The sequence below is a fragment of the Microbacterium sp. NPDC058342 genome (assembly GCF_042723935.1).
Classification (GTDB): Bacteria; Actinomycetota; Actinomycetes; order Actinomycetales; family Microbacteriaceae; genus Microbacterium.
The window spans coordinates 877,236-988,784 of sequence record NZ_JBHXID010000001.1 but is presented as its reverse complement, the minus strand read 5'-3'; the positions used below and the strand labels follow the sequence as shown (position 1 = coordinate 988,784).

The window sequence follows — 111,549 nt, the reverse complement described above, 5'->3', positions numbered from 1 at the left end:
TATAACAAGTCGTGGTGCGACGCTGCGACTCCGGACCGAAGAACAGCGCCGGACAGCTCCCGGCGGTAGCCGCTGGGCACCACCCCGAGCACGTCGCGGAAATCACCGGTCAGGTGGGCGTGGTCGGCGTAGCCCAGTTCTGCCGCGAGCGCCGCGAGGTCGGCATCCGGATTCTCACGCAGCCGCTGCGCCGCGTCCTGAAGCCGTCGCCGGCGGATCATCGCGAGCGGCGGCAGGCCCACATAGCGGTGGGTCATGCGCTGGAGCGTGCGCAGGGAGACGGCCAGGCGGGTGGCCGCCTGCTCGGCGGTGCGCACGGTGGCATCCGTCATGAGCAGGTCCGACATGGCGTTGGCCTGCAGCCCGGCATCCGTCGGCGCCCCCGCCCTGTCGGCGAGCCACTGCGAGACGATCGAGACCGCGCCGTCGATCCGCTCGCCGCCGTCAGCGGCCATCACCGCCGTGAGCCGTGCAAGCATCTCGGGCGCTTCCAGAGACGCCCACGAGTCGCGCAGCGCCGCCGGGGCATCCGTCAGCGCCGCCACTCCGGCGGGCCGCAGCAGCGCGCCGACGGCCCAGCCGCTGCCGGTCAGATCCCGATGCGTCGCCCGGGTCGTCGCCCCGACGAGCTGCAGACCCGACGGATCCGCGACGAGGTTCAAGGCGGGATAGGCGACGACCTCCTGCCGTGAGCTCTCCCCCGGCGGAAGATCCCACTCCGGGATCCAGAACCAGGCCACCAGATGCTCGGCGGAAGCGGTCGGCGGGAGACGGTGGAACCGCGGCATCCGTCCCGGGTACAGAATCCCGCGTCGCGCATCGATCACGTCATCGACCCTAGGCGCGACCGGCGACATCCCTGTCGCGAATCTCCAAGACGTGCCCCGGCGCGGACTCGTACCGTCGGATCATGGACACCACCAAGGCCGGTCTCACCGGCACGCACACCACCGACGGCCGCCCGAACGGGTCGACCTCGCTCACCCCGTTCCTCGCGATCCCCGACGCGGCCGGAGCGCTCGCGTTCTATCGCGACGTCTTCGGGGCACGGGTGGTCGACGTCACGGAGTTCGGCGGCGTGGTCGCGCACGCCGATCTCGACTTCGGCACCGGATGCCTGCAGCTGGGCGAGCCGTCGCCCGAGTACCACCTGGTCGCACCGCCGCAGGGAGAGGACGTCTGCTACTCGATGGGCATCTACGTGCCGGACGTCGACGCGGTCGTCGCGCGCGCCGTCGACGCCGGCGCGGTGCTCCGCGAGCCGCCGTCCGACTTCGTCTCGGGCGATCGGTTCGCCAGTATCCGCGATCCCTTCGGGGTGCGCTGGTCGGTCATGAGCCGCGTCGAGGACCTCTCCGAGGAGGAGAGCGTCCGACGAGTCGCGGAGTGGGCGGCCTCGTTCTCCGCCGCGCCGGCCGACGGGGCGGCCGGCTGACAGCATCCGCCGCCTGCCTCGGTCGCACTGGCTCGGACTCGGACACGATCGGGGCTCAGCGACCCGACGTGAACGCCTCGTGAATGGGCGCGCTCGGCTCAGGCCTCCGGAACCACCATGCACCGCCCCTCAGCCGAGGGGCTTGATCTCCGCCGCCCCCGGCTCCTCCCCGGCGCGCACGGACGCGAAGCCGGTGTAGCCGTCGGCGGCGGAGCGCTCCAGCAGCGCCTTGAGGTTCTTCGTGCGCCGCTCCAGGCGCACGCGCGCCGCGCCGCCGTCGCGGAGCAGCGCCGCCTTGTGCGCCAGCAGCTCGGTCACCGGCACGTCGGCGTCGTGCACGAGCACGACCGCCTGCGCAGCATCCGCCTCCCGCTCCGCGACCAGATCGACGATGCGCTCGAACCCGATCGAGAAGCCCACCGCCGGTACCTGCTGGCCGAGGAAGCGCCCGATCATGCCGTCGTAGCGACCGCCGCCCCCCAGCGAATATCCCACCGACGGGTGCGCGAGCTCGAAGATCGTGCCCGTGTAGTAGCCCATGCCGCGCACGAGGAACGGGTCGTACACGAGCGGCGGTTCGCCCGCCTCCGGGCGCGCCGAGACGACGGCTTCCCCCAGACTCACGAGGTGCGCGACGATCTCCTCGGGCGCGCCCTCGGGAAGCGCCTTGCGGATCTGCCGTTCCCCGTACAGGTTGTGCTCCATCGTCTGCGGGCGGGTCAGGAACGTCTCGAACGCGTCGACGGCGGATGCCGACACGCCGCGCTCCCGCAGCTCGGCGGCCACGCCCTCCGGGCCGACCTTGTCGAGCTTGTCGATGGTGATCAGCACCCCGGGGCGCTCCTCCGCCGCGAAGCCGAACGAGTCCAGCATCCAGTCCAGGACGCGACGGTCGTTCACCCGCACGATGCCGCCCTCGAGTCCGAGCGCGTCGATCGTGTCGAGCGAGGCGACCATGAGCTCGGCCTCGGCCCGCGCGCTCTCGTCGCCCATGATGTCGATGTCGCACTGCACGAACTGGCGGTAGCGCCCCTTCTGCGGGCGCTCCGCGCGCCACACCGGCCCGATCTGGATCGATCGGAACACGGTGGGAAGCTGCCCGCGGTTGGTCGCGTAGAAGCGCGCGAGCGGAACGGTGAGGTCGTAGCGCAGACCCAGATCGCTGAGCGCGGCGGGGTCGTCGGCGGCGGCGCGGATGCCGTCGGCGTCGAGCCCACGGCGCAGGATGTTGTACGAGAGCTTCTCGTTGTCGCCGCCGATGCCCGCGTGCAGCCGGTCGTACTCCTCGACCACGGGCGTCTCGATCTCGTCGAACCCGTGCGCGCGGTAGCGATCGCGGATCACGGCGAGCACGCGCTCGCGACGGGCCTTGTCAGCGGGGAGGAAGTCGCGCATGCCGCGCGGCGGGTTCACGGTTGCCACCCGTCCATCTTCCCAGGTCCCGATCGACGTCGTGTCCGCCACGGGCGCTGCGCCCGGCGAATCAGTGACGCGATTCCGCCGCCCGCACGTCCGTCTCGAGCAGTCGCAGCCGCTCGCGCAGGGCGCGCTCGGCGTCCCATCCCTGCTCGCGCGCCCTGGCGACGAGGGCCAGCAGCGTCTCGCCGAGTTCGGCCTCGGACGCGGGGGTCGGCCCCTCGGCCGGGACCTCGAGGACCTTCGACGCCCGACCCAGCACCTTCTGTGCGCGAGCGAGGGCGGGCATGCCCGAGGGGACTCCGTCGAGCACGCTGCGGCGCTCGCGCTTCTCCGCGGCCTTGGCTGCGTTCCAGTGCACGAGCACCTCTTCCGGCGTGTTCGCGACCGCATCGCCGAAGACATGCGGATGCCTGCGCACCATCTTCTCGGTGAGCCCGCGGGCGACCTCGTCGATGTCGAACGGGTCGTCCGGGTCCTGTGCGGCGACGGCGGAGTGGAACAGCACCTGCCACAGCAGGTCGCCGAGCTCCTCGCGCAGCTCGACGCGGTCGTCGGATTCGACGGCATCGATCAGCTCATGGGATTCCTCGATGAGATAGGGGACGAGGTCGCGATGGGTGATCTGCTGCGACCAGACGCATCGCTCGCGAACCAGGCGCATGGTCTCCGCTGCGGCACGGAGCGGGTCGGAGATCTGCAGCGGGTCGGTCACGGGTGCCTCCTCAGTCCGTCGCGAGTCTGCGGTAGTGACGGGCGCGCATCGAGACGACCACTCCGGACAGCACCAGGGCGATCAGCGAGCCCGCGAGCACGCCGAGGATCGCCTCGTCGCGCACCGTCGCATCGCCGGCGAACGCCAGGTTGGCCAGCAGCAGGGAGACCGTGAACCCGATGCCGCCCAGCACCCCGGCGGCGATCAGGTCGGGCAGCACCAGCGCAGGCGCCGTGCCACGCGGACGCAGCTGCAGGCTCAGCCAGCCGAACAGGGTGATCCCGATCACCTTGCCGACGGGGAGGGCGATCAGGATGCCCCAGAACGCCGGCGACAGCTCGCTCGGCGCCACCTGCGGGATGACGACGAAGGCGGCGACGAACGCGAACACGGGAAGGATGAGGCCGTTCACCGTCGGCTCGAGAGCGTGCCGCACCCGCTCAGCGGGCACGGGCGCCATCACCAATCCGAGCAGGACGCCGGCGATGGTGGCGTGGATGCCCGACACCGCCATCAGCCCCCAGGCGATCACGCCCACGACGCCCATCGCCACCGCGATCCCGGAATGACCGGTGGCGTGCAGCCAGTGGCTGAGCGCCCAGAACGCCGCGACGGCGACCACGGCGAGCGCGAACATCAGCCAGTCCACGTCGTGTGCGAAGAGGACCGCGATGAAGACGATGCCGATGATGTCGTCGAGGATGGCGAGCGCGAGCAGGAACACCCGCACCGCGCCGGGCAGGCCCTTCCCGAACATGGCCAGCACGCCGAGCGCGAACGCGATGTCGGTCGCGGTGGGGATGGGCCAACCGGATGCGGTGGCGGCGCCGGACGCGGAAGCCGGACCCGCGATCAGCAGGTAGACGGCGATCGGCACGAGCACCCCTCCGGCGGCGGCGATCGCCGGCTGCACGGCCTTGCGCGGCGAGTTGAGCTCGCCGTGGGTGAGTTCGTGACGCAACTCGATGGCGACGACGAGGAAGAAGATCGCGAGCAGTCCGTCGGCCACCCACTCCTCGACCGAAAGGTCCATCGCCGTGCCCGGGATCGCGATGTGCGCGTGGAGCACCGCCGCGATCGGGTCATGGGTGGGGAGGTTGGCGACGAGCAGCCCGATCGCCGCCGCCGCGAGAAGGAGGGCTGCGGGGAACTGCTGACCGCGAAGGGGGTTGGCCGAGATGCGCATCCCGTCCATCGTAGGCGGCGCTCGCGCGTCGCCCGGGAAAGCCCACGTCATGAAGAAGGGACGCCCGGCATCCCCGGGATAATGTCGGAACATGGCCGTCGAACCCACGAACACCGAAGCCATCCGCGTCATCTCCCGATTCGAGGCATCCAACGGCATTCCCGACAGCATGCGCGCTGACGTGCGCATGCTGGGCGGGCTGCTGGGCCAGGTGCTGCGTGAATCCGGAACCCCGGGCCTTTACGAGGACGTCGAGCGTCTGCGACTCGCGACCATCCAGGCGGCGGATGCCGACGGCGACGAGGCGTTCGAGCGCGCCGCGTCCATCGCCGACTCCTTCACGATCGAGCGCGCCGACGAGGTCGCGCGGGCGTTCACCTGCTACTTCCATCTCGTCAACCTCGCCGAGGAGCACCAGCGCGTGCGCGTGCTGCGCGAGCGCGCCGGGCAGCCCGGCCGGGAGGATGCCGTCGACACCGTCGCCGCCGCCTACACGCAGCTGCGGCGCGAGGTGGGCGACGACGAGGCGGCGAGGAGGCTCGGCGAGCTGCGCTTCCACCCCGTCTTCACCGCACACCCCACCGAGGCGCGCCGCAGGGCGGTGTCCGGCAGCATCCGGCGTCTGTCCGACCTGCTCACCCAGAACGACGCGGCGAGCCCCGGCGGCGCGGAGCAGCGCCGCGCGCACCGCCGGATGCTGGAAGAGGTCGACACGCTCTGGCGCACCGCTCCGCTGCGCGCCCAGAAGCCGTCGCCGACCGACGAGGTGCGCACCGTCATGAGCGTCTTCGACGAGACGCTCTTCACCACGGTGCCGCACGTGTACCGGCGCATCGACGACGCACTGCGGGGCGAAGCGTCCGGCAACGGCGCGCCGGCAGTGCCGGCGTTCGTGCGCGTGGGCTCCTGGGTGGGCGGCGATCGCGACGGCAATCCGTTCGTCACCGCCTCGGTCACCAGAGAAGCCGCCGAGATCGCCGCCGACCATGTGCTGCGGGGTCTTGAGCGCGCGATCGAGCGGATCGGCCGCACGCTCACGCTCGACGCGGCCGACACGCCGCCGAGCGCGGCGGTCGCCGCGCTGTGGACCCGCTTCGAGCAGGAGCAGCCGTCGCTGGCCGCCGAGATCGCCAAGCGCTCGCCGGACGAACCGCACCGCCGGGTGATGCTGTCGCTGGCGCACCGCGTGCACGCGACCCGCTCCGGCGCGCCGGATGCCTATGCCGCACCCGAGGAGCTCCTCGGCGACCTGCGCACCCTGCAGTCGTCGCTGAGCGACGCCGGTGCCACCCGGCATGCCTTCGGCGGGGTGCAGCACCTGATCTGGCAGGTGGAGACCTATGGCTTCCACCTGACCGAGCTCGAGGTGCGCCAGCACTCCCAGGTGCACGCCGAGGCGCTCGCCGAGCTCGAGGCCGGCGGCGAGCTCAGCGAGCGCACGGGCGAGGTGCTCGAGGTGTTCCGCGCGATCGCAGACATCCAGCGCCGCTTCGGTCCGCGCGCCGCGGGACGCTACGTCGTGTCGTTCACCCAGTCCGCCGACGACCTTGCGGCGGTGCACAAGCTCGCGGCGCACGCGCTGGGCGACGACGCCCCCGTGCTCGACGTCGTGCCGCTGTTCGAGACGTTCGCCGACCTGCGGGCCGCCCCCGGCATCCTCGCCGAGGTCGTGCGGTTCCCAGAGTTCCGTGCCCGGCTGGATGCCACCGGCAACCGGCTCGAGGTCATGCTCGGCTACTCCGACTCGTCCAAGGACGTCGGTCCGGTCGCCGCGAACCTCGCGCTGTACGAGGCGCAGCGCGACATCGCGCAGTGGGCGGTGGAGTCCGGCATCCGCCTCACCCTCTTCCATGGCCGCGGCGGTGCCCTCGGCCGCGGCGGGGGGCCCGCGAACTCCGCGATCCTCGCGCAGCCGCCGCACTCGGTCGACGGCCGCTTCAAGCTCACCGAGCAGGGAGAGGTCATCTTCGCCCGCTACGGCGAGCCCGCCATCGCCATGCGGCACATCGACCAGGTCGCAGCGGCGACGCTGCTCGCATCCTCCCCCACGGTCGAGGAGCGCACCAGCGGCGCCGCCGAGCGCTTCTCGTCCTTCGCGAAGGTCATGGACGTCGCCTCGCGCGAGCGCTTCTTCTCCCTGGTGAAGGCCGAGGGCTTCGCGCCCTGGTTCGCGACGGTCACGCCCATGGAGGAGATCGGGCTGCTGGCGCTCGGATCGCGCCCGGCGCGCCGTGGTCTCTCGGTCGAGTCCCTCGAGGATCTGCGCGCCATCCCGTGGGTGTTCGCGTGGACGCAGGCGCGCATCAACCTCGCCGGCTGGTTCGGACTCGGCACGGCCCTCGAGGCGGTCGGCGACGAGCGGGCCCTGCAGGAGGCGTACCGCGAGTGGCCGCTGCTGCGCACGATGGTCGACAACGTCGCCATGAGCCTGGCCAAGACCGACGAGCGCATCGCGCGCGAGTACCTCGCCCTCGGCGATCGCGACGACCTCGCCGCGATCGTGCTCGACGAGCTGCGCCTGACCCGCGAATGGGTCATCCGCCTGACCGGAGGCGAAGTGCTGCTCGAGAACAAGCCGATCCTGCAGCGCGCCGTGCAGTTGCGCACCCCCTACGTGGATGCGCTCTCCCTGCTTCAGCTGCGGGCGCTGCGCGCCCTGCGCACGTCGGCGACGAGCGAACCCGTGCAGACCCCGGATCTGCAGCGCCTGCTGCTGCTGTCGGTCAGCGGAGTCGCGGCGGGCCTCCAGAACACCGGATGACACGGGTGCTAGGACGCCCTAGCAGCCGTTGTAAGGTGAAAACTCAGCCTGATCCGGCGAAGCATCACGCGACACGATCGCTCGCATCCCCATCCGCCTTCCAGAAAGCTTCCCCGCGTGACCGATACCACTGCCGACTTCCATCCGCTCAGCATCGACGCACAGCCCGTCTTCGACGCCGTGCGCAGCCTCAACCCGAACGAGCCGGAGTTCCACCAGGCAGTCCATGAAGTCCTGCACTCGATCGGACCGGTGCTCGAGCGGCACCCGAAGTACCTCGAGAACGGCGTGCTGGAGCGGCTGGTCGAGCCGGAGCGGCAGATCATCTTCCGTGTGCCGTGGATCGACGACGCCGGCAAGCTGCAGGTGAACCGCGGCTACCGGGTGCAGTACAACTCGGCTCTCGGTCCGTACAAGGGCGGCCTGCGCTTCCACCCCTCGGTGAACATCTCGATCATCAAGTTCCTCGGCTTCGAGCAGATCTTCAAGAACGCGCTCACCGGCCAGGGCATCGGCGGAGGCAAGGGCGGCTCGAACTTCGACCCGCACGGCAGGAGCGAGTCCGAGGTGATGCGCTTCTGCCAGTCGTTCATGAACGAACTGTTCCGCCACATCGGCGAGCACACCGACGTCCCCGCGGGCGACATCGGCGTCGGCGGACGCGAGATCGGCTACATGTTCGGCATGTACCGCAAGATCACCAACCGTCACGAGTCGGGCATCCTCACCGGCAAGGGCATCGGCTGGGGCGGTGCGCAGGTGCGCACCGAGGCGACCGGATACGGCGCCGTGTTCTTCGTGCAGGAGATGCTCGCGGTGCACGGTGAGAGCCTCGAGGGCAAGCGCGTCGCGGTCTCGGGATCCGGCAACGTCGCGATCTACGCGATCGAGAAGGCCACCCAGCTGGGTGCGCGCGCCGTGACGGCATCCGACTCCTCCGGCTACGTCGTGGACGACGCCGGCATCGACCTGAGCCTGCTGCGCCAGATCAAGGAGGTGGAGCGCGGCCGCATCGTCGAGTACGCCAACCGCCGTCCGGGCGCACGCTTCGTCGAGGGCGGCAACGTCTGGGAGGTCCCCGTCGACATCGCTGTGCCCTCGGCAACGCAGAACGAGCTGAACGAGGACTCGGCGCGCATGCTGATCGCGAACGGCGTCCGCGCCGTCGCCGAGGGGGCCAACATGCCCTCGACGCCCGAGGCCGTGGACGCGTTCCAGAAGTCCGACGTGCTGTTCGCCCCCGGCAAGGCCGCCAACGCCGGCGGCGTCGCCACCTCGGCGCTGGAGATGAGCCAGAACGCCTCGCGTCAACGCTGGAACTTCGCCAACAGCGAGCAGAAGCTGCGCGACATCATGGCCGACATCCATGACGCGTCGTTCCGCGCCGCCGAGCGCTACGGCACCCCCGGTGACTATGTCGCGGGCGCCAACATCGCCGGTTTCGAGCGCGTCGCCGACGCGATGCTCGCGCAGGGCGTCATCTGAGCGGGCCGTTCCGGCTTCGATGAGGATCCGAGGCCCTCGGTACCGTGAACGAGCCCGTTGCGGCGGACCGATTCTGGAGTGAGTGGAGACCACGTGATCCGGCTGAGCTTCGGAGACTATGCGCTCATCGATGACGTGATCTACGAACAGACCGGGTACTCGGCTGTGAACGATCGGATGTGGCTCCTCAAGGCGGTCTTGCCCGACGCGATTCCCGCACGACGTGAGATCGCCGCAGGCTCACCCGGGCTCCGGGTGATCAGCCCATGGGCAACCTACCGGGGTGTGAAGGTATCTGACCTCATCTACTACGAGGACGACACCGTCGGCATCAGAGTGTGGACAGACCGACCGGGCGGGTTCGAGTCATGGCCGCAGGGCATCCTGGTGCGGTACACGGGCGGGCAGCGTACTGGCGACAACTACTGGGAGGGACGAATCGCTCTCTCCGAGCTCGAGGACCTCCATGACGACGTGCCCGACGAGTGGCGCCCCTTCCTGCGGGATGACGCGGCGACGTTCAGAGAGTTTCATGACTGGACGCTATGACGCCGATTGTCTGCTGTTGCACGAGGATCATCTCCGCCACGCCATCGTTTGACGAGATTCGCGGCCGGCTCGCCGAAGCCACACCTCACGCCAGCAGGTCATCCCTGTGACGCGCGAGCGATGAGCCGTAGCGCTCGGTGAGCTGCACCATGAGGTCGGGGGTGTCCCGGTCGACGCCGAAGACGTGACCGGGAAAGTCGAGCTCGGGCATGGCGGCGGCGATGTCGTCGGCCCGATCGGGTGAGAACAGCTTCACCGGGTCGCCGACCGCCACCCAGCCGATCGGCACCACGGTGCCCTCCGGAAGCACGGAGCGACGCTGCACGATCGCGTTCACGCGGATCTCGCAGCGGGCGCCGACGCGGGCGCCGTTGAACACCCGGGCGCCGGATGCGAAGAACACCTCCTCGCCCACGGTCGCCCCGGCTATGCTCGCCAGCGTGCCCACGAGGGTGTGATCGCCGATGTGCACCGCGTTGGCCGCGGTGGCCCGGATCAGTGCGTTCTCCATGACGATCACATGCTCGCCGAGCGTGATGGGGCCACCCTCGGCCGTGATCACGGCACCGTGCAGCACCTGGCAGTTCGGCCCGATCTCCACGTCGCCGGAGATCACGGCGGTCGGCGCGACCACCGCGGTGTCGTGGATGCGGGGCCGAGCCCCGAGGTGCTCGTACATCATGCCGCCAGACTAGTGACGTCGCCCGCTGGAGCGCCAGGACCGCGCCCTGTCGAACGCAGCGGCCGCGATTGCGGTCAGGTGCGCGACCGTCCCTTGCGGAACATGCCGAACACCAGCGTTCCGAGGAATAGCACGATGCCGAGGACCGCCAGCCACAGCAGTCCCTTCACCACGAACCCCAGGACGGACAGTCCCAGCCAGACGACCAGCAGCACGATCAGCAGAGTCCACATGCCACTAGCATGGCGCCGCGGGCGCGTGGCGCACAGGCCGTTGACCGGGATGCGCAGGTCGGCTAGCGCCCGGATGCTAGCGTGTCGGACATGCAATGCAGGTGAGCCGCTTCCGTTCTCCGCGCGCGCCGTCAACGCGTCGCGACATCCGCACTCCGAAGGACTCATCATGCATCTTCCTCTCCGCGGCAGGACCGCGCTCGTCACCGGCTCCTCACGCCGTAAGGGCATCGGGTTCGCCGTCGCCTCCCAGCTCGCCTCGCTCGGCGCGAGCGTCTTCCTGCATCACCACCGCCCGCACGACGTCGGACAGCCGTGGGGCGGCGACGATCTCGACGCCGTCCGTCAGAGCATCCGCGATCTGCTGACCCCCGGCGCTGTGATGGGCGATCAGGCTGCGGACCTGCGCGATCCGGCCGCCGTCGAGCAGTTGCTCGACGCGGCGTCCGGGCTGACCGGCACGCTCGACATCCTGGTGTGCAACCAGGCCGTGAGCGGCGCCGACGGCGGTCTGCTGGACATGACCGCGGAGCGCCTCGACGAGCACTGGCAGGTCAACACCCGCGCATCCATGCTCCTGACTGTCGGCTTCGCCCGCCGCATCCGCGGATCCGCGGATGCGGCAAGACAGCGTCCCGGAGACCGCAGACCGGCGTCGGGTCCGTTCGAGAGACCCACCGGACACGTCATCTGGATGACGTCCGGGCAGGCGGACGGACCGCTGCGGGGTGAGGTCGCGTACGCCACGAGCAAGGCGGCGCTGGCCGGGGTGACCCGGACCGTGGCCGCCGAACTGCTCGACCTCGGCGTGGTGCTCAATACCGTGAACCCCGGTCCGGTGAACACCGGTTACCTCGATCCCGAGACGACCGATCGTGATCTGAGCTGGTTGCCGGAGTTCCTCGAGACGACGCCGTTCGGTCGATTCGGCAGGCCCTCTGACCCTGCGCACCTGATCGGGTGGCTCTGCACGGACGCCGGCTCCTGGGTGGTCGGTCAGGTGCTCAGCAGCGACGGCGGCTTCGCGCTGCGATGACGCGCACCTTGCGCGCACTCGCGCTTGCGCGGGGACGTGCGACCGCCTCCTGGCCGGTCTGCTGCTCACCGCAGCTCTCGACCAGCGCGCGATTGCGGACGCGTACCGATGGCTCACTCGCCCGAGCGAGGAAGAGCCAATGCGCATCCTGGGATCTCGCGGTTTCGACCTGACCCGGCCAGGTGGCCGGCGCCGTGAACGCCCCAGACAAGCAGCGCGGCGGCAGCTACGGCGCGGCGCAGCAGATGGCGGCGTGCCTGACCAACCGCACGACCGTGCGGTGGATCGTTCCCGAGCTGGGCGACACGCGGCCGACGTTCGATCCGGCCGCGTTCGTGCGCGCAGGCGGAACCCTCTTCAGCCTCTCCAGGGAGGGCCGCGGCACAGCCGGCCCGCTGGTCACCGCGCTCACTGTCGCCGTGGTGGAGGCCGCCGAAGAACTCGCCGTGCACTCACCTGGCGGACGCCTCGCGACGCCGCCCGTGAGCGTGCTCGACGAGGCCGCGAACGCGTGCCGGTGGCAGACCCCCTCCGGCGTAGCCGACTTCGTGTGCCATGCCGAAACCGGCACAGTCGAGGTTTCGGCGCCGTTCGGTTCGGCAGAGGGTTTCGGTGGATCATGTCCTGGCGTGTCGGCGACCTGGTCGTCGACGTCGACCAGGTCGCCGAAAACGATCGTTTTCGGCAGACAGGTGGTTGACTGGTGCGATGCTCCTCAACCTCGCCGATTCAGGCCGTGGGGCGAGAAGCGCCCTGCTCATTCATGGCATGTGCGGTTCCGGTGAAAGTTGGGGTGCTGTGACCGATCGCCTCATCGATAGCGGCTACCGCGTGCTGGCAGTGGACCTCCCGGGGCACGGACACTCACCCCGTGACGCAGAGTCTTCGGTCTCGGCCGCGGCCGATGCGGTAGTACAGACGGTGCACGCGAGCGTCCCGGGCCCGCTCACCGTCGCACTGGGTCATTCGTACGGAGGGTCCGTCCTCGCTGCCGCCGTGAGCCGGTTGCGCCCGCGCACGGCGGTGTACGTTGATGCCGGCATGTTCATCCAAGGCGGCCAGGACCGTCGCGCACTGATCGAACAGTACGAACAGGATCGGCGGCTCCGGAGCCAGCGAGAGTGGTTGCGTCGAACCCGCCCGTACTACGACGAGCGCGCGATCAATGCAGAAGCTGACGCTGCCAACCGCTTCGACCCCGCGACCATGGCCGCGGTCTCCGTCGGTGACGACGTATGTTGGGAGCCAGAGCCCGGATCCATTGTCGTGAGAGCCCGTCCGAGTGATTGGATCACCGAAGAGTCCGCCAAACGGCTAACCCTTCGCGGCGTGCACGTCCGTGATATTCCGGGCGCGGCACACACGGTTTGGTACAGCCACTTGAACGAGTTCGTTGAAGCTCTCCCTGAGGTCTTCACTGCCTAAGAGCGGCTTCATTGAAGAGGGACTCCACTCCACTGCTGCCGAAAACGTCTGCCATACGCGACTTTCGGAGAACGTTAGCGGCAACCCACTGAGGCCTCCCGCGTCGCACCAGCCACAAACGATCGTTCTCGGCGACGCGAAGCACGCGAGGCATGTTCGTTGTCGCGCGTGTCCGAGAAACTTCGCTACTGTCTCCGAATGGTGTTGACGCTTCGCTTTCCTGAACCGGCTGACGAGGTGGCTTGCCGTCACCTCCATGAACAGCTCGCCGCGGACGGCTTCGAGTTCCTCCAGGTGGATGGCAGCTGGGAGCAGATCTGCGCTGCCGTCCGTCGCGAACATGAGGGCATCGACATCGCTCCGGGGCGCGTCCGTAGCAGCTGGCTTGTAGCGGCCGTCGATGGCGAGGTGGTGGGGCGAGTTTCAATTCGCCACGCACTGAACGAGTTCTTACTTAATGAGGGCGGACACGTCGGGTATGCGGTCGCGCCCGCATATCGTCGCCGGGGGTATGCGACGGAGATTCTTCGTCTCGCTGTCGCGGACCTCGCAGCGAGGGGCGTCGAACGCGTACTCGTGACCTGCGACGACACGAACGTTGCATCCGCCGGCGTGATCGAGAAGGTCGGCGGAGTCCTCGAAGACATTCGCCCGGGTCGCAACCACACACTCAAACGCCGCTACTGGGTTCCTACGACCTGAAGCCGTCAAAGCACGCGGAGTAGGGAGCCTGGTCACCTGCCGGGACTCTTGCCGCTGACGATTCTGGTGCAGGTTTGCGGCGCATGAAATCGGAGGCCGCCAGAAACGATCGGTTTCGGCGGGAACGAGCCGACGAGGCTGTCTCGTCTTAGTAGCCTTCTGAGATGGGTTCACCGATCGCCGTCGACCATCGCGGTAATCACCTTGTCGCTGTCATAAAGGCGACAACATCGGAGCTTGAAGCCGCCGCCGCGACGACGCCGTGTCCACTCGCGCTCGTCGTCCTCGTCGATGGCGTGACGGCACAGGTGTTGTTCGGTCTGAACACCTGGCGACGCGAGTATGAGCTCCCTGGTGGGATCGTCGAGCCAGGGGAAGGCTTCGTCGAAACGGCTCGACGTGAACTCGAAGAAGAGACAGGGATTCACATCGAGACGCTCGAGCTCGTGGGATACGCCCAGTTCGCATTGACGGACCCGGTACGCGACGAACTGGGAGCTATCTATCGTGCAGAAGTTGCGGGAGTGCAGGCGTCCGCAAGCGACGAGATGCAGCAGTTCCTCTGGAGAAGTCCGCTCAGTGAGACTGAACACGTAATCTCTGCGCTCGATGACGCTATCGCCGAGTGGGCAGTTCGTTCTCACTGAGCCCATCGCGGTGCTACAGAATCGATCCAATGACCGAATTGACGGTCGACCAGACTCAGCACCGGCCGCCGCACAGGACGCACGCGTGCCCGTGCCGGTCACTGCATGGGCGCCGCACCGGGTCGCGTACGACGAGGCGCAGCTAATTGACGCCGAGACGATCGCCTGGACAGAAGGGGCTTTCCTCATCCGCTGGACGCCCCCGCGCGTGCAGCATCGCCTCGCCGACCGCGGTGTAGGCGGCGAACAGCTCGGTGACGTCGGCGAGCCGCCTGGCGGCGCGATCGTCCTCCGCGAGTGCCTCGGCGGAGCGGAGCGTGCGGATGAACGCGCGCGCCCTCTCGTGGCTCGCTGCGAGAAGCTGTTCGAAGCCGCCTGAGGCCTCCACGAGCAGCCGGCGACTGCCGGACTGGGGAAGAGTGCGAGCGAGTCCCCAGGAGACGAGTGAACGCACCGCTGTGCTCACCGCGCCGCTGCTCAGCCCGAGTACCTGCTGCAGCTCCTCTGCGGTGGAGGGCTCGGCGCGCAGCAGCAGATGCCCGTAGACCCGACCCGTCGCCCTGGGCAGATTCCAGGCGGCGAGCATGTCGCCCATCTCGTCCGCGAAGCGCCTGGCATCGGTCATGCCGTCATCTCCTCGACGATCGACAGCAGAGCCGCCGCGGTCTCCTCGGGTGCATCGAGGGTCACCACATGGCCCGCCCCGTCGATCACCCGCTCCCGCACGCCCTCGGCGCGGGCCCAGCGCGGCATAGCCGAAGAGATGTTGCCCGTGCGGTCGGCGGCGCCGCGGATCAGGCCCAGCGGCACCGGTATGCGGTACGCCGGATCCGGGTCCACCAAAGAGGCGGTGGCGCGCCAGACGTCGAGGAAGCTGCGCGCGGGCATCCGGGACAAGACCGCCTCGATCTCAGCGACGGCGTCCGGGCGCACCGCCGAGGCCTTCGCCATGAGCCGTGGCAGGCGCCGAGCGGGGACCATGCCCAGCATCGGATCCGCCAGACGCAGTCCGAACCGCTCGGCGCGGGTCAGCGGACCGGTGTTCCAGGTCGAATCCACCGCGATCAGGCCGCGGACGCGGTCGGGATGCCGGCGCACGAACGCCTGGGAGAGGTTCCCGCCGAGCGAATGCCCGACGAGGATCGGACGCTCGCCGCCGCATGCATCCAGCAGCGCGCCGAGATCGTCGAGGGCGTCGCATGCGGTGAACCGGGCGCCCGGCTTCAAAAGCGATGCACCGTGACCGCGCAGGTCCCAGAGGATCGGGCGGTGCCCCGCCAACTGAGCGGCGTGCGCCTGGACCAGGAACACGGTGTGATCCATGCCTGCGCCATGCGTGAAGACGATGGGTTGCCCTTCTCCTCCCGGATCCACGAACCGGATGGCGGCGCCAGGACGATCGCACTCCCGGTCTAGTTTCACCATTCTCTGAAAATAGCACCACGCTCGTAGAAGCGCGACGAAACCTAGGGTACTATATCACGCATCACATTCTATTGGGGAGGAAACATGCACAGAAGAGGTGAACACCGCCGAAGGCTCCACCTGACGCGAGCGATCATCGCGGCCGCCGTGGGCCTGGCAGGAGTCGCAGCGGCCGGGCCGGCATCCGCGGCGCCGCCGTACGAGACAGAGGGCTCACTGGATTCCATCGCATTCACCGAGACGACGGTCGCGTCCGGATCCGAAGCGCGGCTGGACGCCACGTGGAGCCTGCCGGACAACCCGGCGACTCCCGCCGGGTTCGTCCTGCCGCTGCCGTCGGGTCTGCAGGGACTGACAGACGCGTTCCCGCTTCTGGCGCCGGACGGCGCGGAGATGGGGCACTGCGAGGTCAGCGCCACGGAACTCGTCTGCGACATCGATTCCGGGTACATCGCGGCTCACCCGCTCAACATCTCGGGCACTTTCAACTTCTGGGTGCAGGTCCAGACGACGGTGGCGCAGGATTCGCGTGTGGACTACGTCTTCGGCGATGTGTCGGCCGCCGTCACGGTCCAGGCCTCCGACACGCCGTGCACGGTCGACTGCGACTTCCCCGGGAGGGAGTCCGAGAAGACAGGCGTCCTCGACCGGGCGACAGGAGAGATCAGCTGGTCCGTCAAGATCGCCGCGCCCGTCGAAGGAATGGCGGGCGGCGAGGAGATCGTCGTCAGCGACGCTCCTGGCTCGAACCACGCGCTGTTGCCCGACCGCACGACCGTCTGGCAGGCACCCGGTCTCATCGTCTACCCGAACAACGTGGAGGGTCCGGGCGAGTGGACGGAGAATCCCGACGCCGAGGTCTCTCCGGACGGCGGCGACGTCAGCTTCACGGCGCAGGAAGGCCACTTCTACGACGTGACCTTCGTGACCCGGGTGAGTGACGGCGGCGTGCAGGGCACGTACACCAACGACGCGACGATCACAGTGGATGGAGTTGCCACCACGGTGGCCGCATCGGTCTTGCGACAGGGTGGAGGAGGCACCGGCATCGGCGACGACGTCGCTCGGTTCTCGATCACGAAGGCTGTCACGGGACCGGCCGCCGACGTCGACGTGCCTGAGTTCACAGGACGCTATTCCGTGAGGACTCCCGACGGCGACGTGCTCGACGGCGACTTCTCGGTCTCCGCCGACGAGACCTGGACGAGTGCCGACTTCCCTGAGGACTCGGTGGTGCACCTGAGCGAAACGGCGCCGGCGGCGCTTCCCGGGATCGATTGGACCACCGCCGAGTTCTCGGTGAACGACTTCGTCCTGCGCGGCGGCGAATCGACGCCGGTGACGCTGACCAACGGCTCCGCCCTTGCCCTCGGAACGTTCGTCGTCTCGAAGCGTGTCGTCGGCGACGGCGCAGTGCTGCTCCCGGACGACCGCGACTTCACGGTGAACTACACCTACCCTGCGGGCCCCGGATACCCGGCCGGTTCCGGCAGCATCGAGGTGCCCGCGGATGGCACGCCGTCAGAATCGCCCGCCCTGCCCGTGGGTGCGACGGTCGAGCTGTCGGAGGAGACACCGCAGGCCGTCGATGGTACTGTCTGGGGCGATGCGGAGTTCTCTGCATCGTCCGTGACGATCGCACGCGCGGAGACACCGACCGTGCTGCTGACGAACTCGCTCACGGCAACCGATCCGGGCACGGACCCCGGAACCGACCCCGGCACGGACCCGGTGACCGACCCCGGGACCGACCCCGTGACCGACCCCGGCACCGACCCGGTGACCGAGGGCGCGCTTGCCGTCACGGGCGGCGGGAGCGGTCTGCCCACTCTTCTGACGGCCGGGCTTCTCCTGTCCGCGGGGATCGCGCTGCTCGCAGTGCGAGCGCTGCGGCGCAGGGCCGCTCTGGCCTGACCCGACGGAGCCTCCGGTGCACGCTTCGGCGTCCATCGGAGGCTCCGCCTGTGGGATCAGGCCTTCACGGGCTCCGGGAACATCGCGGTGAACAGGTTCCCCACCCATTCGAGAAGGTCCGCATCGACAGGGAGCGGCAACACGAGCGCCTCTCCCCCGCCGACCAGCTTCGCCTTGGGATACAGCCGCTGCAGACGCACCTTCATGGAGTCCTCGAACCGGGCGGGCGCGACCCTGAGGTTCGAGCCCATCGCCACCACGTCCGTCAGACCGGCGCGGGCGGCACGACGCCGCAGGCGCGCCACGGCCACGAGCGTGCCGACCTCGTCGGGGAGCGCTCCGTACCGATCGGCGAGTTCCTCGGCGACCAGATCGATCGCATCCTCAGCCGCCGTCGCCGCCGCAGCGGCCGACAGCTTCTGATACGCCTCGAGGCGCAACCGCTCGCTGTCGATGTAGTGCTCCGGGATCCGCGCGTCCACCGGCAGCTCCAGGCGCAGCTCCGCCTCGGAGGCCGTGTCCTCGCCGCGGAAGGTGGCCACGGCTTCGCCGATCATGCGCAGATACAGGTCGAAGCCGACGCCGGCGATGTGACCGGCCTGCTCGGCACCGAGCAGATTGCCCGCGCCGCGCAGTTCGAGATCCTTCAGCGCGACCTGCATGCCGGAGCCGAGCTCGTTGTTCAGTGCGATCGTCTGCAGCCGGTCCGCGGCGGTCTCCGACAGCGGCTTGCTGTCGTCGTAGAGGAAGTAGGCGTACGCCCGCTCGCGCCCTCGTCCGACGCGCCCGCGCAGCTGGTGCAACTGGGACAGGCCGTACTTGTCGGCGCGGTCGATGATGATCGTGTTGGCGTTGGAGATGTCCAGGCCGGTCTCGACGATCGTGGTCGACACGAGCACGTCGTACTTGCGCTCCCAGAAGTCGTCCACGACCTGCTCGAGCTGGTGCTCGCCCATCTTGCCGTGCGCGACCGCGATGCGCGCCTCGGGCACGAGTTCGGCCAGCTCCGACGCCACCCGCTGAATGGACTGCACCCGGTTGTGCACGAAGAACACCTGTCCCTCGCGGAGGATCTCGCGCCGGATCGCCGCGGCGATCTGCTTGTCGCTGCGCGGGCCGACGAACGAGAGGATCGGATGCCGGTCCTCCGGCGGAGTCTGCAGGGTCGACATCTCGCGGATGCCGGTGACCGCCATCTCGAGTGTGCGCGGGATCGGCGTGGCACTCATCGCGAGGATGTCGACGTTCGTCTTCATCTTCTTGAGCGTGTCCTTGTGCTCGACCCCGAAACGCTGCTCCTCATCGATGATCATCAGGCCGAGGTCCTTGAAGATCACCTGGTCGGTGAGGATGCGATGGGTGCCGATGACCATGTCGACCGAGCCGTCCACGAGACCCTGCAGGGTGAGCCTGGCCTCTTTGTCGGTCTGGAAGCGCGACAACGGCCGCACCTTCACCGGGAAGCCGGCGAAGCGCTCTGTGAAGGTTTCGAGATGCTGCTTGACCAGCAGGGTGGTCGGCACGAGCATCGCGACCTGCTTGCCCTCCTGGATGGCCTTGAACGCCGCCCGCACAGCCACCTCGGTCTTGCCGAAGCCGACGTCTCCCGACAGCAGCCGGTCCATCGGGATCGGGCGCTCCATGTCGGCCTTGATCTCATCGATGGTCTGCAGCTGGTCTTGAGTCTCTGCGAACGGGAACGCCTCTTCCAGTTCGCGCTGCCACGGGGTGTCGGGCCCGAACGCATGCCCCTTGGAGCTCATGCGTGCCGAGTACAGCTTGACCAGCTCGACGGCGATGTCGCGCACGGCCCGGCGCGCCTTGCCTTTCGCCGCGGCCCAGTCGCTGCCGCCCATCTTGGAGAGCACGGGCGCCTCTCCGCCGACGTACTTCGACAGCAGATCCAGCTGATCGGTGGGGACGAAGAGCTTGTCGCCCGGGTAGCCGCGCTTGGATGGCGCATACTCGAGCACCAGGTACTCGCGGGTCGACTTGACGGCGTTGCGACCGCCGGAGGAGACCTCGCGCTTGGTCATCTCGACGAAGCGGCCGATGCCGTGGGTGGTGTGCACGACGTAGTCGCCCTGCTTGAGCTGCAGGGGGTCGACGACGTTGCGGCGTCGGGATGCGAGCTTCTTCACGACGCGCTGATCGCCGCCGATGGTGCGCCCGTAGAACTCGTTGTCGGTGAGCACCGCGAGCTTGGCCTCGGGCACCTGGAATCCGGACTCCACGGCGCCGCAGGTGAGAGTGGCGATACCTGCCTCGGGCGCCATGGTGAGGTCGTCGACGACGCGCGCGGCCAGGCCGCGATCGCTCAGCACGTCGCGGGCTCGCTCGACGAGCCCCTGGCCGGAGGCGATCACGACCACACGCCAGCCCTCCCCGAGCCGAGCTTGCACGAACGAGATCGCACCGTCGACGTTGCCGTGGAACGAGGGGATGATCGACGAGTCGAGCCCTTCCGCATCTGCATCGTCCGTCGCGAACGTGCTGAGCCGCCACCAGACGCCCTCGCGCTCGCGGACGATCTCGCGAAGCCGGGCGAGCGAGATGAAATCGCCTGCGCCCAGATCGATGGGGGCGGATGCCCCGGATGTCGCCGCGCTCCACGCGGCATCGAGGAACTCCCGGTTCGTCTCGCCGAGGTTCTGCGCGCGTGCGCTGGCCCGCTCGGGGTCGACCACCGCCGCCGCCGACTGCGCGGGAAGGTACTCGGCCAGGGTCACGAGAGGGCCGGAGACCGCGGGCAGCAGCGACTCCATGCCCTCGACGGGGATGCCCTCGGCCATCTTCTCGAGCATCCCGGCGATCGCCGGGAACCTTCCCACCAGCGCAGCCGCCCGTTCGCGTACCTCGGCGGTGAGCAGCAGTTCCCGGCTCGCCGGCAGCTCGACGAAGGCGACGTCGCCGGGAAGCGAACGCTGGTCGGCCACCGAGAAGGCTCGGATCTGATCGATCTCGTCGCCGAAGAACTCCACGCGCAGCGGGTGATCCGCCGTCGGCGGGAACACGTCGAGGATGCCGCCGCGCACGGCGAACTCGCCGCGACGCGACACCATGTCCACCCGCGAGTACGCACGCTCGACCAACTGCTCCACGGCGTCTTCCAGCTCTGCACCGCGGCCGCCGATGCGCAGTTCGAGCGGGGCCGCCTCGCCGAGATTCGTCGCCAGCGGCTGCAGCGCGGCGCGCACCGAGGCGACGACGATCAGCGGCCGCCGGCCGTCCCACGTCGTGATGCGCCGCAGGGTCTCCAGCCGCCGGCCGACCGTGTCGGGGCTCGGGCTCAGGCGCTCATGCGGCAGCGTCTCCCACGCGGGGAACGTGAGGATCTCCGCGCCGTCGAGGTAGGCCCCCAGGGCAGCCGCGACCGACTCGGCGCGCCGCCCGGTGGGCGTCACGACCAGGGCGGATGCGGGAAGCCCCGCCCGAGCCCGCTTGGCGAGCAGCCCGGCGATGATCGGCGCGTCGAGGCCGTCGACCGCCGAGATCTCGGCGTCGGTCTGCGCCCAGGTGAGGGCGTCTCGGTACAGGTTCGCCTCTTCCAAGGCACGCAGAATCCCCGGAACAGTCACCGGTTCATCCTAGTCTCGCGCGCCGACATCGGGCCGGGAGCACCGTGCTCGGGCGCTCGACGAGCTCTACGCTGGGTCGATGGAACCCGTCACCCTGCGCACCGAGCGCCTCGAGCTCAGCATCCCGACCGCGGCCGACGTCGATGCGATCACGGCCGCCTGCCAGGATCCCGAGATCCCGCGCTGGACCACGGTGCCGAGCCCGTACGCGCGGAAGGATGCCGAGGAGTTCATCGCGCTCGTCGCCGGCTGGTGGGCGGACGGCATCGAGACGGTCTGGGCGATCCGGCGCGACGACGAGCTGGCCGGCATGATCGGACTGCACCGGATCACGAAGCATGCGCACGGCGGCGAGGCCGAGATCGGCTACTGGGGCACCGCCGCACACCGCGGCCAGGGCGTGATGGGGGAGGCCGGACGCGCAGTGGTCGACTACGCCTTCGCCGAACTGGGTCTGGCCCGCATCGAGTGGCGCGCCGTGGTCGGTAACGCACCTTCGGCACGCACGGCTCGCAGCCTCGGGTTCCGATATGAGGGGATGCGGCGCCAGGGCCACGCCAGCCCACGCGGCCGCGACGACGGCTGGATCGCCGGCCTGCTGGCATCCGATGACCGCGCCCCGGTGGAGTGGCCGGTGCTCTGACGCCCGAAACACAGGAACTCGCACGAAACGCAGGTGCGGATACCCGCACCCCCTGCATCTCGTGCGATGCCCTGCGATTGGGCGGGCACCCGTGACAGGATGACTGCATGCCCGAGATGCCGGAAGTGCAGGGTCTGGTCGACTTCCTCGCCGAGCGCGCGGCGGGGCGCACCATCACGCGTGTCAGCGTGGCCGCGATCGCCGCGCTGAAGACGTTCGACCCGCCCGTGACGGCGCTGCAGGATGCGGTGATCACCGGAGCCGTCCGGCACGGCAAGTTCGTCGACATCGCACTGGGAGCGGATCTCCACCTCGTCTTCCACCTCGCCAAAGCGGGCTGGCTGCGCTGGTACGACACGGTTCCGACGACGCTCATCAAACCCGGACGCAGCCCGATCGCCCTGCGGGTGGCGCTCGACGACGGCAGCGGATTCGACCTCACGGAGGCCGGAACGAAGAAGTCGCTCGCGGTGTACGTCGTGCGCGACCCTCACGACGTGCCCGGCGTCGCCCGGCTGGGACCCGACCCGCTGGACGCGTCGTTCACGCGGGACGCCTTCGCGGCGCTGCTGACGGGCAGACGGATGCAGATCAAGGGACTGCTGCGCGACCAGGCGCTCATCGCGGGCATCGGGAACGCGTACAGCGACGAGATCCTGCACGCGGCGAGGATGTCGCCCTACGCTCCGGCGGGCAACCTCGACGATGCCGACATCGATCGGCTGTACCGGGCGATGCAGACCACGCTGCGAGACGCCGTCGCCGAGGCGGCAGGCAAGCCGCCCGCTGATCTGAAGGATGCCAAGAGGGCCGGATTCCGCGTGCATGCGCGCCGTGGCGAAGCGTGCCCGGTGTGCGGTGACACGGTGCGCAGCGTGTTCTTCGCGGATCGCAGCCTCGAGTACTGCCCCACGTGCCAGACCGGCGGCAAGGCGCTCGCGGATCGGCGACTGTCACGGCTGCTGAAGTGAGATGTATGACGCGGAATGAATCCTCCGGCGCCGCGTTGACTAGACTCTGAGCATCAACGTGCTCCGGGGTCGGTGAGAATCCGAACCGGCGGTGACAGTCCGCGAACGCCTGGCGACAGGCGCCGATCCGGTGGAAATCCGGGACCGACGGTGATGCGAGCGAAGCTCGCTAGTCCGGAAGAGAGGCAGCACGGGCGACGCCATCGCGCGCGCTGCCGGCCCCGGGAATCCAGAGAGAGACGACCGATGGCAGTGAGCGACGCGGAACGGCGGGCGATGACGCGCGCCCTCGCCCTCGCCGCCCAGGGGCCCCGGGGTGTGAACCCCCAGGTGGGCGCGATCGTTCTCTCCCCCGCCGGTGAGGTGCTGGCTGAGGGCTGGCACCACGGCGCCGGCACCGCGCATGCCGAAGTGGATGCCCTGGCCAAGCTCTCGCCTGGTGCGGCACGCGGCGGCACGGCCGTCGTCACTCTCGAGCCCTGCAACCACACCGGCCGGACAGGCCCGTGTGCCCAGGCGCTCATCGATGCCGGCATCAGCCGGGTGATCTACGCGCTCGACGACCCGGGCGACGCATCCAGCGGCGGCGCGGACCGTCTGCGGGCGGCGGGTGTCGAGGTCGAGGCGGGAGAACAGGCCGCTGTCGCCTCGGAGCTCGTCTCCGACTGGTTGACGGTGCAGCGCCTGGGCCGCCCGCACGTCACCGTGAAGTGGGCGCAGAGCCTGGACGGACGCGCTGCCGCATCCGACGGCAGCAGCCAGTGGATCACCGGCCCCGCGGCCCGCGCCGACGTGCACCGCCGCCGCGCGGCGTCCGACGCGATCGTCGTCGGCACCGGCACCGTGCTGGCCGATGATCCCGCTCTCACCGCTCGTGACGGCGATGCGCTGCTGCCTCATCAGCCGATTCCGGTCGTCATCGGATCGCGGCCGACGCCGCCGGATGCCGCGGTGCGTCGCCATCCCCGCTCCCCTGTCCTCTATGACACCCATGACCTCGCCGCCGTCCTGAGCGACCTCGGGGAACGCGGCGTGCAGCGGGTGTTCGTCGAGGGCGGTCCGACCCTGGCCAGCGCGTTCATCGCCGCGGACCTCGCCGACGCGGTGCTCGTCTACGTCGCGCCGGTGCTGCTGGGCGGCGACCGCCTGGCGCTCACCGACATCGGCGTGGACGGCATCCAGGAGGCGCGCCGGCTGCACGTCGACGAATGGATCCCTCTCGGCGACGACCTGCTCGCCGTCGCCCGCCTGAGCGCTTCATCGGAAGGAAGCTGATGTTCACCGGAATCATCGAGGAGATCGGCGAGATCTCCGCCATCACCGCGTCGGGTGACGGCTGGCGCCTCACGGTGCGGGCGCCGAAGGCCGCGGCCGACGCCGTGCACGGCGAGTCGATCGCCGTCAGCGGCGTGTGCCTGACCGTCGTCGGCTCCACCCACGACACCTTCGACGCGGATGTCATGAAGCAGACCCTCGACGTCTCGGCCCTGGGCGCCCTCGGCGCCGGGTCGCGCGTGAACATCGAGAAGGCGATGCCCGTGGGCGCACGGCTCGGCGGTCACATCGTCCAGGGTCATGTCGATGGCACGGGCGAGGTGCTGCAGGTGCGTCCGGGCGCGCAGTGGCGCGTACTGCGCATCTCGCTGCCCGCCGACCTCGCCCCGCTGGTCGTCGACAAGGGCTCCATCGCCGTCGCCGGCACCTCGCTCACCGTCAGCGCGGTCAGCTCCCCCGCCGAATCCGCGGCCTGGTTCGAGGTCTCCCTGATCCCCGAGACCCTCGAGGCCACCATCCTCGGCGCGCTCGTCCCGGGAGATCCCGTCAACCTCGAGACCGATATCCTCGCCCGCCACGTCGAGCGCCTCCTCGCGTTCCACGCCCTTCCGGAAGGAGGCTCACGATGAGCCTTGCCACCATCAACGAGGCCGTCGAGGCGCTGCGCGCCGGCCGGCCGGTCATCGTCGCCGATGACGAGAACCGCGAGAACGAGGGCGACATCATCATCTCGGCCGAGCTCGCCACACCGGAGACCATGGCCTGGATGGTGCGCTGGACATCGGGGCTGATCTGTGCGCCGATGCCCGCCGACCTCGCCGACAGCCTGAACCTGCCGCCGATGGTGGAGAGCAACGAAGACGCCCGCTCCACGGCCTACACGGTCAGCGTCGACGCCGCGCAGGGCGTGACGACCGGCATCAGCGCGAGCGACCGCGCGCACACCCTGAACGTGCTGGCCGACCCGGCATCCACCGCCACGAGCATCATCCGGCCCGGGCACATCCTGCCTCTGCGCGCCGTCGACGGCGGCGTGCGCGAGCGAGGCGGCCATACCGAGGCCGCGGTCGAGCTCATGCGGTTGGCCGGGCTGAATCCGGTGGGCGCGATCGCAGAGGTCGTCGCCGAGGACGGCAGCATGATGCGCCTTCCCGGGCTGATCGAACTCGGCGAGCGCGATGGAGTGCCCGTCATCACGATCGAGCAGCTCATCGTGCACCTCAACGAGGTCGACCCGCGCGACGAGGCCGACTGCCTGACGAAGCGCACCGGCCGCCGGGTGAGCCTGCGCGCCGATGCCACCGTCCCCACCGACCACGGCACGTTCCGCTTCCTGGCCTACAAGGACCGCATCACCGGCACCGACCACGTCGCCGTCGTATCCGGCACCCCCGGTGACACCGCCCTCGTCCGGGTGCACTCGGAATGCCTCACCGGCGAGGCCTTCGGATCGCAGAAGTGCGAGTGCGGACCGCAGCTGCAGGCTGCGCTGGACATGATCGATGCCGAGGGCGGCGTGGTCATCTACATGCGCGGCCACGAGGGCCGCGGCATCGGACTCATCAACAAGCTGCGGGCATACAGCCTGCAGGAGGGCGGGCTGGACACCGTCGACGCGAACCTCGCGCTGGGGCTGCCCGCCGACGCCCGCGACTACGCGGCCGCGGCCGGCATCCTCGCCGATCTGGGCGTGTCGAAGGTGCGCCTGCTCACCAACAACACCGACAAGGTCGCACAGCTGCGCGAACTCGGGCTCGACGTCGTCGAGCAGGTCCCGCTGATCGTCGGCGTCGGCCCGAACAACCATCAGTACCTCGAGACCAAGCGCGACCGCATGGGCCACATCATCGGCGAGACCGAGCTGGCCGCAGCGCTCGCGAGCGGAAAGGAGCACGCATGAGCGGCGCCGGAGCACCCACCCCGTCCACACCGATCGACGGCAGCGGCCTGAACGTCGTCGTCATCGCCGGCACCTGGCACGAGACGATCTCGAACGGTCTCATCGCCGGGGCACAGCGCGTCCTCGACGAGGCCGGCGCCTCGCACACGCTCGTGCGCGTGCCGGGCTCGTTCGAGCTGGCCGTCGCCGCCCAGGCGGCCTTCGCCGGCGGGGCGGACGCGGTCGTCGCGCTCGGCGTGATCATCCGCGGCGGGACCCCGCACTTCGAGTACGTCTCGGCCGCCACGACCGACGGTCTGACCCGGGTGTCGCTGGACGCCGGTCGGCCGGTGGGGTTCGGGCTGCTCACCCTCGACGACGAGCAGCAGGGACTGGACCGTGCCGGCCTGCCCGGCTCGAAGGAGGACAAGGGGGCCGAGGCGGCGGATGCCGCTCTTCGCACCGCACTGGTCGTGCGCGCGCTGCGCAGCTGACGCACTCCCTATCAGATCCCGCGCGCCGACGCCGATGGCTAACCTGGGGCCATGGAGACCCTGCGCCACATCGTCCTCTTCGTCCATCTGATCGGCTTCGCCGTGCTGTTCGGCTCCTGGGCCGTGCAGGCGTTCGGCGGCAAGCGCGAGATCACCCGGCTGATGCACGTCGGCATCTCGATCGCCGCCGTCGCCGGCCTGGCCCTCGCAGCGCCCTGGGGCCTGCCCGAGGGCGTCAGCGCGGGTGACATGCCGTACGCCAAGATCGGCACGAAGCTCGTCGTACTCATCGCGATCGGCGCCCTGCTCGGCATCGGTCAGGCACGCCAGCGCAAGTCTGGCGCCGTGCCGCCCGTGCTGTTCTGGGCCGTCGGCGTTCTGACGCTGGTGAACGCGGGCATCGCCGTCCTCTGGCGCTGAGCGCCGCGGGGAGTGGAACGGCGACGCGACCGTCCCATGTGAACATCGAGGGATACCGCGACCCGACCGAAGGCGGCCGGGTCGCGGTACCGTCAGCGCATCACGAAACCGGTGCGGAGGAGAGGATGAGAATCGGATCCATCCCGAACTTCTTCACCGCTGCGTCCGTGGCGGCGTTGTTGTACTTCAGCGTGCCTCGAGCGCCGTAGTACTGACCGAACGTGGTCCGCAGCGTGCCCATGGCCTTGGCGCTGCGGTCGAAGCCGCCGTCGACGTCGAAGATCCCCAGCAGGGCCGCGGTGATGTTGCCCTCCGACCGGTCGGCCGTCGAGTACGTCGTGTCGAACACGGCGTCGGGGCGTCCGTCGGCGTACACGTAGCGCCGGTCGCCCAGCGCGTGCGCCGCGACGGCATTCGCCCAGCCCTCCGTCCACGCGCACGTCGTGTTCGTCGTGAGGTCGTAGTCGTGCGGGTCGCAGTCGCCGATGTCCATCCATTTGGCCCAGCCCTTGTACTTGCCGTTGCCCTCGAGATGCTGCCCGGCCAGCGTCCACTGCCACCAGTGACCGGCCTCATGCAGGATCGTGTGCTTCGAGGTGGCGTCGCCGTAATCGAGCACGACGTCGTGCAGCTCCGGTACCCAGACGCCGCCTCCCGAGGTCTGCGTTCCCCATCGGAAGGTCAGCGCCTCGCACGCGCTGCCGTTCCAGCAGGCGCCGGTCGAACCGCGCTTGTCCCACAGCAGCCGCAGGGTGTCGATGATGTGCCACGCACCGGCCAGATTCCCGTCGATCTGGACGTTCGGCTGGGCGATCGTGACCGTACCGTCCGCGGCGGTCGTACGCGCCCCCGAGACCGGCACGGTGATCTGGTACGGCGTCAGCGAGGTGCGCGACACGGTGCGCCACTGCACACGCCCGTTCGCGGACGCGGTGGAGGAGAGGGTGAGTGTGACGCCAGAGGCCCCGGCCGCCGGCGAGCAGGCGGAGAATCGTCCGTCTGCGCTGGTGGTGCCCTTCTTCAGCACCTGCCCGTTCGCGCTCTTCAGCGTCCAGTCCGACGAGCCGGCGGTGTTCCACGACGAATCGAAATCGTCTTCGGCGATCGACTGCCAGTAATAGCCGGTGCCCTTCACGCAATAGGTCGTGGCCGCAGCAGCGGGCTGCGCGACCGCCACGCCCGCCGCGATCAGGACGGCCATGGCGACGGCGCTCAGCCGCTTCCGCCACCGATCTGCGCGCGCCTGTGTGTTGTCTGTCATCGAAACACTCCTTCGTGTCGAATCCCCGGTGCGAACCGGCACCCACGTCATCGTGGTTCCCGAAAGTCTCGCGCTTCGCCTCGGCCCGCCCTATCCCAATCCGCCATAACCGCGTGCTATGCCGGTGTCGCCGTCTGGGGGCTCAGTACCTCGCGCTGACCCGCTTCACGGCGCCGTCGAGCGTGATCTCGCCGCCATAGGGGACGATCCACTGCGGGCGGGTGTGGCCGAAGGGCACGCCGACGCACACGACGGCATCCGGGTTGTACCGGGCGACCTGCTCGATCACCACGTCGCGCTGCTCTTCGCGCAGCTGCGCCTTCTCGGCCGCAGAGGGGGAGACGTCGAAAGTGCTCACCGCGGGCCGTGCGAACGCCACCCCCGCCACAGCCTCCAGCATACCGCGCTCGCCGAACGAGCGCAGCTGCTCGGCCACGACCGCTGCCGGAGTCAGCCGCTCGCTGGTCTCGAGGAGCAGCACGCAACCGGCGAGTTCGGCAACGGACGGAAGCCGGTCGGCGAGCGCGAGCTGGGTGACGACCTCGAGACAGCCGCCCCAGGTGCGTCCGGTGACCGAGGTCGCCGGCCCCGCCCAGGCCCAGGGTCCGGTCGGCTCACGATCGCCGAACTCGGTCAGCGCCTCGGGGCTCTCCCAGCGCCGGCCGAAGTCCTCCGACTCCCCCGGCTCGGTGAGCTCGATGTCACCGCCATCGATCAGCGCCGCCCGAAGCGAACTCAGGTGGATGTCGTCCACGCCCGGGCCGGCACCGAGATGGATCTGCGTGGAGCCGCCGTAGTACCCGGCGATCCCCAGCCGCCACAGCCAGTTGAGGATGTTGGTGTTGTCGCTGTAGCCGACGAAGGGCTTCGGATCTGCGAGCGCGAGCGCCGGGTCGAGGTGGCGGGTCACGAGGATCTGGTCGTCGCCGCCGATCGTCGCGATGATGGCCCGGATGCCGGGATCGGCGAAGGCGGCGTCGACGTCGGCCGCCCGCGCCCGGGGAGTGGCATCCAGCTGCCGGGTGGTGGGGTACTCGACGGGGATGAGGCCGGTCAGCTCGGTGAGACGTCGCAGCGCCTGCTCGTGGATCTCCTCCGACACCGCCGGTGCCGCGAAAGCAGGCGAAAGGATGGCGACGCGGTCGCCGGACGCGAGCTTCGGAGGAATCAGCATCCGTCCATCCTGCCCCACCGCACACGTCAACGACGGTTGACACTCGCGCGGCGTCAACCTATATTGACGACATGACCGTTCGCACCGCAGTTCCCACCGATCCCGAGGGCGAGCCCATCGCGCAGCTGCACCGGCTCGCCGCCGCCCGCCGGGAGATCGCCCGCACCGAGGAGGCGCAGGTGCGCCGCGCCCGCCTGGCGGGATATTCCTGGCAGACCATCGCCAGCGCGATGGGAGTCAGCAGGCAGGCAGCCCACAAGCGGTTCGGCCGGCAGTAGGCGCGGGATCCCCGCGAGGCGATCGCCCGGCGGCTCAGATCCGGTCGACCTCGGCGGGGACATCCAGCGGGACGACCACGGGCGCCCCTTCCACCTCGACGACTCGTGCACTGAGGCCGAACACCTCCTGCAGCAGGTCGTCTGCGAAGATCTGCTGGGGAGCGCCGGCAGCGACCACGCGCCCCTCAGCCATGACCACGATGCGATCGGCGAAGCGAGCCGCCAGCGTCAGGTCGTGCAGCACAGCCACGACGGTGCGCCCCTGCGCGGCGACGCGCCTCACGGCGACGAGCACGTCGACGGCGTGCGCGAGATCCAGGTAGGTCGTCGGCTCGTCGAGCAGCACGATCCCGGCCTCCTGCGCGAGCACCAGCGCGATCCACGCCCGCTGGCGCTGCCCTCCTGAGAGGCTCTCGATCGGCGCATCGGCCAGATGCAGCAGGTCGACCCTCGTGAGCGCGTCGTCGACAACCTCGCCGTCTCGCGCGGACCACGGCGCGAGCACTCCCCGGTGCGGGTGCCGGCCCCGGGCGACGAGTTCGCGCACGGACAGGCCCTCCGGGGGCAGCGGCGCCTGAGGGAGCAGAGCCCGCATCCGCGCGAGCACGGGCGGCGAGAGCCGGGAGATCTCCCTGCCCTGCATCCGGACGGAGCCGTCACTGGGCCGCAGCAGACCGGAGAGGCCGCGCAGCAGCGTCGACTTGCCGGAGCCGTTGGGCCCGATGATGACGGTCAGCCGGCCCGGCTCGAACGCGAGATCGACGTCGGCGACCACCGGGCGTCGTCCGTAGCCGAGGCTGAGCCCGGCGGCGATGAGAGTCATGAGCGCGCCCTTCTGCGAATGAGGAAGATCAGGTAGACGGCGCCGACGGCGCCGGTGACGATGCCCACGGGCAGCTGCACGGGACCGGCGCCGAACCAGGCGAACAGATTGCGGCCGACCAGATCGCCCGCGCCCACGAGAATCGCTCCCACCGCCACCGAGAGCAGAAGCGGCGGTCGTCCCGCACCCGTCAGGCGCTGCGCGATGGCCGGTGCACAGAGCCCGACGAACGCGACGGGCCCCGCGGCCGCCGTCGCGACGCCCGCGAGCACCGCGGTGAGTGCCAGGCTGATCCAGCGCACGCGGTTCACGCGTACGCCGAGCGCCTCGGCGACGTCGTCGCCGAGAGCGATCATGGAGAGGGGGCGCACGAGCGCGGTGAGCGCGAGCAGGCAGAGCGCGAGCACGGCGAGCACCGGCACCACGTCGGCCCAGTTCCTGCCGTTGAGCGATCCCGTGAGCCAGGTCGCCGCTCGGCCCGCATCGTTCACGTCACCCTGGACGAGGAGCCAGGTCACCGCGGACTGGCACATCGCCGTGACGCCGACTCCGACCAGCACCACCCGCTCCGTCGTCCGGGCGATGAGCGAGACGAGCAGGGTGGCCGCCGCTCCCCCGGCGACGGCCGCGAGGGGCACGCCGATCATCGCCGCCGAGCCCGAGACCCCGCCCGCCGAGCCCGCGAAGGTGATCACCGCGACCGCACCGACGCTCGCACCGCCGGTCACGCCGACGATGTCCGGACTGGCCAGCGGATTGCGCATGACGGTCTGCGCGATCGCGCCGGCGAGGGCGAGCGCCGCGCCGACGGCGATACCCGCGGCCGCGCGCGGCAGACGCAGCGTCTGAACCACGAAGGCGTCCTCGCCACCGAGCAGACCGCCGACGACGCGGTCGGGCCCCAGGATCTCGCCGCCCAGGGCGAGCGAGGCGAGCAGCGCGGCGAGCACGAGAGGGGTCGCGGCGATCAACGCCCAGCTCTCACGTCGGCGCCGGAAGGCTGCGACCGTCACAGCACGATCCGCCTTCGGGCCACCGTCGCCAGGAACAGCGGGCCCCCGACCGCGCCGAGCACGACTCCGACCTGCAGCTCGCCGGTGCCGGCGACCAGTCGCCCCACCACATCGGCGAGAAGCAGCGCCGCGGCTCCCAGCGCGGCGCACACCGGAAGGAGCAGCAGGTGCCGCGTGCCGACCAGGGCGCGGCCCGCGTGCGCCGCGAGCAGCCCGATGAACGCGATCGGACCACACGCCGCGACGGCAGCGCCGGTCAGCAGCGCGATGGCGAGGATGCCGGCGAGCCGCAGTCGCGTCACGCGTACGCCCAGCGAGATCGCGAGGTCGTCGCCGAGCAGGAAGTGGTCGAGATCGCGCGCGCAGAGCATCGCGAGCGCCAACCCGGCTGCGACGAACGGCAGCACCTGCGCGGCCACCGCCGAACCTCGTCCCGAGAGCGCTCCGACCGCCCAGAAGCGGTAGCCGTCCAGAGTGTCGGCGTCGAGCAGCACGATCGCCGACGTGATCGCGGCCAGTGCCGCGCTCACGGCCACCCCCATCACGGCCAGCGTCACCGGCGAGACGCCACTCGCCCCGAGCCGCGCCGTGACTCCGAAGACCAGTGCGGTGGCCGCCAGCGCCCCGCCGAGCGCCCATCCGACCTGGGCCGTCATGCTCGATGCGGCCGCCACCTGCAGGCCGATCACCACGGCGAGGGACGAGCCCGCGCTGACGCCGAAGAGACCGGGTTCCGCGAGGGGGTTGCGTGTGAGCGTCTGCATCACGGCGCCGGCGACGCCAAGGCATCCCCCGACCACCAGACCCAGCAGCGTGCGCGGCAGGCGCAGATCGAGCACGACGATGTCGGCATCGGTGCCGGACGGCGACGTCAGAGCGGCCCAGACGTCGCCGAGCGAGAGCGTCCGCGACCCGAGGACGAGGCTCAAGATGACCGCGAATGACAGCGCTGCGACCACCCAGACTGTCCTATGTATTAGGTTAGCCTTACCTTCCATACTGACGCTCAGCGTAGCAGGCAGGCTCCCTCTCCCTCACCGAAAGGACCACCGATGCGGCGCTCCGCCCTCGCGATCTCCCTCCTCCTCGCCGTCGGTTTGACGGCATCCGCCTGCGCGGGCGCCCCGGCGGAGTCCGCCGAGCGCCCGGCCAGCACATCCGGCGCGACGGACTCGGCCGAGTGGCCGCGCACCATCGAGCACGCCATGGGCTCGACCGAGATCGACGCGCCGCCGCTGCGGATCGTCGCCCTCGACAACTCGTATGTCGATGCGACGATCCTGCTGGAGAGCGACGTGGTGGGCTACACGACCTATCGCAGCGTCGACGGAACCTTCCCCGAGTATCTGGGGGAAGCCGCGCAGGAGTACGCGGGCGAGGCGACGAGCGTCGGCGTGATCACCGAGCCCGACCTCGAGGCGATCCACGCGCTCGATCCGGACCTGATCATCTCGGCCAAGGTGCGTCACGAGAAGATCTACGATCAGCTCAGCCAGATCGCCCCGACCGTCATGAGCGAGACGACGGGACCGACCTGGCAGGAGAACATCCGGCTGCTGGCGAGCGCGCTCGGTAAGGAGGAGCTCGCCGAGGCGAAGCTCGAGACGTACCTCGCCGCGGCCGAGACGGTCGGCGCGGAGATCAACGAGAAGGCCGGAGACCCCACGATCTCAGTGGTGCGCTTCCTCGACGGCCCGACCCGCCTCTACCTGAACGCCACCTTCAGCGGAATCGTGCTCCAGGACATGAACCTCGCCCGGCCGAAGGCCCAGGACGTCGACGACTTCGCGATCGAGATCAACGAGGAGCAGATCGGCCTGGCCGAGGCCGACCGCATCTTCGTCACGACCTTCGCCGGCGAGGACGACCTCGGCGTGAAGACCAAGGAGCGCTTCGCCCTGAACCCGCTCTGGAAGCCCCTGGCCCCGAAGACGGTCGATGTCAGCGACGAGGCCTGGATGACTGCGGTGAGCGTGCAGGGAGCATACGAGATCATGTCCGATCTCGCCGACGCGTTCGATGTGGAGGGCCCGGCCGGCGCCGAGTCCGTCGTCGGCTGACGGACCTTCCCTCCGATGAGCATCGCCGTCCTCGCGACGAATCCGACCGACTCGAACACGGAGGGCTTCCTCCCCGCCGCCCTGCGGCGGGGAGGGCAGGTCCTCCTGCTGACCGATGATCCGCAAGCGCACCGCGACGCCTACGCCGGCACTGCGCTGAAGGATCGCATCACGATCACGGCGTGCGATGTGCGAGACCACCGCGCGGTGCTGACCGTCCTCGACGCGCACGACGTGCACGCCGTCTTCTCCGGCAGTGATCATCTGCAGATGCAGGCCGCCCTGGCCGCCGACTACCTCGGCCTGCCTGGCAAGGACTGGCGGGCCGCCTGGGCGACGAAGAACAAGGCGGCGATGCGCTCACGCCTGGCCAGGACGGGCGTGGATGCGGTCTGGTCGCTGCGCATCGATCCGGAGGACGAGCTCCCGCCCGAGCCGATGCCCTTTCCCGTCGTCGCGAAACCTCAGGAGGGCGTGGCCAGCGAGAACGTCGAGCTGTGCGCGGACCGCGAGCAGCTGATCGCCCACCTCGGCCGGGCCCGCGCCCGACGTGGCGCGGCGACCATCCTCGTCGAGGAGTTCCTCCCCGGCGAGCTGAGGACGCTGGAGACGCTCGGGGACGGCACGCGCCGGCACGTGCTCGGCGGCTTCCGCACGCGCCTGGGCGACCCGCCGAACTTCGTCGAGGAGGAGCTCACCTTCGAGCCCGAGCCCGACCCCATCATCGTCGATCAGGTCCTCGCCGCACTCGACGCCCTCGGCGTCGGCTTCGGGATCTGCCACACCGAGTACGTCGTGCACGAGGGCCGCGCGCGACTCATCGAGGTCAACTACCGCGCGATCGGAGACCAGTGCGATCTCCTGCTCGCCGACCTGCTGGACATCCCGCTGTTCGACCTCGCCCTCGGAGTGCACTGCGGAGACGCCCTGCCGCCGGAGCTCGGACGGCGGGTCGACGGGCGTGCGCGGGTGACCTACCTGTGCGCGTCCTCGGGCGGCACGCTCGAGGAGGCGCCGGATGCGGCCGACATCGTCACCGACGATGTGGCTCTGACGTACCGGCCGATGCGCGAGCGGGGCGTGCGTGCGGAGTTCACCGGAACCAACCGCGACTACCTCGGCGTGGTCCGCGCGCGCGGGAGAGAGCAGTCGCGGGTGGACGCCGCGGTCGCGGCGTTCATCGCCGAGAATCGATGGACGATCCGATGACCGGCGCGCCGACGGCATCGAACGAGGACAGACTGGTCTCCCGTCTGCTGGACGCCGTGCTGCGCGAGGACCTCTGGGGCTGGCGCACGCGGGGGACGGTGCGTCCCGGGGCACGGGGCGCGATGCTCGCATCGCCCGGCGGCGATCTCGCCCTGCCCGTGCAGCGCGGCCTCACCGCGGACTGGGTGACGCGGGCACCAGAGCTGGAGCGTCGCGGAGCGGTCGTGCGCGGACTGCATCCCGTGCTGGATGCCCTCGAACCGCTCGTCGATCCGCAGGACCGTGACGGCTTCTCCGCCTGGCGGGAGGAGTGCGCTGCGGCGCTGCGCGCCGATGACGCGCTGTCGTCGAGGCGTGAGCGAGCGCTGCGAAGGATCCGCGGGCGATCATCCGCCGACGTACACCGGCGCGCGCTGGTCGACGAGTCGGCCGCGGCTCACCTCGGCCACCCCGTCTACCCGACCGGCTCGGCGCGCACCGGCCTGTCCGAGGCCGAGGACGACGCCTACGGCCCGGAGTCGCTGCCGTCGTTCCCTCTGCGATGGTTCTCGGTCGACCGTGCGGCGCTCGACGGCACCATCCATGAGGGCGCCCTGCCGAACTGGTGGCCGGTTCTCGACGGGGATCGCTTCGCCCTCCCCTCGCATCCGCTCATGGCGGATCGTCTCGCCGAGCCGGCGCTGCGTCCGATGCCGGAGGCCCCGCCACTTCTCGTCACGCCGACTCTGTCGATGCGCACCGTGGCCGTCGACCGGGATCCGTCGTGGAGCCTCAAGGTGCCGGTGCCCACCGCCACCCTGGGCACCAGGAACCGGCGCCTGGTCTCCCTCGGGAGCCTGCGGGACGGCGCAGCGGGCGAGATCCTTCTGCGCCGGGTGCTCTCCGCTGACCCGGCCTGGCGGTCGCGCGTGCTGCACGCCGACGAGCAATCCTTCGGCGGCCTCCGCGGACGAGACGACGCCACCGTGCTGCTGCGGCGCAACCCGGCGCAGCCATCGGCGGCGCGGGTGGTGTCGGTCGCAGCGCTCCCGGCCACATCGCTGCGAACGGCCCGCCCCGTCATCTGCGAACTGGCCGCGCACATGGATGCCACCGTGCCGGCCCTGTTCGGCGAGGTCTGCACCCTGATCTTCGACTTCTCGGTCTGGCTCTACGCCAGGGGGATCGCGCTGGAGGCCCACCAGCAGAACATCTCGCTGATCGCCGAACCCGGGCATCCGCTCCGCCTTCTGCTCAAGGACAACGACGGCCTCCGCGTGCTGCCGGATCGACTGCGCCTGCCCGCGGGCGCCGAGCGGCCGGCCTTCGACGACGGGCGCATCATCGTCGATTCGGTCGAGCCGCTGCGTCACCTGGTGACGACCATCACGGTTCATCTCGTGGCCGGAATGCTCGCCGTCGCCCTCGCCGACGCCGGCATCGCGGACCGCGACACGCTGCTGCGCATCGCCGCCGCCGCGTTCGAGGACGCGGTGGACCGCGTGGGCGGAGAGGCGGCGCGCGAGCTCCGCGAGGGCATCATCGACTCCGCGCGGTGGCCGGTCAAGGCGATGGTGACCGCGGGAACCCTGCTCAGCAAGGAGCGATCCGGCGCCCTGGACGTCAACAAGCACTACGTCGACGGCCCCAACTACCTGTTCGGCGCACGATGAGCGGCGGCATCCATGTGCTGATCGGCTGCTACTTCGTGGCCTCGTTCGCCGCGCTGGGCCTGCCGCCGTACCTCACCGAGATCCTCCCCGGCCTCGGTGACGCCCAGGCGGCCTGGGCCGGGGTGCTGTACGTGGTGCCGACGGTGTTCGCCGCCGTGGCGGCGCCGCTGTGGGGACGCCTGGCCGACAGGTTCGGGCCGAGGCGGATGCTCCTGCGCGCCCAGTCGGGACTCGCCCTGGCTTTCGTGCTGGCGGGCATCGCCGACAGCGTCGTCGTGCTCGCCGTCGCCCTGATGCTGCAGGGCGTGCTGGGCGGCACGTACGCGGCCACGCAGGCATACCTCGGCAGCCGCCTCGACGCGCGCGAGCTCGGCACCGCTCTCGTGCTGCTGCAGGGCGCGGCCCGAGCCGCCCTGCTGATCGCCCCGCTGACCATCGGCGCGCTCTCCCACTGGATCTCGCCGCAGCACCAGTACCTGTGGTTCGCGGCACTGCCCGCGGCGACGGCCGTCCTCGTCCTCACCCTGCCGCGGCAGGAGGGGAGCGCGAAGGAGAGCGCCGCGACGCTCCGCCCGGGCGGTGACGTCTCGCCCTGGCTGGTCTGCGCGGTCGAGGCGGGATTCGTGCTCGCGACGGTCATCACCTATCCGTACTTCCTGAGGCAGATGACCACCTGGCATCCCGGCCTGACATCGCTGTGGGCGTCCGCGCTGTTCGCGCTGCCGCATGTGCTCTACCTCGTGTCGGCGGCGTTCCTGCACGCGCGCACCGCACGCCGGCCCATGCTCGCGCTGCGCACGGGCCTGCTGGCCGTCGCCGCCGGCGCCGCGAGCATCGCGCTGCCGCTGCCCATCCCCGTCGTGATCGCGGGACGGCTCGTCTTCGGCATCGGCATGGCGCTCGCCCTCGTCGCACTCGCGCAGCTCGCCTCCAGGGCGGTGCGCCCCGAGAGCTCGGGACGCACGTTCGGGGTCATCGAGCTGTTCTCCAAGCTCGGCGCGGTCGCCGCGGGCCTGCTCGCATCCGCGAGCTCCACCTGGAGCCCGGTGGCGCCCTTCCTGATCGGCGCGGCCGTGGCCGGCGCCTTCGCCGTCCTCCTCCCCTCGCACATCCCCGGCCCCCGTCGGGCCGAACCCCTCCTTCCTCACCTGACATCGGAGCAGAGATGAATCCCCTCGCCGACCTCGACATCGACGACATCGCCGCGCACGGCCTCGTCCGCGCCTTTCTGCGGGAGGTGTCGGTGCCCGACGCCCAGGCGCGTCTGACCGGATCATGGCTGGTGCTCTCGCTGCCGCGCACCGGACTCGCGCTGCGCCTGCAGGTGAGCCGGGCGAGCGTCACCGACAACCACCGCTTCACCGGTCCTGCGCAGATCGCCGAGAACGGCGGGTGGCGTATCGCGACGTCCGCAGACGTCGCCGAGGCGATCGCCCACGAACTGCGCCTGCTGACCGGCACCGCCAACGACGAGTTCGCGGCACAGGCCCGCGAATCCCGTCTGGGCATGCAGCGCGCCCACGCGGCGGTGCTGTCCCGCCGGGACCTCACGGCGGGGTCGGCGGTCGAGCGGTACCTGCAGTCCGAGCAGTCGCTGTGGGCGGGCCATCGCTGGCATCCGACCCCGAAGTCGCGGGACGAGGATGCCCGCACCTGGAGCTGCTACGCCCCGGAGGCGGCGCCTCGCATAGCGTTGCGCTGGCTGTCGGCCCCCGCAGAGCGGGTGATCGGCGAGGACTCCCGCGACGGCGCCCGGACGACGGCCGAGGCCCTCGCCGGCGCTCCCGAAGCGGATGCGGGTCGCATCGCCCTTCCCGTTCACCCCTGGCAATGGGAGCGCCTGCGCGAGACCGAGGAGATCCGCCGGCTGCTGCGCCGCGGCGATCTGGCCGACCTGGGCACGACGGCCGCCGATCATCACCCGACGAGCTCGGTGCGCACGCTCCTCGGTCCCCGGCATTTCCTCAAGCTCAGCCTGGGCGTGCGCATCACCAACTGCGTGCGCACCCATGCGCCGTATGAGCTGACCGGCGCGATCGACATAGCGAACACCGTGGCGCCCGCGCTCGCCGAGCTCGAGCAGAGACATCCGCACGTGCGGCTGATGCGGGAGACGGGGTGGCGCAGCGCGCGATTCAACGACGCCGACCTCGTCTCCCCGCTCGGGGTCATCGTGAGGGAGGGCTGGCAGGGCATCCTGCGGCCCGGCTCCACGCCGCTGCTGGCCGCCGCACTCGCGGCCGAGTTCCCCGGCGCCCCGGCGCAGCTCGCCTCGATCGTCGACCCGGCCGATGCCATGACCTGGTGGGACCGGTACCTGCGCCTGCTCGTGCCGTTCGTCGTGGACTCCTATGCGGACCACGGGATCGTCTGCGAGCCGCACCTGCAGAACGTCGTCGTCGGCGTCGACGACGCCGGCATGCCGGTTCAGCTCTTCCTGCGTGATCTGGAGGGTGTGAAGCTGCTGCCGCGCTGGCGCGACAGCCTGCTCGACGTGGATGCCCTCAGCGCGACGCGGCTGTCGTACGACGAGCGCACCGGCTGGCGCAGGACCGCCTACTGCCTGTTCGTCAACAACATCTCGGAGTTCGTCGCGGCGCTCGCCGACCTCGGATGCCGTGAGGAGGAGCTGTGGGAGCGCGTGCGCGATGTGCTCTCCGACCTGCGCCGCGGGGCGAACCGCCACGAGCTGGACGCGCTGCTCAGCGGGGTGCCCGCCCCCGCCAAGTCCAATCTGCTCGTGCGCTGGAATCGACGGCCCGACCGCGACGCCGGCTACGTCGCCGTCCCTCTGCCGCTGTCCGACGCCAGCCGGATCGCGCTGTCGGCATGACCGGCTCGATCGACGAGCACGTCGCGTCGCTCGACGCGGATCAGCTGCCGAGCTACATCTACGACCTGGCGGCGCTGCGTCGCCATGTCGGTGCGATCCGCTCGCGCATCCCTGCCGACGTCGAGCTGTTCTACGCCGCCAAGGCGAACCCGGATGCGGTGCTCCTGCGCACCCTGGCGCCACTCGTCGACGGGTTCGAGGCGTCATCGGCTGGCGAACTCGATCACATCATGGCGAGCGCTCCCGGCGCGCGCGTCGCCGTCGGCGGCCCCGGGAAATCCCCGGCCGACCTGAGAGCCGCCATCAGGCACGGGGTCGACCGCGTGCACGTCGAGAGCGTCACCGAACTGCGCCGGCTGTCGCAGGCGGCCGCTGAATCCGGACGGCGGATCGACATCCTGCTGCGGGCGAATCTCGTGGATGTGCCACCGGCCATCGACGACGCACCACTCGCGATGGCCGGTCGGGCGACGCCGTTCGGCATGGACGACCGTGACATCTCCGACTGCCTGCGCCTGCTCTCCGGCGACACGCATCTGCGACTCGCCGGACTGCACGCCCACGTCGCCTCCGGACTGCACGCGGATGCGCACCTCGCCGTGTGCGCCTCGATCCTGCGCTACGCGGAGCAGATCGAGCGCGCGCACGACGTGCAGCTCCAGGAGGTGAACCTCGGCGGCGGCATGGCCGTGTCGTACGACCCCTCCGGGCAGCAGTTCGACTGGGATCACTGGACCGCCGGGATCGAGGCGCTCCGCCTGCGCGGCCATCAGCACAGGACCCTGCGGATCGAGCCCGGGCGGGCCCTCACGGCGTGGTGCGGCAGCTACGTCACCGAGATCCTCGACATCAAGCGCAGTCACGGCGAGGAGGTGGTCATCGTCGCCGGCGGGACCCACCACCTGCGCACCCCCGCCGCGCGCGGCCACGATCAGCCCGCGCATCTCGTGCCGGTCGCCGCCTCCTCCGCTCCCCGCGTGACGCACGAGCACGCGCAGCTCGTCGGGCAGCTGTGCACCCCGAAGGACGTGCTGTCGCGCCGGGCGCCCCTGCACGGGGCCGGGCTCGGCGATCGGGTGGTGCTGTCGCTGGCCGGCGCATACGCCTGGAACATCAGCCATCATGACTTCCTCATGCATCCCGCGCCGACGGTGCACTACCTCGACGACGACGTCCGTGCATCCCACCCATAGCCATCTGGCGGTACCGTCGTCACGAGTCTTCTTCAGATCGAGGTCCCCATGTCCAGCACGGCGACAGCACGCCGACGCGGACGCGGCGCAGCGCAGGATGGACCGCGCGCCACGTTCCGCCAGCTCCTCCCTTTCCTGTTCGAGCACAAAGGGGTCCTCGCGTGGGCGGCGGTGCTCAGCGTCGTCGGCGCGGCGGCCTCACTGGCGCAGCCCCTGCTCGTCGGGCAGGTCATCGACCGGGTGCAGCGGGAGGAGACGCTCGGAGCGCTCGTCTGGGTGCTGATCGCACTGGTGATCGTGGCATCCGTGATCTCCGGCTATCAGCACTATCTGCTGCAGCGCACCGGCACCGCGGTGGTGTACTCCAGCCGCCGCCAGCTGATCGCCCGCATCCTGCACCTGCCCATCAGCGAGTTCGACGCCCGGCGCACGGGCGACCTCGTCTCGCGGGTCGGCACCGACACCACTCTGCTGTACGCCGTGCTCACGCAGGGTCTGGCGGATGCCGTGGGCGGTGCGATCCTGTTCGCCGGAGCGCTGATCGCGATGCTGATCATCGATCCGGTGCTCCTGCTGCTGATCGTCCTGGTGATCGGCGGCTCCGTCGTCGTGGTGGTCGTGCTCAGCGGCCGCATCCGCACGGCGTCCGCCGCCCAGCAGCACAAGGTCGGCGAACTGGCCTCCGGCGTGGAGCGCGGCATCTCCAGCATCCGCACCGTGCGCGCCTCCGGCGCCGGCGAGCGGGAGACCGCCGCCATCGACGGCCTGGCCGGCGAGGCGTACGGGCTGGGCGTGCGCATCGCGAAGATCTCGTCGATGGTCGTGCCGGTCGCGGGCATCGCGCTGCAGGTCTCACTCCTGGTCGTCCTCGGCGTCGGCGGTTTCCGAGTGGCGTCCGGTGCACTGAGCATCGCGTCGCTGGTGACGTTCATCATGTTCCTGTTCATGCTGGTGATGCCTCTGGCGCAGGCGTTCGGCGCCATCACCTCGGTGAACCAGGCGCTCGGCGCGCTGGGTCGCATCCAGGAGATCCTCGATCTGCCGACCGAGACGCACGACGACGCCCCGGACGCCGCGGCCACCGCCGCGCCGGTCGTCGGGGCGCCTGCGGTGGAGTTCCGCGAGGTGCGCTTCCGCTACCCCGATCACGTCATCGCCGCCCGCGAGGCCGCGGCGAAGGAGGCGCGCACCCTGCTGGCCGACGCGCATCTGGAGGCGGAGCCCGCGCAGACGGGTGAGACGGGCCGGGATGTGCTCAAAGGCGTGTCGTTCGCCGTTCCCCGCGGAGCCCGCGTGGCCCTGGTCGGGCCCAGCGGGGCGGGGAAGAGCACCATCCTGTCGCTCATCGAGCGCTTCTACGACCCGACGGGCGGTTCGATCCGCCTCGCCGGTCACGACGTGCGCTCCTATCCCCGCACGCAGCTGCGTGCGCAGTTCGGCTACGTCGAGCAGGATGCGCCGACCCTCGCGGGCACGCTCGCCGAGAACCTCCGGCTGGCCGCCCCGGATGCTGCGGATGCCGACTGCGAGCGCGTGCTGCGCTCGGTGAACCTCGGCGACGTGCTCGAGCGCAGCCCGCTCCGGCTGGAGGCGCCCGTCGGCGAGGGCGGCGTGATGCTCTCGGGCGGCGAGCGCCAGCGCCTGGCCATCGCGCGCGCTCTGCTGACCGAGGCCCCGATCCTGCTGCTGGACGAGTCGACGTCGTCGCTCGACGGCGTGAACGAGCAGCGGATGCGCGAGGCGATCGACGCCGCGGCCGCCGACCGCACGCTGATCGTCATCGCGCACCGGCTGTCGACCGTCGTCGACAGCGATCTCATCGTGGTGCTGCAGGACGGCTCCGTGGTGGGTCAGGGCACGCACGAGGAGCTCGTCGCAGGGGTGCCGCTGTATCGCGACCTCGCGAGGCATCAGCTGCTCGTCTGAGCGCCGGCAGCATGACGCGACGGCGGGATGCCGGGGACCACTCAGCCATGGGTTCGTCCCCGTCATCCCGCCGTCGCGGGTCGCGGTGCGCTGCGGCTTTCGTGCCGCAGCGCGGGATCAGCGCGCTGCGGCCAGCCGGTAGCGCAGGGCGTCGAGCTCGCTGCGCAGGGCTGCGGGGAGCCTGTCGCCGAAGATGCCGTAGAACTCCTCCGTCGAATCGGCTTCGGCCTGCCATGCGTCGATGTCGATCTCGAACAGCTCGTCGAGATCGGCATCCGTGATCTCCAGGCCCTCGAGGTTGAGGTCCTCGCGGCGCGGCAGGCGCCCGATCGGGCTGTCCACGGCGGGCACCTCGCCGGAGATGCGGCGGATGATCCAGTCGATGACACGCGAGTTGTCGCCGAATCCCGGCCACAGGAAGCGGCCGTCGTCGCCGCGGCGGAACCAGTTGACCTGGAAGATGCGCGGTGCGCGGTCGAAGCGCAGCGACCGGCCGACCTTCAGCCAGTGACCGAAGTAGTCGCCCATGTTGTATCCGCAGAACGGCAGCATGGCGAAGGGGTCGCGCCGCAGCTCGCCGACCGTGCCCTCGGCCGCGGCCGTGCGCTCGGACGAGATGGTCGACCCCAGGAAGACGCCGTGCGTCCAGTCGGTCGCCTCCACCACGAGCGGAACGTTGGTCGCGCGTCGCCCGCCGAACAGGATCACATCGAGCGGCACCCCGTCCGGGTGCTCCCAGTCGTCGGAGATCTGCGGGCACTGGGCCGCCGAGACCGTGAAGCGGGAGTTCGGGTGCGCCGCCGGGCGACCCGAATCGGGCGTCCACGCGTTGCCCTCCCAGTCGATGAGGTCGGCCGGCGGGGTGTCGGTGAGACCCTCCCACCACACGTCGCCGTCGGGCCGCAGCGCCACGTTGGTGAAGATCGTGTTGCCCCAGAGGGTCTCCACGGCCGTCACGTTGGTGGACTCGCCGGTGCCGGGCGCCACGCCGAAGAAGCCCGCCTCGGGGTTCATCGCGTACATGCGACCGTCCTCGCCGGGACGGATCCAGACGATGTCGTCGCCGAGGGTCTCGACCGTCCAGCCGGGGATCGTCGGGCGCAGCATCGCCAGGTTGGTCTTGCCGCACGCGGAGGGGAACGCAGCGGCGACGTGGTGAGCCCTGCCCTTCGGGTCGGTGACGCGGATCAGCAGCATGTGCTCGGCGAGCCAGCCCTCGTCACGGGCGATCACCGACGCGATGCGCAGCGCGAAGCACTTCTTGGCGAGGATGGCGTTGCCGCCGTAGCCGGAGCCGTACGAGTACACCTCGAGCGTCTCGGGGAAGTGCACGATGTACTTGTCGTCGTTGCAGGGCCACGCGACGTCCGTCTGGCCGGGCTCGAGGGGAGCGCCGACCGAGTGCACGGTCTTCACCCACGGGGCGCCGTCGGCGATCTGCCGGGTGACCGCGTCGCCGACGCGCGTCATGATGTTGATGGATGCCACCGCGTAGGCGCTGTCGGTGACCTGCACGCCGATGTGGGAGAGCTTTCCTCCGACCGGCCCCATCGAGAAGGGGATCACGTACATGGTGCGTCCCCGCATCGAGCCGGCGAAGACCCGGTCCATCGTCCGGCGCATCTCGGCCGGGTCGGCCCAGTTGTTCGTGGGTCCGGAATCCTCCTCGCGTTCGGAGGCGATGAAGGTGCGTCCTTCGGTACGGGCCACGTCGCTCGGGTGGGAACGGGCGAGGTAGGAGCCCGGACGCCATTCGGGATTGAGCTTGATGATCTTGCCGTCGTCGACGAGCTGCTGCAGGATCATCTCGTTCTCGGCGCGCGATCCGTCGATCCAGTGCACGCGGTCCGGCTGGGTGAGCGCGGCGATGCCGTCGACCCACTCACGAAGCTCCGCCATGGCGGGCGTGTCATACGTCGGGACCGCCCCGTGGCGGCGCGCGGGCGCTGCGGCGGTGCGGGCGACGTACGTCTCGGCGAGGGCCATGTCTTCTCCTTAGGAAAGGGGCGGTAAGCCCATCCTCGAGGATCTTTTGCAGCACTTTCGGTCATCGAGCGCGGAAAGAAGAATGATTCTTTCGGGTATGCTCAAGGAATGGCCACCAGTGGACTCGAGCTCAGCACCCTCGGACATCGCATCCGCCACCACCGGACGAAGAAGGGCTTCACCCTCGACGATCTGGGGGCGATGGTCGGCATCGCCGGCTCACAGCTCAGCCTGATCGAGAACGGCAAGCGGGAGCCGAAGCTCTCGTTGCTGCAGGCGATCGCGCAGGCGTGCAGCACCGACGTGGCCGATCTCATCTCGGGCGAGCCGCCGAACCGGCGGGCCGCCCTGGAGATCGAGCTGGATCGGGCGCAGGCCAGCCCGGTCTTCCGCCAACTGGGCATCGCGCCGGTGCGGGTGTCGAAGGGCATGAGCGACGAGACCATCGAGGCCGTGCTGGGGCTGCACCGCGAGCTGCACCGGCGCGAGAGCGAGGCGATCGCGACGCCTGAAGAGGCCCGCCGCGCCAACACCGAGCTGCGCCTGATGATGCGGGACAGGGGCAACTACCTGCCCGACATCGAGGCGCTGGCCGAGAAGCAGCTGAAGGCGGCAGGGCACGTCTCCGGCGCGCTCACGCACCGCACCGTGAGCATCATGGCCGAAAGGCTGGGCTTCGAGCTCATCTACGTGGACGATCTGCCCCATTCGACCAGGTCGGTCACCGATCTCGAGAACGGCCGCATCTACCTTCCGCCGGCGTCGATCCCCGGCGGTCACGGCCTTCGCTCGATGGCGCTGCAGGCGATGGCGCACCGCCTGCTCGGGCACACTCCCCCGACCGACTACGCGGACTTCCTGCAGCAGCGTCTCGAGATCAACTACTTCGCGGCATGCGCGCTGATTCCCGAGACAGCCGGTGTCGCCTTCCTGCAGCAGGCGAAGAAGGACCGCAACCTCGCGGTGGAGGACTTCCGCGACGCCTTCGGCGTCACGCACGAGGCGGCGGCGATGCGCATGACGAATCTCATGACGCACCATTTCGACATGCGGCTGCACTTCCTCCGCGTCGACGAGAACGGCGCCATCACGCGCGTTTACGAGAACGACGACCTGCCGCTGCCGATGGACGTGACCGGCGCGGTTGAGGGCCAGCCCGCCTGCCGGCGCTTCTCGGCTCGTGCCGCCTTCGAGCAGCGCAACCGCACCACCGAGCACTACCAGTACACCGACACCCCCTCCGGGACGTTCTGGTGCGCCACGCAGACCGGCTCCGCCAGCGACGGCGGCTTCTCCATCACCGTGGGCGTGCCCTTCGACGATGCGCGGTGGTGGCGGGGGCGCGAGACCTCGCACCGTGCGCAGTCCGCCTGTCCCGACGAGTCGTGCTGCCGACGGGCATCCGCCGCCGTCGCCCACCGCTGGGAGGGACGCGCCTGGCCGAGCGCGCGCGTGCACACCCACATGTTCTCACCGCTCCCCCGCGGAGCCTTCCCCGGCGTGGACGACAGCGAGGTGTACGCGTTCCTCGATCGGCACGCCGGCGAGTAGCTCAGCGCGGACGGATCGTCAGCGTCTGGGACGAGGTGCCCAGCGGTCCCGAGTCGTCACTGAGCACCGACTCGGTGAGGCCGATCCCGTCGGCGCCGAACGACACCGAGGTGTCGAGGCCGAACCACTCCCCCGCCGGCTCGCGGAAGATGCTCGCGGTCAGATCCACGTTCGGATAGAGTGCCCGCTCCGGCGCCACGCGCGTGGCGATGCCGTTCGCGAAGTCGACCATTCCCAGCATGCGCGCCCGGGGGGAGACCGTCTCGCCGTCGAGCAGCGGATGCTTCGGGCGGATCCAGCAGCGCGACCGCCCTGTCTCGACGAACTCGCGTCTGGCCTCGATCGACCGGATGGCGCCGCCGGCCCACACGTCGGCCGGCGACCAGTCCGGCAGGGCGTCCCGGTCGGGCAGGTGCGGCAGCGGGTCGCCCTGGATGGCCGTGGTGTCGCTCTGCTGCAGCATCCACGCACGCAGGGTGACGGCCGCTCGCCCGCCGTGTGCCAGGGTCGTCTCGACCAGCTCGATGGTCCTGCCCGCGCGCACGACGCGCGTCGCCGTCTCGAAGGAGTCCATCGGGATGACGCCGAGGATGTCGCAGCTCGCCCGCGCGAGCACGAGCGGCGCATCCGGCCGCCGGGCGGTGTGGTCGGCCTCGACGACGTGTGCGAGCAGCCCGATCACCGGGGCGATGTGCTGCTCATCGGGGTTCCACGCGCCGCCGACGTGCTCGGTGGGCGCGAAGCCCGTCGGGGACAGACGGTGGAAGTAGCTCGACACCCCTCCATTGTGTCAAGGTCCGCGAGCGGGGCCGGCGCAGGCTCAGCCGTCGACGAAGTGCGCGAAGCGCGCGACCGCCCGGGCGAGGGCATCGCCGTCGGGATCGTCGTCGAACAGCACCGGCGGCTCGCCGCGGGTCGCGTCGGCGTGTGACCACGTGCCGACGACCCGACCCCGGTGCACGAGCGTGGGGCGCACCATCCCGTTCTTGCCGGGGCCGACCGTCGCCAGGTGCTCCGGAGCGCACACCGCCGTCCGCTCGGCGTAGGAGATGTAGTACTCGTCGAAAGCCGGCAGTGCGACCGCCTCCGGTGCGCCCGGCGACCGCCTCGGCGACTGCGCGGCGGCGAAGCGGGCCTCGTCGATCCGATCGACCCGGTCTCGTGCGCGATCGGCGGCCTCGCGGGCCTGGCCGAGCGTCAGGCCGGCCCACCACGCGAAGTCGGCGACGCCGGCGGGTCCATGCCCCGCGATGTAACGCGCGAACAGCTCGGCGAGCGGATCGGCCGGCGCGTCGGTGTCGCCGATCCAGTCCTCCACGAGCATGAAGCGCTGCTCCCGCGCGATGCCCCGGGCGGCGGGCTCGATCGGCCCCTGGCAGATCTCGCCGGCGATCGTGAGTGCGAACAGCAGATGGGTGCCGCGCTGCCCTTTCGGATCGATGCCGGCCCCCTCGAGCACCGCGAACGCCTCGGCGCGCGTGCAGCCGCCGTCGCGCAGCGCCGGGGCCAGCACGCGCGACGCCGTCGCCAGCACCGCGTCGTCCACACCGAGCTCTCGATGCCGCCCCGCCGCCTGACGGCGCTGGCGATCGCCCGTGACGGAGAGGATCCAGGCCAGGTCGCGCGCCGGCACGATGTGCAGCGTGCCGCGCATGGTCCAGGCCCGCACGAGCTCGCCCCGGGCGAAGGCCGCATCCACGGTCGCTATCGTGGGCGCGCCCTTCGTGCGCACGCCGAGCGCCCAGCGACCGGCCAGCAGATCCTGACTCTGCACCGCGAGCATGTGGTGCGCGGCATCCGTCACCGTCGCGGCGGGCGCCGTGAGCCGATGCGATCGAAGACGTCGGTCCAGGAGCGCGCGCGGAGTCATGACGCCATCATGCCCGCAGCCGGCGACATCACGACGACGGATGCCGCGCGTCGCGCCGACCTAGAGCACCGTCGTGAGCACGCCGCCGTCCGCCCGTATCGCGCCGCCGTTCATGGCGGAGGAGCGCGGACTCGCGATGAACGCGACCGTGCTCGCGATCTCGCTCGGGTCGATGAACCTCTGGATCAGCGAGGTGTCCCGCACGAGCGACTTCTTCAGCTCGTCGGCCGTGATCGACTGCGCCTGGGCGATCTGCTCGACCGTACGGGCGACGCCGTCCGAGTACGTGGGGCCGCCGAGCACGGTGTTCACGGTCACGGCCGTGCCGCGCGTGAGCTTCGCGAGCCCGTTGCTCAGTGCGAGAGACGCCGACTTGGAGGCTCCGTACGGGATCATGGCCGCCGGGACGTCGACGGCGGACTCGGTGCCGACGAAGATGATCCGGCCCCAGCCTCGATCCAGCATCGCGGGCATCAGAGCTCGCGAGAGCCGCAGGCCGGAGAGCACGTTGATCTCGAAGTACCGATACCAGGCGTCGTCGCCCGCGTCGAAGAAGTCGTCGATGTCGAAGACCCCCACGCTGTTGACCAGGACGTCGACGTTGCCGAGCGAGTCGATCAGGGCCGTCACCTGATGCGCGTCGGCGAAGTCCGCCGCGATGCCCGAGACGGCGTCCGCGTCGACGCGGGTCTCCTCCCGCAGACGCACCACCGCCTCTGCCACCCGATCACTCGTCCTTCCGTTGATGACGACGCAGGCGCCCTCGGCCAGGCAGGCTTTCGCGATCGCATAGCCGATCCCCTGAGTCGACCCGCTGATGAACACTCGCTTTCCCGCCAGCTGAAGATCCATGACAACCGTTCCCTTCGTGTTCTGCTCAGACGATTCACTTGTCTGGGCAACTGAATACTACATTCAGTTGCCCAGGAAAGCGATCGCTAGGATCGATCCATGACTGCCGAGGAACAACCCTTCCCGTCCGCGGCGCGGCCCGGGGCCTTCACGCCGGACGAGCTCGAGACCTGGTCGTCGCTGGCCACCCTGCTGGAGTGGCTGCCCGTGGCCCTCGATGCCCAGCTGCGAACGGCCGCGGATCTCAGCCACTTCGAGTTCGGTGTCCTGTTCGCGCTGTCACGTGCGCCGGAGCACACGCTGCGCATGCGGATCCTCGCGGGTTATGCCAACAGCACGCTGTCGCGCCTGTCCCGCGCGGCCGGAAGGATGGAGCGGCGGGGGCTGGTCGTGCGCAGGACGGATCCGCACGACGGGCGCTCGACGCTCGCGACGCTCACCGAAGCCGGACTCGCGCTCGTCGAGGGGGCCACCCCGGGACACGTCGGACTCGTCCGCCGGATCGTGCTCGACGCGCTCAGTCCCGCCGAACGGGACCAGATGAGAGGGATCGCCCAGCGGATCACGCGCGCCATCAGCGAGCACGACAGCTGGAGCCCGTCGCTCTGAGAAGCCGCGAGGCACCGGCGGATCAGGCGTGCAGCGTCACCTCGCGGCGGGTCGGGAGCACGACGGGGTGGGATCCGGCCATCACCTCGAGCACGCGCACCACCTGGCAGGAGTAGCCGTACTCGTTGTCGTACCAGACGTACAGCACGACGTCGCGGTCGTTCGCGATGGTCGCGAGGCCGTCGACGATGCCGGCGCGGTGCGAGCCGACGAAGTCGGTGGAGACGACCTCGGGGCTCTCGACGTAGTCGATCTGCTGGCGCAGCTTGGAGTGCAGCGACGCCCGGCGCAGATAGTCGTTGAGCTGCTCGCGGGTGGCGGAGTTCTCGAGCGTGAGGTGCAGGACCGCGAGTGAGACGTCGGGGGTGGGAACGCGGATGGCCGAGCCGGTGAGCCGGCCCTCGAGCTCGGGAAGGGCGCGAGCGACCGCCTTGGCGGCGCCGGTCTCCGTGATGACCATGTTCAACACGGCGGACCGGCCGCGACGGTCGCCCTTGTGGAAGTTGTCGATCAGGTTCTGGTCGTTGGTGAACGAGTGCACCGTCTCGACATGGCCGCGCACAATGCCGTAGGCCTCGTTCACGGCCGCCAGGACGGGAGTGATCGCGTTGGTGGTGCAGGAGGCAGCCGACAGGATGCGATCCTCGGGCAGGATCGTCGCGTCGTTGATGCCGTGGACGATGTTCTTGACGGCCCCCTTGCCCGGGGCGGTCAGGAGCACGCGCGACGCGCCCCGCGCCTCCAGATGCCGGCGCAGCCCCGCCTCGTCGCGCCAGCGCCCGGTGTTGTCGACGATGATCGCGTCGTGGATGCCGTGGGCGGTGTAGTCGACCGTGGCCGGATCGTCGGAGTAGATGACCTGGATGCGGGTGCCGTTGGCGATGATCTGCGAATTCTGCTCGTCGACGTCGACGGATCCCTCGAAGCGACCGTGCACCGAATCGCGCAGCAGCAGCGATGCGCGCTTGACGAGGTCGTTCTCCGATCCGCGTCGCACCACGATCGCGCGCAGGCGCAGTCCGCTGCCGCCGCTGTTGTGGCCGATGAGGATGCGCGCCAGCAGCCGGCCGATGCGGCCGAAGCCGTAGAGCACGACGTCGACCGGCGCCGCGACCTCGGCGTCCAGCGCCGGGGCGAGCACCTGACGCAGATAGGCGGCGAGGTCGCCGCCCGCGGCGGCGTGACCCTCGACGAGACGCGCGACGTCGAGCGACGAGGCACCCGGGGACAGTTCGCGCAGCGCCTCCAGCACGCTGAGTGTGTCCTCGAGGGCCAGCTGGCCGTGGCCGAGCTGTGCTACGCGCTCGTGCACCTCGAGGATGCCCGTCGTGGAGAGCCCGAGCAGCCGATGCCCGTGCAGGGACGTGACGACGTCGTGCTCGCGGTTCAGCCCGCCGATCAGCGGGATCATCCGCTCCGCGAGTTCTTCTCTGACCTTCCAATCGTCGCGGTGCGCGGCGAAATCGTCCATGTGCGTCCTTGCTGATGTCGTCGATGCCGGGAGGGGCCCGCCGGCAGGCGGAGAGCGGGCGGATCCGCCCACTTCCAGCGTAGGCGGCCCGCACCTCGCACCGTGTCGACCCGGGCGGCAAAGAATCGCCGATGCCCACGCGCCGTTAAGAATCCCGATCTTCTCGGCGCCCTAAGCTCGCCTCATGGCCCAGCTGCACGACCTGACCGCGATCGAGCAGCTGTCGGCGCTGCGCCACGGCGAGATCTCCCCCGTCGAGCTCGTGGCGCACTACCTCGGGCGGATCGCCCGCCTGGACGGCGAGCTCGGCGCCTTCGTCGAGGTCACCGGAGACGCTGCCGTCGAGCGGGCGGAGGCTCTCTCGCGCACCGAGCCGCTCGGGGCGCTGTGGGGCCTGCCGTTCGCCGACAAGGATCTCGTCGCGCGTGCCGGTGTGCCCACCCGGTTCGGATCGCGCCTGCACAGCGACTTCGTCCCGGACACTACGGCCGACCAGGCCGCCGTGCTCGACGAGGCCGGCGGGATCAGCCTCGGCAAGACCAGCACGCCCGAGTTCGGCCTGACCGGATACACCGAGACCCTCATCGGTCCGCCGGCCAGGGACCCGTGGGATCCGCGCAACGGCGCCGGCGGATCCAGCGGCGGCGCCGCATCCGCCGTGGCCGCGGGGCTCCTGCCCCTGGCACCGGGGTCCGACGGGGGCGGATCGATCCGCATCCCGGCGGCCACGGTCGGACTGGTGGGCATCAAGCCCTCCCGCGGCAGGGTGCCCTTCGCATCCGGTCTGGACGGCCCGGGCGGACTCGCCGTGGCCGGGCCGATCGCCCGCACCGTCCCGGATGCCGCGCTCCTGCTCGACGTGCAGGCGGGCGGTCGCCCGCACGCCTTCGCCACGCGCGCACCGCACTCGGGGCCGTTCCTCGACGCGGCGACCGTGCCGGGGGCATCCGCCCGTGTCGGGATGACTGTCGTCTCGCCCTGGGACGACGCGGAGGACATCCGGCTCGATCCCGACGCCGCCCGCGCGGTCGAGATCGCCGCGGCGCTGCTGCAGGATGCCGGGCACGGCGTCGACGCGTTCGCATGGCGCCCGCGCGGCTACCCGGAGATGTTCACGACCCTCTGGCGGATGAGTGCGGCTCGCATGGCGCTGACCGACGCGCAGCTGGAGCTCGTCGAGCCGGTGACCGCCTGGCTGGCGAGAGAGGGGCGCGCGCTCAGCGGCGCGGACGTGCTGGAGACGCTCGGCGGGGCATCCGTCTTCGAGCGGGAGACGATCGCGGCCTTCGCACCCTTCGACGCGGTGCTGACGCCGGCCCTCGCCCTCTCCCCGCGACCGGTGGGATGGTTCGACCGCGAGGATGCCGCGCGCAGCTTCGCACAGCAGGTGCAGTACGCGCCGTACAGCAGCTTCGTCAACGTCGCGGGACTTCCCGCCATCGTGCTCCCGGTCACCGCCGACGCCTCCGGCCACCCGGTGAGCGTGCAGTTGATCGGTCGTCCCGGCGGCGAGGCGGCGATCATCTCCCTGGCCGCGCAGCTCGAGAGACGGCGCGGGCCGATGGGGCATCCGGGAATCTGGGATCGGGACGCCCGGCTACCCTGAGAGCATGACTGCGACGATCCGCGCCCGTGCCGTTCTGCTCGACATGGACGGGACGCTCGTGGACTCCACCGCCGTGGTCGAGAAGCTGTGGCTGGAGTGGGCGAAGCCGCACGGCATCGATCCGGAGCGCGTGCTCAGCGTGGTTCACGGCAGGCAGGGCCACGAGAGCATGGCGATCCTCCTGCCCGAGCGCGACCCTGCGATCAACCTGATCGAGAACGATGAACTGCTCGCGCGTGAGAGCGCGGATGTCGAGGGCGTGGTCGAGATTCCCGGCGCCGGTGTCTTCCTGCGTGCTCTCGAGGGCGCACCCCACGCCATCGTCACCTCGGCGAACGTCGAGCTGATGACCGCCCGCATGCGCGCGTCCGGGCTCGTCGTGCCCTCGATCGCGATCACGGCCGAGAGCGTGAAGGCGTCGAAGCCGCACCCGGAGGGGTTCCTGCTGGGCGCCGAGTCGCTCGGGATCGCCGCCGAGGACTGCGTGGTCTTCGAGGACTCCGGGGCCGGAGTGCAGGCCGGGATCGCCGCCGGGATGCGCGTGGTCGGCGTCGGCGCGCACGCGGCGACGCACGGCGCCACCTATGCCGTGCCCGATCTCACCGGGGTGAGCGTGCGCGTGGACGACGCGGGCATCGAGATCGTCCTTCCCTGAGCAGTCCTGCTCCTCACCCCATCGGGCGGACGGGTCACGTCCGGCTGAAGTCCTCGAAGATCAGGGTGGTGCGCGTCGAGCGGATCGACGGAATCGCCTGGATGTCCTCCAGCACGATGCGCCGCAGATCGCGCGCGTCGTCGGCGCGCACGAGCAGGATCACGTCGAAATCACCGCCGACGAGAGCGATGTGCTCCACCTCGCGGATCGCGCGCAGCCGCGCCTGCACCTCCTGCCACGTGGCCTGCTCGATCGCGAGCATGACGTAGGCCGACGCGTGATGGCCCAGCTGCACGGGGTCGGTGCGCACCGTGTAACCCGTGATGACGCCCGCATCGGTGAGTCGCTTGATGCGGGCGTGCGCGCCGGCGCGCGAGATGTGCACCGCGTCGGCGATCGCGGTCATCGAGATGCGCGCGTCGCGTCGCAGCTCGTCGAGGATCGCGCGATCCGTGGCATCCATCGTCGCCATCCGGCCTCCTTCGTTCCGTCAGCGCGTGCTGACACATCGTTCATGTTGCAGCCAGCCTAATCGCAATCGTTCACACTTCTCCCCTGCCGGTTGGACGACTGCTCATCACGGACGAGACTGGGCGAACACTTTCGGCAAGGAGGGCGAACCGATGCAGCACGAAGACCTGCTCCCCCGCGACACCCCGGTGACGCTCATCGACGAGAACGGGGCGGTCGTCGCCGACGAGCAGTACGCGCTGCCTTCGTCTGATGTGCTGCTGCGCGCGTATCAGGGCCTCGTCGAGGGTCGGCGCATCAACGACCAGGCCTACGCGCTGGTACGCCAGGGTCGGCTGGCCGTGTACCCCTCCTCGCACGGCCAGGAGGCGTGCCAGGTCGGAGCATCGCTCGTGCTCGGTGAGCGCGACTGGCTGTTCCCGACGTACCGCGACTCGGTCGCCGTCATCGCGCGCGGCGTCGCTCCGGCCGATGCCATGGTGCTGCTGAAGGGCGACTGGCATTCCGGGTACGACCCCGCTCAGCACCGGGTCGCCCCGCAGGCCACCCCGCTCGCCACGCAGCTGCTGCACGCCGTCGGCTTCGCGCAGGCCGCGAAGCACCGCGGCGAGGACACCGTCGTGGTGGCACTGTGCGGCGATGGCGCGACCAGCGAAGGCGACTTCCACGAGGCGCTGAACTTCGCCGCCGTCTTCCATGTGCCCGTCGTCTTCTTCGTGCAGAACAACGAATTCGCGATCTCCGTGCCGCTCTCCCGCCAGACCGCCGCGCCGTCGTTGGCGCACAAGGCCATCGGCTACGGCATCCCCGGGCAGCGAGTGGACGGCAACGACGTCGCGGCCGTGCTGGCGGTGCTCGGCGAGGCCGTCGACCGTGCGCGCGCGGGCGGAGGGCCCACGCTGGTCGAGGCGCACACCTACCGCATGCAGGCGCACACCAACGCCGACGATGACACCCGCTACCGCGAGCGCGACGAGGTGAAGGCCTGGATCGCACGCGACCCGCTCACCCGCATCCGCGCACACCTGACGACGCAGGGCCTGCTCGACGACGCGACCGAGCAGCGGCTGGCCACCGGGGCGGAGCAGATCGCCGCGGCGCTGCGCGACGCCCTGAACACCGATTCGGACCTCGACCCCGAAGACCTGTTCCGCTTCGTCACCGCCGAGCGCTCACCTCAGCTCGAGGAGCAGTGGCGACTGCTGCACGGCGAGCTCGAACGCGCATCCCTCACCGAGGCCGGAGGCCACCGATGACCATCGCACACGACGAGACGCGCATCGACGCACCGCAGCACGTGGTCGGCACCATGACCATGGCGGCGGCGCTCAACCGAGCCCTCGCGGACGCCATCGCCGAAGACCCGGCCGTCGTCGTCTTCGGCGAGGACGTGGGCGCCCTTGGCGGCGTGTTCCGGATCACCGACGGTCTGGCCGAGCGCTTCGGCGAGGAGCGATGCTTCGACACCCCGCTCGCGGAGTCGGGCATCATGGGCACTGCGGTGGGCATGGCGATGAACGGCATGCGGCCCGTCGTCGAGATGCAGTTCGACGCGTTCGCCCTGCCCGCCTTCGAGCAGGTCGTGAGCCACGTCGCGAAGATGGCGAACCGCACACGCGGCGCCGTGCGGATGCCGTTGGTCATCCGCATCCCCTTCGGCGGCGGCATCGGCGGAGTGGAGCACCACTGCGACTCGTCCGAGGCGTATTACGCGCACACCCCCGGCCTGACGGTGGTCGCGCCGTCGACGCCGCAGGACGCGTACTCGATGCTGCGCGCCGCGATCGCCTCGCCCGATCCCGTGGTCTTCCTGGAGCCGAAGAAGCTCTACTGGTCCAAGGGCGAGGTGGACACCTCGATCACGGTCGATCCCGGCACCGCGCGCATCGCTCGCGAGGGCTCGGACGTGACCGTGCTCGCCTACGCGGCCATGGTGCCGGTCGCTCTGGAGGCGGCTGAGATCGCCGCGGCAGAGGGACGAAGCGTGCAGGTCATCGACGTGCGCAGTCTGTCGCCGTTCGACGACGCCACCGTCACCGCCGCCGTGCGCGGTACCGGTCGCGCCGTGGTGGTCGCCGAGGCGCCGGGGTACGTGAGCGTGGCCGGAGAGATCCAGGCGCGTGTCTTCGAGCGCTGCTTCGAGTACCTCGAGGCGCCGGTGCGCCGGGTCACCGGCTTCGACACCCCCTTCGCTCCCCCCAAGCTCGAGCACTGGTATCTGCCGGACGCCGATCGCATCCTGGACGCGATCGACTCCCTGCACTGGGAGGACGACACCGAGGGGACGACACGATGACGACGACCACCGCACGGGTCTTCCGCCTCCCCGATCTCGGCGAGGGGCTCACCGAGGCCGGCCTCGTCCAGTGGCTCGTGAGGGTGGGCGACAGCATCGTCACCGACCAGGCGATCGCCGAGGTCGAGACGGCGAAGAGCGTCGTCGAGCTGCCTTCGCCGTTCGCCGGGGTCATCACGGCGCTGCACGGCGAACCCGGCGACACGATCGACGTGGGCGCGCCGGTGCTCGAAGTGGCCGGCGGCGACCCCACGGGACCCGAAAGACCGGATGCCGCGAAAGCGGATGCCGACGCGGATGCCACGGAGAAGGAGGCCTATCGCGCCGAGGAGCGCGCCGGCTCGGGCTCCGGCAACGTGCTGATCGGCTACGGCACAATCGAGCGTGCCGGCACCGGTCGCCGCCGCGCCCGCGCGCTCCCGAAGCACACCCCTGCCTCTGCTCCCGAGGCGTCGAGTGCTGTCGATGAGGGAGTCGTGAGAACGGAGAGCCGCCCCACTGTCGCAGTGCGATCGCCGCTGGTACGGCGGTTGGCGCGTGACCTGGGCGTCGATGTGCGCTCGCTCACCGGCACCGGTGCAGACGGGGCGATCACGCGCGCCGACGTGCTGCGGGCAGCCGTCGACACCGCGGTGGACGGGATCACCGTACCGGCCCCCGCCTCGGCACCCGACCGGCCCGCAGCATCCACCGCCGGCGACGGGAGCGTCCTGGACGGGCTCGCCGTCCGCTCCCGCGAGCGGATGGGTCCGCTGCGCAAAGCGGTCAGCGCGAAGCTCTCGCGCAGCCGGGCCGAGATCCCGGAGGCGACGGTCTGGGTCGACGTCGACGCGACCCGCCTGTGGGAGCTGCGCGCCCAGATGGCGCCCGAGGGCGGAAAGGCTCCGTCGCTGACCGCGCTCGTAGCCCGATTCGCGCTCATCGCGCTGGAGGAGCACCCACTGCTGGCCTCGCGCCTGAGTGACGACGGCGGCGAGATCATCTCCTTCGAGGGCGTGAACCTCGGCGTCGCAGCCGACACCGAGCGCGGCCTCATGGTTCCCGTCGTCCCGCGCGCCCACGAGCTCACCGTGGAGCAGCTGGACGCCTCGCTGCGCGAGCTCGCCCAGACCGCGCGTTCCGGATCCATGCCGCCCGAGCGCCTGCGCGGTTCGACGTTCACGCTGAACAACTACGGCGGATTCGGTGTCGACGGCTCGGCGGCGATCATCAATCACCCCGATGTCGCGATCCTCGGCATCGGGCGCATGATCGAGCGCCCGTGGGTCGTGGAGGGAGCCATCGTGGCGCGGCGCATCGCGCAGCTCTCGCTCGTCTTCGACCACCGCGTGTGCGACGGCGGCTACGCGGCAGGATTCCTGCGTCGCGTCGTGGATCTCATCGAGAATCCGATGCGCGCCTACGGCCGCATCTGAGCCCGGCGGACCGGCCGGTATTGCCAAGCTCCGGCCGATCTGTCATCGTATTACTGAACGATCGGTCTGCTATTGCGTCATAGCGCCCACGAAAGGATGACGATGTCCGAGGCCTACCTGGTGGATGGAGTCCGCACTCCCGTGGGACGCTACGGCGGTGCCCTCGCGAGCGTGCGACCGGACGATCTCGCCGCCCTCGTGGTCGGTGAGACCGTGTCGCGCTCGGGCGTGCCGCACGACGTGATCGACGAGATCATCCTGGGCGCTGCGAACCAGGCGGGCGAGGACAATCGCAACGTCGCGCGCATGGCCGTGCTGCTGGCGGGACTGCCCGACTCCGTCCCCGGAATCACCGTGAACCGGCTGTGCGCGTCCGGGATGTCGGCGATCGCGATGGCATCGCAGGCGATCCGCTCCGGAGACGCCGACGTCATCGTCGCGGGCGGAGTCGAGTCCATGACGCGAGCACCCTGGGTACAGGCCAAGCCCGAGCGGGCGTGGGCGAAACCGGGGTCCGCGTACGACACCTCGATCGGCTGGCGCTTCCCCAACCCGAAGCTGGTCGCCCGCGACAAGGCCACCTACTCGATGCCCGAGACGGCCGAGGAGGTCGCGCGCGTCGACGGCATCAGCCGGGAAGATGCGGATGCCTTCGCCCTGCGCAGCCACGAGCGCGCACTCGCAGCGATCGATGCCGGACGGCCGGCATCCGAGATCGTCGCCGTCGAGACGGCCCGCGGCATCGTCGACACCGACGAGGGCCCCCGGCGCGAGACATCCCTGGAGGTGCTGGCGAAGCTGCGGCCCGTCGTCGCCGGGGGCGAGGTCGTCACCGCCGGCAACTCCAGCTCCCTCAACGACGGCGCCTCGGCGATCGTCGTGGCGAGCGCCGATGCCGTGCAGCGGCACGGGCTGCGGGCCCGGGCACGGATCGTGGCCTCTGCAAGCGCGGGTGTCGCGCCCGAGGTCATGGGCCTCGGCCCCGTGTCCGCGACGGAGAAGGCGCTGCGCAAGGCGGACCTGACCGTCGCCGACCTCGGCGCTGTGGAGCTCAACGAGGCGTTCGCGACGCAGTCGCTGGCGTGCATCCGCCGCCTGGGGCTCGACCCCGAGATCGTGAACGCCGACGGCGGAGCGATCGCGCTCGGACATCCCCTCGGCTCCAGCGGCTCCCGGCTGGTCGTGACCCTGCTGCGTCGCCTGGAGCAGACCGGCGCACGGTACGGCCTGGCCACGATGTGCGTCGGGGTCGGTCAGGGCACGGCGATGATCGTGGAGCGGCTCGATGCCTGATGCGCTGCTGATCGAACGCCGCGACGACCGCGTCGTGGCGACCCTCAACCGCCCCGCGGTGCGCAACGCGATCGATCAGGGGATGATCGACGAGCTGCATGCGCTGTGCGAGGAGCTGGAATCCGAGCCCCGCATCCTCATCCTGATCGGGGCCGACGGCGTGTTCGCGTCGGGCGCGGACATCGGCCAACTGCGCGACCGCACGGCCGAGGACGCCCGTCGCGGCATCAACTCGACCGCCTTCCGGCGCGTGCGCGCTCTGCCGATGCCGGTGATCGCCGCCGTCGACGGCTACGCCCTGGGCGGCGGAGCCGAGCTGGCCTACGCCGCCGACATCCGCATCGCCACCCCGCGCGTGCGGTTCGGCAATCCCGAGACCGGTCTCGGCATCATCGCCGCCGCCGGCGCCACCTGGCGGCTGCCGGAGATCGTCGGGCACGCTCGCGCCGGCGAGCTGCTGCTCACCGGCCGCATCGTCGACGCCGACGAGGCGCTGAGCTGGGGACTGGTCACGTCCCTGCACGAACCGGATGACCTGCTCGCGGCCGCGCACCGCCTGGCGGATCGCATCGCGGCGAACGGCGCCAGGGCCACCGAACTGACCAAGCGGGCGCTGCTCGCGCCGGCGGACCAGCACCCGGCCATCGAGCTCGAGGTGCAGGCCGAGCTGTTCGACAGCGCCGAGAAGCACCGCCGGATGACGGCGTTCCTCGAGCGCCGCACGCACCGAGACGATGTGAGAAAGACGAACCCATGACTGTTCCTGGAACCGTGGGCGTGCTCGGCGGAGGGCGCATGGGCGCCGGCATCGCGCACGCCTTCCTGCTCGCCGGAGCGCGGGTGCGGCTCGTGGAGCGCGACCCGCAGGCGGCCGATGCCGCTCGCGAACGCGTGCTCGCGAGCATCGCGGCCTCGGTCCGGCGCGGCGACCTCTCCGACGCCGACCCGGTCACCGCCTCGCTCGCCGTGAGCACGGAGCTCGCGGACTTCTCCGCCGCCGGGCTCGTGGTCGAGGCTGTGCCCGAGGACCGCGAGCTGAAAGCCGGGGCCCTGGCCCGCATCGAGGAGGTCGTCGGCGCCGATGCGGTGCTGGCCACCAACACCTCGTCGATCTCGATCGACGCTCTCGCGGCCACGCTCTCGCGCCCCGACCGCTTCGCGGGGCTGCACTTCTTCAACCCCGTGCCCGCATCGAAGCTCGTCGAGATCGTCGTGGGCGAGCACACCGGCCAGGACGTGGTCACATCCGCGCGCGAGTGGGTGTCGACGCTGCGCAAGACCCCGGTGGTGGTGCGCGACTCCCCGGGCTTCGCTTCGAGTCGCCTGGGTGTGATGCTCGCGCTGGAGGCGATCCGGATGCTCGAGGAGAACGTCGCCGACGCCGCCGACATCGACGCGGCGATGGAACTGGGCTACCGGCATCCGATGGGGCCGCTGCGCACGACCGACGTCGTCGGGCTGGACGTGCGCCTGGGCATCGCCGAGGAGCTCGCGCGCGAACTGGGGCCGCGGTTCGAACCGCCCGCCCTCTTGCGGCGGATGGTCGCCGAGGGAAAGCTGGGCCGCAAGAGCGGCGAGGGATTCTACGTGTGGAACGAGGAACGATGACCGAGTACCTGCCGAGCTACGTCCGGGGCGAGTGGTGGACGCCCTCCGCGGATGCGAAGGGCGTCGATGTGCGCGACGCGTCCACCGGCGAGGTGATCACCCGCGTGTCGACGGAGGGACTGGATCTCCCAGCAGCCCTCGACCATGCCCGCACGGTCGGCCATGCGAGCCTGGCCGCCCTCACCTTCCATCAGCGGGCGGTGCTGCTGAAGAAGTTCGCCCTCGCCCTGACCGAGCGCAAGGACGAGCTGTACGCGCTGTCGGCGCGCACGGGCGCCACGAAGGTCGACTCCTGGGTCGACATCGACGGCGGCATCGGCGTGCTGTTCTCGTACTCGGGCAAGGGACGACGCGAACTGCCCAACAGCCGGGTCCACGTCGACGGGCCCGTCGAGCCGCTGTCGAAGGACGGGAGCTTCCTCGGCCGGCACGTGTACACGACCCTGCCCGGTGTAGCCGTGCAGATCAACGCGTTCAACTTCCCCGTCTGGGGCTCTCTGGAGAAGTTCGCCCCGGCGTTCCTCGCCGGTATGCCCACGCTGGTCAAGCCCGCCACGCCCACCGGCTACCTCGCCGAGGCGATGGTGCGCATCCTCGTCGATTCCGGTCTTCTGCCCGACGGGTCGCTGCAGCTGGTCAGCGGCAGCGTGCCCACCCTGTTCGACGAGCTGCGGCTGGGTGATCTGGTCGGGTTCACCGGCAGCGCGTCGACCGCCGAGAGCCTGCGCCGCCACCCCGCCGTGCAGACCGGCGGGGTCCGCTTCACCGGCGAGACCGACTCGATCAACGCTTCGGTCCTCGGCACCGACGCCGTCGCCGGCACGCCCGAGTTCGACGCGTACGTCCGCCAGCTCGTCACGGAGATGACCACCAAGGCCGGGCAGAAGTGCACCGCGATCCGCCGGGCGATCGTCCCGGCCGCGTCGGCGGATGCCGTGATCGACGCCGTGCGTGCGCGTATCGCCGACAAGACGGTGCTCGGCGATCCTCGCGCGGAGGGCGTGACGATGGGGCCGCTGGCGTCGACCGCGCAGCGCGACGAGGTGCTGCGTCAGGTGCGCGCGCTGCAGGACGCGGGCGGGCAGGTCGTCGTCGGGTCCACCGATGCGCCTCAGGTGCGTCTCGCCGACGGCACCACCGGCGAAGCGGCCGACGGCGCCTTCGTCTCGCCGGTGCTGCTGCGCTTCGACGACCCGCAGACGGATGCCGTGCACGACGTCGAGGCGTTCGGCCCGGTCTCGTCGCTGCTCACCTACGAGACGACGGCCGACGCCGCGGCGCTCGTCAACCGCGGCGGCGGCTCGCTGGTGACCAGCATCGCCACCCACGACCCGGTGCAGGCCGTGGAGCTGGCCGGTCGCATCGCGCCCTACAACGGGCGGATGCTGCTGCTCGACCGCGACGACGCGCGCTCCTCGACCGGCCACGGATCGCCCCTGCCGAACCTCGTGCACGGCGGCCCGGGCCGCGCCGGAGGCGGCGAGGAGCTCGGCGGCATTCGGGCGGTGCTGCACCACATGCAGCGCACGGCGGTGCAGGGCTCGCCCGAGATGCTCACCGCCCTGACCGGCGTGTGGCACGCGGGTGCCGCTGCGCGCGTCGGCGACCGGCATCCGTTCCGCAAGTCGCTGGCCGAGTTGCGTATCGGCGACCAGATCGTCTCGGGCTCGCGCGAGGTGACGCTGGAGGACATCGAGACGTTCGCGCAGTTCACCGGCGACACCTTCTACGCCCACATGGACGAGGAGTCGGCGGCTGCCAACCCGTTCTTCCCCGGACGCGTGGCGCACGGCTACCTGCTGGTGTCGTGGGCGGCGGGGCTGTTCGTCGACCCGGAGCCGGGTCCCGTGCTGGCCAACTACGGTCTCGAGAACCTGCGCTTCATCACACCGGTCTCCCCGGGCGACAGCATCCGCGTGGAGCTGACCGCCAAGCAGATCACGCCGCGCGAGACCGACGAGTACGGGGAGGTGCGCTGGGACGCGGTGATCCGCAACCAGGACGACGAGACCGTCGCCACCTACGACGTGCTCACTCTGGTGGACAAGGAGCCGGCTGCGGCATGAGGGAGATGATGCGGCGCGACCGGGCGTCCGAGATGCTCGGACTGGTCGTCGAGCTCGACGAGCCCGGTCGCGCCGTCGTCTCGATGGTCGTGCGCGACGACATGCTCAACGGTTTCGCGATCACGCACGGCGGCCTGGTGTTCGCGCTGGCCGACACGGCCTTCGCCATCGCCTGCAACGAGGACGAGCGCGTCACGGTCGCGGGCGGCGCCGACATCACGTTCCTGAAGTCGACCGTCGCAGGCCAGACGCTGACGGCGACCGCGCTGAGGCGGGTCGTGAGCGGGCGCAACGGCCTGTACGACGTGACGGTGACCGATGAGACCGGTGATGTCGTCGCCGAATTCCGCGGCCGCTCCCTCACCACGAACCGGATGGTCGCCTGACGACCTGCACGGAGACGGCGGGGCGAGCGGCTCCGGTCAGCCGCGCAAGGCCAGCACGAACGGCAGCACCGCGTCTGCACCTGCCTGCCGCAGCGCCCGGGCGGCGACGGTGAGGGTCCAGCGGCTGTCGGCGAGGTCGTCGACGAGCAGCACGGGTCCGCCCGGGATCTCGAGTCCCTCGGCGGTGAACCGATCCCACAGCCCCGCCACCCGGAATGCGCTGTTGCCGCCGGGCCCGCCGCTCGGCCCGCCGTTCGCGAAGCCGAGCGTGCCGACGAACGGCAGCCTCCCGATCCCGGCGATCCCCTGCGCCAGTGAGTCGACGAGCTGCGGGCGCGAGCGCGAAGGCATCCCGACGACGGCGACCGGCCGCTCGTCCCATCCCCAGCCGGCGAGGACGCGCACGCAGGCGCCCAGCACCTGCGGTGAGACGGGAGCATCCGCCGCTCCGGCGGCGAAGAGCTCGCGGAGCACGCCTCCCCAGCCGAGATCCGTCAGCCGTGCCAGCGCCCGTCCCTCGGACGCCTGCTCTGCCGGAGCGATGCGCCCGCGAACGGGGACTCCGAGCCGGTCGGCAGCCGTGGGCCACTGCCGGCGCGGGTCGATCGGCACGCCCACGCGGTCGAGGGCGGCCGATGCGGTGTCCGTCGCGCCCGACGCGATGTCCTGCGGATACCAGACGCCCGCGCAGTTGTCGCATCGGCCGCACGGGGCGGCCGTGGCGTCGTCGAGCGAACGCTGCAGGAACTCCATCCGGCATCCGCCGGTCTGCTGGTAGTCGATCATGTGCTGCTGCTCGGCGCGGCGCTCGGCGGCGATGCGCTCGTAGCGCTCCGCGTCGTACGTCCAGGCGGCGCCGGTCGCGACCCAGCCGCCCTGCACGCGCCTGACGGCGCCGTCTACGTCGAGCACCTTGAGCAGAAGCTCGAGGGGCGTGCGGCGGATGTCGACCATCGCCTCCAGCGCCGGTGTCGAGATCGGTTCGTCGCCGAGGGCCGCGATGACCCGCTCTGCGCGCTCCTGGTCGGGCATGGATGCGGTGGCGAAGTAGTGCCAGATGTCGCGGTCCTCGACGCCCGGGAGCAGCAGCACGTCGGCGCTCTCGCTCGCGCGCCCGGCACGCCCCACCTGCTGGTAGTACGCGACCGGCGACGACGGCGCGCCCAGGTGCAGCACGAACCCGAGGTCGGGCTTGTCGAATCCCATGCCGAGAGCGCTGGTCGCGATGAGCGCCTTGACCTCGTTGCGTTTGAGCATGCCTTCGGACTCCTCGCGCTCCTCGGCATCCGTCTGACCCGTGTAGGCACGCACGTCGTGCCCGTGCTCGCGCAGCAGTCGCGCGGTGTCGACGGCGGCCGCGACCGTGAGCGTGTAGATGATGCCCGAGCCGGGAAGGTCGTCGAGGTGGCTGAGCAGCCAGGCCAGCCGGCTGGCCGAGTTCGGCAGCTGCAGCACACCGAGCCGGAGGGATGCCCGCGCCAGCGGCCCGCGGATCGTCAGCACCTCGGTCCGAGCATCGTTCGGACCGGAGCCGTCGGTGCCCAGCTGCTCGGCGACGTCGCCCACGACCCGGCTGTTCGCGGTGGCCGTGGTGGCGAGCACCGGTACGCCGGCGGGCATCTGCGAGATCAGATCGCGCAGACGGCGGTAATCGGGACGGAAGTCGTGGCCCCAGTCGCTGATGCAGTGTGCCTCGTCGACCACGAGCATGCCGATGCGCCGAACAAGCTCGGGCAGCCGCTGCTCGCGGAAGGCGGGGTTGTTCAGGCGCTCCGGTGAGACCAGCAGCACGTCCACCTCGTCGCGATCGAGCTGCGCGAGCACGTCGTCCCACTCGTGCGCGTTGGTGGAGTTGATCGCGACGGCGCGCACGCCGGCGCGCTCGGCCGCGGCGATCTGGTCGCGCATGAGCGCCAGCAGCGGAGACACGAGCACGGTCGGTCCGGCGCCCTGCCGTCGCAGCAGCAGGGTCGCGACGAAGTACACCGCCGATTTTCCCCAACCGGTGCGCTGAACGACCAGGGCGCGGCGCCGCCGCTCCACGAGCGCCTCGATGGCCTCGTACTGACCCTCGTGGAACTGCGCGTCGGAACGGCCGACCAGATCGCGCAGCGCTCCGAGGGCGGCGTCACGGGTGGCGTCCGACGTCATGGATGTCATCCCTCCACTCTGCCCCAGGTCTCCGACACGCCGGCGTCTCGATCAGGATGCGCTCACTGCCGGCGACGCGATCGAGGCCGACGTTCCGGCGCGATAAGGCTTCAGCAGGATCTCGTACTACTGCTCGCAGCATGTGTCACCCCAGCGCGTCACTTGCGGAACCGAGCCTGCCGACCAGTTGTCGACAATGAGATTGCGGACGCCGCCCGCCGGTCTCACCGGACTCGAGACTGCACGCGCGCCGCGAGACCCGAGTACAATATGGCTCTCAGAACATTTTTGGAGGGGGGTGATGACATGACCAACGCATCGGCGCTTGTGCGCGCCGCGCGAAAGAGCCGTGGCCTTACCCAAAAGGATCTCGCCCAACGAACCAAGGTCGATCAGGGGCGGGTTTCACGACTTGAAGGTGGTCGCGAGGCTGAGTTCAGCACCATTGAACGATTCCTCGGCAGCGCCGGTCATCGCCTGTACTCCGCACCCACGCGGCGGGATGACGCGGCGACCATCGCGGCAGGGATCCGCAGGAATCTGCGTGGGGGCGACAAATACAGTGCTCTTCGTGAGCTCATCCAACTAAGCGACAACCTCACCGCCGAGCATGGCCTCGTGCGCGGCATCCTCGGCCTCGCTGAGCCGGAACCGACCGGCGACCGCGCCTGGGATGCGGCTCTTGCCGCTCTTGTCGATCTTCGCCTCAGCGAGGAAGGGCTCCCCACCCCCGCATGGGTTGACGCCCCGAGCCGACGGCTCAGGGTGCCTCGCACTCTCGACGTCGATCCTGCCGACCCGATCCCGGCGCCAGGAGATGTGCCCGTCGAGTTTCTCAAGCGTGGCGTCCTCTTCTGGCGGGATACGCTGGCGAGCGTCTGATGGGTGATGCGCTGGATCGCGATGACATCATCTCCGGCCTCCGCGACCTCATAGGTGAACTTCATGCAGCCGGTGAAATCGCTGGCATACGCCTGGTCGGCGGTGCTGCGCTTCGTCATCAGGTACTTCGACCGACGTACCACTGGTGACCTCGACTCCCTCCACATTCAGCCGGGTAGTGACGACGCTGTCCTCGCCGCTGCTTCGCGCGTGGGGGATCGACGCGGGTGGAGTGCTGGCTGGTTCAACTTCGCGGTGGAGCATGCGGACTCGGTGCCCGTGTTCGGGCGCCGGGCCGTCGAGTGGGAGACGATCTACGACCGCGACGGTGTCGTCATCCAAGTTGCCTCCAAAGAAGCGCTTCTCGCCATGAAACTTCGCGCCAACCGTCCGGGACGCGACGTGAACGATATTCGCCAGCTCCTCGCCCTCTGCGGTATCACCACACTGGAGGACGCCGAGGAGCACTACGAGGACTTCTATCCGGGTGACGGTCTCACCGATCGTGCGATCGGCAACCTTTGACGCCGAACCGAAAACCTGTGCCCCGTCGGCGGTCTGACGGACGTTAGCGACGACGCCTCCGACAGCAGCATCGAACCCTGCCGCAAACGATCGTTTCCGGAGTGTCTCGCAGGCGCGGCCAGCACGGCGGCCCACTTCCTCTGCGGCGTTGAAGCCGCGTTTGTTAGCCTCTCTGGAAGACCGTGCAAGACAACAGAGGAGGTGATACCCGTGAACGAATCAACATGGGTGCTCCTCGAAGGAGTCTCGGTCGGGCGATAGGTCGTCCGGGAGCGCCGCTGATCAGCAGCACTCTCGAAAGGCACGGCCATGCATTTCACTTCCGAACAGCGCCTCGACGACATCCTCGTCGAACGCGAATTCAGTCTCGGCGACGTCTCCGGTGTCCTGTGGACGCCGGCGTCCGCTTCGCCGTCCGCACCCGCTCCACTCATCCTGATGGGCCAGCCCGGCGGATTCAGCATCCAGAGGATGCTTCCCCGTCTGCGGGCGCGAGCCCGAGCCTCTGCCGAGCAGGGGTTGGCAGCCGTAGCGATCGAGCAGCCCGGTGCGGGTGATCGCCTCGCGTTGCCGGGCGCCGCAGAGGCCCGCGAAGACCTCCGTCGAGCTATCGCAGCCGGCGACCGACCACGAGAGGACGTCATCGACCGCTTGATCCTCCCTCTCGTCGAGAGGGCGGTTCCAGAGTGGCAGACCACGCTCGACAACGTGCTGGCACTTCCCGAGATCGGTGACCGGGCCGCTCTTTCCGGCGGCGTGATCGCGATCGGCACGCGACTCGCAGCCATCGAGCCACGCGTCGTTGCCGCTGGTCTGTTCGCGGGGAGCTACGTGCCCCGCGAGACCATGGACGACGCACGCCGGGTCACGATCCCTCTTCACGTCCTCCTGCAGTGGGACGACGAGGGCAACGACCGGCAGATGGCGTTGGACTTGTTCGATGCCTTCGCCTCGAACGAGAAGACGCTCTACGCCAACATGGGCGGCCACACCGGTGTTCCCCGGTTCGCAGGCGAAGACGCTGCCCGATTCTTCACACGGCATCTGCTCCCGGTCCTGGAAGGAGCCTCGCGATGAGCAAGCGCAAACTCGTCGTGCGGTCCTCACCTCCATCGACGGCTACTACGAGGGGCCAGGGAAAGACCTCAGCGAGATGCCGTTCGAGGACGCGTTCAACACGCACAACCTCCAGCTGCTCCGGCAAGCCGACTCTCTCATCTACGGAAGCACATGGTTCGCGGACAACTGGAACCACTGGTCAGCGATAGCGGCCGATGACACCCAGGCCGACCGTGAAAGGGAAATCGCGAGCCGCGTCCTGTCGATGGAGGCAGTCATCGTCAGTGACTCGATGTCGATCAACCCCGACGATCCGTATCGAGTGCTCGAACGCTGCCTGACTCTCAGCTCGTAGAACTGAGGTACAGCACTCACCCGAGCTCCACGGAGTGATATCGCACGTGGAATAGCGTGCATCGCTGCGTTCGTCTGTGCTCGGCCATCGGTCGATCAACGACGCGATGATCCAGCTCTCCTACTTCGTTCCGCACGCGGCGAGCGAAGGCCGCTTGGGTGCGCGGAACCGGCGCGCCGACCCCGCTCTCCGGATGAACGGGGATCGGCGCTCCGACGGGATGCCCGGTCAGTGCACGAGCTCTCCCAGTGGCGTCCACTCGATCCGCGCGCCGACCGCATCGGCTCCCGCCTCGAAGAACAGGGCGATCGTGACGGCGCCCGGATCGAGCACGCCGCGGGAGAGCTCTCCGACGTAGCTGGCGCGGCCCTTGGCTGCGACCAGATCGGCTGTGGACTCCGCTCCGGCGCGGGCCGCCTCGGCCGTCGCGACGAGCGCGTCGCGCACCGAGCACCCGGTCGCGGCAGCGGCGGACAGCGCACGGGCCGCGGGCTCCAGGGCATCCACCATCGTGTTGTCCCCCACCTTCGCGCCACCGAGCCTGCGCACGGTGGCGAGTCCCTCGGCGATCCCCGCGGCGAGCTCGGACAGGGAAGCCTCGTCCACGCCCGCGCGCGAGATCTCGCGGAACCACATGCCGAACAGCGGCCCGCTGGTGCCGCCGGTGGCCATGAAGCCCCGTGACGCGGCGGCGAAGACACTCCGATGGGTCGCCTCCACCGCGGCGGGCAGCGCCGCCGACGCGCGTTGCAGTGCTGAGGCGATGTTGACCCCGAAGTCGCCGTCGCCGGCGAGTCGATCGAGGTCGGTGAGGCGCTCCTGGGCGCGCGCGAATCGCGCCTCGAACTCGCTGATCCACTCGAGCGCGATGCGCCCGTCGATGTTCTCGGTCATGGGTCGTGTTCTCCTTCGTCTTCTGTTCACCAGGTCAGGGCGGGCGTGCGCACCGGAGCATCCCAGTGCCCCACCAGCGCGTCGTCGGCGGCCGTGAGCGTCACCGAGAGCCCGTGCATGTCGAGCGAGGTCACGTACGATCCGACCAGCGAGCGCGCGACGGCGATCCCGCGCGCCGCGAGGACGCGGTGCACCTGCCGCGCGGCGATGCTCAGCTCGAGCGGGTAGGCCCCGCCGAGACCGTTGACGATCGCGATCACGGCGTCGCCCCGCACCAGCTCCAGGCTGTTCGCGAGCGGCGCGACGATCTGCTCCACCAGCTCGTCCACGGGCGCGAACGGGATCCTGCCCGTGCCGCGTTCGCCGTGGATGCCCACGCCGTACTCGACTTCGTCCGGTCCGAGCTCGAACGCGGCGCGCTGCTCGCCGGGGTGCGCACCGGCCCCCAGCGCCACGGCGAGGCTGCGCGAGCGCTGCACGACGTCGCGTCCGGCGGCGACGACGTCGCTCAACGCAGCGCCGCGTTCGGCGAGGGCGCCGCACACCTTCTCGACGGTGATGACGGCGGCTGTGCCGCGGCGGCCCGGTCCGTCGCCGTCGCTGTCGGAGGCGAGGTCGTCGTCGACGACGACCCGGTCGACGGAGATCCCGTCATCCTCGGCGAGCGAGGCGGCGATCTCGAAGTTGAGCACGTCGCCGGTGTAGTTCTTGATGATCTGCACGACCCCGGCACCGCTGTCGGCGAGTGCGGTGCCGGCCTGCACCTGCGCAGCCGTGGGGCTCGCGAAGACGGCACCGCAGACCGCGACGTCGAGCATTCCCGTGCCCACGAAGCCGGCGTGAAGCGGCTCGTGGCCCGAGCCCCCGCCGGAGACGAGGCCGACCTTGCCGGTGCTGCGCATCGAGCGCGAGATCAGGTTGTCCTCGGGATGCCAGTCGACGAGAGTCGGGTGCGTCTGCGCGAACCCCTCCAATGCTTCGTCGATGACCTGCTGCGGCCGGTTGATGAACTGGCGGCGCGTGATGGTGGGCATGATCCTCTTTCTGTGTCGTGCTGCGGGGCGGGATGCTCAGGCAGCGGGGCGGGTGTCGGCGACGAGAGCGGGCTCGATGCGGTCCGCACCGGTGCGGGCCAGCACGGTGAACAGTGCCGCCGCGGCGACGCCTGCGAGCGTTTCGGCGCTGATGTAGACCGGCCACTGCTCCCACGCGATGTCGCCGCCGAGGAGCCACTGCACGAGCATCGGGCCGGTCGTGCGAGCCGGGTTGATCGACGCGCCCGTCGCGGGTGCGACCGGGACGATCACCGCGAAGACGACGAAGCCGATGGCGACGCCGGCGAACCCGGGGACCGCACGACGGTGGATGACGCCGAACACCGCGAAGACGAGGATGAACGTGCCCACGAACTCGGCCGTGAACGCCTGCCACACCGGGATGTCGCCGTACGACGCGACACCGAGGCCCGACTCGCTCGCCCGCGGGCCGAGCACTCCCGCGATGGCGAACGCGCCGAGCGCGCCGCCGAGCACCTGTGCGATCACGTACGCGGGGACGTCCCGCCAGGGGAACTTCCCCGCCACGGCGAGGGCGACGGTCACGGCGGGGTTGATGTGGTTGCCCGAGATGGGGCCGAAGACGTACACCGTGACGATCACGATGGCGCCGAAGGCGAGGGCGATGAAGCCGATGTCGGCACTGCCGAAGGGGGCCTCGCCGCGCAACAGCGCGAGCGCGGGGACCGAGCCGACCCCGACGAAGACGAGGAAGGCGGTGCCGAGAAGCTCTGCTCCGAGCTTCTGCCAGGCGGTGGATTCGTCCATGAGCGGTGTTCTCCTTTGAACAGGGATGACGGGATGTACGCGTCGGAATGCACATCGTTCATTTCGATGCTCATTCGTCAATGTCGAATATGCATCGAAACGTCGGGCCTGTCAAGAGCGTCTGTCGACCCGCATCCCAGGGGACGGTCGTCGCCGTCGAAGCACGCGGGCGCGCCGAAGCGCCGGGCGGGTCGCCCGGCGCTTCGGCGTCACGTATCGGCTCGTGCGGGTTCAGTCCGCCCGGCGCAGCACCGCCCCTGCCAGCGCACGCGCCTCGTCCGCCGTCGCCGCGTTCCGTGCCGCTTCGGCCGCGCGCCGGCAGTCGTCCGCCCCGACGCGGCGCAACGACTGCGCGACGCGTCCGAGACTGCGCGACGACATGGACAGACTCGTCGCCCCGAGCCCCACGAGGACCGGCGCGAGCGCAGCATCGCCTGCGGCCTCGCCGCAGACGCCGACGGCGCGACCTGCTCGGCGTCCGCTGTCGCCGACGTGTGCGATCAGGCGCAGCACCGACGGCTGCCACGGGTCGCTGAGATCGCCCAGCTCGCCCAGCAGCCGATCGGCGGCGAGTGTGTACTGGGTGAGGTCGTTCGTCCCGATGCTCACGAAGTCGACGATCTGGAACAGCTCGTCGGCCATCAGTGCCGCCGCAGGAGTCTCGATCATGACTCCCACACGATCCGCCCCGGCCGCACGGGCACGGGCGGCGAACGCGCTGGCCTCGTCGACGGTGGACACCATCGGCGCCATCACCTCCACGACCGCGGACTCGGCCGCTGCTGCGGCGACGAGCGCCCGGAGCTGGCCCTCGAGCAGGGTCGGATCGGCGCGAGACGTGCGGATTCCGCGCACACCCAGCGCGGGGTTCTCCTCGTCGCCGGAACGGATGAACGGCAGGGGCTTGTCGCTGCCGGCATCCAGGGTGCGCACCACGATGCGACGGCCGGCGAAGGGCGAGAGGACGCCCCGGTACGCCTGCACCTGCTCGGCCTCCCCCGGCGGATCCGTGCGGCCGAGAAAGCCGAACTCCGTGCGGAAGAGCCCCACGCCCTCGGCGTGCGCGCCGGCCGCCGCACGGGCATCCGCTGCGCCGCCGACGTTCGCCAGCAGCGGGACGGCGGTGCCGTCGGCCAAGCGCCCGGCCCCGTCGAACACGACCGCTTCCGTCGGCTCGGTCGCCGCTGCGATCCGGGATGCCGAGGGCTCCACCTCGACCGTCCCGAGATCGCCGTCGACGAGCACCATGGTTCCCGGAGGGATCCGCCCGGCCGCCGCCACGCCGACGACGGCCGGCAGGCCCAGGGCGCGGGAGATGATCGCAGTGTGCGAAGTGGGCCCGCCGCGCTCGGTGACGAGTGCGACGCACCGACCGCCTTCCAGAGCAGCCGTGTCCGCGGGTGCCAGGTCGTCAGCGACGAGCACGAACGGCTCGTCGCGCTCCGGCACGCCCGGCATCTCCAGCCCGAGCAGTTCGGCGATGATGCGATCGCGCACGTCGCGCACGTCGATCGCCCGTTCCGCAGCCCGCCCGCCCAAGGCGAGGAGGCTGCGCTCGCTCTGCGCCATGGCCTCCCACACGGCCCGCGCGGCCGTGCATCCCGTCGCCCGCACGGCCGCCGCCGCGTCCGCGATGATCTCCGGATCGGCGGCGATGAGCCGAGCCGCATCGAGGATCTCCCGCGCCTCTCCCGAGCCGGCCGCGGCGCGCACCCGGAACCGTTCGGCCACCGCGTCGGCCGCCGAGCCGATCGCCTCGGCCTGGCGGTCGCGCTCTCGATCGTCCAGGAGCGCTCCCGGCTCGGGTTCGGGAACCCCGGCGACCGGACGGACGACCACAGCTGCGGCGGTGCCCGCACTCACGCCCCTCCCGTGCAGCACGGTGCCGGCTGCCGGTGCGGGCATGTGCGCATCACCGGATGCCCCGACGCCCGGCGATGCGGCATCCGGCGCAGAGGCCCCCTCCGTGCCCTCTCCGAAGCCGTCCTCGAAGAGCGCGATCAGCCGATCGAGCGCTGCCGGTGCGGCCGGGCCCCAGCCGGTCAGCTCGAGGCGGTCGCCCTGACCGGCCCCGAGCGCCAGCAGACGGGACAGGCTCGAGGCCGGGGCGTCGGGGCCGTCCGGAAGCCGGCGCAGTCGCACCTCCGCGCCCGCCGACGACTCGGCGATCAGCGCCGCGGGCCTCGCGTGGATGCCCTGGGGATTGCGCACCCGGACCACTTGGGAGACTTCCGGCACGGCACGCGCGGATCGCCCGTCGGGGGCCGGCGTCTCCGCCGGCGCATCCCCGAGCTGCTGATGTTTCGGATCGAGCGCTCGCGATGCCTCGTCCGCGACCGTCTCGAGAGTCGCGCCGGCCGCAGCCGAGACCGCGGCCGCCAGCATCCCCTCGACGAACGGCGCCGCGGCCAGACGCACCGGAACGTCGCTCGCGCGCAGCTCGAGGGCGAGTTCGGCGCTCAGCACGGCCGAGCCGAGGTCCATCAGCACGAGCACGCCCTCGCACTCCACCGCGAGCTCGTCGACGGCGGCCGCGACGGCGACCGCGTCGGTGCCGAGGATCGGCGTGCCGGCGGCATCCTGGCCCGCCCCGGCCGCGACACGGATGGCCACGCGGTCGCCGCGCACCATCTGCAGGGCGAGCTCGAGCGCCGCCTCCCCCAGTCGCGCACTGTGGGAGACGGCGACGATCCCGATCATCGAGAGGCGTCCGCGATGGCGGCGGCGAGCGCGTCGAAGAGCAGGGCGGTCGAGGCCGCGCCCGGATCGAGGTGCCCGGCGCTGCGCTCTCCGAGGTAGCTCGAGCGACCCTTCCTGGCCACCAGCGGCACCGTGGCGTCGCGCCCTGTCCCGGCCGCCGTCGCCGCGGCCTCGGTCGCCTCGGCGATGCTCGCGCCGTCTGCCAGTGCGGCCTCGAGCGCGTCGACGGCGGGGGCCATCGAGTCGAACATCGTCTTGTCGCCCGGCTCGGCCTTGCCGCGGGCGACGACGCCGTCCAGCCCCGCGCGCAGCGCAGCCGCCAGCGCGGATGCGTCCAGCTGCGAGACGGCTCCCGCGGCCATGCCCATCCGCAGGAAGAAGGTGCCGTACAGCGGCCCGCTCGCACCACCGACCGAGCTGACCAGCGTCATCCCGACCGCTTTGAGGAGCTCGTCCGCCGTGGCGGCGCCACCCTCCTGCGCCTTCTCGGCGGCGGCCTGCATGCCGCCCGCCATGTTCGCGCCGTGATCGGCGTCTCCGACCGCCGAGTCGAGCTCGGTGAGCCACTCCTGCTTCTCGGCGATCACGTCGCGGAACCGGAGGATCCAGGCGGTGAGCACAGCGGTGTCGATGGTGGCAGTCATGTTCGTCCTTCTTCGTCGGTCCGTCGTCGTCCTCGCGCGGGCGCCGGTCAGGCGCTCCAACGCAGCGCCGGCGTGCTGACCGGCGCGTCCCACAGTCGCAGGATCTCGTCGTCGGCCTGCAGGAGCGTGACCGAGCAGCCCGCCATGTCCAGCGAGGTGATGTAGTCGCCGACCAGGTTGCGGGCGATGTGCACGCCCGCCTGCTCCAGGAGCGCGGCGACTTCGGCGTACATCAGATACAGCTCCATCTGAGGCGTGGCCCCCATGCCGTTGAGCATCACGATCGCCGGCCCGGCGAAGTCGAGGTCGGCGAGGATCGGCTCGACCAGCTGCCGGGCGATCTCCGAGGCGGGCGCCAGGGGCTCGCGGTGGCGGCCCGGCTCGCCGTGGATGCCGATCCCGACCTCCATCTGATCGTCGGGGAGATCGAAGGTGGGCTTGCCCGCGGCGGGCACGGTGCAGCTCGTGAGCGCCACGCCCATCGACCGGCCGCGGCTGTTCACCCGTTCGGCGAGCGCCACCACCGCGGGGAGGTCCTGCCCCTCCTCGGCCGCCGCGCCGACGATCTTCTCGAGCAGCACCGTCAGGCCGACGCCCCGGCGCCCCGCGGTGTAGAGGGAGTCCTGGACGGCGACATCGTCGTTCACGACGATCGTGCCGACGGCGATCCCCTCCATGGATGCGAGCTCCGCCGCCATCTCGAAGTTCAGCACGTCGCCGGTGTAGTTCTTCACGATGTGCAGCACGCCGGCGCCGCGGTCGACTGCCTTCGTGGCCGCCTGGATGCGATCGGGCGTCGGGGAGGTGAACACTTCTCCGGCCACGGCGGCGTCGAGCATCCCCGTCCCGACGAAACCGCCGTGCAGCGGCTCGTGCCCGGAACCGCCTCCGGAGACGAGCGCCACCCGGCCCGCGGGCTTGGGGGTCGCGCGGGTGATGACGTGCGTGTCCAGATCGACGGCGAGCCCGGGATGGGCGAGCGCGACACCCCGCAGGGATTCGACCAGCACGTCCTCGGGCCTGTTGATGAACTTCTTCATCGGGGATCTCCCTTGATCTCGATAAGCAATCAGAAAGCTTTTCGGTAATGTCGAATATCTACGCCGAGAGTCGTGGTTGTCAAGTACTATCGTGAGATCGACGCGGATGGACCGGACAGCCGCACACGGGCAGGAAGGCGCCAATGATCCAGGCCATCGATCGCGCGGCGAAGGTGCTCGATCTGCTGCAGGGCGCTCGCCGGCTGGGCATCAGCGACCTGGCCGCCGCGCTGGAGCTGCCGCCCTCGACGGTGCACGGCATCGTGAAGTCCTTGCGCGAGCACGGCCTGGTGGCGAAGGAGCGCGGGGGGCAGCGGTACACCCTGGGCCCCACGCTCCTGCGGCTCAGCAACGTCTACCTCGACAGTCTGGACGTGCGGGCGCGGGCGATGCGCTGGACGCAGGAACTCGCCCGCCGCACCGGGATGTCTGTGCGCCTGGGCGCACCGCACTTCACCGACGTCCTCGTGATCCATCACAACCTGCGCCCCGACGACAGTCAGCAGATGCTCGAGACGGGGGTCGCGATCCCCGCCCACGCGTCGGCGATGGGCAAGGTGCTGCTCGCGTACGACCTCGGGTTCCAGCGGAGCGTGTTCGCCTCGCCGCTGCGCAATCTCACCGGCGACACCATCACCGACGTCGCCCGCCTCACGCTCGATTTCCCCGCCATCGTCGAACGCGGCAGCGCGAGCGAGGTCGACGAGGCGGTCCTCGGCGAGTCCTCCCTCGCCGCCCCGGTCGCCGACGCGAGCAACGACATCGTCGCCACGGTCGCCGTGGTGATGCCCTCCACCCAGGCGCCCGCGGCGGACGCCGTCTCGGATGCCCTTCGCGAGACCGCCCGGAACATCTCGCGGGAACTCGGCGCCACCGCCTGGCCGCCGCGCGTCGCACCGATCGACGACTGACCCACCCGGAGTGCCCGGCACTTGCCCGGTCCGGACTTCCGTGCGACAATTACCTAACGATCGGTCAGTAAACCGGATGAGACGCCGAGGAGTCGAAGATGACCAGTCCTGCAGACCTTGCCGCGCTCGATGACGCCGACGCGCTCGCGCGCTTCGACGAGCTCGTCGCGAACGAGCAGCGCATCGAGCCGCGCGACTGGATGCCGGAGGCGTACCGCAAGACGCTGATCCGCCAGATCTCCCAGCACGCGCACTCCGAGATCATCGGCATGCAGCCGGAGGGCAACTGGATCACGCGCGCCCCGAGCCTGAAGCGCAAGGCGATCCTCATGGCGAAGGTGCAGGACGAGGCGGGTCACGGGCTCTACCTCTACTCCGCCGCGCAGACACTGGGCATCACGCGCGACACCATGATGCAGCAGCTCATCGACGGCAAGGCCAAGTACTCGTCGATCTTCAACTACCCCACCCCCACCTGGGCCGACATGGGCGCGATCGGATGGCTCGTGGACGGTGCGGCGATCTGCAACCAGGTGCCGCTGTGCCGCGCATCGTACGGGCCGTACGGCCGGGCGATGGTGCGGGTCTGCAAGGAGGAGTCGTTCCACCAGCGGCAGGGCTTCGAGATCCTGCTGACGCTCATGCAGGGCACCGAGGAGCAGCGCGAGATGGCGCAGGACGCCGTGAACCGCTGGTACTGGCCTGCGCTGGCGATGTTCGGGCCGCCGGATGACCAGTCCCCCAACTCCGCGCAGTCGATGAAGTGGAAGATCAAGCGCTTCTCGAACGACGAGCTCCGTCAGCGCTTCGTGGGCATGCTCGTGCCGCAGGCGGAGATCCTCGGCATCACCCTGCCCGATCCCGACCTGCGGTGGAACGACGAGACCGGCGCCTACGACATGGGCGAGATCGACTGGGACGAGTTCTTCGAGGTGCTGCGCGGCAACGGGCCGTGCAACGCCGAACGGCTCGAACGGCGCCGCACGGCGCACGAAGAGGGCGCCTGGGTCCGCGAGGCGGCGGCCGAGTACGCCCGCAAGCAGGCGCTCCGCACGGAAGGGAAGGTGGCGTGATGGCGACTCCTGGAGGATCCCCGGAGGAGACCTGGCCCCTGTGGGAGGTCTTCGTCCGCGCGAACCGGGGCCTGAACCACGTGCACGTCGGCTCGCTGCATGCACCCGATGCAGGCATGGCCGTGCGCAACGCCCGCGACCTGTACACCCGGCGCAGCGAGGGCGTCTCGATCTGGGTCGTGCCGGCGGATGCCATCACCACCAGCGACCCCGGTGACAAGGGCGCGTTCTTCGAGAGCCCCGCGGGCAAGAACTACCGGCACGCCGTGTACTACACGGCGTCGGAGGGGGTGCCTCACCTGTGAGCGCCGCGCACGTCGAGGAACACGGGCACGGCGACGTCTCCGTCGAAGAGCTTCAGCTGGCATCCGAGCTCTCCGGCGGCGAGGCGACGGCCGGTTCGGCCGACATCGCCGAATACGCGCTCTGGCTGGGCGACGACGCGTTGATCCTCTCCCAGCAGCTGGGCGAGTGGATCTCCCGTGCCCCGGAGCTCGAGGAGGACGTGGCGCTCGGCAACATCGCCCTCGACCTGCTCGGGCATGCGCGCTCGCTGCTGCGGTACGCCGGCTCCTGGGACGGGCGCAGCGAGGACGATCTCGCCTATTTCCGTGACGAGCCCGAATTCCGCAGCGCCTGGATCATGGAGCAGCCCAACGGCGATTTCGCGCAGACCATCGCCCGCCAGCTGATCGCCTCCACGTACATGTTCGAGCTGTACTCCGCGCTGCGCCGGTCAAGCGACGAGACGCTCGCCGCGATCGCGGAGAAGTCCCTCAAGGAGGTGGACTACCACCGCGACCACTCTGTGCAGTGGGTGCTGCGCCTGGCCGGCGGCACGGAGGAGTCCCGCCACCGCATGATCCGCGCACTGGGCGACGTGTGGCCGTACGTCGACGAGCTGTTCCGCGACGAGCCTCTGGTCGCCCGTCTCGGCGACGCCGCCGTGGCTCCTTCCTCACTGCGGCCCGGCTTCGACGCCGTGATCGGAACGGTGTTCGCCGAGGCGGAGCTCGAAGTCCCCGCTGTCGCCGCGTCGCGCGCAGGCGGCAGACGCGGTGAGCACGCGACACCACTGGGGCACCTGCTCGCCGAGATGCAGGTGCTCGCCCGCCGGCATCCGGGGGCGACGTGGTGACCATGACAGCCTCCCCCATCGACCTCGACCTCGGGCGTGCGCGCGAGATCGTCGCGCGCGTCGCCGACCCCGAGATCCCCGTCCTGACCATCGAGGACCTCGGCGTGCTGCGCGATGTGCGCCCGGGCGCCGGCGGCGGCGTGGTCGTCGACATCACCCCCACGTACAGCGGCTGCCCTGCGATGGATGCCATCCGCGACGACATCGTGCTGGCGCTGACCGCCGAGGGCTTCGACGACGTCGACGTTCGCCTCGTGCTCTCCCCCGCCTGGACGACGGACTGGATGAGTGCGGACGGCAGGCGCAAGCTCTCCGAGTACGGCATCGCGCCGCCCACCGGCCGGGCAGCGCACAGTCGGGGCCCCATCCGCCTCGCGATCACCGTGCGCTGCCCGCAGTGCGGCTCGCTCGACACTCGCGAGGTCTCTCGCTTCGGCTCCACCTCCTGCAAGGCGCTGTACGAGTGCCGCGCCTGCCTCGAGCCCTTCGACCACTTCAAGGTGATCTGATGTCACTGTTCCGGATGCCTTCCGCTCCCGCCCACGATGACGCCGCACGCACACCGGGCGGCGATCGGCATCGCGCCCGCTTCCACACCCTGACCGTCTCGGATGTGCGCCGGCTCACCGACGACGCGATCGAGGTGAGCTTCACGGTTCCGGCCGACCTCGCCGACGACTACGCCTACCTTCCGGGCCAGTACGTCGCACTTCGGGTGCAGCTGGACGACGTCGAGGTGCGTCGCTCCTATTCGCTGTGCCGTCCGCCTGCGCCCGTGCGCGGCGGCGCCACCAGCCTCAGCGTCGCGGTCAAGCGCGACGAGGGCGGGCTGTTCTCCACGTGGGCGCAGACGGAGCTCACGCCGGGCTTCGAGATCGACGTGATGAGCCCGCAGGGCACCTTCACCTCCGGACTCGAGCAGCTCGAGGGAACGCACGTGGTCGGCATCGCGGCCGGCTCGGGCATCACGCCGATGATGGCGCTCGCGCGCAACCTGCTCTCGGCATCGGACACCACGCGCTTCACTCTGCTGTACACCAACAGGGCCACGAGCGACGTGATGTTCCTCGAAGACCTCGCCGACCTCAAGGACCGCTACCCGACCCGCCTCGTGCTGCACCATGTGCTCTCGCGCGAGCAGCGCACGGCGCCGGTGCTGTCGGGACGGATCGACGAGCAGCGCCTGCGCACGATCCTGGGTTCGCTCATCCTGCCGTCGACGGTCGACGAGTGGTTCCTGTGCGGCCCGTTCGCCCTGGTGGATCTGTGCCGCGAGGTGCTCGCCGACATCGGCGTGCCGCGCGAGCACGTGCGCTTCGAGCTGTTCACCACCGGCGATGCCCCGGCCGAGCGCGGCCCCCGGCAGGTCGAGGTGCGCGCGGGCGAGAAGGCGTACCGCATCGAGATCAACCTGGACGGCGTCTCGTCGACCGTGGAGAGCCCGGTCGACGCGCACGAGTCGGTGCTGAACGCCGCCCTGCGCGTGCGACCGGATGCGCCGTTCGCCTGCTCGGGCGGCGTCTGCGGCACCTGCCGTGCGCGCGTGCTCGGGGGCAGCGTGACCATGACCGAGAACTATGCGCTGGAGCCCGACGAGATCGAGCGCGGCTACGTGCTCACCTGCCAGTCCCACCCCACCAGCGACCGCATCGTCGTCGACTACGACGTCTGATCCTCCCCGCCGAAGGAGCACCATGATCGATCTGGCCGTCGAAGCCGACGTCGCGCGCATCACACTCACTGCGCCGTCGAAGCTCAACTCGCTCGATGAGCAGGCGCTGCACGAGCTCGGTGCGGCCTACGACGAGGCCGAGCGCGCGGGAGTGCGCGCGCTCGTGCTGAGCGGCGAGGGTCGGGCGTTCTGCGCCGGACGGGACATCTCGGCCGTCGATCCGCGCGACGACGACGTGATCGGCTACCTCGGCGGCATCGTCACACCGCTGCTGCGCAGGATGGCGGCGTTCCCGGCCCCGACGTTCGCCGTCGCGCACGGGGCCTGCCTGGGCGTCGGGCTCGGTCTGCTCATCGCCACGGATGTCGTCTACGTCGCGGAGTCGGCGAAGATCGGCTCCCCGTTCGCCGCGCTCGGCGCCACGCTGGACTCCGGCGGTCACGCCCTGTTCCTCGACCGGCTGGGCGCGCACAAGACCCTCGACCTGATCTACACCGGCCGCCTCATGACCGGCTCGGAGGCGGTCGCATCCGGCCTGTTCTCCCGGGTGCTGCGCGACGACGAGGTCGCGCAGGCGACCGACGACGCGGCTGTGGCAGCCTCCCGCGGCGCGACCGCCGCCTTCCTCGCCAGCAAAGAGCTCGTCGCCCGCATCCGCGACGAGCGCCTGGCGCTCTGGGAGTCGGTCGAGATCGAGAACGCCGCGCAGGCCGCCCTGTGCGACACGGACGACTACCGCGAGGGCTTCGCCGCGTTCCAGCAGAAGCGCAAGCCGGAGTTCACCGGCCGCTGAGCCCCTCGTGCTCGAGCGCCGACGATCGAGCACCGGTGACGTTGTCGGAGTCCGGTGCGACAATTCGGGGATGATGCTCTCGGAGCTGGTCGCGACCACCGAGGAGGTCGCGGCGACGTCGTCGCGACTGGCGAAGATCGACGCGCTCGCGCGCCTGCTGGAGAGCGCTGAGACGGGCGAGATCGCCCCGCTCACCGGGATGATGCTGGCCTCGCCGCGGCAGGGTCGGCTGGGCGTCGGCTGGCGCACCCTGAGTTCGCTCGATGTCGTGCATGCAGAGGCGCCGGCGCTCACCGTCGGCGACGTCGACCGGATGCTGGAAGCGCTGGCCGCGGCATCGGGCTCGGGCTCGGCCGCCGCCCGCCACGACCTGCTCGTTCAGCTGGCGGAGCGAGCGACGACCGCGGAGTGGGATCTGCTCGTCCGCGCGATGCTGGGCGAGTTGCGCACCGGCGCGCTGTCGGGCGTGCTCCTCGATGCGGTCGTGCGCGCCTCCGGTCGACCTCAGGCATCGGTCCGCCGGGCCGCGATGCTCTCGGGCGATCTCGGCGAGACCGCGCGTCTCGCGCTCACCGGCTCGGCGGCTGAGCTCGACGCCGTCGGCCTGCAGGTCGGCCGCCCGGTGCTGCCGATGCTCGCGGCGAGCGCCGCCACGCCGGCTGCGGCGCTCGAGATCACCGGCCGGGCATCGGTCGAGTACAAGCTCGACGGCGCCCGCATCCAGGTGCATCGGCGCGGCGACCAGGTGGGCGTGTACACCCGCAGCCTCGCCGACATCACGCACCGCGTCCCCGAGATCGTCGAGATCGTGCGCGCCCTTCCGGCGCAGGAGGTGATCCTCGACGGTGAGACCCTCGCGCTCGACGAGGACGGCGGGCCGCGCCCGTTCCAGGAGACAATGTCGCGCTTCGGTGCCGAGAGCGCTCGAGAGCTGGCGCTGCGGCCCTGGTTCTTCGACCTGCAGCACCTCGACGGGCGGGATCTGATCGACGAGCCGCTGTCGGCCCGGCTGGCGGAGCTCGACCGCGTCGCGGGCGGATGGCGCATGCCCGGCATCGTCACGGACGAAGCCGAGGCCGCCGAGAAGCTCTCCCGTGAGGCCCTGGCGGCCGGGCACGAGGGCGTCGTCGTCAAGGCGATCGAGTCGCCCTACACCGCCGGCCGACGGGGCAAGTCCTGGGTCAAGGTGAAGCCCGTGCTCACCTTCGACCTCGTGGTGCTGGCCGCGGAATGGGGCTCGGGGCGCCGCCGCGGACTGCTGTCGAACCTGCACCTGGGCGCGCTCGATCCCGCCGGGGATTTCGGCGAGGCCGGCGGCCTCGTGATGGTCGGCAAGACGTTCAAGGGGCTCACCGACCAACTGCTGCGCTGGCAGACCGAGACGTTTCCCGGCATCGAGAGCCACCGCACGGCGCAGGCCGTCTTCGTGCGACCCGAGGTCGTCGTGGAGATCGCGATCGACGGCGTGCAACGCTCACCGCGCTATCCGGGCGGCGTCGCCCTGCGCTTCGCGCGCGTGAAGGGCTACCGCCCCGACAAACGCCCTGCCGACGCGGACACGATTCAGACCCTGCGGGCCCTGCTGCGCGGCTGAACGGCGGCTCAGGCCGAGGGCGCCAGGCCCTGGTCCTCCTCGACGACGGTGCCCTTGTACGACCAGGGGAAATCGATCCAGAGATCGGTGTCCTTCCAGGCGTAGTCGGGCTGGATGATCGTCGTCGGCTTGGTGTAGATCGTCACCGAACGCACGTCCGCGCCCTTGTCCTTCAGCAGCTGCACGGCGAGCGCGAGGGTGCGGCCGGAGTCGGCCACGTCGTCGACGAGCAGCACGCGGCGCCCCTCCAGGTAGGCCATGTCGAGCTCGGGCGGGAGCACCTCGGGTGCGTCGAGCACGGTGCCGATACCGGTGTAGAACTCCACGTTGATGGCACCGCAGTTCTTCGCTCCGAGACCGTAGGCGATCGCGCCGGCCGGCAGCAGTCCGCCGCGGGCGATCGCGACGACCACGTCGGGCACGAAGCCGCTGTCCAGGATGTTGCGGGCGAGATCCCGCGTCGCATCGCCGAATCCGTCCCAGGTGAGCGTCTCGCGCTCGATCGCCGTCTGCGTCATCTGCCCATTGTCGCGCATCCGGCTGTGCGCCGCCCGTCATGGACCGCTCGCCGCGAGCGCGCGCGGCCCTCTCCCCCTGTTCGATGAGGTACAAACGAAGGGGTGCCCGCAACACGGAGCGGACGCCCGCCCGTCATCCTTCCGTCTCCGAGGTCCTCTCATGTGCCGCCTGTTCGCGTTCGTCTCCCCCGCACCCGCCACCCCGCGCGGTGAGCTGGGAGCCGAGGGGACGGAGAGCCTGCTCTCGCTCGCACGACTGCACGGCGACGGATGGGGACGCGCCGCCGTCCGCGAGCCCGGCGACGTGCCGGTCGTGACGCGATCCGCACTGTCGGCCGCGCTGGACCCCGGCTTCGATGCGGCCCTCTCCACGCCCGCGCGAGCCGCGCTCGTGCACCTTCGATGGGCGACGGCGGGGCTCCCCGTGAACGAGTGCAATGCGCATCCCTTCGAGGCCGACGGCGTCGCGTTCGCCCACAACGGCACGGTCAAGCCGCTCGACCGGCTGAGGGAGCTGCTGTCCGCCGGCTCCCTCGCCTCGCTCGCCGGGACCACCGACAGCGAGATGTACTTCGCTCTCATCCGCGAGCGGGTCGCCACCGGCAGCACGCTTCCCGACGCGGCGGCGCACGTCGCGCGCCGACTGCGGGAGCTGTTCCCGCTCGCGAGCCTCAACGCCCTTCTGCTCGATCGCGAGCACCTCGTCGTCGTGCACGCGAGCGCCACCAGCATCCTCACCGATCACGACCTGGCGCGACTCGCCCCGCTCGCGGATCTGCTTCCCGACGAGCACAACGAGGACTACTTCGCCCTGCGTGTGCGCGAGAGCGCCGACGGCACAGTCATGGTCGGCTCGACGGGCGTCGCCGGCGACGGGTGGGAGCCGCTGCCCGCCGAGTCGGTCACCACGATCAGCTTGGGCGACCGCTCGCGCACGACCGTCGAGCTGGCCGCCGTCGCCGCCGCGCACGGCTGACGCGCAGGGCCGACGGGACGCCGCTAGAATCGACGTGTCCGGCCTCACCGCCGGTGCCCGAAAAAGGGGCACGAAGCACTCCGCGACGACGCGCACGAGTGGCGAGACATATACGGACCTTCTCCGTTCCCGTCTCGAAAGGCTCTGCCATGCCCTCCGTGTCCGCCCATGTCGCCCTCACCCTCGCCCAGCACATCGACCACGTCTTCGGCGTGATGGGCAACGGCAACGCCTACTTCCTCGATGCGATCGAATCGCAGACGGATGCCGTCTTCACCGCCGTCCGCCACGAGCAGGGTGCCGTCGTCGCCGCGGATGCGCACTTCCGCGCCTCGGGTCGCGTCGCCGCAGCGACGTCGACCTACGGCGCGGGCTTCACCAACACGCTCACCGCGCTGGCCGAGGCCGTGCAGGCGCACGTGCCGCTCGTGCTGGTGGTCGGCGACGAGCCGACCTCGGGTCCTCGCCCCTGGGACGTCGACCAGATCGCGCTGGCGTCCGCCGTCGGAGCGCGCACCTACACGACCGGACGCGCGGATGCCGCAGCCACGACCGTCATCGCCATCGAGCACGCCCTCACCTATCGCGTCCCCGTCGTGCTGGCCATCCCGTATGACGTCGCCGCACTCGAGGCCGGGCCCGTGCCGGAGGCGCCCGCCCCTCGCACCCCGGTGCCCCTCGCTGCGCGCGGAGATTTCGCCGAGGGGATGCTGGACGAGATGGCCGACGCCCTGCGCACCGCCGAGCGCCCGTTCCTGCTCGCCGGCCGTGGTGCCTGGCTCGCCGGGGCGGGTGACGCGCTGGGCGAACTGGCCGAGGCGACGGGGGCGCTGACCGCATCCACTGCGCTCGGACGGGGCGTGTTTCCCGACACTCGCTACGACCTCGGCGTCACCGGTGGCTTCGGCGCCGACGGCGCCATGGCCCTCGTGCACCAGGCCGATGTCGCGGTGGTGTTCGGCGCTTCGCTGAACCAGTTCACGATGCGCTTCGGCGAGCTGTTCTCCCCCGGCACCCGGGTGTTCCAGATCGACGTCGCGCCCGCCGCCACCCATGCCCACGTCGGCGGATTCGTCCGCGCGGATGCCCGCCTCGCGGCATCCGCCCTCCTCGAACGCCTGTCGGACGAGCGCTTCGCGCGGAGAAACGCACCTGCCGCGGATGAATCCGCGGATTCCGTCCGCGCGAAGCGCACAACGCCGCGCGAAGCGCGCACGCCCACCTGGCGCGAGAGCGTGGATGTCGCCGCCGCCCGCGCGTACGCCGAAGGGGATGCGTTCGCAGCCGACGGGCGGCTCGACCCGCGCTCGGCAGCGCGGCGCATCGCCGAGCTGCTGCCCGAGGACCGTGTGGTCGTCTCGGACGGCGGGCACTTCATCGGCTGGGCGAACATGTACTGGCCGGTCGCCGCGCCCGACCGGATGATGATGGTCGGCACGGCGTTCCAGTCGATCGGGCAGGGCTGGCCGAGCGTCGTCGGAGCCACCCGCGCCCGCCCGGACTCGACCGTCGTGCTCACCTCCGGCGACGGCGGCGGTCTGATGGCGATCGCAGACCTCGAGTCGGCCGTGCGTGCGGCCGGCGGGCACGGCTGCGCGGTGATCTGGAACGACGCCGCCTACGGGGCCGAGGTCAACCTCTACGGCCTCAAAGGGCTGGCGGAGGGACCGATGCTGATCCCCGAGGTCGACTTCGCCGCGTTCGGCGCGGCGGTGGGTGCAGAGGGCGTCGTGGTGCGAAGCCTCGCCGATCTCGACCGGCTGGGCGCCTGGGCATCCGAGGACCCCGACGCGCGCCGCTTCCTCGTGCTCGACCTGCGCATCTCGGGCAGGATCGTCGCGCCGTATCAGCAGGAGATCATCCGCGTGAACTCCTGAGCCACGGCGTCCGCGGCCAGCTCAGCCGAGTTCCTCGATGCCCTCCAGGCGGATCTGGTCGAGATCCAGGCGTGCCGAGATCTGGTGCACGATGAGGTCGTCCACCGTGCCCGCGCGTCGCAGACCGCGCAGCACCTCTCGTTTGTGATCGAGCATCGCGAGCTTCAGGCGGGAGAGCTCTTCGTGACGGACCAGCGGCGAGCGCTGCTCGAGGTCGACGTCCGCCGAGGTGGCGACCATCTGCAGCGTCGTCCCGTCTCCGGCGACCGGTGGCCTGCGCAGCTCGACGGAGCCGTCCGCGAGCGGGTCCGGCGAGGCGAGCAGGTCCTCCATGGCGCCCACCTCGGCGTCGATGAGCGCGCGCTCGCGTGCCATGGACCTGGCGTTGGCGAGCTCCAGCATCTCGTAGCCGTCGCGTCGCACCCGGTCTCGCACCTCGTCGCTGATCCCGTGCTCGGCCGCGAGCGTGTCGAGGGCCGCCATGGCAGCGCCGGTGATCGTCCGCTCGGCGAGTTCGAACTCCTCGTCCTCGCCGTGGTCGACGGGATACCGGGCCCAGCGCGCGACGGCGGGCAGCAGCGGGCCCTGCACCAGGAGGCTGAGCAGGATCACGCCCGCAGTGACGAAGATGATGTCTTCGCGGCCGTCGAGCGCCGCGCCGTCCGGCGTCGCGAGAGGCACGGACAGCGCGATCGCGAGCGAGACCGCCCCGCGCATCCCGGCCACGGTGCTGACGGTCTGCATGCGCGTGCGCAGCCCCAGCGGATGCGCCGGGGCGCCGCCGATCCGCTGGAACGGCACCGTGAGCAGCTGGAACAGGAACCGCACCGCGAGCAGCGTCGCCCAGACCGCGACCGTGGCGAGGCTCAGCCAGCCGATGGTCTGCAAGGAGGTCTGGTGCACGACCCACTGCACCTCGAGGCCGATCAGCACGAACAGCGCACCGTTGAGCAGGAACACCCCGAAGGGCCAGACCGCCTCGGCCTGCCGGCGCGATGCCGCGGTCGTCACCTGCGGGCTGAGGTACGCGGCGATGAGCCCGGCGACCACGACCGCCAGAACCCCGGATGCGTGGACGAGCTCGGCGATCATGAACGCGGTGAAGGGCACGAGCAGCATCGTCACGTTGATCGTCATCGTCGCCTGCATGCGGCGCAGCAGCAGCCAGGCGAGGGCGGCCACGACGACGCCCACCGCGATCCCTCCGAGGTACGAGACCAGCACGGTCCACGTGACCATCAGCGGGGTCACCTGGCCGCCCACGGCGAGCGACACTGCGATCGCGTAGAGCACGAGGGCGGTGCCGTCGTTGGTCAGGCTCTCCGCCTTCAGCTTCATGAACGTCCGACGCGGCAGCAATCGGCCGAGCGCGGCGACCGCCGTCGCATCCGGCGGCGCCACGGCGGCCCCGAGGATCAGCGCGATCTCCCACGGCATCCCGAACAGCACGGCGACCCCGGCGACGGCGAACGCCGACGCGACGACCAGCAGCGTGCTCATCGGCAGGATGTAGCGGAAGTCGCGTCGGATGGAGCGCAGCGACGTCGTGAGGCTCTCCCAGAAGAGCATCACCGGCAGGAACAGCAGCAGCACGGTCTCCGGCGGCAGCTGCACCTCTCGCAGCGCCGGCACGAAGCCGAGCAGCAGCCCGAAGACCACCAGCACCAGCGGCAGCGCGACACGCACGCGGGGCGCCAGCATCGTTCCGATCAGAATCGTCAGCCCCAGCAGGACCGTGATCTCCAGGCCTTCCATCTGCACACCCATCCGCCGTCACGGCCGGGCGCGACGTGCTCCATGCACAGCGCCCGTCAGGGAAACGGTATTCCCGACCCGCCACGGGAGGAAGCGTCTCCGCGACGAGGCCTCAGATCCAGCCCTTGTCCTGTGCGATCCGCACGGCCTGAGCGCGGTTGGATGCTCCCACCTTGCCGATCGCGGCCGACAGATTGTTGCGCACGGTACCTGCCGAGAGGAAGACCTCGGATGCTATCGCGCCGGCGGTCCGTCCGTCGGCCGCCAGGCGAAGCACCTGCTGCTCGCGATCGCTGAGCGGGTTGGCTCCCTCGAACAGGCTCTCCTCGGCGAGCACCGGATCGAGCACGCGCAGCCCCGCATGCACCCGACGCACGGCTTCGGCGAGCTGCTCGGCCGGGGTGTCCTTCACGATGAACCCGCTCGCCCCGGCATCGAGCGCCGCACGCAGGTAACCGGGACGGGCGAACGTCGTGACGATGAGCACCCGGGTGCCCGGGTTCGCGGCGCGCACCTGCCGGGTCGCTTCGACGCCGTCGACGTCGGGCATCTGGATGTCCATCAGGCACACATCCGGCTGCTGCTCGATCACCATCCGCACCGCCTGCGCCCCGTCGGCGGCGACGCCCACGACCTCGAGATCGCCCTCCAGCTCGAGCAGAGCAGCGAGCGCACCGCGCACCAGGGCCTGGTCGTCGGCGATCACCAATCGGATCTTGTCGGGCATCCTCGTCACCATCTGATCTCCACCCGGGTGCCGGCGTCGGCACCCGCGCCGAACTCGAGCGCCGCGCCGGCCGCGGCCGCGCGCTCGCGCATTCCCCGCAAGCCATTGCCTGCACCGTCGCCGGGCCCGCGTCCGTCGTCGCGCACCGAGAGCAGGCCCGGAGCGATGCTGACCGTGACGGTCTTGGCCTGCGCATGACGCAGCACGTTGGTGATCGCCTCACGCAGCACCCAGCTCGCGGTCAGCGACTGCACGGGCGACAGTGCCGCCGGCTCGCCCTCGACCCGCAGGTCGACGCCGGCCGACTGCAGGGCGTCGCGGCCGGATGCCAGCTGCTCGACCAGCGTCGTGGCCCGCGCACCGGCCACGGTGGCACGTACCCCGGCGATCGCCTCGGCGGTCAGCGCGGTGATGTCGGCGAGCTCGGCCTTCGCACGCTCGGGGTCGGTGTCGATCAGGCGCCCTGCCAGCTGCGACTTCAGCTGGACGACGGTCAGCGAATGTCCGATCAGGTCGTGCACGTCGCGAGCGACGGCCTCGCGCCCGGCGCTCGTGGCCAGCTCCCGCCCCAGTCGCTCCGCCTCGGAAGACCGGATGATCAGAGATGTCGAGACGGTGTTCACCACCCCCAGCAGCAGCACGATCACCAGGATCGTGATGTACGAGCGCGCCTCCGGGATGAGCAGCATCCACAGGCCGGTGATCGCGATCGCCGCGATCGTGGTGATCCAGTGCGCTGCCCGGCTCAGTCCGTACGAGGCGAACGACATGATGAACGGAAGGAAGCTGAGCGCGCTGCCCCCTTCGGCGGGGAGCGACACGACCGCGCAGGCGATCAGACCGGCGAAGATCCACCACTGCCCTCGGGAGGTCGGCCGCCCCAGTCCACCGCCCTGATGCAGGCCGCGGATGAAGCCACCCACGTACAGCACCACGAACACCACGAGCGCGACCCATCCGATGACGATCCAGAACGGTGCGGCCGTGGATTCGACCAGCGCGATCGCGGGGTAGATCAGGAAGAACAGCCAGATGACCGCCATGAGCCAGCCGTAGCGATCCCATGGGCTCTTGGGGACCTCCCGCGTCGTCTGCCGGCGGTGATCGTCGCTCATCGTCCCACCCTACTGACGGCGCCGCGAGCGCTTCGTACCGGCGGCGACGAGCACAGCGAACACTCCCAGCCAGACGAGCACGTTCAGCACGACCAGCCACAGCGGGTCGGTCTGCCCCGTCGTGAGCACGCCATCCGTCAGCGGCCAGCGCGACAGCGCGACGAAGCCGTACAGCGGGGTGAAGCGGGCGATGTCGAGCATGACGCCGTCCAGCGGCATGAACACGTTGCCGAAGAACGCGAAGAACGTCATCGAGATGGATGCCAGCGCCGCGGCCGTGTCGGAGTTGAAGAACAGCCCGACGCCGAGCCCGTACAGCCCGTAGATGAGGCCGATGCCGAGCATGATCCCGGCCGAGGCCCACCACCGCCACGCGTCGGTCGCCTCAGCGCCTGTCGCCAGGCCCGCGGCGAAGACGAGCAGCACGGCGAGGGCTGCGAACGCGACCGCGGTGAGCAGCTTCGTCGCCGCATAGCCCGCGGTGCCGAGCGGGGTCATGGCGAGCTGGCGTCCCCAGCCCTGCTTCGCCTCGGTCGCGGCGAGCGACGTCAGCGAGCTCATCGCGACCGCCGTGCCGTAGGCCGCCATCGACACCATCACGTAGAACTTGACATTGCCGTGTCCGGCGGAGATGTCGCCGTAGCCCATGCCGGCCCCGAACAGCAGGTACATCGCCACGGGCATCCCGAGGGTGAACGCGAGCGTGTACGGGTTGCGCAGCTGGCGCAGCGCCTCGACGCGCATCATGGTGGGTGAGATCGACATGGTCATGGTCAGTTCTCCGTCAGTGCCGTGAAGGCGGTTTCGAGGGTGGGTGCAGTGATCTCCAGATCGTGGGCGCCGGCGTTCAGCAGGGCGGATGCCGCAGCATCCGAGTCCAGCGCGCGCAGGCTCAGGCGATCGGCGTCGATGCGCACGTCGCTGATGCCGTCGGTGCCGGTGAGCTGCGCGATGAGCGCGTCGCCAACGGACTCGGGGAGGGTCGCCGCGAGCGTGCGCCCGCCGAGGTTGGCGCGCAGCTGCGCGGTGGGCGCATCGGCGACGATGACTCCGCGATGCATGACGACCGTGCGCCGCGCGAACTGCTCGGCCTCCTCGAGATAGTGCGTGGCGAAGATGATGGTGCGGCCGGCGTCGGCATCGGCGCGCATGACGTCCCAGAAGTGCCTGCGGGCGGTGACGTCCATGCCGGCGGTGGGCTCGTCGAGCACGAGGATGTCGGGATCGGCGACCAGGGCGAGAGCGAACTTGACGCGCTGCTGCTCACCGCCGGAGCACTTCGAGATGCGGCGCCGCGCGATGGCTTCGAGCTCGGTGGCCGCCAGCACCTCGGGCACGCGGGCGAGCGACTCGCGCCCGTGCAGCGACGCGATGACCTCGACGGTCTCGCGGACGGTGAGATCCGACAGCAGCCCGCCCGTCTGCAGCACGCCCGCGATCACGCCGGCCTTGGCGGCCTTCGCCGGCGCCTCGCCGAAGACCGAGAGGGTGCCGCTGCTGGGATCGGTGAGGCCGAGCAGCATGTCGAGGGTGGTCGTCTTGCCGGCGCCGTTCGGGCCGAGCAGGGCGACGACCTCGCCTCGGCGGATGCTGAGATCGATCCCGTCGACGGCCTTGACGGCGCGGTCGCCCATGCCGAAGTGCCGCCGCAGGCCCGAGATGGCGACGGCCGTGTCGGATGCCGCGCCGGCCGATCTCGATGAAGCCGGTGTCTGCAGTGTTGTGCTCATGACACCAGCCTGGCCGCACCGGGCCCGCGAATCCGGAGGGCCGTGTCACGACCTCGACATGACACCTGTCATGCGCCGGGTTCAGGCCGCCGGCCCGGCCCGGCGAGTTCAGCTCGTCGGGAGCAGGTTCCCCGCGAAGAAGGCCCCCAGCTCGTCGACGGCGTCCAGCGGAAGGATCGCCGCGACGTACTGGTCCGGACGCACCACCACGACCACGCCGTCCCGCGACAGCTCGCGCTCGTCGAAGATGTCGGTGCGGCACCAGGCCGAGGGCGTCGCCGCGTACACCTTCTCCCAGTCGGTCAGAGCGTGCGGCCCCACCTTCGGCAGGAAGAGCTCGGGTGCATCCGTGATCTCGAACTCGTCGAAGCCCTGCTGATAGATCGCCTTCACGTCGAACACGGCATCGACGTCGCCGTCCGCGGGGGTGTAGCGCGCGAACAGCGGCGCGACGGCGTCGGCCCAGGATGCCAGTCCCACCGCGTCGCGGTCGGCGAAGGCGTACACCCGCCAGCGTCCGTCGGCTCGAGCGTGATGGCCGAGGTGCACGGCGTTGCCGTCGCCCACCCGCGTGACCTCCGCCGACTTGAAGCGCCTGCCGAGCGGGAAGCCCGCGGCGAGCGCCTGGTGAGCATCACCGGCCACGATCATCGAGGGCTCGTACTGCGTCATGAACCCCGAGGGGAACTCGGCGGTCGCCAGATAGTAGGTCGCCAGGTCCTGCGGGTCGGAGATCTCCTCGGGCTTTCGGGCCATCAGGCTCGACCACTCCCGGTCGAAGTCGATCAGCTGCTGGGCGACCGGGCGGCGCTCGGAGGCGTACGTCGACAGCAGCTCCTCGGGTGCACGACCGGTGAGCACGTGACCGAGCTTCCACCCCAGGTTGAAGCCGTCCTGCATGGAGACGTTCATGCCCTGCCCGGCCTTGGCGCTGTGCGTGTGGCACGCGTCGCCGGTGAGGAACACCCGTGGGTGGCGGTCGGCGTCGAGTGCGTCGTCGAAGCCGTCGGTCACCCTGTGACCCACCTCGTAGACGCTGTGCCACGCCACCTCCTTCACGTCGATCGTGTAGGGGTGGAGGATGTCGTTGGCCTTCTGGATCACGGCCTCGAGCGGCGTGTGCCTGACCTGTCGGTTGTCGCCGTCGGCGACCTCGCCCAGGTCGATGTACATGCGGCTCAGGTATCCGCCCTCGCGAGGGATGTGCAGGATGTTCCCGGCCTCGGCGTTGATCGCGCACTTGGTGCGCCAGTCGGGGAAGTCGGTGTTCACGAGCACGTCCATCACGCCCCAGGCGTGCGCGGCCATGGCGCCGACGTGCGTGCGGCCGATGGCCTCGCGCACGCCGCTGCGCGCGCCGTCGCATCCGGCGACGTACTTCGCCCGGATGGTGCGCTCCTCGCCGTCGTCTCCGCCGCAGCGCACGCGCACCTCGACGGGGTACTCGCCGGTGTCGTGCACGGTGAGCCCCAGGAACTCGACGCCGTAGTCGGGGACGATCCGGCCCGGACCGTGATGCGCGGCCTCGGCGAAGTAGTCGAGCACGCGCGCCTGGTTGACGATGAGGTGCGGGAACTCGCTGATCTTGAACCCGTAGTCCTCGGTGCGCGAGGTGCGGACGATGTTCCCGGGGTTCTCGGGGTCGGGCCCCCAGAAGTTCATCCAGCCGATGTTGTAGGCCTCGGCGACGATGCGCTCGGCGAACCCGAACGCCTGGAAGGTCTCGACGCTGCGGGGCTGGATGCCGTCGGCCTGGCCGAGCACGAGGCGGCCGTCGCGCCGTTCGATGAGTCGGGTGCGCACATCGGGGAACTGCGACATCTGGGCGGCCAGCAGCATGCCGGCGGGGCCCGAGCCGACGATCAGCACGTCGGTCTCGTCGGGCAGGTCGGCGGGCCGGTCGACACCCGTTCCCTGGGCGGGGAGCACGCGAGGCTCGCCGGAGACGTATCCGTGGTGGTGGAACTGCATCGTCGGGTCCTTCCCTGGACAGCGTCGTCAGGTCTTGCACTGCATCGTGGTGTGTTCTATATTCGAATACAGCGTTCTACTATTGAACAGATCGTATACGAAGCGGGATGCCGGCACAAGGCGTGCGTCGCGCCGAAGGAGCATCGTGGCCACCGCCCCCGCATCACAGACCCTCAGCCGCGGCATCCGCATCCTGGAGATCCTGGCCGACGGTCCGCTGTCGATCGACGAGGTGGCCTCCCGTCTCGAGGTGCACCGCTCCATCGCCTACCGCCTGCTGCGCACGCTCGAGGATCACCGCCTCGTCGCACGCGACGCCTCCGGCCTCGCCGCGCTCGGGCCGCGCATGGCCGCTCTCGCGGCCGGCGTGGCGCACGACCTGCAGGCCGAGGCGCTCCCCGAGCTCACCGCCGTCGCGAACGAGCTCGGGCTCACAGCCTTCCTCGCGGTGCTCGACGGCGAGGAGTGCATCACCCTCACCAGCGTCGAACCCCGCCACGCCGTGGCGAACGTGGCTCAGCGCCCCGGCACCCGGCATCCGGTGACCACCGGCGCCCCCGGCAAGGCGATCCTCGCCCAGCTGCCGGATGCCGAGTGGCCCGACGCCGCCGACGCGCTGCGCGCCGAGGTGGCCGGCATCGGTGAGCGCGGATACGCGACGAGTCACGACGAGGTCATCCCCACCGTGCGCTCGGTGGCGGTGCCGCTGGTCCTGCGCGGCCGCCGCCCGGCCGCCCTGGCGGTCGTGCATGTGGCATCCGATCTTCCGGATGCCGAGATCGCCGCCCGCCTGCGCCTCTCGGCGGACGGCATCCGAGAGGCGCTGGGCGGCTGAGCGGGCTCAGCGGGTCACGCCGACGCCCTGCAGGGGCGTGCGCGCCTGCTCGTCCTCGTGATCGATCCCCAGCGGAAGGCCGGACCGATCACGGAACGCCAGGGTGGCGAGCAGGCCGACGAGGGTCATGACCGCGAGGTAGACGGTCACGGCGTCGGTGCCGCCGGTCGTCTGCACCAGCCACTCGGCCACCGTCGGCGCGAAGGCGCCGCCGAGGATCGCACCGATCGCGTACGAGATCGAGACGCCCGAGAAGCGCACCGATGCCGGGAAGATCTCGGCATAGAAGGCCGCCTGGGGCCCGTACGTGAAGCCGAGACCGACGGACAGGATCATCAGCCCGAGCGCGAAGGGCACGAGCTGGCCGGTGTTGACCAGGGGGAACATCGCGAAGACGCCGATGAGCTGCATGACCCAACCGAGCAGGTACGTCCGCCTCCGGCCGAGACGATCCGAGAGGCTGCCCGCGAACCAGGTGGAGGCCAGCCAGACGATGGCGCCGAATGCGACAGCCCAGAGCACCTCGGGCCTGGTCAGGCCGAGGCCGTTCGTGGCGTACCCCTGGATCCAGCCGCCGGTGGTCATGTAGCCGACGGCGTTGTTGCCCGCGAACACGAGCGCCGCGATGATGACGACCAGGCCGTAGGTGCGGAACAGTGTCACGATCGGGGTCTTGGTCTGCGCCGCGCGCTCGGCGATCTCGGTGAACACCGGGCTCTCCTCGACGCTGCGGCGGATCCAGTACCCGACGAGGATCAGCACCACCGAGAGCAGGAACGGCACGCGCCAGCCCCACTCGAGGAAGGCGTCGCCCGGGGCGAGCATCGACATGATCGCGATCACCGCGCTCGACAGCAGCAGCCCGAGGGGCACTCCGACCTGCGGCGAGGCGCCGTAGGCTCCGCGACGGGACTTGGGCGCGTGCTCGACGGCCATGAGCACCGCCCCGCCCCACTCGCCACCAGCCGAGACGCCCTGCAGCACGCGCAGCAGCACGAGCAGCACCGGTGCGACCACTCCGATCGCCTGGTACGTGGGCAGCACGCCGATCAGCGCGGTGGCCACACCCATGCCGAACAGGGTGATCACGAGCACGCGGCGGCGACCGACCCTGTCGCCGAAGTGCCCCGCGAGGAAGGCGCCCAGGGGGCGGAACAGGAAGCTCAGTCCGACCGTGAGGAACGCGAGGATGCGACCGAACTCCGGGCCCGCGGGCTCGAAGAACAGGGTGCCGAACGCGAGGCCCGACATCGCGGCGTAGGTGAAGAAGTCGTACCACTCGATGGTCGTGCCGACCACGGTGGCGAAGATGACCCGCCGCCGATCGGCGGGGCTGGCGATGGTGCCGGTGGGCGTGAGTCCGCCGTCCGGGTTTCCGCTCATGAGAAAAGCTCCTTTGCTGTGACGTGCCGCAGTGACGTCGTCGTCGCGGCTCGCATCCGATGCTTGCCGACGGTCAGGCGATCATATACGATTTCAAATACAACGCACAACCACCCCGCCAACGGGGTCCGAGCGCAAGGAGGCGCAGCCATGACGGCGATCACCCGGCCCGGCAAGATCATCGCGATCCACCTCAACTACGTGTCGCGTGCCGATCAGCGCGGACGTCGCCCCTCCGCCCCCTCCTACTTCTTCAAGCCCGCGAGCTCCGTCGGCGTCAGCGGCGGCACCGTCGAGCGCCCGGCCGGAACCGAGCTGCTCGCCTTCGAGGGCGAGATCGCACTGATCATCGGCACGGCGGCGCGCCGGGTTCCGGTGACGGACGCCTGGTCGCACGTGGCAGCGGTGACCGCATCCAACGACCTCGGCCTGTACGACCTGCGCGCCAACGACAAGGGCTCCAACGTGCGGTCCAAGGGCGGCGACGGCTACACGCCCCTCGGCCCCGACCTGATCGACGCCGCCTCCGTCGATCCCGCCGACCTGCGCGTGCGGGCCTGGGTCAACGGCGAGCTGCGCCAGGACGACAGCACCGCAGGGCTTCTGTTCCCGCTTCCCCGGCTGATCGCGGACCTGTCGCAGCACTTCACTCTGGAGCCGGGCGACGTGATCCTCGCCGGCACGCCGGCCGGCTCGTCGGTGATCGTGCCGGGCGATGTGGTCGAGATCGAGGTCGATGCCCCGGGTGCCGACGGAGCGCCGTCCTCGGGGCGCCTCATCACCACGGTCACTCAGGGCGAGATCCCCTTCGATGAGGCACTGGGCTCCCTGCCCGCCGTCGACGATCTGCAGCGCACCGAGGCGTGGGGCTCGCGAGAGGCGGCGGGCCTGCCGGTCGACGAACCTCCCGCATCCGAAGCATCGAGAACAGGAGAACCGTCCGGCACAGGAGATTCCGGGCCGGATGCTCCTGTCGCCGCCGATTCTCCTGTCGCGGATGCATCGCAGCCGCTCTCGGCCGGGCTGCGCGCCAAGCTCGAGGCCGCTCCGACGGCCGGCCTGTCCAGCCAGTTGCGCAAGCGCGGGCTGCACTCCTGCTTCATCGACGGCGTCTCGGCGAACATCACCGGCAGCAGGATCGTGGGCACGGCCCGCACCCTCCGCTTCGTCCCGCTCCGCGAGGACCTGTTCACAGCGCACGGCGGCGGCTACAACGCCCAGAAGCGCGTCTTCGACGCCGTCGAAGAGGGCGAGATCATCGTGATCGAGGCACGCGGCGACGCCGGCACCGGAACACTCGGCGACATCCTCGCCCTGCGTGCGAAGGCCCGGGGCGCCGCCGGTGTCGTCACCGACGGCGGCGTGCGCGACTTCGATGCGGTCGCGGAGATCGGCCTGCCGGTGTTCTCGAAGGGCCCGCACCCCTCGGTGCTGGGCCGCAGGCACGTTCCGTGGGAGTCCGACGTGACGGTCGCGTGCGGCGGAGCCGCCGTGCAGCCGGGTGACGTCATCGTCGGCGACGGCGACGGCGTGATCGTCATCCCGGCCGCCCTGGCCGAGGAGGTCGCCGACGCCGCTCTTGCCCAAGAGGACGAGGACGCCTGGATCGCCGAGCAGGTGGCGGCCGGGCATCCGGTCGACGGCCTCTTCCCGATGAACGCCGACTGGCGGGCGATCTACGAAGCCAGGGGCCGGGCATGACGACACTGATGGGCGAGGGGAGCAAGTCGGAGCAGGCCTACGGGTGGATCCGCTCTCGCATCTCCTCGCACGCCTTCGGACCCGGCTACCGGCTCGTGCTCGGGCCGATCGCCGACGAGCTGGGCATGAGCGTCGTGCCTGTGCGCGAGGCGATCCGGCGACTTGAGGCCGAGGGCCTGGTCACCTTCGAGCGCAATGTCGGCGCACGGGTCTCGCTCGTCGACGAGGGCGAGTACGCACACACGATGCAGACGCTCGGCCTCGTCGAGGGCGCGGCGACCGCCCTGTCGGCGCCGCTGCTCGCCGCGGACAGTCTCGCTCGCGCCGAGGAGATCAACGAGCGGATGCTGCACCTGCTCGACCACTTCGACGCGCACGCGTTCACCCGCCTCAACCAGGACTTCCACTCCGTGCTGTACGAGCCGTGCCCCAACCCGCACATCCTCGACCTCGTGCACCGCGGATGGGCGCGGCTCTCGGGCATCCGCGACTCCACCTTCGCGTTCGTGCCCGGCCGCGCACGGCATTCCGTCGACGAGCACACCCGCATCCTCGAGCTGATCCGCTCCGGCGCCCCGGCGCTGGAGATCGAGCTCGCCGCACGAGACCACCGCTGGCGCACCATGGACGCCTTCCTGGAGTCCCGCCACCCCCACCACACCGAAGAAGGACGATGATGACCGACGTGTACACCCCGGCGGACCTGCCGGCGAAGATCCAGCACTACATCGACGGCGAGTTCGTCGACTCCGTCGACGGCGACACCTTCGAGGTGCTCAATCCCGTCACCAACGAGACGTACGTCCACGCGGCCGCGGGCAAGAAGGCCGACATCGACCGTGCGGTGGCTGCCGCGCGTCGTGCGTTCACCGAGGGTCCCTGGCCGCGGATGCTGCCGCGTGAGCGCTCGCGAGTGCTGCACCGCATCGCCGACCTCGTCGAGTCGCGCGACGCCCGTCTGGCGGAGCTGGAGTCCTTCGACTCGGGCCTGCCGATCACGCAGGCTCTCGGTCAGGCCCGGCGCGCGGCCGAGAACTTCCGTTTCTTCGCCGATCTCATCGTCGCGCAGGCCGATGACGCCTTCAAGGTGCCCGGCAAGCAGATGAACTACGTCAACCGCAAGCCGATCGGCGTCGCCGGCCTCATCACGCCGTGGAACACCCCCTTCATGCTCGAGTCGTGGAAGCTGGGCCCGGCGCTGGCCACCGGCAACACCGTCGTGCTCAAGCCCGCCGAGTTCACTCCCCTGTCGGCCTCGCTGTGGGCGGGCATCTTCGAGGAGGCGGGTCTGCCCAAGGGCGTCTTCAACCTCGTCAACGGTCTCGGCGAGGACGCCGGCGACGCACTGGTGAAGCATCCGGATGTGCCACTGATCTCCTTCACCGGCGAGAGCCGCACCGGGCAGATCATCTTCGGCAACTCCGCCCCCTTCCTCAAGGGACTGTCGATGGAGCTGGGCGGCAAGAGCCCCGCCGTCGTGTTCGCCGACGCCGACCTCGACACCGCGATCGACGCCTGCATCTTCGGCGTGTTCTCCCTCAACGGCGAGCGCTGCACGGCGGGCTCGCGCGTGCTCGTGCAGCGCGAGGTGTACGACGAGTTCGTGGAGCGCTTCGCCGCGCAGACCAAGCGCGTCAAGGTCGGACACCCGCACGACCCGACCACCGAGGTGGGTGCTCTCGTGCACCCCGAGCACTACGACAAGGTGATGAGCTACGTCGAGCTCGGCAAGACCGAGGGCCGCCTCATCGCCGGCGGCGGGCGCCCCGAGGGCTTCCCGACCGGCAACTACGTCGCCCCCACCGCGTTCGCCGACGTCTCCCCCGACGCGCGGATCTTCCAGGAGGAGATCTTCGGCCCCGTGGTCGCGATCACGCCCTTCGACACCGAGGAGGAGGCGCTCGCCCTGGCCAACAACACGAAGTACGGCCTGGCCGCCTACGTTTGGACCAACGACCTCAAGCGCGCGCACAACTTCGCGCAGTCGGTCGAGGCCGGCATGGTGTGGCTGAACTCGAACAACGTGCGCGACCTGCGCACGCCGTTCGGGGGGGTGAAGGCATCCGGGCTCGGGCACGAGGGCGGCTACCGCTCGATCGATTTCTACACCGACCAGCAGAGCGTGCACATCACGCTCGGCGAACCGCACAACCCCGCGTTCGGCAAGCAGGATCTCGACGATCCCGACCCCCGTTGACCCGGCAGACGACACTCAGGCAAGGACGCTGACATGACCGACCGCAAAGACATGACCCTCACCTCGTCGGGCTTCTTCGTGAGCCAGGAGGTGCCGATCACCTGCGACGACCCCACACCCACGCCGCAGGCCCCGGCCCCCGACATCCTCCGCTGCGCGTACATGGAGCTGGTCGTCACCGACCTCGCGCAGTCGAGGCGGTTCTACGTCGACATCCTCGGGCTGTACGTCACCGAGGAGGATGACGAGACGATCTACCTGCGCTCGACCGAGGAGTTCATCCACCACAACCTCGTGCTGCGCAAGGGCGACGTCGCGGCGGTCGCCGCGTTCAGCTACCGGGTGCGGGCCGCCGAGGACCTCGACAAGGCCGTGGCGTTCTTCACCGAACTCGGCTGCGAGGTGCGCCGCCGCGAGGACGGCTTCGTCAAGGGCATCGGCGACTCGGTGCGCGTGATCGACCCGCTCGGGTTCCCGTACGAGTTCTTCCACCAGACCGACCACGTCGAGCGGATGTCGTGGCGCTACGACCTGCACATCCCCGGCGAGCTCGTGCGCCTGGACCACTTCAACCAGATCACGCCCGACGTGCCGCGCGCCGTGAAGTACATGCAGGACCTCGGCTTCCGCGTGACGGAGGACATCCAGGACGAGGAGGGCACGGTGTACGCCGCGTGGATGCGTCGCAAGCCCACCGTGCACGACACCGCCATGACAGGCGGAGACGGCCCCCGGATGCACCACGTGTGCTTCGCCACGCACGAGAAGCACAACATCCTCGCCATCTGCGACAAGCTCGGGGCGCTGCGCCGCTCGGACATGATCGAACGCGGCCCCGGCCGCCACGGCGTGAGCAACGCGTTCTATCTCTACCTGCGCGATCCCGACGGCCACCGGGTGGAGATCTACACGCAGGACTACTACACCGGCGACCCCGACAACCCGGTCATCACCTGGGACGTCCACGACAACCAGCGTCGCGACTGGTGGGGCAACCCGGTCGTGCCCTCGTGGTACACCGACGGCTCCCTCGTGCTCGACCTCGACGGCAACCCGCAGCCCGTGCGTGCCCGCACCGACTCCTCGGAGATGGCGGTCACGATCGGCGCCGACGGCTTCTCGTACACCCGCCCCGAGGAGGGCGAGGAGTCGATGCCGGAGTGGAAGCAGGGCGAGTACAAGCTCGGACACCAGCTGTGACGCTGCCGGCCGACACCATCGCGTCGCTGGCGGGTGAGCTCGCCGAGGCCGAGCGCACCCGCGGCGTCATGCCGCGCATCACCGCGCGGCATCCGGATGCCACGATCGAGGACTCCTACGCGATCCAGGGCGTGTGGCGCGATGCGCAGGTCGCCGCGGGGCGCCGGCTGGTCGGGCGCAAGATCGGCCTGACCTCGAAGGCGATGCAGCAGGCCACAGGGATCACCGAGCCCGACTACGGGGTGATGTTCGACGACACCGTGTATCCCAGCGGTTCGACGATCCCGTTCGACGCGTTCTCGAACGTTCGCATCGAGGTGGAGCTCGCCTTCGTGCTGAAGGCTCCCCTGACGGGACCGGACTGCACGCTCGAGCAGGCCCTCGACGCGATCGACTACGCCGTGCCGGCCCTCGAGGTGCTGAATTCGCACATCGAGCTGGAGGGGCGCACGATCGTGGACACCATCAGCGACAACGCCGCGTACGGTGCGATGGTGCTGGGCGAGGTGCACCTGCGCCCCGACGAGATCGATCTGCGCTGGGTTCCGGGCGTGCTCTCGCGCAACGGGCAGATCGAGGAGACCGGCGTCGCTGCCGGCGTGCTCGGACATCCCGCACGGGGCGTGGCGTGGCTGGCGAACAAGTTCCACCAGCACGGTGCGCGCCTGGAAGCCGGTGAGATCATCCTGGCAGGATCGTTCACAAGACCCATGTGGGTCGAGCGCGGCGACACCGTGCACTGCGACTACCGCGAGATGGGAACCATCGAATGCCGCTTCGCCTAGACCCGACCTTCCGCGATGTGCTGGCAGGTGCAGACCGCCCCCTGATCGGCATGTGGCTGAGCACCGGGACGACACTGAACGCCGAGATCTGCGCGGGTTCCGGAGTGGACTGGCTGCTGATCGACATGGAGCACGGCCCCAACACCGTCGTCACCGTGCAGCAGCAGCTGCAGGTGATCGCGGCGTACCGCGTGCCGACTCTGGTGCGGGTGCCCGCGAACGACGCGGTGATCATCAAGCAGGTGCTCGACACCGGTGCCCAGAACCTTCTGGTACCGATGGTCTCGTCGGCCGATGAGGCTCGCGCGGCCGTCTCGGCGGTGCGCTATCCACCCGAGGGCGTGCGCGGCGTCGGCTCCGGCCTCGCCCGCAGCGGACGCTGGGGCCGCGTGGCCGGATACGTGCCGAATGCGTCCGAGACGGTGTCGCTGTTCGTGCAGATCGAGACAGCGGATGCCGTCGACGCAGCGGCCGAGATCGCGCGGATCGACGGCATCGACGGCGTGCTGGTGGGGCCTGCCGACCTCGCTGCCTCGATGGGATTGCCGGGTCAGCAGTCCCACCCGGACGTGCTGGCCGCGGTGCACCGGGTGTTCGAGGCTGTGACCGGCGCGGGCAAGAAGGTCGGCGTGAATGCCTTCGACCCGGCCGGAGCCGACGCGTACCTCGCCGACGGCGCGCACTTCCTCTCGGCGAGCGCGGATGTGACGATCCTGGCCCGCGGCGCGGAGGCGCTGGCGAGCCGGTTCATCCCGGCATCCGAGGGACCCAGGGCCGAGACCTACTGAGGACGCCCGGGTCAGGCCGTCGCGACGGCCGCGGCCGCCATGCGTGCCGCAAGCCCCCGGGCGGTGAGAGCCCGCGCGCCGGCCGCGCCGTGCACGATGTCGGCCATGCGTTCCGAGTAGCCGATGCAGTCCATGAAGATCCAATCGCACCCGGCTTCGCCCAGCGTTCTGCCCGCATCGGCGAACGCGTCGTCGTCCGCGGTGTACGGGTCGACGGCGACGACGATCACATCGCGGCCGAGGTCGTTCCGCCAGCGTGTCGCGATGTCGCCGACCTGACGGGGTGTGGGCGCGAGCACGCCGAGCCTGTCGTCGCCCACGAGGGTGGCCGCAGCTCCTCGGGCGAGTCGCTCGGCCGTGTAGACCGGTACGGACGCGCGCAGCGACGGGAGGTGTCCCGTGCACAGGACGAGCACGGCTTCCGCCCCGTCGGCGACCGCCGCATCGACGGCGCGCTGCACGAGCGGCAGCATTCGCTCCTCGTCGAGCACGGCCGAGCCGCCGTCGCGCAGACGCGAGACGAGCGCCGCCCTGCCCGGCTCCGGCGCGAGTGCCGCGATGCCGTCCGCATCCAGGTCATCCAGAGCGCCGCGTTCGATGACGGCGATGCCGGGCAGCAGCGGCTCGATGTCAGGCACGACGTCCACCCTCGGCGCCTGCCCGATCGTCACGCAGCCGAGGATCATCAGGCCACCTCCGCCGAGGAGGCGCGCAGTCCGGCTTCCACGACCGCACGACGCGACGCGCGGTCGCGCGCGGCCGCGGGGTCCGGCTCGGGGACGGCTGCGAGCAGAGCCCGGGTGTACGGGTTTCGGGGGTCGGCGAGCACCTCGGCGCAGCGCCCCGCTTCCACGACCTTGCCGTGGTTCATCACGATGACGTCGTCGGCCATGAACTCGACCACGGCGATGTCGTGCGAGATGAACAGGTAGCTCAGCCCGAACTCGTCCTGCAGGTCCTTCATGAGGTTCAGCACCTGCGCCTGAACCGAGACGTCGAGCGCGGAGACGGGCTCGTCGCACACGACCAGGCGCGGTTTGAGCATGAGAGCCCGGGCGATGCCGATGCGCTGGCGCTGCCCACCCGAGAACTCGTGTGGGTATCGGTCCGCATGGGCCGCCTCGAGGCCGACGGTCTCAAGCATGTCCGCGACCCGGATGCGCACGTCGCGCCGTCCGAGCCGTTCGTGCAGTTCGAGAGGTTCGGAGAGCAGGCGTCCGACAGTCCATCGCGGGTCGAGCGAGGCGTACGTGTCCTGGAACACGATCTGCATCTGCGACCGGCGGCGCCGCATCTCGTCGGCGCTGAGCCCGACGAGATCGACGCCGTCGTACACGACACTGCCCTCAGTGGGCTCGATCAGACGCAGCGCACAGCGGCCCGTCGTGGACTTTCCCGACCCGGACTCGCCGACGATGGCGAGGGTGGTGCCTTCCTCCAGGTCGAAATCGACTTCGTCGACGGCGCGGAAGGGCGCTGCGCCCCGCCGGGCCCCGCGCTGGTGGTACTCCTTCACCAGCCCTCTGACGCTCAGCAGCGTGCTCATGCCTGCCCTGCCCTCTCGCTCACGGTGGGTAGCCGGTCCTTGCCTGCGTTGCGCGACGGCATCGACTCCAGCAGTCCGCGGGTGTACGGATGCGCCGGATCCCGGAACAGCGCGTCGACGTCCGATTTCTCGACGATCTGCCCCCGGCGCATGACGACCACACGACGGCAGGTCTGTGCGACGACGCCGAGATCGTGGGTGACGAGCAGGATCGCCGTCCCGTGACTCTCCTGAAGGTCGAGCATGAGGTCCAGGATCTGGGATTGCGTCGTCACATCCAGCGCAGTGGTCGGCTCGTCGGCGATGAGCAGGTCGGGCTCGCACGACATCGCCATCGCGATCATCGCCCGTTGCCGCATGCCACCCGAGAGCTGGTGCGGGTACGACGCCGCGATGTGCTCGGCTCGGTCGATGCCGACCATCTCGAGCAGCTCGATGACCCGGGCCCTCGCCCGACGACGGTCGAGCGTCAAGTGCCGTCGCAGAGGCTCCGCGATCTGGAAGCCGATCGTGAAGGCCGGGTTCAGCGCGGTCATCGGCTCCTGGAAGATGGTGCCGATGCGTCGCCCTCGGATGCGGCGCATGTGCGCGGCGCCGAAGCCCGCCATGTCGTCGCCGTCGAACAGGATCCGCCCGCCGATCATCCTGACCGCCCTGGCGGGCAGCAGCTGGATGATCGACATGGCGGTGAGGCTCTTCCCCGAGCCGGACTCGCCGACGATGCCGACGGTCTCGCCGCGCTCGATGTCGAAGCTGATCCCGTCGACCGGCGTGCTGGTGCCGTGCTGTGCGCGCACCTGCACGGTGAGATCCTCGACGCGGAGAAGAGCCGTCATGTCCGTCAGCCCGCCTTGCGACCGAGAGTCTGCAGGTGGTGCGCGGTGCCGTAGAGGTCGACGAGGTGGGCGAACTGCTCCTCGTCGTGGAACGACACCTGCCCCGCACCGAAGTACTTCGCGGTCTCGACGGCGAAGCGCGCGGCGAGCTCGATGTCGACCTCGTGGCTCGCGCCGGTCGCGCAGCCGGCGACGGGCACCGCGGTGGTGATCGCGACGCCGACCACCGGAGCGCCCGTGGCGACGGCGGGCTGCAGGATCGAGTTGAGGTGGTGCAGATCATTGCCGTAGGGCGTGATGTCCTGCGTGGCGAGGGGGAAGACCACCGCCGAGACGCCCGTCACCGATTCGGCGATGCCGACCAGATCCTCGCTGGGTCGCAGGATGTAGCCTTCCTTGACCGTCGGCGAGATGGCGATGCCGCGATGGTTGATCGTGCGGTTGCCTTTGGTGGTGTCGATCGAGACGATGGCGTCCATCTCCTCGGACACCTCGTGCCGGTTCATCGTGCCCATGTCGACCGGCGAGCCCATGAAGGGCACCGGGTCGTGCGGTTCGGTGGGCGCCCAGCCGGTGACGTGGGTGGTGACGACGACATCGCCGGGCAGCGCGTCGCCGCGTGCCTTCATCTGCAGCAGCTTGGCGGCGGCGGACAGGGCGGCGGCGGCTCCGTCGCCGTCGGAGACGAACCCGATGCGCTCGGGGCGTGCCCCCGCGCCGCCGAGCCTTCCGATGATGCCCAGTGTCGGCGCCGTGCCGCCCGAGCGCTTGCCCGCGGCGCCGGGGATGACGACTCGCACGAAGTCGGTCGACTTGCCCTCGTCGCCGGTGATCGTCTCGACGTGGATCTCGACGCCCTCAGCGCCCTGGCCGCGGAGGTAGTCGGCCAGCGCTTCGCCCGAGGTCTGCGGGGAGTCGAGCAGGTCGACGATGTCGAGTACCTGATTCAGCATGCGATTCTCTCTTCTTTGTGTCTGCCGGGCGTCAGGAAGCGAGCCCGAGGTAGCGGATGGCGCTCAAGGCGTACACCTTGGCGGCGAGGACGACGTCGGCCGCAAGGGCGCGCTCATCGAAGCTGTGGATGGTCTTCAGGTCGGCGGGGCCGTACTGCAGCACGGGGATGCCGTGGCTGCGGAAGGTGCGCGCGTCGGACGACGCCCACTGCAGCACGCCCTGCGCCTGCGGGTCGGACAGCTCACGCAGAGCACCGACGAGGGTCTGGACGATCGGGTCGGTCGGCACGGTCCAGTTCGGCTCGCTCATGAATCCGAGCGGCTCGATGTCGGCCTCGATGCCCTCTTCGGCGAGGATCTCGTGTACCCGGGACAGGACCTCGGCGCGGGACAGGCCGATCGGCACACGCGTGTCGAACTCGATGACGCAGGTGTCGGCGACGACGTTCGTCGACGTGCCTCCGGAGATCGTGCCCACATTGATGGTCACGTGCTCGAACACGTCGGCGACTTCGGGGGCATAGCCCTCCCGCTTCACCGCGAAGTGCTTGGAGTCCTCGATGAGCTGTCGTACCTCTTCGGGAGCGGACGGCGTCATGTCCCAGAGCCGCTGGAGCGCGATGATCGCGCGCGCGCCGAGCAGGTTGGCACTCGTGCCGTGCACCGGCTGCAGGCTTCCGTGCCCGGGCTTGCCCTGGATGGTGAGCCGGAACCAGTTGCTGCCCTTCTGCCCGATGGTCGGGTGGTCCCGTTCCGCCGGTTCGGCGATGATGCCTCCGGTGGCGCCGTCGAGCACGCCCTGGTCGAGCAGCCAGTCCGCGCCCAGCCGGCCACCGGTCTCCTCATCGGGGACCGACGCGAGCGACAGCCTGCCGGCGAGCGGAAGGCCGAGCCGCTGGAAGAGGATGAAGACGTGGATGAGCCCGGCGAGTCCGGCCTTCATATCGCTGGCTCCGCGCCCGCGCAGCCAGCCGTCGACCACGTCACCCGCGAAGGGCGGGAACGACCAGCGGCTCACGTCGCCGACCGGCACGACGTCGTGGTGCCCGGCGAAGACGAGGTGCCGCTGGCCCTCCTGCTTCTCACCGGAGTGTGCGACGACGCTCACGCGCCCCTGTCCCGCGTCGAGGAGTTCGGCGTCGATCCCGGCACCTCGCAGGTGACCGGCGATGACGTCGGCGATCTCGGTGCAGTCTCCGGGAGGGTTCTCGCTGGGGGTGCGGATGAGCAGGCCCGCGAGCTCGAGAAGCTCCTCGCTGCTCTCGTCCACCGCATCGAGAACTCGGGTCTCCCAGTCGGTCTGCGTCATGATCTCTCGTCTCTCTGGTCGGGTCAGGGGCGCGTGCGCGCTCACTCGGACTTGCTCAGCTGGAAGAAGCGGATCAGTCCGTCGGGGTATGAGGTGTAGCCCTCGAGACCTTCACCGTGCGCAACCGCGATGTTGTACTCGTAGAGGTACGCCCACGGGGCCTCCTCACTGATGAGCTTCTGCATCTCGCCGTACTTCTCGTTGCGCACGTCGGCGTCGGGCTCCGACGCCGCTTCCTTCCACAGCTGGTCGACGCGTGCGTTGTCGTAGTTCATGTAGTTGCTCGTGCCCTCGGAGGTCATGAGCAGACCCAGGTGGTATCCGGGGTCGTTGACGAACGACGTCCAACGGCTGATGTAGGACTGAACCTGCTTGCCGGCGAGTGCCTCGAGGAACTGGGCGCGGGCCATGTTGGTGATGTTCATGGTGACGCCGATCTTGGCGAGCTCCGCCTGGATGAGCACGGCGTCGTCGTTCCAGTCCGAGAATCCCGAGCCGAGCGTGAAGTCGAAGGTGAAACCGTCCGGGTAGCCTGCCTCGGCCAGGAGCGCCTTGGCCTTGTCGAGGTCGTGAGACGCGTCGTTGCCCTCGTCGGTGAAGCCCGGCGTCGAGCTCGCGACAGAGGACCGCATCGGGCTCGCCTGTCCCTTCATGACATCGTCGATCAGCTTTTCGTAGGGGATGGCGTAGGTGATCGCCTTGCGCACCTTGGGGTCGTCGAACGGGGCGATCGTATTGTTCATCGCGAAGAACAGCACCTTGTTGCTCGGGCGCGAGTCGACGACGATTCCATCGCCCTCCAGGTTCTCGAGATCCTTCGGGGCCACTTCGAGGGCCGCATCCACCGAGCCCTTCTTGAGCAGCTGGAGGCGGTTCGAGGGATCGGTGATGAACTTCAGGTTCACCGTGCCGAGCGCGGGCTTCTCACCCCAGTAGTCCTCGTTGCGGCTGAGCTCGGCGGCGCTGGCCGGGTCCCAGCTGTCGATGACGTACGGGCCGGTGCCTGCGGTGTTCTTGGCCAGCCACTCCGCGCCGCCGTTCTTCTCCACCAGATCCATGTCGAGGATCGAGAAGGAGTACATCGGCAGGATCTGCAGGAACAGGTGGTTGGGGGCGGTGAGGGTCACGACGACCGTGTGCTCGTCGCTCGCCTCGACCGTGGAGACGCCGGCCATCCCGTAGAGGAAGCTCGCCGACGCGGATGCCGCGATGTGCTCGAACGAGCGCACGACGTCGTCGGCGGTGAGCTTCTTGCCCGACTGGAAGGTCACGTCGTCGCGGAGCGTGAAGGTGTAGACGGTGTCGGTCTCGTCGGCCGTCCACTCAGTCGCGAGCATCGGGACGATCGTCGCGGTGTCCGAGACGCGCTTGCCGTCGACCTCCTTGGTGCCGTAGGTGACGAGCTGGTCGTACGCGGCGACGACGAGAGTGTCGCTGGTGCCGTCGTTCGCCTCGGCGGGGTCGAGCGTGTTGCCGCCTTCGGAGTAGGCGATGGTCAGCGTCTGGTCGGAGCCGGCTCCGCCGCTGTTCGCTTCGGAGTTCGCGTTGGCCACGCATCCGGCGGTCGACAGCATGACGGCGAGAGCGAGTGCGGCGGCGGAGATCATTCTCTGCGTGCGCATGGGGTATGCCTTTCGTTGGGTGTGGGTCGGTTCTCGTGATGCGGGGGTCTCGTGACCCGGCGGATCAGCGGGCGGATGTCCTCAGACGCGGATCGAGCACGTCGCGGAGACCATCTCCGAGCAGGTTGAAGCCGAGGATGGACGTGGCGATCGCGATCCCGGGGAAGAGCGTCATCCACCACTCCCCCGAGATGATGTAGCCCCTGGCGTCGGAGATCATGACGCCCCACTCGGCGAGCGGGGGCTGCGCGCCCAGTCCGATGAAGCTCAGGGCGGCTGCGGTGAGGATGGCGTAGCCCATGCCGAGAGCACAGCGGACGATGATCGGAACGAGGCCGTTGGGGAGGATGTGGCGGAACAGGATCACAGCGTCCTTGAGCCCGATCGCCCGAGAGGATTCGACGAACTCGCGCTCGCGCAGCGAGACCGTCTGGCCGTACACGATGCGGGCGAACTCGGGGATGCCGACGATGCCGACGGCGATCATGGCGCTGGCCAGCCCCGGGCCGAGAGCGACGGCGAGGGCCATCGCGAGCAGCAGCGAGGGGAACGCGAGGAGCATGTCCATGACGCGCATGATGGTCATGCCCACGGCCCCGCGGAAGTAGCCCGCGATCGCGCCGAGCGGTACCCCGATGACCAGGGAGACCGCGATCGCGATGACGCCGGTCCACAGGGAGACGCGCGCGCCGGCCAGGACCCGCGAGAAGAGGTCGCGGCCGTAGTTGTCGGTGCCGAAGAGGTGCTCGGCGGACGGCGGCGAGAGCAGCGGACCGGCGTCCGTCAGGTTCGGCGGGTACGGCGTCCAGACGGCGGTGATGAGGCCGCCGAGGGTCCAGAACAGGATGATCCCCGCACCGACCATGGCCGACGGGTTGCGCAGCAGCAGCGTCAGCGTCGTCGTCCGGCGCGCGCGTGCGGGCTGCGCCAGCTGCTGGGCGATCGTGAGTGTGGTGGTCTCAGACATTGCGCACCTTCGGGTCGAAGATTCCCTGTGACAGGTCGACGAGCAGGTTCACCACGAGGTAGATGATCGCGGCGACCAGCGTCATGGCCTGGACGGGTGCGTAGTCGGTGGCGTTGATGGACTCCACGACGTAGCCGCCGATGCCGGGCCAGCTGAAGATGGTCTCGGTGATCACCGCGCCGCCCAGGAGCTGTCCCAGTTCCAATCCGACGATGGTGACGATCGAGGGGGCGGCGTTCTTGAGCGCGTGCCCGCCGATGATGCGGGCGGGGCCCATGCCCTTCGCGGCCGCTGTGCGGATGTAGTCCTGGCCGAGCACCTCGAGCATCGAGGATCTCGTCATCCGGGAGATGATGGCGACCGCTCCCACCGAGAGCACCATGGCCGGCCAGATGAGGTGTGCCAGCGAGCTCTGCAGGGCGGCGGTGTCGCCCGTGAGGAGACTGTCGATCACGTAGAGACCCGTGACGTGCGTCGGCGGATTGAGTGTGTCGTCGATCCGGCCGACGGGCGCCGGGGCCCAGCCGAGGCTGCCGTAGAACAGCGAGATGACCAGCAGACCGAGCCAGAACAGCGGCATGGAAGCGCCGAGCAGCGAGATGATGCGGGTGACGTGATCGGCGAGTCTTCCGCGCCGGGTGGCGCCGATGATGCCGAGCGGCACGCCCACCAGGATGCCGATCAGCAGTGCCGTGACGCCGAGCTCGACGGTCGCCGGGAAACGAGTGGCGAAGTCTTCGGCGACGGGACGCCCTGTGTGCCATGCGTAGCCGAGGTCGCCCTGGAAGAGCCCGGTGAGGTAGTCCCAGAACTGGGCCCAGATCGGCTGGTCGAAGCCCATCTGCTCACGCAGCTTCACGACCACGGACTCGGCGGCGTTCTCGCCGGCGAGCGTTCGGGCGGGGTCCCCCGGAAGCACGCGGGTGATCACGAAGATGCACACGATGACGCCCAGCAGCGTGGGGATCATCGCCAGCACTCGGCGAAGTATGGTGCGCACTGCTCTCCTTGCCAGAGACGGGGATCGATCGGGTGCGACCACTATCCGGCGACCGACAGGGAACACGCAACTGTTTCTCACTATATGAGAATGAGGTGCGCGCCGTTCGCGCGACGATCTACGCTTTCGGGCAGAGGGGGACCACCATGGCCGATGCCAGCCCGAGAGCGACGCTGCAGACCGTCGATCGAGCACTCAGCGTGCTGCTGTCCTTCACCGAGCGGCGCACCGACTGGGGTGTGACCGATCTGGCGAAGGAGCTCGACCTCGACAAGTCCGCCGCACAGCGACTGCTCAGCACCCTGGCGGCACGGGGCTTCCTGCACGCCGACAGCACGACCCGGCGGTATCGTCTGGGCCCGGCGCTGTGGCGCATCGCGTCCACGTGGGAGCGGCGCGGTGGCATGGCTGTGCTCGTCGAGCCCCTGCTCGCCGAGTTGGCGGACATCTCCGCACGCACCGCCGTGTTCGCTCTCGCCGACGGTTCGTACGTCCGCTGCGTCGCGGCCGTCGACGGCGGCACGAGTCCCATGCGCGATCACCCCCTCGTCGGCGAGCTCTACCCCGCCCATGCCGGAGCCACCTCACGCGCGTACTTCGCCTTCCTCTCGGCGGGTCAACGACAGCAGCTCATGTACCACCGGCCGCTCGCGAAGTTCAGCGACTTGACCGCCCTCGACGCCGCCGAGATCGAGGCAGAGATGCAAAGGGTCGCCGACGTCGGCTGGGCGTATTCCCGCGGTGAGTACGACCAGAACACCCGCGCACTGGCGGCGCCCGTCTTCGTCGCGGGCAGACCGATCGGCTCGGTGAGCATCGGCGAGCACAAACGTGAGCGCCGCGGCGACATCCACGACTACCTCAACGCCCTGCTGCGCACAGCGCAGCAGATCGGCGACCTCCTCTCCTCACATGCACCTCAGCGAAAGGCACACGGATGAACCTGCTGCTCCTGTCGAACTCCACCAACGTCGGTCACGGGTACCTCGAGCACGCCTGGCACGCCGTGCTGCCCGTCCTCGACGGGATCGACGAGATCGTGTTCGTGCCCTACGCGCTCGCCGATCACGACCTCTACACGGCCAAGGTCCGCACGGCGTTCGCCCCCCACGGAATCGCCGTCACGGGCGCACACGAATCGGACTCCCCCGCCGAGGCCGTCGCAGGCGCCGCAGCCGTGTTCGTGGGCGGTGGCAACACGTTCCGGCTGCTGGATCGTGTCATCTCCCTCGGACTCGACCACGCTCTGCGCTCGCACGCGGAAGCCGGGCGCCCCTACCTCAGCGCGAGCGCGGGAACGAACCTCGCCACGCCGAGCATCCGCACGACGAACGACATGCCCATCGTGTTCCCCGGCCGCTTCGAGGCGCTTGGCCTCGTGCCGTACCAGATCAACTGCCACTACCTCGACGCCGACCCGACCTCCACGCATGCCGGCGAGACACGAGCCCTGCGCCTGACCGAGTACCTGGAAGAGAACGACACCCCCGTGGTCGCGTTGCGCGAGGGCACCTGGATCCGGGTCGAGGAGGGCCGGACCACCCTTGGCGGCGAGTCCGTCGCGGCCGGGCGCGGCCCCGGCCTGCTGTTCGCGCGCGGTCAGGAGCCGCAGGAGATCACGGGCGACATCACCGACCTGGTGCCGAGCGCGGACTGACCCCGTCAGCCCGCGCTCGGTGCAGCGGCTCGCGTGACGCGCGTCATGAGCGCCGCGCTGAGCTGTCCGGCCGCGGCCTCGAGCGCCACCAGGTGGTCGAGAAGCGCATCGTCGGGCTGCGAGGCGACGTCTTCGATCATCGAGACCGATGCCACGGGACGGGTACCCATCCGCACGGGCAGTCCCAGGGCGCGGGTGCGCGTGTCGTACTCACCCTCGGAGAGCGCGTAGCCCAGCCTCGCCGTGTTGTCGAACTCCGTCTCCAGCGCCGCCAGATCCGCCGGAGTCTGATCGGAGAACCGTCCGAAGGGCCGGTCGTCGAGCAGCGCGCGCCGCTCGACACGGTCGAGGAACGCGAAGTACGCGCGCGACGCCGCTCCCGCGTGCGCGGGGTAGAGGGCGCCCCGGAACAGGTGGGA

General features: G+C 70.2%; 104 protein-coding genes (2 of these 104 running past the window's edge). 60 read left to right on the top strand and 44 right to left on the bottom strand.

The window, feature by feature from the left end; genetic code table 11:
- Nucleotides 1-827, bottom strand: the 5' portion of a protein-coding gene (locus tag ACFWHT_RS04415) for a helix-turn-helix domain-containing protein (protein ID WP_378825808.1). Its footprint begins 1 nt before the window's first position; only the first 827 of its 828 coding nucleotides appear in the window; the start codon lies at nt 825-827; its stop codon straddles the left edge of the window (only 2 of its three bases are visible, at nt 1-2).
- Between the two features lie 83 nt (nt 828-910).
- Here ACFWHT_RS04415 and ACFWHT_RS04410 point away from each other — a divergent pair, with 83 nt between their 5' ends.
- The gene (locus ACFWHT_RS04410; protein WP_378825807.1) at nt 911-1,435 is read left to right on the top strand and encodes a VOC family protein; all 525 of its coding nucleotides are present in this window, start codon (nt 911-913) and stop codon (nt 1,433-1,435) included.
- A gap of 129 nt (nt 1,436-1,564) precedes the next feature.
- On the opposite strand, the gene ACFWHT_RS04405 is transcribed toward ACFWHT_RS04410, so the two are convergent.
- From ACFWHT_RS04405 to ACFWHT_RS04395, 3 genes are all read right to left on the bottom strand, one after another.
- On the bottom strand, nt 1,565-2,830 hold the full coding sequence (locus ACFWHT_RS04405; RefSeq protein WP_378827893.1) for a histidine--tRNA ligase: 1,266 nt from the start codon (nt 2,828-2,830) through the stop codon (nt 1,565-1,567).
- A gap of 88 nt (nt 2,831-2,918) precedes the next feature.
- Entirely contained in the window at nt 2,919-3,515 is a 597-nt protein-coding gene (locus ACFWHT_RS04400) for a MazG family protein (protein ID WP_378827891.1), read from the bottom strand.
- 61 nt (nt 3,516-3,576) lie between these two features.
- Nucleotides 3,577-4,752 carry a Na+/H+ antiporter NhaA gene (locus ACFWHT_RS04395; RefSeq protein ID WP_378825805.1) on the bottom strand — a complete coding sequence of 392 codons (1,176 nt, stop codon included), beginning with the start codon at nt 4,750-4,752 and terminating at the stop codon, nt 3,577-3,579.
- Nucleotides 4,753-4,843: 91 nt separating this feature from the next.
- On the opposite strand from ACFWHT_RS04395, the gene ACFWHT_RS04390 reads away from it, so the two are divergent.
- From ACFWHT_RS04390 to ACFWHT_RS04380, 3 genes are all read left to right on the top strand, one after another.
- Nucleotides 4,844-7,513, top strand: coding sequence for a phosphoenolpyruvate carboxylase (locus ACFWHT_RS04390; protein WP_378825804.1), 2,670 nt, complete (start codon nt 4,844-4,846; stop codon nt 7,511-7,513).
- 153 nt (nt 7,514-7,666) lie between these two features.
- Nucleotides 7,667-8,998, top strand: coding sequence for an NADP-specific glutamate dehydrogenase (gene gdhA / locus ACFWHT_RS04385; protein WP_378827889.1), 1,332 nt, complete (start codon nt 7,667-7,669; stop codon nt 8,996-8,998).
- 93 nt (nt 8,999-9,091) lie between these two features.
- Nucleotides 9,092-9,547, top strand: coding sequence for a hypothetical protein (locus tag ACFWHT_RS04380; RefSeq protein WP_378825802.1), 456 nt, complete (start codon nt 9,092-9,094; stop codon nt 9,545-9,547).
- Between the two features lie 85 nt (nt 9,548-9,632).
- Here ACFWHT_RS04380 and ACFWHT_RS04375 read toward each other — a convergent pair whose 3' ends face one another.
- On the bottom strand, nt 9,633-10,229 hold the full coding sequence (locus tag ACFWHT_RS04375) for a gamma carbonic anhydrase family protein (protein ID WP_378825800.1): 597 nt from the start codon (nt 10,227-10,229) through the stop codon (nt 9,633-9,635).
- Between the two features lie 74 nt (nt 10,230-10,303).
- Entirely contained in the window at nt 10,304-10,462 is a 159-nt protein-coding gene (locus ACFWHT_RS04370) for a hypothetical protein (protein WP_378825798.1), read from the bottom strand.
- Nucleotides 10,463-10,631: 169 nt separating this feature from the next.
- Here ACFWHT_RS04370 and ACFWHT_RS04365 point away from each other — a divergent pair, with 169 nt between their 5' ends.
- From ACFWHT_RS04365 to ACFWHT_RS04345, 5 genes are all read left to right on the top strand, one after another.
- Nucleotides 10,632-11,498 (top strand): SDR family oxidoreductase, encoded by an 867-nt coding sequence (locus ACFWHT_RS04365; RefSeq protein WP_378825797.1) that lies wholly within the window; start codon nt 10,632-10,634, stop codon nt 11,496-11,498.
- A 194-nt stretch (nt 11,499-11,692) separates the two neighbouring features.
- A complete protein-coding gene (locus ACFWHT_RS04360) occupies nt 11,693-12,283 on the top strand; it encodes a hypothetical protein (RefSeq protein WP_378825795.1) in 591 nt (196 codons plus the stop codon).
- Between the two features lie 13 nt (nt 12,284-12,296).
- Nucleotides 12,297-12,923 (top strand): alpha/beta hydrolase, encoded by a 627-nt coding sequence (locus tag ACFWHT_RS04355; protein WP_378825793.1) that lies wholly within the window; start codon nt 12,297-12,299, stop codon nt 12,921-12,923.
- Nucleotides 12,924-13,121: 198 nt separating this feature from the next.
- Nucleotides 13,122-13,625 carry a GNAT family N-acetyltransferase gene (locus ACFWHT_RS04350; RefSeq protein WP_378825792.1) on the top strand — a complete coding sequence of 168 codons (504 nt, stop codon included), beginning with the start codon at nt 13,122-13,124 and terminating at the stop codon, nt 13,623-13,625.
- Nucleotides 13,626-13,789: 164 nt separating this feature from the next.
- A complete protein-coding gene (locus ACFWHT_RS04345; RefSeq protein ID WP_378825790.1) occupies nt 13,790-14,272 on the top strand; it encodes an NUDIX domain-containing protein in 483 nt (160 codons plus the stop codon).
- A 142-nt stretch (nt 14,273-14,414) separates the two neighbouring features.
- On the opposite strand, the gene ACFWHT_RS04340 is transcribed toward ACFWHT_RS04345, so the two are convergent.
- On the bottom strand, nt 14,415-14,897 hold the full coding sequence (locus tag ACFWHT_RS04340; RefSeq protein WP_378825788.1) for a GbsR/MarR family transcriptional regulator: 483 nt from the start codon (nt 14,895-14,897) through the stop codon (nt 14,415-14,417).
- A complete protein-coding gene (locus tag ACFWHT_RS04335; RefSeq protein WP_378825785.1) occupies nt 14,894-15,697 on the bottom strand; it encodes an alpha/beta fold hydrolase in 804 nt (267 codons plus the stop codon). The genes ACFWHT_RS04340 and ACFWHT_RS04335 overlap by 4 nt, the downstream gene beginning before the upstream one ends.
- A gap of 84 nt (nt 15,698-15,781) precedes the next feature.
- Here ACFWHT_RS04335 and ACFWHT_RS04330 point away from each other — a divergent pair, with 84 nt between their 5' ends.
- Nucleotides 15,782-17,611, top strand: a complete 1,830-nt coding sequence (locus tag ACFWHT_RS04330; protein ID WP_378825783.1) for a DUF5979 domain-containing protein — start codon at nt 15,782-15,784, stop codon at nt 17,609-17,611.
- Between the two features lie 56 nt (nt 17,612-17,667).
- On the opposite strand, the gene mfd is transcribed toward ACFWHT_RS04330, so the two are convergent.
- The gene (mfd, locus tag ACFWHT_RS04325) at nt 17,668-21,189 is read right to left on the bottom strand and encodes a transcription-repair coupling factor (RefSeq protein ID WP_378825781.1); all 3,522 of its coding nucleotides are present in this window, start codon (nt 21,187-21,189) and stop codon (nt 17,668-17,670) included.
- Nucleotides 21,190-21,268: 79 nt separating this feature from the next.
- Here mfd and ACFWHT_RS04320 point away from each other — a divergent pair, with 79 nt between their 5' ends.
- The 7 genes from ACFWHT_RS04320 to ACFWHT_RS04290 all read left to right on the top strand — a co-directional run bounded on the left by ACFWHT_RS04320 (nt 21,269) and on the right by ACFWHT_RS04290 (nt 26,871).
- A complete protein-coding gene (locus ACFWHT_RS04320) occupies nt 21,269-21,832 on the top strand; it encodes a GNAT family N-acetyltransferase (RefSeq protein WP_378825779.1) in 564 nt (187 codons plus the stop codon).
- A gap of 107 nt (nt 21,833-21,939) precedes the next feature.
- Complete coding sequence (locus tag ACFWHT_RS04315) at nt 21,940-22,803, top strand: Fpg/Nei family DNA glycosylase (RefSeq protein WP_378825776.1); 864 nt, start codon at nt 21,940-21,942, stop codon at nt 22,801-22,803.
- 246 nt (nt 22,804-23,049) lie between these two features.
- Complete coding sequence (gene ribD / locus ACFWHT_RS04310; RefSeq protein WP_378825775.1) at nt 23,050-24,078, top strand: bifunctional diaminohydroxyphosphoribosylaminopyrimidine deaminase/5-amino-6-(5-phosphoribosylamino)uracil reductase RibD; 1,029 nt, start codon at nt 23,050-23,052, stop codon at nt 24,076-24,078.
- Nucleotides 24,078-24,707, top strand: coding sequence for a riboflavin synthase (locus tag ACFWHT_RS04305; RefSeq protein WP_378825774.1), 630 nt, complete (start codon nt 24,078-24,080; stop codon nt 24,705-24,707). Before ribD ends, ACFWHT_RS04305 begins: the two co-directional genes overlap by 1 nt.
- A complete protein-coding gene (gene ribA / locus ACFWHT_RS04300) occupies nt 24,704-25,978 on the top strand; it encodes a GTP cyclohydrolase II (protein ID WP_378825773.1) in 1,275 nt (424 codons plus the stop codon). The genes ACFWHT_RS04305 and ribA overlap by 4 nt, the downstream gene beginning before the upstream one ends.
- Nucleotides 25,975-26,451, top strand: coding sequence for a 6,7-dimethyl-8-ribityllumazine synthase (gene ribH, locus ACFWHT_RS04295; protein ID WP_378825772.1), 477 nt, complete (start codon nt 25,975-25,977; stop codon nt 26,449-26,451). Before ribA ends, ribH begins: the two co-directional genes overlap by 4 nt.
- Before the next feature lie 51 nt (nt 26,452-26,502).
- Complete coding sequence (locus ACFWHT_RS04290; RefSeq protein WP_378825771.1) at nt 26,503-26,871, top strand: Fe-S protein; 369 nt, start codon at nt 26,503-26,505, stop codon at nt 26,869-26,871.
- A gap of 100 nt (nt 26,872-26,971) precedes the next feature.
- Here the strand turns inward: ACFWHT_RS04290 and ACFWHT_RS04285 are convergent, their stop codons facing one another.
- Both ACFWHT_RS04285 and ACFWHT_RS04280 read right to left on the bottom strand, forming a co-directional pair.
- A complete protein-coding gene (locus ACFWHT_RS04285) occupies nt 26,972-28,132 on the bottom strand; it encodes a hypothetical protein (RefSeq protein ID WP_378825770.1) in 1,161 nt (386 codons plus the stop codon).
- A gap of 142 nt (nt 28,133-28,274) precedes the next feature.
- Entirely contained in the window at nt 28,275-29,306 is a 1,032-nt protein-coding gene (locus ACFWHT_RS04280; RefSeq protein ID WP_378825768.1) for an LD-carboxypeptidase, read from the bottom strand.
- Nucleotides 29,307-29,377: 71 nt separating this feature from the next.
- On the opposite strand from ACFWHT_RS04280, the gene ACFWHT_RS04275 reads away from it, so the two are divergent.
- Complete coding sequence (locus tag ACFWHT_RS04275; protein WP_378825767.1) at nt 29,378-29,584, top strand: AsnC family protein; 207 nt, start codon at nt 29,378-29,380, stop codon at nt 29,582-29,584.
- Between the two features lie 34 nt (nt 29,585-29,618).
- Here the strand turns inward: ACFWHT_RS04275 and ACFWHT_RS04270 are convergent, their stop codons facing one another.
- From ACFWHT_RS04270 to ACFWHT_RS04260, 3 genes are read right to left on the bottom strand one after another with little or no spacing between them, the layout of a single operon-like run.
- Nucleotides 29,619-30,407 carry an ABC transporter ATP-binding protein gene (locus tag ACFWHT_RS04270; protein ID WP_378825766.1) on the bottom strand — a complete coding sequence of 263 codons (789 nt, stop codon included), beginning with the start codon at nt 30,405-30,407 and terminating at the stop codon, nt 29,619-29,621.
- Nucleotides 30,404-31,420 carry a FecCD family ABC transporter permease gene (locus ACFWHT_RS04265; RefSeq protein WP_378825765.1) on the bottom strand — a complete coding sequence of 339 codons (1,017 nt, stop codon included), beginning with the start codon at nt 31,418-31,420 and terminating at the stop codon, nt 30,404-30,406. The genes ACFWHT_RS04270 and ACFWHT_RS04265 overlap by 4 nt, the downstream gene beginning before the upstream one ends.
- Nucleotides 31,417-32,379: a FecCD family ABC transporter permease gene (locus ACFWHT_RS04260; RefSeq protein ID WP_378825764.1), complete on the bottom strand. Its 963-nt coding sequence runs from the start codon at nt 32,377-32,379 to the stop codon at nt 31,417-31,419. The genes ACFWHT_RS04265 and ACFWHT_RS04260 overlap by 4 nt, the downstream gene beginning before the upstream one ends.
- Nucleotides 32,380-32,472: 93 nt before the next feature.
- On the opposite strand from ACFWHT_RS04260, the gene ACFWHT_RS04255 reads away from it, so the two are divergent.
- The 7 genes from ACFWHT_RS04255 to ACFWHT_RS04225 are packed head-to-tail and all read left to right on the top strand — an operon-like array spanning nt 32,473 to nt 42,293.
- Complete coding sequence (locus ACFWHT_RS04255; RefSeq protein WP_378825763.1) at nt 32,473-33,480, top strand: ABC transporter substrate-binding protein; 1,008 nt, start codon at nt 32,473-32,475, stop codon at nt 33,478-33,480.
- Between the two features lie 15 nt (nt 33,481-33,495).
- Nucleotides 33,496-34,689: an acetyl-CoA carboxylase biotin carboxylase subunit family protein gene (locus ACFWHT_RS04250; RefSeq protein WP_378825762.1), complete on the top strand. Its 1,194-nt coding sequence runs from the start codon at nt 33,496-33,498 to the stop codon at nt 34,687-34,689.
- On the top strand, nt 34,674-36,341 hold the full coding sequence (locus ACFWHT_RS04245) for an IucA/IucC family protein (protein WP_378825761.1): 1,668 nt from the start codon (nt 34,674-34,676) through the stop codon (nt 36,339-36,341). The genes ACFWHT_RS04250 and ACFWHT_RS04245 overlap by 16 nt, the downstream gene beginning before the upstream one ends.
- Entirely contained in the window at nt 36,338-37,510 is a 1,173-nt protein-coding gene (locus ACFWHT_RS04240; RefSeq protein WP_378825759.1) for an MFS transporter, read from the top strand. The genes ACFWHT_RS04245 and ACFWHT_RS04240 overlap by 4 nt, the downstream gene beginning before the upstream one ends.
- Nucleotides 37,507-39,174, top strand: coding sequence for an IucA/IucC family protein (locus tag ACFWHT_RS04235; RefSeq protein ID WP_378825758.1), 1,668 nt, complete (start codon nt 37,507-37,509; stop codon nt 39,172-39,174). The genes ACFWHT_RS04240 and ACFWHT_RS04235 overlap by 4 nt, the downstream gene beginning before the upstream one ends.
- Nucleotides 39,171-40,367, top strand: a complete 1,197-nt coding sequence (locus tag ACFWHT_RS04230; protein ID WP_378825757.1) for an alanine racemase — start codon at nt 39,171-39,173, stop codon at nt 40,365-40,367. Before ACFWHT_RS04235 ends, ACFWHT_RS04230 begins: the two co-directional genes overlap by 4 nt.
- 48 nt (nt 40,368-40,415) lie before the next feature.
- On the top strand, nt 40,416-42,293 hold the full coding sequence (locus ACFWHT_RS04225; RefSeq protein WP_378825756.1) for an ABC transporter ATP-binding protein: 1,878 nt from the start codon (nt 40,416-40,418) through the stop codon (nt 42,291-42,293).
- Nucleotides 42,294-42,410: 117 nt separating this feature from the next.
- On the opposite strand, the gene ACFWHT_RS04220 is transcribed toward ACFWHT_RS04225, so the two are convergent.
- Nucleotides 42,411-44,279, bottom strand: a complete 1,869-nt coding sequence (locus ACFWHT_RS04220; RefSeq protein ID WP_378825755.1) for a phosphoenolpyruvate carboxykinase (GTP) — start codon at nt 44,277-44,279, stop codon at nt 42,411-42,413.
- 108 nt (nt 44,280-44,387) lie between these two features.
- Between ACFWHT_RS04220 and ACFWHT_RS04215 the strand changes: the two genes are divergently transcribed.
- The gene (locus tag ACFWHT_RS04215) at nt 44,388-45,830 is read left to right on the top strand and encodes a helix-turn-helix domain-containing protein (protein ID WP_378825753.1); all 1,443 of its coding nucleotides are present in this window, start codon (nt 44,388-44,390) and stop codon (nt 45,828-45,830) included.
- A gap of 1 nt (nt 45,831) precedes the next feature.
- Here ACFWHT_RS04215 and ACFWHT_RS04210 read toward each other — a convergent pair whose 3' ends face one another.
- The 3 genes from ACFWHT_RS04210 to ACFWHT_RS04200 are packed head-to-tail and all read right to left on the bottom strand — an operon-like array spanning nt 45,832 to nt 48,552.
- Nucleotides 45,832-46,608, bottom strand: a complete 777-nt coding sequence (locus ACFWHT_RS04210; RefSeq protein ID WP_378825752.1) for a thioesterase family protein — start codon at nt 46,606-46,608, stop codon at nt 45,832-45,834.
- Between the two features lie 42 nt (nt 46,609-46,650).
- The gene (locus tag ACFWHT_RS04205) at nt 46,651-47,700 is read right to left on the bottom strand and encodes a winged helix DNA-binding domain-containing protein (protein ID WP_378825751.1); all 1,050 of its coding nucleotides are present in this window, start codon (nt 47,698-47,700) and stop codon (nt 46,651-46,653) included.
- Nucleotides 47,701-47,760: 60 nt separating this feature from the next.
- Nucleotides 47,761-48,552 carry an SDR family NAD(P)-dependent oxidoreductase gene (locus ACFWHT_RS04200; protein ID WP_378825750.1) on the bottom strand — a complete coding sequence of 264 codons (792 nt, stop codon included), beginning with the start codon at nt 48,550-48,552 and terminating at the stop codon, nt 47,761-47,763.
- Nucleotides 48,553-48,651: 99 nt separating this feature from the next.
- Between ACFWHT_RS04200 and ACFWHT_RS04195 the strand changes: the two genes are divergently transcribed.
- On the top strand, nt 48,652-49,161 hold the full coding sequence (locus ACFWHT_RS04195; protein WP_378825749.1) for a MarR family winged helix-turn-helix transcriptional regulator: 510 nt from the start codon (nt 48,652-48,654) through the stop codon (nt 49,159-49,161).
- A 22-nt stretch (nt 49,162-49,183) separates the two neighbouring features.
- Here ACFWHT_RS04195 and ACFWHT_RS04190 read toward each other — a convergent pair whose 3' ends face one another.
- A complete protein-coding gene (locus ACFWHT_RS04190) occupies nt 49,184-50,632 on the bottom strand; it encodes a glyceraldehyde-3-phosphate dehydrogenase (RefSeq protein WP_378825748.1) in 1,449 nt (482 codons plus the stop codon).
- A gap of 184 nt (nt 50,633-50,816) precedes the next feature.
- Here ACFWHT_RS04190 and ACFWHT_RS04185 point away from each other — a divergent pair, with 184 nt between their 5' ends.
- Together ACFWHT_RS04185 and ACFWHT_RS04180 are read left to right on the top strand one after the other, a co-directional pair.
- Entirely contained in the window at nt 50,817-52,238 is a 1,422-nt protein-coding gene (locus ACFWHT_RS04185; protein ID WP_378825746.1) for an amidase, read from the top strand.
- Between the two features lie 4 nt (nt 52,239-52,242).
- A complete protein-coding gene (locus ACFWHT_RS04180; RefSeq protein ID WP_378825745.1) occupies nt 52,243-52,893 on the top strand; it encodes an HAD-IA family hydrolase in 651 nt (216 codons plus the stop codon).
- Nucleotides 52,894-52,927: 34 nt separating this feature from the next.
- Here ACFWHT_RS04180 and ACFWHT_RS04175 read toward each other — a convergent pair whose 3' ends face one another.
- Nucleotides 52,928-53,365: an Lrp/AsnC family transcriptional regulator gene (locus ACFWHT_RS04175; RefSeq protein WP_378825744.1), complete on the bottom strand. Its 438-nt coding sequence runs from the start codon at nt 53,363-53,365 to the stop codon at nt 52,928-52,930.
- Nucleotides 53,366-53,516: 151 nt separating this feature from the next.
- Between ACFWHT_RS04175 and pdhA the strand changes: the two genes are divergently transcribed.
- The 8 genes from pdhA to paaI all read left to right on the top strand — a co-directional run bounded on the left by pdhA (nt 53,517) and on the right by paaI (nt 62,428).
- Nucleotides 53,517-54,620 (top strand): pyruvate dehydrogenase (acetyl-transferring) E1 component subunit alpha, encoded by a 1,104-nt coding sequence (pdhA, locus tag ACFWHT_RS04170; RefSeq protein ID WP_378825743.1) that lies wholly within the window; start codon nt 53,517-53,519, stop codon nt 54,618-54,620.
- Nucleotides 54,617-55,660 carry an alpha-ketoacid dehydrogenase subunit beta gene (locus ACFWHT_RS04165; RefSeq protein WP_378825741.1) on the top strand — a complete coding sequence of 348 codons (1,044 nt, stop codon included), beginning with the start codon at nt 54,617-54,619 and terminating at the stop codon, nt 55,658-55,660. Before pdhA ends, ACFWHT_RS04165 begins: the two co-directional genes overlap by 4 nt.
- The gene (locus tag ACFWHT_RS04160; RefSeq protein ID WP_378825740.1) at nt 55,657-57,075 is read left to right on the top strand and encodes a dihydrolipoamide acetyltransferase family protein; all 1,419 of its coding nucleotides are present in this window, start codon (nt 55,657-55,659) and stop codon (nt 57,073-57,075) included. The genes ACFWHT_RS04165 and ACFWHT_RS04160 overlap by 4 nt, the downstream gene beginning before the upstream one ends.
- A gap of 102 nt (nt 57,076-57,177) precedes the next feature.
- Complete coding sequence (locus tag ACFWHT_RS04155) at nt 57,178-58,368, top strand: thiolase family protein (RefSeq protein WP_378825739.1); 1,191 nt, start codon at nt 57,178-57,180, stop codon at nt 58,366-58,368.
- The gene (locus ACFWHT_RS04150) at nt 58,361-59,125 is read left to right on the top strand and encodes an enoyl-CoA hydratase/isomerase family protein (protein WP_378825737.1); all 765 of its coding nucleotides are present in this window, start codon (nt 58,361-58,363) and stop codon (nt 59,123-59,125) included. The genes ACFWHT_RS04155 and ACFWHT_RS04150 overlap by 8 nt, the downstream gene beginning before the upstream one ends.
- Nucleotides 59,122-59,976: a 3-hydroxyacyl-CoA dehydrogenase family protein gene (locus tag ACFWHT_RS04145; RefSeq protein WP_378825736.1), complete on the top strand. Its 855-nt coding sequence runs from the start codon at nt 59,122-59,124 to the stop codon at nt 59,974-59,976. The genes ACFWHT_RS04150 and ACFWHT_RS04145 overlap by 4 nt, the downstream gene beginning before the upstream one ends.
- Nucleotides 59,973-62,042 (top strand): phenylacetic acid degradation bifunctional protein PaaZ, encoded by a 2,070-nt coding sequence (paaZ, locus tag ACFWHT_RS04140; RefSeq protein ID WP_378825735.1) that lies wholly within the window; start codon nt 59,973-59,975, stop codon nt 62,040-62,042. Before ACFWHT_RS04145 ends, paaZ begins: the two co-directional genes overlap by 4 nt.
- Nucleotides 62,039-62,428, top strand: coding sequence for a hydroxyphenylacetyl-CoA thioesterase PaaI (gene paaI, locus ACFWHT_RS04135; RefSeq protein ID WP_378825734.1), 390 nt, complete (start codon nt 62,039-62,041; stop codon nt 62,426-62,428). Before paaZ ends, paaI begins: the two co-directional genes overlap by 4 nt.
- Nucleotides 62,429-62,464: 36 nt before the next feature.
- Here the strand turns inward: paaI and ACFWHT_RS04130 are convergent, their stop codons facing one another.
- Nucleotides 62,465-64,588 (bottom strand): RecQ family ATP-dependent DNA helicase, encoded by a 2,124-nt coding sequence (locus tag ACFWHT_RS04130; protein ID WP_378825732.1) that lies wholly within the window; start codon nt 64,586-64,588, stop codon nt 62,465-62,467.
- A gap of 297 nt (nt 64,589-64,885) precedes the next feature.
- Here ACFWHT_RS04130 and ACFWHT_RS04125 point away from each other — a divergent pair, with 297 nt between their 5' ends.
- The 4 genes from ACFWHT_RS04125 to ACFWHT_RS04110 all read left to right on the top strand — a co-directional run bounded on the left by ACFWHT_RS04125 (nt 64,886) and on the right by ACFWHT_RS04110 (nt 67,400).
- Nucleotides 64,886-65,461, top strand: coding sequence for a multiprotein-bridging factor 1 family protein (locus ACFWHT_RS04125; RefSeq protein WP_378825730.1), 576 nt, complete (start codon nt 64,886-64,888; stop codon nt 65,459-65,461).
- Between the two features lie 63 nt (nt 65,462-65,524).
- Nucleotides 65,525-65,986, top strand: a complete 462-nt coding sequence (locus tag ACFWHT_RS04120; protein WP_378825729.1) for a hypothetical protein — start codon at nt 65,525-65,527, stop codon at nt 65,984-65,986.
- A gap of 309 nt (nt 65,987-66,295) precedes the next feature.
- Complete coding sequence (locus ACFWHT_RS04115; RefSeq protein WP_378825727.1) at nt 66,296-67,063, top strand: alpha/beta hydrolase; 768 nt, start codon at nt 66,296-66,298, stop codon at nt 67,061-67,063.
- Nucleotides 67,064-67,139: 76 nt separating this feature from the next.
- Nucleotides 67,140-67,400 carry a hypothetical protein gene (locus ACFWHT_RS04110; protein WP_378825725.1) on the top strand — a complete coding sequence of 87 codons (261 nt, stop codon included), beginning with the start codon at nt 67,140-67,142 and terminating at the stop codon, nt 67,398-67,400.
- A gap of 228 nt (nt 67,401-67,628) precedes the next feature.
- Here ACFWHT_RS04110 and dhaL (ACFWHT_RS04105) read toward each other — a convergent pair whose 3' ends face one another.
- The 6 genes from dhaL (ACFWHT_RS04105) to dhaK all read right to left on the bottom strand — a co-directional run bounded on the left by dhaL (ACFWHT_RS04105) (nt 67,629) and on the right by dhaK (nt 74,501).
- A complete protein-coding gene (gene dhaL, locus ACFWHT_RS04105) occupies nt 67,629-68,294 on the bottom strand; it encodes a dihydroxyacetone kinase subunit DhaL (protein WP_378825723.1) in 666 nt (221 codons plus the stop codon).
- Between the two features lie 26 nt (nt 68,295-68,320).
- The gene (locus tag ACFWHT_RS04100; protein ID WP_378825721.1) at nt 68,321-69,328 is read right to left on the bottom strand and encodes a dihydroxyacetone kinase subunit DhaK; all 1,008 of its coding nucleotides are present in this window, start codon (nt 69,326-69,328) and stop codon (nt 68,321-68,323) included.
- A gap of 36 nt (nt 69,329-69,364) precedes the next feature.
- Nucleotides 69,365-70,117: an MIP/aquaporin family protein gene (locus ACFWHT_RS04095; RefSeq protein WP_378825719.1), complete on the bottom strand. Its 753-nt coding sequence runs from the start codon at nt 70,115-70,117 to the stop codon at nt 69,365-69,367.
- Between the two features lie 231 nt (nt 70,118-70,348).
- A complete protein-coding gene (ptsP, locus tag ACFWHT_RS04090) occupies nt 70,349-72,817 on the bottom strand; it encodes a phosphoenolpyruvate--protein phosphotransferase (RefSeq protein ID WP_378825717.1) in 2,469 nt (822 codons plus the stop codon).
- On the bottom strand, nt 72,814-73,461 hold the full coding sequence (gene dhaL / locus ACFWHT_RS04085; RefSeq protein WP_378825716.1) for a dihydroxyacetone kinase subunit DhaL: 648 nt from the start codon (nt 73,459-73,461) through the stop codon (nt 72,814-72,816). Before dhaL (ACFWHT_RS04085) ends, ptsP begins: the two co-directional genes overlap by 4 nt.
- A 47-nt stretch (nt 73,462-73,508) precedes the next feature.
- Complete coding sequence (dhaK, locus tag ACFWHT_RS04080; RefSeq protein ID WP_378825714.1) at nt 73,509-74,501, bottom strand: dihydroxyacetone kinase subunit DhaK; 993 nt, start codon at nt 74,499-74,501, stop codon at nt 73,509-73,511.
- 143 nt (nt 74,502-74,644) lie between these two features.
- Here dhaK and ACFWHT_RS04075 point away from each other — a divergent pair, with 143 nt between their 5' ends.
- From ACFWHT_RS04075 to ACFWHT_RS04040, 8 genes are all read left to right on the top strand, one after another.
- Nucleotides 74,645-75,412, top strand: coding sequence for an IclR family transcriptional regulator (locus ACFWHT_RS04075; protein WP_378825712.1), 768 nt, complete (start codon nt 74,645-74,647; stop codon nt 75,410-75,412).
- Nucleotides 75,413-75,510: 98 nt separating this feature from the next.
- Complete coding sequence (gene paaA / locus ACFWHT_RS04070; protein WP_378825710.1) at nt 75,511-76,485, top strand: 1,2-phenylacetyl-CoA epoxidase subunit PaaA; 975 nt, start codon at nt 75,511-75,513, stop codon at nt 76,483-76,485.
- Nucleotides 76,485-76,790: a 1,2-phenylacetyl-CoA epoxidase subunit PaaB gene (gene paaB / locus ACFWHT_RS04065; protein WP_378825709.1), complete on the top strand. Its 306-nt coding sequence runs from the start codon at nt 76,485-76,487 to the stop codon at nt 76,788-76,790. The genes paaA and paaB overlap by 1 nt, the downstream gene beginning before the upstream one ends.
- Entirely contained in the window at nt 76,787-77,623 is an 837-nt protein-coding gene (gene paaC, locus ACFWHT_RS04060) for a 1,2-phenylacetyl-CoA epoxidase subunit PaaC (protein ID WP_378825707.1), read from the top strand. Before paaB ends, paaC begins: the two co-directional genes overlap by 4 nt.
- A 2-nt stretch (nt 77,624-77,625) precedes the next feature.
- A complete protein-coding gene (paaD, locus tag ACFWHT_RS04055; protein ID WP_378825705.1) occupies nt 77,626-78,132 on the top strand; it encodes a 1,2-phenylacetyl-CoA epoxidase subunit PaaD in 507 nt (168 codons plus the stop codon).
- Nucleotides 78,132-79,295, top strand: coding sequence for a 1,2-phenylacetyl-CoA epoxidase subunit PaaE (paaE, locus tag ACFWHT_RS04050; RefSeq protein WP_378825703.1), 1,164 nt, complete (start codon nt 78,132-78,134; stop codon nt 79,293-79,295). Before paaD ends, paaE begins: the two co-directional genes overlap by 1 nt.
- 22 nt (nt 79,296-79,317) lie before the next feature.
- Nucleotides 79,318-80,088: an enoyl-CoA hydratase/isomerase family protein gene (locus ACFWHT_RS04045; protein ID WP_378825701.1), complete on the top strand. Its 771-nt coding sequence runs from the start codon at nt 79,318-79,320 to the stop codon at nt 80,086-80,088.
- A 70-nt stretch (nt 80,089-80,158) separates the two neighbouring features.
- Entirely contained in the window at nt 80,159-81,682 is a 1,524-nt protein-coding gene (locus ACFWHT_RS04040) for an ATP-dependent DNA ligase (RefSeq protein WP_378825699.1), read from the top strand.
- Nucleotides 81,683-81,690: 8 nt separating this feature from the next.
- Here the strand turns inward: ACFWHT_RS04040 and ACFWHT_RS04035 are convergent, their stop codons facing one another.
- Nucleotides 81,691-82,200, bottom strand: coding sequence for a phosphoribosyltransferase (locus ACFWHT_RS04035; protein ID WP_378825698.1), 510 nt, complete (start codon nt 82,198-82,200; stop codon nt 81,691-81,693).
- A gap of 160 nt (nt 82,201-82,360) precedes the next feature.
- On the opposite strand from ACFWHT_RS04035, the gene ACFWHT_RS04030 reads away from it, so the two are divergent.
- A complete protein-coding gene (locus tag ACFWHT_RS04030; protein WP_378825696.1) occupies nt 82,361-83,176 on the top strand; it encodes a class II glutamine amidotransferase in 816 nt (271 codons plus the stop codon).
- Nucleotides 83,177-83,325: 149 nt separating this feature from the next.
- Entirely contained in the window at nt 83,326-85,053 is a 1,728-nt protein-coding gene (locus tag ACFWHT_RS04025) for a thiamine pyrophosphate-binding protein (RefSeq protein WP_378825695.1), read from the top strand.
- 21 nt (nt 85,054-85,074) lie between these two features.
- Here ACFWHT_RS04025 and ACFWHT_RS04020 read toward each other — a convergent pair whose 3' ends face one another.
- From ACFWHT_RS04020 to ACFWHT_RS03995, 6 genes are all read right to left on the bottom strand, one after another.
- Nucleotides 85,075-86,808: a Na+/H+ antiporter gene (locus tag ACFWHT_RS04020; RefSeq protein ID WP_378827887.1), complete on the bottom strand. Its 1,734-nt coding sequence runs from the start codon at nt 86,806-86,808 to the stop codon at nt 85,075-85,077.
- A gap of 112 nt (nt 86,809-86,920) precedes the next feature.
- Nucleotides 86,921-87,535, bottom strand: coding sequence for a response regulator (locus tag ACFWHT_RS04015; protein ID WP_378825693.1), 615 nt, complete (start codon nt 87,533-87,535; stop codon nt 86,921-86,923).
- 5 nt (nt 87,536-87,540) lie between these two features.
- Nucleotides 87,541-88,650 carry a histidine kinase gene (locus tag ACFWHT_RS04010; RefSeq protein WP_378825691.1) on the bottom strand — a complete coding sequence of 370 codons (1,110 nt, stop codon included), beginning with the start codon at nt 88,648-88,650 and terminating at the stop codon, nt 87,541-87,543.
- Between the two features lie 9 nt (nt 88,651-88,659).
- Nucleotides 88,660-89,421, bottom strand: a complete 762-nt coding sequence (locus tag ACFWHT_RS04005) for an ABC transporter permease (protein ID WP_378825689.1) — start codon at nt 89,419-89,421, stop codon at nt 88,660-88,662.
- A 2-nt stretch (nt 89,422-89,423) separates the two neighbouring features.
- On the bottom strand, nt 89,424-90,380 hold the full coding sequence (locus tag ACFWHT_RS04000; protein WP_378825688.1) for an ABC transporter ATP-binding protein: 957 nt from the start codon (nt 90,378-90,380) through the stop codon (nt 89,424-89,426).
- 108 nt (nt 90,381-90,488) lie between these two features.
- A complete protein-coding gene (locus tag ACFWHT_RS03995; protein WP_378825686.1) occupies nt 90,489-92,351 on the bottom strand; it encodes an FAD-dependent monooxygenase in 1,863 nt (620 codons plus the stop codon).
- A gap of 142 nt (nt 92,352-92,493) precedes the next feature.
- Between ACFWHT_RS03995 and ACFWHT_RS03990 the strand changes: the two genes are divergently transcribed.
- A complete protein-coding gene (locus ACFWHT_RS03990; RefSeq protein WP_378827885.1) occupies nt 92,494-93,186 on the top strand; it encodes an IclR family transcriptional regulator in 693 nt (230 codons plus the stop codon).
- Between the two features lie 6 nt (nt 93,187-93,192).
- Here ACFWHT_RS03990 and ACFWHT_RS03985 read toward each other — a convergent pair whose 3' ends face one another.
- The gene (locus tag ACFWHT_RS03985; protein WP_378825684.1) at nt 93,193-94,569 is read right to left on the bottom strand and encodes an MFS transporter; all 1,377 of its coding nucleotides are present in this window, start codon (nt 94,567-94,569) and stop codon (nt 93,193-93,195) included.
- A 150-nt stretch (nt 94,570-94,719) separates the two neighbouring features.
- Here ACFWHT_RS03985 and ACFWHT_RS03980 point away from each other — a divergent pair, with 150 nt between their 5' ends.
- The 6 genes from ACFWHT_RS03980 to ACFWHT_RS03955 are packed head-to-tail and all read left to right on the top strand — an operon-like array spanning nt 94,720 to nt 101,240.
- Nucleotides 94,720-96,270, top strand: coding sequence for a fumarylacetoacetate hydrolase family protein (locus ACFWHT_RS03980; protein WP_378825681.1), 1,551 nt, complete (start codon nt 94,720-94,722; stop codon nt 96,268-96,270).
- The gene (locus ACFWHT_RS03975) at nt 96,267-96,947 is read left to right on the top strand and encodes a GntR family transcriptional regulator (RefSeq protein ID WP_378825679.1); all 681 of its coding nucleotides are present in this window, start codon (nt 96,267-96,269) and stop codon (nt 96,945-96,947) included. The genes ACFWHT_RS03980 and ACFWHT_RS03975 overlap by 4 nt, the downstream gene beginning before the upstream one ends.
- Entirely contained in the window at nt 96,947-98,467 is a 1,521-nt protein-coding gene (gene hpaE, locus ACFWHT_RS03970; RefSeq protein WP_378827883.1) for a 5-carboxymethyl-2-hydroxymuconate semialdehyde dehydrogenase, read from the top strand. The genes ACFWHT_RS03975 and hpaE overlap by 1 nt, the downstream gene beginning before the upstream one ends.
- Before the next feature lie 33 nt (nt 98,468-98,500).
- Nucleotides 98,501-99,667 (top strand): 3,4-dihydroxyphenylacetate 2,3-dioxygenase, encoded by a 1,167-nt coding sequence (gene hpaD, locus ACFWHT_RS03965; protein WP_378825677.1) that lies wholly within the window; start codon nt 98,501-98,503, stop codon nt 99,665-99,667.
- Nucleotides 99,668-99,669: 2 nt separating this feature from the next.
- Nucleotides 99,670-100,452 (top strand): fumarylacetoacetate hydrolase family protein, encoded by a 783-nt coding sequence (locus tag ACFWHT_RS03960; protein WP_378827881.1) that lies wholly within the window; start codon nt 99,670-99,672, stop codon nt 100,450-100,452.
- Nucleotides 100,437-101,240, top strand: coding sequence for an HpcH/HpaI aldolase/citrate lyase family protein (locus ACFWHT_RS03955; RefSeq protein WP_378825676.1), 804 nt, complete (start codon nt 100,437-100,439; stop codon nt 101,238-101,240). The genes ACFWHT_RS03960 and ACFWHT_RS03955 overlap by 16 nt, the downstream gene beginning before the upstream one ends.
- A gap of 11 nt (nt 101,241-101,251) precedes the next feature.
- Here the strand turns inward: ACFWHT_RS03955 and ACFWHT_RS03950 are convergent, their stop codons facing one another.
- The 8 genes from ACFWHT_RS03950 to ACFWHT_RS03915 all read right to left on the bottom strand — a co-directional run bounded on the left by ACFWHT_RS03950 (nt 101,252) and on the right by ACFWHT_RS03915 (nt 109,473).
- Nucleotides 101,252-101,926, bottom strand: coding sequence for an AroM family protein (locus ACFWHT_RS03950; RefSeq protein WP_378825674.1), 675 nt, complete (start codon nt 101,924-101,926; stop codon nt 101,252-101,254).
- Nucleotides 101,926-102,786: an ABC transporter ATP-binding protein gene (locus ACFWHT_RS03945; protein ID WP_378825671.1), complete on the bottom strand. Its 861-nt coding sequence runs from the start codon at nt 102,784-102,786 to the stop codon at nt 101,926-101,928. The genes ACFWHT_RS03950 and ACFWHT_RS03945 overlap by 1 nt, the downstream gene beginning before the upstream one ends.
- Nucleotides 102,783-103,622, bottom strand: coding sequence for an ABC transporter ATP-binding protein (locus tag ACFWHT_RS03940; protein ID WP_378825669.1), 840 nt, complete (start codon nt 103,620-103,622; stop codon nt 102,783-102,785). Before ACFWHT_RS03940 ends, ACFWHT_RS03945 begins: the two co-directional genes overlap by 4 nt.
- Before the next feature lie 5 nt (nt 103,623-103,627).
- A complete protein-coding gene (locus ACFWHT_RS03935; RefSeq protein WP_378825667.1) occupies nt 103,628-104,575 on the bottom strand; it encodes a DUF1177 domain-containing protein in 948 nt (315 codons plus the stop codon).
- Between the two features lie 31 nt (nt 104,576-104,606).
- Nucleotides 104,607-105,884 carry a M20 family metallopeptidase gene (locus tag ACFWHT_RS03930; RefSeq protein ID WP_378825665.1) on the bottom strand — a complete coding sequence of 426 codons (1,278 nt, stop codon included), beginning with the start codon at nt 105,882-105,884 and terminating at the stop codon, nt 104,607-104,609.
- Between the two features lie 41 nt (nt 105,885-105,925).
- A complete protein-coding gene (locus tag ACFWHT_RS03925; protein WP_378825664.1) occupies nt 105,926-107,506 on the bottom strand; it encodes an ABC transporter substrate-binding protein in 1,581 nt (526 codons plus the stop codon).
- 64 nt (nt 107,507-107,570) lie between these two features.
- Entirely contained in the window at nt 107,571-108,473 is a 903-nt protein-coding gene (locus ACFWHT_RS03920) for an ABC transporter permease (RefSeq protein WP_378825661.1), read from the bottom strand.
- Nucleotides 108,466-109,473: an ABC transporter permease gene (locus ACFWHT_RS03915; RefSeq protein ID WP_378825659.1), complete on the bottom strand. Its 1,008-nt coding sequence runs from the start codon at nt 109,471-109,473 to the stop codon at nt 108,466-108,468. Before ACFWHT_RS03915 ends, ACFWHT_RS03920 begins: the two co-directional genes overlap by 8 nt.
- A gap of 146 nt (nt 109,474-109,619) precedes the next feature.
- On the opposite strand from ACFWHT_RS03915, the gene ACFWHT_RS03910 reads away from it, so the two are divergent.
- Entirely contained in the window at nt 109,620-110,414 is a 795-nt protein-coding gene (locus tag ACFWHT_RS03910; protein WP_378825658.1) for an IclR family transcriptional regulator, read from the top strand.
- On the top strand, nt 110,411-111,130 hold the full coding sequence (gene pepE / locus ACFWHT_RS03905) for a dipeptidase PepE (protein ID WP_378825656.1): 720 nt from the start codon (nt 110,411-110,413) through the stop codon (nt 111,128-111,130). Before ACFWHT_RS03910 ends, pepE begins: the two co-directional genes overlap by 4 nt.
- 5 nt (nt 111,131-111,135) lie before the next feature.
- Here pepE and ACFWHT_RS03900 read toward each other — a convergent pair whose 3' ends face one another.
- Nucleotides 111,136-111,549, bottom strand: partial view of an IclR family transcriptional regulator gene (locus tag ACFWHT_RS03900; protein WP_378825654.1) — the 3' portion only. The gene runs 378 nt beyond the window's last position; the window shows 414 of its 792 coding nt (coding positions 379-792); its start codon lies off the right edge, out of view; its stop codon occupies nt 111,136-111,138.

What these genes read in the sequence shown, in the direction of transcription:
- ACFWHT_RS04410 (WP_378825807.1), top strand. Translation starts at nt 911, where the DNA reads ATGGACACCACCAAGGCCGGTCTCACCGGCACGCACACCACCGACGGC.
- ACFWHT_RS04405 (WP_378827893.1), bottom strand. Translation starts at nt 2,830, where the DNA reads ATGCGCGACTTCCTCCCCGCTGACAAGGCCCGTCGCGAGCGCGTGCTC.
- ACFWHT_RS04400 (WP_378827891.1), bottom strand. Translation starts at nt 3,515, where the DNA reads ATGCGCCTGGTTCGCGAGCGATGCGTCTGGTCGCAGCAGATCACCCAT.
- ACFWHT_RS04395 (WP_378825805.1), bottom strand. Translation starts at nt 4,752, where the DNA reads ATGCGCATCTCGGCCAACCCCCTTCGCGGTCAGCAGTTCCCCGCAGCC.
- ACFWHT_RS04390 (WP_378825804.1), top strand. Translation starts at nt 4,844, where the DNA reads ATGGCCGTCGAACCCACGAACACCGAAGCCATCCGCGTCATCTCCCGA.
- ACFWHT_RS04375 (WP_378825800.1), bottom strand. Translation starts at nt 10,229, where the DNA reads ATGATGTACGAGCACCTCGGGGCTCGGCCCCGCATCCACGACACCGCG.
- ACFWHT_RS04370 (WP_378825798.1), bottom strand. Translation starts at nt 10,462, where the DNA reads ATGTGGACTCTGCTGATCGTGCTGCTGGTCGTCTGGCTGGGACTGTCC.
- ACFWHT_RS04365 (WP_378825797.1), top strand. Translation starts at nt 10,632, where the DNA reads ATGCATCTTCCTCTCCGCGGCAGGACCGCGCTCGTCACCGGCTCCTCA.
- ACFWHT_RS04350 (WP_378825792.1), top strand. Translation starts at nt 13,122, where the DNA reads ATGGTGTTGACGCTTCGCTTTCCTGAACCGGCTGACGAGGTGGCTTGC.
- ACFWHT_RS04345 (WP_378825790.1), top strand. Translation starts at nt 13,790, where the DNA reads ATGGGTTCACCGATCGCCGTCGACCATCGCGGTAATCACCTTGTCGCT.
- ACFWHT_RS04340 (WP_378825788.1), bottom strand. Translation starts at nt 14,897, where the DNA reads ATGACCGATGCCAGGCGCTTCGCGGACGAGATGGGCGACATGCTCGCC.
- ACFWHT_RS04335 (WP_378825785.1), bottom strand. Translation starts at nt 15,697, where the DNA reads ATGGTGAAACTAGACCGGGAGTGCGATCGTCCTGGCGCCGCCATCCGG.
- ACFWHT_RS04330 (WP_378825783.1), top strand. Translation starts at nt 15,782, where the DNA reads ATGCACAGAAGAGGTGAACACCGCCGAAGGCTCCACCTGACGCGAGCG.
- ACFWHT_RS04320 (WP_378825779.1), top strand. Translation starts at nt 21,269, where the DNA reads ATGGAACCCGTCACCCTGCGCACCGAGCGCCTCGAGCTCAGCATCCCG.
- ACFWHT_RS04315 (WP_378825776.1), top strand. Translation starts at nt 21,940, where the DNA reads ATGCCCGAGATGCCGGAAGTGCAGGGTCTGGTCGACTTCCTCGCCGAG.
- ribD (WP_378825775.1), top strand. Translation starts at nt 23,050, where the DNA reads ATGGCAGTGAGCGACGCGGAACGGCGGGCGATGACGCGCGCCCTCGCC.
- ACFWHT_RS04305 (WP_378825774.1), top strand. Translation starts at nt 24,078, where the DNA reads ATGTTCACCGGAATCATCGAGGAGATCGGCGAGATCTCCGCCATCACC.
- ribA (WP_378825773.1), top strand. Translation starts at nt 24,704, where the DNA reads ATGAGCCTTGCCACCATCAACGAGGCCGTCGAGGCGCTGCGCGCCGGC.
- ribH (WP_378825772.1), top strand. Translation starts at nt 25,975, where the DNA reads ATGAGCGGCGCCGGAGCACCCACCCCGTCCACACCGATCGACGGCAGC.
- ACFWHT_RS04290 (WP_378825771.1), top strand. Translation starts at nt 26,503, where the DNA reads ATGGAGACCCTGCGCCACATCGTCCTCTTCGTCCATCTGATCGGCTTC.
- ACFWHT_RS04285 (WP_378825770.1), bottom strand. Translation starts at nt 28,132, where the DNA reads ATGACAGACAACACACAGGCGCGCGCAGATCGGTGGCGGAAGCGGCTG.
- ACFWHT_RS04280 (WP_378825768.1), bottom strand. Translation starts at nt 29,306, where the DNA reads ATGCTGATTCCTCCGAAGCTCGCGTCCGGCGACCGCGTCGCCATCCTT.
- ACFWHT_RS04275 (WP_378825767.1), top strand. Translation starts at nt 29,378, where the DNA reads ATGACCGTTCGCACCGCAGTTCCCACCGATCCCGAGGGCGAGCCCATC.
- ACFWHT_RS04270 (WP_378825766.1), bottom strand. Translation starts at nt 30,407, where the DNA reads ATGACTCTCATCGCCGCCGGGCTCAGCCTCGGCTACGGACGACGCCCG.
- ACFWHT_RS04255 (WP_378825763.1), top strand. Translation starts at nt 32,473, where the DNA reads ATGCGGCGCTCCGCCCTCGCGATCTCCCTCCTCCTCGCCGTCGGTTTG.
- ACFWHT_RS04250 (WP_378825762.1), top strand. Translation starts at nt 33,496, where the DNA reads ATGAGCATCGCCGTCCTCGCGACGAATCCGACCGACTCGAACACGGAG.
- ACFWHT_RS04245 (WP_378825761.1), top strand. Translation starts at nt 34,674, where the DNA reads ATGGACGATCCGATGACCGGCGCGCCGACGGCATCGAACGAGGACAGA.
- ACFWHT_RS04240 (WP_378825759.1), top strand. Translation starts at nt 36,338, where the DNA reads ATGAGCGGCGGCATCCATGTGCTGATCGGCTGCTACTTCGTGGCCTCG.
- ACFWHT_RS04235 (WP_378825758.1), top strand. Translation starts at nt 37,507, where the DNA reads ATGAATCCCCTCGCCGACCTCGACATCGACGACATCGCCGCGCACGGC.
- ACFWHT_RS04230 (WP_378825757.1), top strand. Translation starts at nt 39,171, where the DNA reads ATGACCGGCTCGATCGACGAGCACGTCGCGTCGCTCGACGCGGATCAG.
- ACFWHT_RS04225 (WP_378825756.1), top strand. Translation starts at nt 40,416, where the DNA reads ATGTCCAGCACGGCGACAGCACGCCGACGCGGACGCGGCGCAGCGCAG.
- ACFWHT_RS04220 (WP_378825755.1), bottom strand. Translation starts at nt 44,279, where the DNA reads ATGGCCCTCGCCGAGACGTACGTCGCCCGCACCGCCGCAGCGCCCGCG.
- ACFWHT_RS04215 (WP_378825753.1), top strand. Translation starts at nt 44,388, where the DNA reads ATGGCCACCAGTGGACTCGAGCTCAGCACCCTCGGACATCGCATCCGC.
- ACFWHT_RS04205 (WP_378825751.1), bottom strand. Translation starts at nt 47,700, where the DNA reads ATGACTCCGCGCGCGCTCCTGGACCGACGTCTTCGATCGCATCGGCTC.
- ACFWHT_RS04200 (WP_378825750.1), bottom strand. Translation starts at nt 48,552, where the DNA reads ATGGATCTTCAGCTGGCGGGAAAGCGAGTGTTCATCAGCGGGTCGACT.
- ACFWHT_RS04195 (WP_378825749.1), top strand. Translation starts at nt 48,652, where the DNA reads ATGACTGCCGAGGAACAACCCTTCCCGTCCGCGGCGCGGCCCGGGGCC.
- ACFWHT_RS04190 (WP_378825748.1), bottom strand. Translation starts at nt 50,632, where the DNA reads ATGGACGATTTCGCCGCGCACCGCGACGATTGGAAGGTCAGAGAAGAA.
- ACFWHT_RS04185 (WP_378825746.1), top strand. Translation starts at nt 50,817, where the DNA reads ATGGCCCAGCTGCACGACCTGACCGCGATCGAGCAGCTGTCGGCGCTG.
- ACFWHT_RS04180 (WP_378825745.1), top strand. Translation starts at nt 52,243, where the DNA reads ATGACTGCGACGATCCGCGCCCGTGCCGTTCTGCTCGACATGGACGGG.
- ACFWHT_RS04175 (WP_378825744.1), bottom strand. Translation starts at nt 53,365, where the DNA reads ATGGCGACGATGGATGCCACGGATCGCGCGATCCTCGACGAGCTGCGA.
- pdhA (WP_378825743.1), top strand. Translation starts at nt 53,517, where the DNA reads ATGCAGCACGAAGACCTGCTCCCCCGCGACACCCCGGTGACGCTCATC.
- ACFWHT_RS04165 (WP_378825741.1), top strand. Translation starts at nt 54,617, where the DNA reads ATGACCATCGCACACGACGAGACGCGCATCGACGCACCGCAGCACGTG.
- ACFWHT_RS04160 (WP_378825740.1), top strand. Translation starts at nt 55,657, where the DNA reads ATGACGACGACCACCGCACGGGTCTTCCGCCTCCCCGATCTCGGCGAG.
- ACFWHT_RS04155 (WP_378825739.1), top strand. Translation starts at nt 57,178, where the DNA reads ATGTCCGAGGCCTACCTGGTGGATGGAGTCCGCACTCCCGTGGGACGC.
- ACFWHT_RS04150 (WP_378825737.1), top strand. Translation starts at nt 58,361, where the DNA reads ATGCCTGATGCGCTGCTGATCGAACGCCGCGACGACCGCGTCGTGGCG.
- ACFWHT_RS04145 (WP_378825736.1), top strand. Translation starts at nt 59,122, where the DNA reads ATGACTGTTCCTGGAACCGTGGGCGTGCTCGGCGGAGGGCGCATGGGC.
- paaZ (WP_378825735.1), top strand. Translation starts at nt 59,973, where the DNA reads ATGACCGAGTACCTGCCGAGCTACGTCCGGGGCGAGTGGTGGACGCCC.
- paaI (WP_378825734.1), top strand. Translation starts at nt 62,039, where the DNA reads ATGAGGGAGATGATGCGGCGCGACCGGGCGTCCGAGATGCTCGGACTG.
- ACFWHT_RS04130 (WP_378825732.1), bottom strand. Translation starts at nt 64,588, where the DNA reads ATGACATCCATGACGTCGGACGCCACCCGTGACGCCGCCCTCGGAGCG.
- ACFWHT_RS04125 (WP_378825730.1), top strand. Translation starts at nt 64,886, where the DNA reads ATGACCAACGCATCGGCGCTTGTGCGCGCCGCGCGAAAGAGCCGTGGC.
- ACFWHT_RS04120 (WP_378825729.1), top strand. Translation starts at nt 65,525, where the DNA reads ATGCAGCCGGTGAAATCGCTGGCATACGCCTGGTCGGCGGTGCTGCGC.
- ACFWHT_RS04115 (WP_378825727.1), top strand. Translation starts at nt 66,296, where the DNA reads ATGCATTTCACTTCCGAACAGCGCCTCGACGACATCCTCGTCGAACGC.
- ACFWHT_RS04110 (WP_378825725.1), top strand. Translation starts at nt 67,140, where the DNA reads ATGCCGTTCGAGGACGCGTTCAACACGCACAACCTCCAGCTGCTCCGG.
- dhaL (WP_378825723.1), bottom strand. Translation starts at nt 68,294, where the DNA reads ATGACCGAGAACATCGACGGGCGCATCGCGCTCGAGTGGATCAGCGAG.
- ACFWHT_RS04100 (WP_378825721.1), bottom strand. Translation starts at nt 69,328, where the DNA reads ATGCCCACCATCACGCGCCGCCAGTTCATCAACCGGCCGCAGCAGGTC.
- ACFWHT_RS04095 (WP_378825719.1), bottom strand. Translation starts at nt 70,117, where the DNA reads ATGGACGAATCCACCGCCTGGCAGAAGCTCGGAGCAGAGCTTCTCGGC.
- ptsP (WP_378825717.1), bottom strand. Translation starts at nt 72,817, where the DNA reads ATGATCGGGATCGTCGCCGTCTCCCACAGTGCGCGACTGGGGGAGGCG.
- dhaL (WP_378825716.1), bottom strand. Translation starts at nt 73,461, where the DNA reads ATGACTGCCACCATCGACACCGCTGTGCTCACCGCCTGGATCCTCCGG.
- dhaK (WP_378825714.1), bottom strand. Translation starts at nt 74,501, where the DNA reads ATGAAGAAGTTCATCAACAGGCCCGAGGACGTGCTGGTCGAATCCCTG.
- ACFWHT_RS04075 (WP_378825712.1), top strand. Translation starts at nt 74,645, where the DNA reads ATGATCCAGGCCATCGATCGCGCGGCGAAGGTGCTCGATCTGCTGCAG.
- paaA (WP_378825710.1), top strand. Translation starts at nt 75,511, where the DNA reads ATGACCAGTCCTGCAGACCTTGCCGCGCTCGATGACGCCGACGCGCTC.
- paaB (WP_378825709.1), top strand. Translation starts at nt 76,485, where the DNA reads ATGGCGACTCCTGGAGGATCCCCGGAGGAGACCTGGCCCCTGTGGGAG.
- paaD (WP_378825705.1), top strand. Translation starts at nt 77,626, where the DNA reads ATGACAGCCTCCCCCATCGACCTCGACCTCGGGCGTGCGCGCGAGATC.
- paaE (WP_378825703.1), top strand. Translation starts at nt 78,132, where the DNA reads ATGTCACTGTTCCGGATGCCTTCCGCTCCCGCCCACGATGACGCCGCA.
- ACFWHT_RS04045 (WP_378825701.1), top strand. Translation starts at nt 79,318, where the DNA reads ATGATCGATCTGGCCGTCGAAGCCGACGTCGCGCGCATCACACTCACT.
- ACFWHT_RS04040 (WP_378825699.1), top strand. Translation starts at nt 80,159, where the DNA reads ATGATGCTCTCGGAGCTGGTCGCGACCACCGAGGAGGTCGCGGCGACG.
- ACFWHT_RS04035 (WP_378825698.1), bottom strand. Translation starts at nt 82,200, where the DNA reads ATGACGCAGACGGCGATCGAGCGCGAGACGCTCACCTGGGACGGATTC.
- ACFWHT_RS04030 (WP_378825696.1), top strand. Translation starts at nt 82,361, where the DNA reads ATGTGCCGCCTGTTCGCGTTCGTCTCCCCCGCACCCGCCACCCCGCGC.
- ACFWHT_RS04025 (WP_378825695.1), top strand. Translation starts at nt 83,326, where the DNA reads ATGCCCTCCGTGTCCGCCCATGTCGCCCTCACCCTCGCCCAGCACATC.
- ACFWHT_RS04020 (WP_378827887.1), bottom strand. Translation starts at nt 86,808, where the DNA reads ATGGAAGGCCTGGAGATCACGGTCCTGCTGGGGCTGACGATTCTGATC.
- ACFWHT_RS04015 (WP_378825693.1), bottom strand. Translation starts at nt 87,535, where the DNA reads ATGCCCGACAAGATCCGATTGGTGATCGCCGACGACCAGGCCCTGGTG.
- ACFWHT_RS04010 (WP_378825691.1), bottom strand. Translation starts at nt 88,650, where the DNA reads ATGAGCGACGATCACCGCCGGCAGACGACGCGGGAGGTCCCCAAGAGC.
- ACFWHT_RS04005 (WP_378825689.1), bottom strand. Translation starts at nt 89,421, where the DNA reads ATGACCATGTCGATCTCACCCACCATGATGCGCGTCGAGGCGCTGCGC.
- ACFWHT_RS04000 (WP_378825688.1), bottom strand. Translation starts at nt 90,380, where the DNA reads ATGAGCACAACACTGCAGACACCGGCTTCATCGAGATCGGCCGGCGCG.
- ACFWHT_RS03995 (WP_378825686.1), bottom strand. Translation starts at nt 92,351, where the DNA reads ATGCAGTTCCACCACCACGGATACGTCTCCGGCGAGCCTCGCGTGCTC.
- ACFWHT_RS03985 (WP_378825684.1), bottom strand. Translation starts at nt 94,569, where the DNA reads ATGAGCGGAAACCCGGACGGCGGACTCACGCCCACCGGCACCATCGCC.
- ACFWHT_RS03980 (WP_378825681.1), top strand. Translation starts at nt 94,720, where the DNA reads ATGACGGCGATCACCCGGCCCGGCAAGATCATCGCGATCCACCTCAAC.
- ACFWHT_RS03975 (WP_378825679.1), top strand. Translation starts at nt 96,267, where the DNA reads ATGACGACACTGATGGGCGAGGGGAGCAAGTCGGAGCAGGCCTACGGG.
- hpaE (WP_378827883.1), top strand. Translation starts at nt 96,947, where the DNA reads ATGACCGACGTGTACACCCCGGCGGACCTGCCGGCGAAGATCCAGCAC.
- hpaD (WP_378825677.1), top strand. Translation starts at nt 98,501, where the DNA reads ATGACCGACCGCAAAGACATGACCCTCACCTCGTCGGGCTTCTTCGTG.
- ACFWHT_RS03955 (WP_378825676.1), top strand. Translation starts at nt 100,437, where the DNA reads ATGCCGCTTCGCCTAGACCCGACCTTCCGCGATGTGCTGGCAGGTGCA.
- ACFWHT_RS03950 (WP_378825674.1), bottom strand. Translation starts at nt 101,926, where the DNA reads ATGATCCTCGGCTGCGTGACGATCGGGCAGGCGCCGAGGGTGGACGTC.
- ACFWHT_RS03945 (WP_378825671.1), bottom strand. Translation starts at nt 102,786, where the DNA reads ATGAGCACGCTGCTGAGCGTCAGAGGGCTGGTGAAGGAGTACCACCAG.
- ACFWHT_RS03940 (WP_378825669.1), bottom strand. Translation starts at nt 103,622, where the DNA reads ATGACGGCTCTTCTCCGCGTCGAGGATCTCACCGTGCAGGTGCGCGCA.
- ACFWHT_RS03935 (WP_378825667.1), bottom strand. Translation starts at nt 104,575, where the DNA reads ATGCTGAATCAGGTACTCGACATCGTCGACCTGCTCGACTCCCCGCAG.
- ACFWHT_RS03930 (WP_378825665.1), bottom strand. Translation starts at nt 105,884, where the DNA reads ATGACGCAGACCGACTGGGAGACCCGAGTTCTCGATGCGGTGGACGAG.
- ACFWHT_RS03925 (WP_378825664.1), bottom strand. Translation starts at nt 107,506, where the DNA reads ATGCGCACGCAGAGAATGATCTCCGCCGCCGCACTCGCTCTCGCCGTC.
- ACFWHT_RS03920 (WP_378825661.1), bottom strand. Translation starts at nt 108,473, where the DNA reads ATGTCTGAGACCACCACACTCACGATCGCCCAGCAGCTGGCGCAGCCC.
- ACFWHT_RS03910 (WP_378825658.1), top strand. Translation starts at nt 109,620, where the DNA reads ATGGCCGATGCCAGCCCGAGAGCGACGCTGCAGACCGTCGATCGAGCA.
- pepE (WP_378825656.1), top strand. Translation starts at nt 110,411, where the DNA reads ATGAACCTGCTGCTCCTGTCGAACTCCACCAACGTCGGTCACGGGTAC.